The sequence below is a fragment of the Chryseobacterium sp. KMC2 genome, from assembly GCF_016756935.1.
GTDB lineage: Bacteria > Bacteroidota > Bacteroidia > Flavobacteriales > Weeksellaceae > Chryseobacterium > Chryseobacterium rhizosphaerae.
In genome coordinates, this window is the sequence record NZ_JAESIT010000017.1 from 1 (window position 1) to 110,273 (window position 110,273).

General features: G+C 36.2%; 91 protein-coding genes and 1 riboswitch. Of the genes, 51 read left to right on the forward strand and 40 right to left on the reverse strand.

Features of this window, described 5'->3' with window-relative positions:
- Window positions 1-374: 374 nt before the first annotated feature.
- From JML65_RS17825 to JML65_RS17865, 9 genes are all read left to right on the forward strand, one after another.
- The gene (locus JML65_RS17825) at window positions 375-1,700 is read left to right on the forward strand and encodes a sigma-54-dependent transcriptional regulator (RefSeq protein ID WP_084086295.1); all 1,326 of its coding nucleotides are present in this window, start codon (window positions 375-377) and stop codon (window positions 1,698-1,700) included.
- Window positions 1,701-2,140: 440 nt separating this feature from the next.
- Window positions 2,141-3,835, forward strand: coding sequence for a potassium-transporting ATPase subunit KdpA (gene kdpA / locus JML65_RS17830; RefSeq protein WP_047487871.1), 1,695 nt, complete (start codon window positions 2,141-2,143; stop codon window positions 3,833-3,835).
- Window positions 3,836-4,017: 182 nt separating this feature from the next.
- Entirely contained in the window at window positions 4,018-6,057 is a 2,040-nt protein-coding gene (kdpB, locus tag JML65_RS17835) for a potassium-transporting ATPase subunit KdpB (RefSeq protein WP_047487209.1), read from the forward strand.
- Between the two features lie 10 nt (window positions 6,058-6,067).
- Window positions 6,068-6,625 (forward strand): potassium-transporting ATPase subunit KdpC, encoded by a 558-nt coding sequence (gene kdpC, locus JML65_RS17840; protein WP_047487212.1) that lies wholly within the window; start codon window positions 6,068-6,070, stop codon window positions 6,623-6,625.
- Between the two features lie 36 nt (window positions 6,626-6,661).
- Window positions 6,662-7,723 (forward strand): porin, encoded by a 1,062-nt coding sequence (locus JML65_RS17845; protein ID WP_237390932.1) that lies wholly within the window; start codon window positions 6,662-6,664, stop codon window positions 7,721-7,723.
- Between the two features lie 293 nt (window positions 7,724-8,016).
- Window positions 8,017-9,126, forward strand: coding sequence for a histidine kinase (locus JML65_RS17850; RefSeq protein WP_047487215.1), 1,110 nt, complete (start codon window positions 8,017-8,019; stop codon window positions 9,124-9,126).
- A gap of 7 nt (window positions 9,127-9,133) precedes the next feature.
- Window positions 9,134-10,849, forward strand: coding sequence for an ATP-binding protein (locus JML65_RS17855; protein WP_084086289.1), 1,716 nt, complete (start codon window positions 9,134-9,136; stop codon window positions 10,847-10,849).
- A 75-nt stretch (window positions 10,850-10,924) separates the two neighbouring features.
- Entirely contained in the window at window positions 10,925-11,428 is a 504-nt protein-coding gene (locus tag JML65_RS17860; RefSeq protein WP_202271614.1) for a hypothetical protein, read from the forward strand.
- Window positions 11,429-12,009: 581 nt separating this feature from the next.
- Window positions 12,010-12,474, forward strand: a complete 465-nt coding sequence (locus JML65_RS17865; protein ID WP_202271615.1) for a hypothetical protein — start codon at window positions 12,010-12,012, stop codon at window positions 12,472-12,474.
- A gap of 71 nt (window positions 12,475-12,545) precedes the next feature.
- On the opposite strand, the gene JML65_RS17870 is transcribed toward JML65_RS17865, so the two are convergent.
- Together JML65_RS17870 and ligA are read right to left on the reverse strand one after the other, a co-directional pair.
- A complete protein-coding gene (locus JML65_RS17870; RefSeq protein WP_202271616.1) occupies window positions 12,546-15,023 on the reverse strand; it encodes a T9SS type A sorting domain-containing protein in 2,478 nt (825 codons plus the stop codon).
- Between the two features lie 203 nt (window positions 15,024-15,226).
- Window positions 15,227-17,233 carry an NAD-dependent DNA ligase LigA gene (gene ligA / locus JML65_RS17875; RefSeq protein WP_115918642.1) on the reverse strand — a complete coding sequence of 669 codons (2,007 nt, stop codon included), beginning with the start codon at window positions 17,231-17,233 and terminating at the stop codon, window positions 15,227-15,229.
- Window positions 17,234-17,473: 240 nt separating this feature from the next.
- Here ligA and JML65_RS17880 point away from each other — a divergent pair, with 240 nt between their 5' ends.
- From JML65_RS17880 to JML65_RS17910, 7 genes are all read left to right on the forward strand, one after another.
- The gene (locus JML65_RS17880) at window positions 17,474-20,566 is read left to right on the forward strand and encodes a TonB-dependent receptor (protein ID WP_047487228.1); all 3,093 of its coding nucleotides are present in this window, start codon (window positions 17,474-17,476) and stop codon (window positions 20,564-20,566) included.
- 152 nt (window positions 20,567-20,718) lie between these two features.
- Entirely contained in the window at window positions 20,719-21,465 is a 747-nt protein-coding gene (locus JML65_RS17885; RefSeq protein ID WP_047487230.1) for a glycerophosphodiester phosphodiesterase family protein, read from the forward strand.
- Window positions 21,466-21,934: 469 nt separating this feature from the next.
- Window positions 21,935-24,907, forward strand: coding sequence for a SusC/RagA family TonB-linked outer membrane protein (locus tag JML65_RS17890; protein ID WP_202271617.1), 2,973 nt, complete (start codon window positions 21,935-21,937; stop codon window positions 24,905-24,907).
- Between the two features lie 10 nt (window positions 24,908-24,917).
- Window positions 24,918-26,363 (forward strand): SusD/RagB family nutrient-binding outer membrane lipoprotein, encoded by a 1,446-nt coding sequence (locus JML65_RS17895; protein WP_202271618.1) that lies wholly within the window; start codon window positions 24,918-24,920, stop codon window positions 26,361-26,363.
- Window positions 26,364-26,411: 48 nt separating this feature from the next.
- Window positions 26,412-27,977, forward strand: a complete 1,566-nt coding sequence (locus tag JML65_RS17900) for a calcineurin-like phosphoesterase C-terminal domain-containing protein (RefSeq protein WP_202271649.1) — start codon at window positions 26,412-26,414, stop codon at window positions 27,975-27,977.
- Between the two features lie 221 nt (window positions 27,978-28,198).
- Window positions 28,199-28,912, forward strand: a complete 714-nt coding sequence (locus tag JML65_RS17905; protein WP_047487237.1) for a 3-ketoacyl-ACP reductase — start codon at window positions 28,199-28,201, stop codon at window positions 28,910-28,912.
- A 308-nt stretch (window positions 28,913-29,220) separates the two neighbouring features.
- The gene (locus JML65_RS17910) at window positions 29,221-30,402 is read left to right on the forward strand and encodes an MFS transporter (RefSeq protein ID WP_202271650.1); all 1,182 of its coding nucleotides are present in this window, start codon (window positions 29,221-29,223) and stop codon (window positions 30,400-30,402) included.
- 87 nt (window positions 30,403-30,489) lie between these two features.
- On the opposite strand, the gene JML65_RS17915 is transcribed toward JML65_RS17910, so the two are convergent.
- Window positions 30,490-31,464: a YpdA family putative bacillithiol disulfide reductase gene (locus JML65_RS17915; protein ID WP_202271619.1), complete on the reverse strand. Its 975-nt coding sequence runs from the start codon at window positions 31,462-31,464 to the stop codon at window positions 30,490-30,492.
- A gap of 371 nt (window positions 31,465-31,835) precedes the next feature.
- On the opposite strand from JML65_RS17915, the gene JML65_RS17920 reads away from it, so the two are divergent.
- Window positions 31,836-32,477 (forward strand): hypothetical protein, encoded by a 642-nt coding sequence (locus tag JML65_RS17920; protein ID WP_047487248.1) that lies wholly within the window; start codon window positions 31,836-31,838, stop codon window positions 32,475-32,477.
- 66 nt (window positions 32,478-32,543) lie between these two features.
- Here the strand turns inward: JML65_RS17920 and JML65_RS17925 are convergent, their stop codons facing one another.
- The 13 genes from JML65_RS17925 to JML65_RS17985 form a co-directional block, all read right to left on the reverse strand.
- Window positions 32,544-33,830 carry a glycosyltransferase gene (locus tag JML65_RS17925; protein ID WP_202271620.1) on the reverse strand — a complete coding sequence of 429 codons (1,287 nt, stop codon included), beginning with the start codon at window positions 33,828-33,830 and terminating at the stop codon, window positions 32,544-32,546.
- Window positions 33,831-33,890: 60 nt separating this feature from the next.
- The gene (locus JML65_RS17930; RefSeq protein ID WP_202271621.1) at window positions 33,891-36,431 is read right to left on the reverse strand and encodes a YfhO family protein; all 2,541 of its coding nucleotides are present in this window, start codon (window positions 36,429-36,431) and stop codon (window positions 33,891-33,893) included.
- Window positions 36,432-36,461: 30 nt separating this feature from the next.
- A complete protein-coding gene (locus tag JML65_RS17935; protein ID WP_047487258.1) occupies window positions 36,462-36,695 on the reverse strand; it encodes a hypothetical protein in 234 nt (77 codons plus the stop codon).
- Window positions 36,696-36,811: 116 nt separating this feature from the next.
- Window positions 36,812-37,861, reverse strand: coding sequence for a DUF6263 family protein (locus JML65_RS17940; protein WP_047487259.1), 1,050 nt, complete (start codon window positions 37,859-37,861; stop codon window positions 36,812-36,814).
- A gap of 36 nt (window positions 37,862-37,897) precedes the next feature.
- Window positions 37,898-38,650, reverse strand: coding sequence for a 23S rRNA (guanosine(2251)-2'-O)-methyltransferase RlmB (gene rlmB, locus JML65_RS17945; RefSeq protein WP_081988957.1), 753 nt, complete (start codon window positions 38,648-38,650; stop codon window positions 37,898-37,900).
- 210 nt (window positions 38,651-38,860) lie between these two features.
- Complete coding sequence (locus tag JML65_RS17950) at window positions 38,861-39,331, reverse strand: DinB family protein (protein ID WP_047487264.1); 471 nt, start codon at window positions 39,329-39,331, stop codon at window positions 38,861-38,863.
- Between the two features lie 300 nt (window positions 39,332-39,631).
- Window positions 39,632-40,084, reverse strand: a complete 453-nt coding sequence (locus JML65_RS17955; RefSeq protein WP_202271622.1) for a hypothetical protein — start codon at window positions 40,082-40,084, stop codon at window positions 39,632-39,634.
- 1,170 nt (window positions 40,085-41,254) lie between these two features.
- Entirely contained in the window at window positions 41,255-41,644 is a 390-nt protein-coding gene (locus JML65_RS17960) for a hypothetical protein (RefSeq protein WP_202271623.1), read from the reverse strand.
- A gap of 1 nt (window position 41,645) precedes the next feature.
- Window positions 41,646-45,125, reverse strand: coding sequence for a DUF6443 domain-containing protein (locus JML65_RS17965; RefSeq protein ID WP_202271624.1), 3,480 nt, complete (start codon window positions 45,123-45,125; stop codon window positions 41,646-41,648).
- A gap of 5 nt (window positions 45,126-45,130) precedes the next feature.
- Window positions 45,131-46,234 (reverse strand): hypothetical protein, encoded by a 1,104-nt coding sequence (locus JML65_RS17970; RefSeq protein WP_202271625.1) that lies wholly within the window; start codon window positions 46,232-46,234, stop codon window positions 45,131-45,133.
- A 170-nt stretch (window positions 46,235-46,404) separates the two neighbouring features.
- Window positions 46,405-48,045: a hypothetical protein gene (locus tag JML65_RS17975; RefSeq protein ID WP_202271626.1), complete on the reverse strand. Its 1,641-nt coding sequence runs from the start codon at window positions 48,043-48,045 to the stop codon at window positions 46,405-46,407.
- Between the two features lie 5 nt (window positions 48,046-48,050).
- Window positions 48,051-49,595, reverse strand: a complete 1,545-nt coding sequence (locus tag JML65_RS17980) for a T9SS type A sorting domain-containing protein (protein WP_202271627.1) — start codon at window positions 49,593-49,595, stop codon at window positions 48,051-48,053.
- Window positions 49,596-49,911: 316 nt separating this feature from the next.
- Window positions 49,912-51,249: a peptide-N-glycosidase F-related protein gene (locus tag JML65_RS17985; RefSeq protein WP_202271628.1), complete on the reverse strand. Its 1,338-nt coding sequence runs from the start codon at window positions 51,247-51,249 to the stop codon at window positions 49,912-49,914.
- Between the two features lie 225 nt (window positions 51,250-51,474).
- Here JML65_RS17985 and JML65_RS17990 point away from each other — a divergent pair, with 225 nt between their 5' ends.
- From JML65_RS17990 to JML65_RS18040, 11 genes are all read left to right on the forward strand, one after another.
- Window positions 51,475-52,779 carry a hypothetical protein gene (locus tag JML65_RS17990; RefSeq protein ID WP_202271629.1) on the forward strand — a complete coding sequence of 435 codons (1,305 nt, stop codon included), beginning with the start codon at window positions 51,475-51,477 and terminating at the stop codon, window positions 52,777-52,779.
- 299 nt (window positions 52,780-53,078) lie between these two features.
- The gene (locus JML65_RS17995; RefSeq protein WP_202271630.1) at window positions 53,079-54,083 is read left to right on the forward strand and encodes an AAA family ATPase; all 1,005 of its coding nucleotides are present in this window, start codon (window positions 53,079-53,081) and stop codon (window positions 54,081-54,083) included.
- Complete coding sequence (locus tag JML65_RS18000; RefSeq protein WP_047487267.1) at window positions 54,083-54,541, forward strand: GNAT family N-acetyltransferase; 459 nt, start codon at window positions 54,083-54,085, stop codon at window positions 54,539-54,541. Before JML65_RS17995 ends, JML65_RS18000 begins: the two co-directional genes overlap by 1 nt.
- 75 nt (window positions 54,542-54,616) lie before the next feature.
- Window positions 54,617-55,480 (forward strand): DUF58 domain-containing protein, encoded by an 864-nt coding sequence (locus tag JML65_RS18005; protein ID WP_047487268.1) that lies wholly within the window; start codon window positions 54,617-54,619, stop codon window positions 55,478-55,480.
- A gap of 68 nt (window positions 55,481-55,548) precedes the next feature.
- Entirely contained in the window at window positions 55,549-56,445 is an 897-nt protein-coding gene (locus JML65_RS18010; RefSeq protein WP_084086276.1) for a hypothetical protein, read from the forward strand.
- Window positions 56,438-57,430: a VWA domain-containing protein gene (locus JML65_RS18015; RefSeq protein ID WP_047487274.1), complete on the forward strand. Its 993-nt coding sequence runs from the start codon at window positions 56,438-56,440 to the stop codon at window positions 57,428-57,430. The genes JML65_RS18010 and JML65_RS18015 overlap by 8 nt, the downstream gene beginning before the upstream one ends.
- Complete coding sequence (locus tag JML65_RS18020) at window positions 57,430-58,437, forward strand: vWA domain-containing protein (protein WP_202271631.1); 1,008 nt, start codon at window positions 57,430-57,432, stop codon at window positions 58,435-58,437. The genes JML65_RS18015 and JML65_RS18020 overlap by 1 nt, the downstream gene beginning before the upstream one ends.
- 99 nt (window positions 58,438-58,536) lie before the next feature.
- Window positions 58,537-59,280 carry a tetratricopeptide repeat protein gene (locus JML65_RS18025; RefSeq protein ID WP_052188568.1) on the forward strand — a complete coding sequence of 248 codons (744 nt, stop codon included), beginning with the start codon at window positions 58,537-58,539 and terminating at the stop codon, window positions 59,278-59,280.
- Window positions 59,280-61,019, forward strand: coding sequence for a BatD family protein (locus tag JML65_RS18030; RefSeq protein ID WP_047487280.1), 1,740 nt, complete (start codon window positions 59,280-59,282; stop codon window positions 61,017-61,019). Before JML65_RS18025 ends, JML65_RS18030 begins: the two co-directional genes overlap by 1 nt.
- A 44-nt stretch (window positions 61,020-61,063) precedes the next feature.
- A complete protein-coding gene (locus tag JML65_RS18035) occupies window positions 61,064-61,666 on the forward strand; it encodes a MarC family protein (protein WP_047487283.1) in 603 nt (200 codons plus the stop codon).
- 5 nt (window positions 61,667-61,671) lie between these two features.
- Entirely contained in the window at window positions 61,672-61,872 is a 201-nt protein-coding gene (locus tag JML65_RS18040) for a hypothetical protein (RefSeq protein ID WP_202271632.1), read from the forward strand.
- Between the two features lie 74 nt (window positions 61,873-61,946).
- On the opposite strand, the gene JML65_RS18045 is transcribed toward JML65_RS18040, so the two are convergent.
- The 5 genes from JML65_RS18045 to JML65_RS18065 form a co-directional block, all read right to left on the reverse strand.
- Window positions 61,947-62,921, reverse strand: a complete 975-nt coding sequence (locus JML65_RS18045; RefSeq protein ID WP_202271633.1) for a chorismate-binding protein — start codon at window positions 62,919-62,921, stop codon at window positions 61,947-61,949.
- Between the two features lie 234 nt (window positions 62,922-63,155).
- Window positions 63,156-63,584: a PaaI family thioesterase gene (locus tag JML65_RS18050; RefSeq protein ID WP_202271634.1), complete on the reverse strand. Its 429-nt coding sequence runs from the start codon at window positions 63,582-63,584 to the stop codon at window positions 63,156-63,158.
- 44 nt (window positions 63,585-63,628) lie between these two features.
- The gene (locus tag JML65_RS18055) at window positions 63,629-64,207 is read right to left on the reverse strand and encodes a 1-acyl-sn-glycerol-3-phosphate acyltransferase (protein ID WP_084086271.1); all 579 of its coding nucleotides are present in this window, start codon (window positions 64,205-64,207) and stop codon (window positions 63,629-63,631) included.
- Between the two features lie 313 nt (window positions 64,208-64,520).
- A complete protein-coding gene (locus JML65_RS18060; protein ID WP_047487296.1) occupies window positions 64,521-66,242 on the reverse strand; it encodes a PspC domain-containing protein in 1,722 nt (573 codons plus the stop codon).
- A 10-nt stretch (window positions 66,243-66,252) separates the two neighbouring features.
- Window positions 66,253-66,582, reverse strand: a complete 330-nt coding sequence (locus JML65_RS18065) for a PadR family transcriptional regulator (RefSeq protein ID WP_047487297.1) — start codon at window positions 66,580-66,582, stop codon at window positions 66,253-66,255.
- A 432-nt stretch (window positions 66,583-67,014) separates the two neighbouring features.
- Here JML65_RS18065 and JML65_RS18070 point away from each other — a divergent pair, with 432 nt between their 5' ends.
- Both JML65_RS18070 and JML65_RS18075 read left to right on the forward strand, forming a co-directional pair.
- On the forward strand, window positions 67,015-67,707 hold the full coding sequence (locus JML65_RS18070; RefSeq protein WP_202271635.1) for an XAC2610-related protein: 693 nt from the start codon (window positions 67,015-67,017) through the stop codon (window positions 67,705-67,707).
- Window positions 67,708-67,715: 8 nt separating this feature from the next.
- Window positions 67,716-68,306 carry an HD domain-containing protein gene (locus JML65_RS18075; RefSeq protein ID WP_202271636.1) on the forward strand — a complete coding sequence of 197 codons (591 nt, stop codon included), beginning with the start codon at window positions 67,716-67,718 and terminating at the stop codon, window positions 68,304-68,306.
- Window positions 68,307-68,368: 62 nt separating this feature from the next.
- Here the strand turns inward: JML65_RS18075 and JML65_RS18080 are convergent, their stop codons facing one another.
- From JML65_RS18080 to JML65_RS18090, 3 genes are all read right to left on the reverse strand, one after another.
- Window positions 68,369-68,752 carry an acyl-CoA thioesterase gene (locus JML65_RS18080; protein WP_047487307.1) on the reverse strand — a complete coding sequence of 128 codons (384 nt, stop codon included), beginning with the start codon at window positions 68,750-68,752 and terminating at the stop codon, window positions 68,369-68,371.
- A 113-nt stretch (window positions 68,753-68,865) separates the two neighbouring features.
- Window positions 68,866-69,048, reverse strand: a riboswitch (cobalamin riboswitch).
- Window positions 69,049-69,082: 34 nt separating this feature from the next.
- The gene (locus JML65_RS18085; RefSeq protein ID WP_237390930.1) at window positions 69,083-69,880 is read right to left on the reverse strand and encodes a hypothetical protein; all 798 of its coding nucleotides are present in this window, start codon (window positions 69,878-69,880) and stop codon (window positions 69,083-69,085) included.
- Window positions 69,881-70,139: 259 nt separating this feature from the next.
- Window positions 70,140-72,287: an endonuclease MutS2 gene (locus JML65_RS18090; RefSeq protein ID WP_047487312.1), complete on the reverse strand. Its 2,148-nt coding sequence runs from the start codon at window positions 72,285-72,287 to the stop codon at window positions 70,140-70,142.
- A gap of 142 nt (window positions 72,288-72,429) precedes the next feature.
- On the opposite strand from JML65_RS18090, the gene JML65_RS18095 reads away from it, so the two are divergent.
- Both JML65_RS18095 and JML65_RS18100 read left to right on the forward strand, forming a co-directional pair.
- Entirely contained in the window at window positions 72,430-72,939 is a 510-nt protein-coding gene (locus JML65_RS18095; RefSeq protein ID WP_202271637.1) for a GNAT family N-acetyltransferase, read from the forward strand.
- Window positions 72,940-73,017: 78 nt separating this feature from the next.
- Window positions 73,018-73,659: a uracil-DNA glycosylase gene (locus JML65_RS18100; RefSeq protein WP_047487318.1), complete on the forward strand. Its 642-nt coding sequence runs from the start codon at window positions 73,018-73,020 to the stop codon at window positions 73,657-73,659.
- Here the strand turns inward: JML65_RS18100 and JML65_RS18105 are convergent.
- A complete protein-coding gene (locus JML65_RS18105; protein WP_084086265.1) occupies window positions 73,646-74,149 on the reverse strand; it encodes a hypothetical protein in 504 nt (167 codons plus the stop codon). The genes JML65_RS18100 and JML65_RS18105 overlap by 14 nt on opposite strands.
- Window positions 74,150-74,166: 17 nt before the next feature.
- A complete protein-coding gene (locus JML65_RS18110; protein WP_202271638.1) occupies window positions 74,167-74,658 on the reverse strand; it encodes a DUF456 domain-containing protein in 492 nt (163 codons plus the stop codon).
- Window positions 74,659-74,904: 246 nt separating this feature from the next.
- On the opposite strand from JML65_RS18110, the gene JML65_RS18115 reads away from it, so the two are divergent.
- From JML65_RS18115 to JML65_RS18160, 10 genes are all read left to right on the forward strand, one after another.
- Window positions 74,905-76,173, forward strand: coding sequence for a mechanosensitive ion channel family protein (locus JML65_RS18115; RefSeq protein WP_202271639.1), 1,269 nt, complete (start codon window positions 74,905-74,907; stop codon window positions 76,171-76,173).
- Window positions 76,174-76,312: 139 nt separating this feature from the next.
- A complete protein-coding gene (locus JML65_RS18120; protein ID WP_047487330.1) occupies window positions 76,313-77,032 on the forward strand; it encodes a pyridoxine 5'-phosphate synthase in 720 nt (239 codons plus the stop codon).
- Window positions 77,033-77,132: 100 nt separating this feature from the next.
- Window positions 77,133-77,912 (forward strand): alpha/beta fold hydrolase, encoded by a 780-nt coding sequence (locus JML65_RS18125; protein WP_202271640.1) that lies wholly within the window; start codon window positions 77,133-77,135, stop codon window positions 77,910-77,912.
- 115 nt (window positions 77,913-78,027) lie between these two features.
- On the forward strand, window positions 78,028-78,267 hold the full coding sequence (locus tag JML65_RS18130) for a microviridin/marinostatin family tricyclic proteinase inhibitor (RefSeq protein ID WP_084086262.1): 240 nt from the start codon (window positions 78,028-78,030) through the stop codon (window positions 78,265-78,267).
- A 41-nt stretch (window positions 78,268-78,308) separates the two neighbouring features.
- On the forward strand, window positions 78,309-78,527 hold the full coding sequence (locus JML65_RS18135) for a microviridin/marinostatin family tricyclic proteinase inhibitor (RefSeq protein ID WP_047487341.1): 219 nt from the start codon (window positions 78,309-78,311) through the stop codon (window positions 78,525-78,527).
- Window positions 78,528-78,602: 75 nt separating this feature from the next.
- Window positions 78,603-79,559 carry an MvdC/MvdD family ATP grasp protein gene (locus JML65_RS18140; protein WP_202271641.1) on the forward strand — a complete coding sequence of 319 codons (957 nt, stop codon included), beginning with the start codon at window positions 78,603-78,605 and terminating at the stop codon, window positions 79,557-79,559.
- Complete coding sequence (locus JML65_RS18145; protein ID WP_202271642.1) at window positions 79,552-80,556, forward strand: MvdD family ATP-grasp ribosomal peptide maturase; 1,005 nt, start codon at window positions 79,552-79,554, stop codon at window positions 80,554-80,556. Before JML65_RS18140 ends, JML65_RS18145 begins: the two co-directional genes overlap by 8 nt.
- A 319-nt stretch (window positions 80,557-80,875) precedes the next feature.
- The gene (locus JML65_RS18150) at window positions 80,876-81,889 is read left to right on the forward strand and encodes an NAD-dependent epimerase/dehydratase family protein (RefSeq protein ID WP_047487349.1); all 1,014 of its coding nucleotides are present in this window, start codon (window positions 80,876-80,878) and stop codon (window positions 81,887-81,889) included.
- The gene (locus tag JML65_RS18155) at window positions 81,886-83,655 is read left to right on the forward strand and encodes an AMP-dependent synthetase/ligase (protein ID WP_084086258.1); all 1,770 of its coding nucleotides are present in this window, start codon (window positions 81,886-81,888) and stop codon (window positions 83,653-83,655) included. The genes JML65_RS18150 and JML65_RS18155 overlap by 4 nt, the downstream gene beginning before the upstream one ends.
- 148 nt (window positions 83,656-83,803) lie before the next feature.
- Window positions 83,804-84,862: a diphosphomevalonate/mevalonate 3,5-bisphosphate decarboxylase family protein gene (locus tag JML65_RS18160; RefSeq protein WP_084086257.1), complete on the forward strand. Its 1,059-nt coding sequence runs from the start codon at window positions 83,804-83,806 to the stop codon at window positions 84,860-84,862.
- A gap of 86 nt (window positions 84,863-84,948) precedes the next feature.
- Here JML65_RS18160 and JML65_RS18165 read toward each other — a convergent pair whose 3' ends face one another.
- Window positions 84,949-85,890 carry an endonuclease/exonuclease/phosphatase family protein gene (locus tag JML65_RS18165; RefSeq protein WP_237390931.1) on the reverse strand — a complete coding sequence of 314 codons (942 nt, stop codon included), beginning with the start codon at window positions 85,888-85,890 and terminating at the stop codon, window positions 84,949-84,951.
- A 266-nt stretch (window positions 85,891-86,156) separates the two neighbouring features.
- Here JML65_RS18165 and JML65_RS18170 point away from each other — a divergent pair, with 266 nt between their 5' ends.
- Window positions 86,157-86,600: a nuclear transport factor 2 family protein gene (locus tag JML65_RS18170; protein WP_084086255.1), complete on the forward strand. Its 444-nt coding sequence runs from the start codon at window positions 86,157-86,159 to the stop codon at window positions 86,598-86,600.
- 40 nt (window positions 86,601-86,640) lie between these two features.
- Window positions 86,641-87,018, forward strand: a complete 378-nt coding sequence (locus JML65_RS18175; RefSeq protein ID WP_047487892.1) for a VOC family protein — start codon at window positions 86,641-86,643, stop codon at window positions 87,016-87,018.
- Between the two features lie 3 nt (window positions 87,019-87,021).
- On the opposite strand, the gene JML65_RS18180 is transcribed toward JML65_RS18175, so the two are convergent.
- A complete protein-coding gene (locus JML65_RS18180; RefSeq protein ID WP_047487366.1) occupies window positions 87,022-87,405 on the reverse strand; it encodes a DUF1634 domain-containing protein in 384 nt (127 codons plus the stop codon).
- Window positions 87,405-88,235: a sulfite exporter TauE/SafE family protein gene (locus JML65_RS18185; RefSeq protein ID WP_047487368.1), complete on the reverse strand. Its 831-nt coding sequence runs from the start codon at window positions 88,233-88,235 to the stop codon at window positions 87,405-87,407. Before JML65_RS18185 ends, JML65_RS18180 begins: the two co-directional genes overlap by 1 nt.
- Window positions 88,236-88,332: 97 nt before the next feature.
- Between JML65_RS18185 and JML65_RS18190 the strand changes: the two genes are divergently transcribed.
- Window positions 88,333-88,884, forward strand: a complete 552-nt coding sequence (locus tag JML65_RS18190; RefSeq protein WP_047487895.1) for a DUF1543 domain-containing protein — start codon at window positions 88,333-88,335, stop codon at window positions 88,882-88,884.
- Between the two features lie 24 nt (window positions 88,885-88,908).
- Window positions 88,909-90,021 (forward strand): 5-(carboxyamino)imidazole ribonucleotide synthase, encoded by a 1,113-nt coding sequence (locus tag JML65_RS18195; protein WP_047487371.1) that lies wholly within the window; start codon window positions 88,909-88,911, stop codon window positions 90,019-90,021.
- A gap of 60 nt (window positions 90,022-90,081) precedes the next feature.
- On the opposite strand, the gene JML65_RS18200 is transcribed toward JML65_RS18195, so the two are convergent.
- From JML65_RS18200 to JML65_RS18215, 4 genes are all read right to left on the reverse strand, one after another.
- Complete coding sequence (locus JML65_RS18200; protein WP_202271643.1) at window positions 90,082-90,894, reverse strand: hypothetical protein; 813 nt, start codon at window positions 90,892-90,894, stop codon at window positions 90,082-90,084.
- Window positions 90,895-90,970: 76 nt separating this feature from the next.
- Window positions 90,971-91,636 (reverse strand): SH3 domain-containing protein, encoded by a 666-nt coding sequence (locus tag JML65_RS18205; protein WP_202271644.1) that lies wholly within the window; start codon window positions 91,634-91,636, stop codon window positions 90,971-90,973.
- 41 nt (window positions 91,637-91,677) lie between these two features.
- Window positions 91,678-93,801 (reverse strand): cation:proton antiporter, encoded by a 2,124-nt coding sequence (locus JML65_RS18210; RefSeq protein ID WP_115918582.1) that lies wholly within the window; start codon window positions 93,799-93,801, stop codon window positions 91,678-91,680.
- Between the two features lie 6 nt (window positions 93,802-93,807).
- Window positions 93,808-94,371: a hypothetical protein gene (locus tag JML65_RS18215; protein ID WP_047487378.1), complete on the reverse strand. Its 564-nt coding sequence runs from the start codon at window positions 94,369-94,371 to the stop codon at window positions 93,808-93,810.
- A gap of 188 nt (window positions 94,372-94,559) precedes the next feature.
- Between JML65_RS18215 and JML65_RS18220 the strand changes: the two genes are divergently transcribed.
- Entirely contained in the window at window positions 94,560-94,853 is a 294-nt protein-coding gene (locus tag JML65_RS18220) for a hypothetical protein (RefSeq protein WP_202271645.1), read from the forward strand.
- 15 nt (window positions 94,854-94,868) lie between these two features.
- On the forward strand, window positions 94,869-95,492 hold the full coding sequence (locus JML65_RS18225) for an alpha/beta hydrolase (protein ID WP_317194086.1): 624 nt from the start codon (window positions 94,869-94,871) through the stop codon (window positions 95,490-95,492).
- On the opposite strand, the gene JML65_RS18230 is transcribed toward JML65_RS18225, so the two are convergent.
- Window positions 95,489-96,409, reverse strand: coding sequence for a DMT family transporter (locus JML65_RS18230; protein WP_047487383.1), 921 nt, complete (start codon window positions 96,407-96,409; stop codon window positions 95,489-95,491). The two genes, JML65_RS18225 and JML65_RS18230, sit on opposite strands and share 4 nt — an antisense overlap.
- Window positions 96,410-96,654: 245 nt before the next feature.
- On the opposite strand from JML65_RS18230, the gene purE reads away from it, so the two are divergent.
- On the forward strand, window positions 96,655-97,158 hold the full coding sequence (gene purE / locus JML65_RS18235; RefSeq protein ID WP_047487386.1) for a 5-(carboxyamino)imidazole ribonucleotide mutase: 504 nt from the start codon (window positions 96,655-96,657) through the stop codon (window positions 97,156-97,158).
- Window positions 97,159-97,351: 193 nt separating this feature from the next.
- On the opposite strand, the gene yiaA is transcribed toward purE, so the two are convergent.
- Window positions 97,352-97,744, reverse strand: a complete 393-nt coding sequence (gene yiaA, locus JML65_RS18240; protein WP_084086250.1) for an inner membrane protein YiaA — start codon at window positions 97,742-97,744, stop codon at window positions 97,352-97,354.
- Between the two features lie 459 nt (window positions 97,745-98,203).
- Window positions 98,204-99,517: an adenosylhomocysteinase gene (gene ahcY / locus JML65_RS18245; RefSeq protein ID WP_047487392.1), complete on the reverse strand. Its 1,314-nt coding sequence runs from the start codon at window positions 99,515-99,517 to the stop codon at window positions 98,204-98,206.
- Between the two features lie 167 nt (window positions 99,518-99,684).
- Between ahcY and JML65_RS18250 the strand changes: the two genes are divergently transcribed.
- Complete coding sequence (locus tag JML65_RS18250; protein ID WP_084086249.1) at window positions 99,685-100,215, forward strand: pyridoxamine 5'-phosphate oxidase family protein; 531 nt, start codon at window positions 99,685-99,687, stop codon at window positions 100,213-100,215.
- 147 nt (window positions 100,216-100,362) lie between these two features.
- Here the strand turns inward: JML65_RS18250 and JML65_RS18255 are convergent, their stop codons facing one another.
- Window positions 100,363-101,796, reverse strand: a complete 1,434-nt coding sequence (locus JML65_RS18255; protein WP_202271647.1) for an aspartate/glutamate racemase family protein — start codon at window positions 101,794-101,796, stop codon at window positions 100,363-100,365.
- A gap of 208 nt (window positions 101,797-102,004) precedes the next feature.
- On the opposite strand from JML65_RS18255, the gene JML65_RS18260 reads away from it, so the two are divergent.
- Window positions 102,005-102,619, forward strand: coding sequence for a 4'-phosphopantetheinyl transferase family protein (locus JML65_RS18260; RefSeq protein ID WP_115918572.1), 615 nt, complete (start codon window positions 102,005-102,007; stop codon window positions 102,617-102,619).
- On the opposite strand, the gene JML65_RS18265 is transcribed toward JML65_RS18260, so the two are convergent.
- The 3 genes from JML65_RS18265 to porU all read right to left on the reverse strand — a co-directional run bounded on the left by JML65_RS18265 (window position 102,600) and on the right by porU (window position 110,245).
- On the reverse strand, window positions 102,600-104,870 hold the full coding sequence (locus tag JML65_RS18265; RefSeq protein WP_047487400.1) for an FUSC family protein: 2,271 nt from the start codon (window positions 104,868-104,870) through the stop codon (window positions 102,600-102,602). The two genes, JML65_RS18260 and JML65_RS18265, sit on opposite strands and share 20 nt — an antisense overlap.
- 255 nt (window positions 104,871-105,125) lie before the next feature.
- Window positions 105,126-106,289, reverse strand: coding sequence for a type IX secretion system outer membrane channel protein PorV (gene porV / locus JML65_RS18270; protein ID WP_047487403.1), 1,164 nt, complete (start codon window positions 106,287-106,289; stop codon window positions 105,126-105,128).
- A gap of 59 nt (window positions 106,290-106,348) precedes the next feature.
- Window positions 106,349-110,245 carry a type IX secretion system sortase PorU gene (gene porU, locus JML65_RS18275; RefSeq protein ID WP_202271648.1) on the reverse strand — a complete coding sequence of 1,299 codons (3,897 nt, stop codon included), beginning with the start codon at window positions 110,243-110,245 and terminating at the stop codon, window positions 106,349-106,351.
- Window positions 110,246-110,273 lie beyond the last annotated feature (28 nt).

Here is a 110,273-nt window from a genome sequence, read left to right on the forward strand (position 1 = left end):
ATTCAATAGAAATGGGCTAAAGCCCATTTACTAAAAATGATTTTCCAATAGGGCTTTAGCCCAAACTTAAGAATGGCAACGTATGCAAGATAATTATACGGGTTTATGTTTGGGCTAAAGCCGATGGGTGGTTTGGTATTTTTATAAGAACGGGCTAAAGCCCGTCCCTATTGAATATCCATATTCTGGATAAACTGACTTTACAACCAGGAGTCAAGCAGTCACTATTGATAAATCATAATTCTCAACTCCTAACTCTTAACGAATACTAAGATTCCCCTAATGACCATCTATAGAAAGAAATTTCCCGATATAAGTGGATTTTACTCGAATAAATTCAATAAGTTTGTATCAGTTTTCCAAATACAATTATAATGTCAGGAAATATTCTGATTATCGATGATGAGATCAAACTCCTTAAGTTATTAGGTATGATCCTTTCCCAAGAAAATTTTAACGTAAAAGAAGCTTCTACGGCACGGTCAGCGATGACAATGTTGGAGCAGTATGATTTTGATGTCGTTTTAAGCGATGTCCGCCTTCCTGATGCCTTTGGGGTTGAGCTGATAAAATCAATAAAGACAAAGTATCCCAACCTTGAAATTATTTTAATGACAGCATTTGGAAATATTACAGATGCTGTACAGGCCATGAAGAATGGCGCTTATGATTACCTGGTAAAAGGGGATGATAATGAGAAGATTATTCCATTGGTATATAAGGCGCTGGAAAAAGTAAAAGATAACAGATCGAAAGTTGTTCAGCAGACTGGTACCATAAAGGGGTTTGAACAAATTATTGGGCATTCTCCTATCATTTTACAGGCTAAAAAACTGGCTGAAAAAGTTGCTTTAACCGATGCTGCCGTACTTTTAACAGGGGAAACCGGGACTGGGAAAGAGGTTTTTGCCAATGCCATTCATGAAGGAAGCGACAGAAAGAAAAATAATTTTGTGGCGATCAATTGCTCTGCATTCAGTAAGGATATCTTGGAAAGTGAACTTTTTGGACATAAACAAGGCGCTTTTACAGGGGCATTAAGGGATAAAAAAGGTTTAATTGAAGAAGCCAACGGAGGGACTTTGTTTCTGGATGAAATTGGGGAAATGCCCATTGAGCTTCAGGCAAAACTGCTTAGGGTACTGGAAACCAAAGAATTCATAAAAATGGGAGAAACTAAGCTTTCAAGATCTGATTTTAGGCTTGTAGCAGCAACTAACAGAAACCTCGAAGAAGAAATAAAGCAAGGCAACTTCAGAGAAGACCTCTATTTTAGACTGAATGTTTTTGAAATTACGCTTCCAGCTTTAAGAGAGCGGAAAGAAGACTTAAAAATGCTGGCTAAATATTTTATTAATTTATTTTCGGATAAGCTGCATTTATCATCTATTCAGGTGAATCCGGATTACTACAAAGCACTGGAAAAAAATGACTGGAAGGGGAACATCCGTGAATTGAGAAATGCTGTAGAGCGGAGCCTGATTCTTATGGATAATAATATTCTTGATGCTGAAAGCCTTCCTCACTATTCAGAGAAAGCAGTGGCTGAAAGTGACTCCCTGAGCATAAGATCCCTGGAAAAAATACATATACAGAAAGTACTGCAGTATACAAAAGGAAATAAAGCTGAAGCTGCCAGGTTGCTGGAGATTGGTATTGCCACCTTATACCGTAAACTGGAAGAGTACGGATTAAAATAAATTATTTTATCATTTTAATAAAGAGCCTATCATTTTGATAGGCTTTTTTGTTTTTATACCGTTTGTTGAATTGGTGTATTGTGCTGTAATACAATTATTTAAGTCTTTGTTTTTTAGAATGGAATTCCTTTTGGCATATAGTCTATGAATAAAATATTTAAAAAATGACAATTTCAAGAAAAACGTTTAAAAAACGGGAGCACTCTACTTTTAGTCTGCTGATTGTATCGTACGTATTGCTGACTATTTTAACCTTAATAATAAAGATATGATGTTGATAAGTTTGGTCCTGCTTTGTGCAGTCCTGTTTTGGCTTTTATATAAATCAGTTGAATTTTTTGATAGAATATAAAATTATGTGGAGTTTATTTTTCCTTTCAATACTTGCCTTTGTGTACATCTGTTATGTTTTAGTGAAACCTGAAAAATTTTAAATGGTCATGAATACAGAAATTTTAGGCATTATAGCAATGTTTGCTATTACATTAGTTATCGGAATATTTTTGGGTAAATATATAGCTAATGTCTATGGATATAAGAAAACTTTTTTAGATCCTGTTTTTCAGCCGATCGAAAAGTTAATTTATAAAATATCGGGAATTAACCCGACTCGTCAGATGAGCTGGAAACAGAATATGTATGCCATGCTGACAATTAATCTGGTTTGGTTCATCATTGGATTTTTAATCCTTCTGAATCAGTCCTGGCTTCCTTTAAACCCGGATGGGAATCCCAATATGACTGCAGATCTGGCTTTTAATACAGCTATTTCATTTTTAGTTAATTGTAATCTGCAGCATTATTCGGGGGAAACGGGAGTAAGTTATTTAAGCCAGCTCTATCTTATGTTTTTACAGTTTGTAACAGCAGCAACGGGAATGGCAGCAATGGCAGTCCTTTTTAAAGCTTTTAAAGATAAAACAGCTACCGAACTGGGAAATTTCTATGATTATTTTACCAAATCGATGATCAGGATCCTGGTTCCCATAAGTGTAATTGTTGCTTTAATACTTTCCATTAACGGAAGTCCGATGACTTTTGAAGGGAAAGACCATATTACAACTTTAGAAGGTCAAAAAATTGATGTTTCAAGAGGTCCTGTAGCCGCGTTTGTTGCTATTAAGCATTTGGGAACCAATGGAGGTGGTTTTTTTGGAGCCAATTCAGCTCATCCTCTGGAAAATCCTAATTATATGACCAATATGACAGAAATGGTTACTCAAATGATCATTCCGTTTGCATTGGTTTTTGCATTAGGCTTTTACTTGAAAAAAAGAAAACTTTCATGGGTGATCTTTACCGTAATGACTGTTGGATTTCTTGCGCTAACCATTCCAAATGTGATTAATGAAACAGGTGGAAATCCGCTGATTACAGAGATGGGTGCAGACAGTAGTCGGGGAGCCATGGAAGGTAAGGAAATCCGCTTTGGGAGCGCTGCGTCTGGATATTGGAGTATTGCTACCACTGTTATTTCAACAGGTTCTGTAAACTCTATGCATGACAGCACCATGCCGCTTTCGGGAATGAATGAATTGCTTGCCATGATGATCAACTGTTTCTATGGAGGTTGTGGAGTTGGTATTCTGAATTATTTCATCTTTATCATCCTTGCAGTATTTATCAGTGGTCTGATGGTAGGACGAACGCCGGAATTTATGGGGAAAAAGATTGAAGCTAAAGAAATGAAGATTGCAATGATCGTAGCTTTATTTCACCCATTCTTAATTCTTGTGGGAACGGCTTTAACGGCTTATCTGCCTGAATTTGGAGCAAAAACATTGAATAATCCGGGCTTTCATGGATTCAGCGAAATGCTTTACGAATTTACCTCGTCTTCTGCTAACAACGGATCCGGATTTGAAGGGCTGGGAGACAATACCCCATGGTGGAATATTTCCACAGGAATTGTTCTGCTGCTATCAAGGTTTATCCCAATCATAGGACCGATAGCCATAGCCGGATTATTGGCTCAGAAAAAATTCATCCCTGAAAGTTCAGGAACACTGAAAACGGATACCGCTACTTTTGGCTTTATGACTCTGGCAGTTATCCTGCTTATTGCAGCATTGTCTTTCTTCCCTGCATTGACATTAGGTCCTATTGCAGAGCAGATTCAGTACTTCTCTAAATAAAATATGAACATTAAAAATTAAAATCAATATTCTGCCATTAAGGAAGCTGAAGCGTCTGAGGAAGTTAGTCTAAAAACTTACTGAAACGTTCATCACATAATATTATCCATTTTCTTCCTTATAGTTTTAGCTGCCCTTGATGGTTAGTATTGATTTATAATGATATAAACTCTTTCAAAAAAATGAAAAATCAATCACAAACATTGTTTCAAAGAGATTTGGTTAACGAGGCGATTAAGCAGTCTTTCGTAAAGCTGAATCCGAAAATTATGTTTAAAAATCCGGTCATGTTTCTGGTGGAGATCGGAACCGTTGTCATGTTTATCGTAAGCATGTTTAGCCTGACTGGTGATACATCACAGGGAAGCTTCTCTTATAACTTTTTAGTTTTTATTATATTATTTTTTACAGTTCTGTTCGCCAATTTTGCAGAAGCAATTGCAGAAGCAAGGGGAAAGGCACAGGCTGATACACTTAGAAAAACCCGTGAAGAAACACCTGCCAAATTAGTGGTTGACAATAAACCCGGATTTCAGGTGGAAACTACATTGAAAATGTCTGCTGAAATGAAATTAGGTGATATTTTCCTTTGTGAAACAGGAGATCAGATCCCAATGGACGGAGAGATCATTGAAGGATTGGCAACCATTGACGAATCTGCAATTACCGGAGAAAGTGCTCCCGTAATCCGTGAAGCCGGTGGAGATAAAAGCTCTGTAACAGGAGGAACAAAAGTATTATCAGACAGAATAAAGGTAAAAGTAACCACAAAACCGGGAGAATCATTTTTGGATAAGATGATTGCTCTTGTAGAAGGGGCTTCAAGACAAAAAACACCTAACGAAATCGCATTAACCATACTTTTAGCCGGGTTTACTCTTACATTTATTATTGTTACCCTTACTTTAAAACCTTTTGCTGATTATGCGCAGACGCCGATAACAATAGCAGCATTCATCTCTCTTTTCGTTTGCCTTATTCCGACAACCATCGGAGGACTGCTTTCTGCCATTGGTATTGCCGGAATGGACAGAGCATTGAGGGCCAATGTTATCACCAAGAGTGGTAAAGCGGTAGAAACAGCAGGTGATATTGACGTTCTGTTGCTTGATAAAACAGGAACAATCACGATTGGAAACAGAAAAGCCACTCATTTCCATCCGTCAAACGGAATTAAGGAGGAAGACTTTATTAAAGCTTCGGCATTGAGCTCTGTAGCAGATGAAACACCGGAAGGAAAGTCTATTATTGAATTAAGCCAGCTAAAATCAGAAGATTTATTAGTTCCCAATCCTACTTATATTGATTTTACGGCTGAAACAAGAACTTCAGGAATCGATTTTGAAGACACAAGGATCAGAAAAGGAGCTTACGACACTATAAAAAAACTGACTGAAAAAGCCGGGAATATCTTCCCGCAGGAAACACAGGATGCTGTTACCAAAATTGCTGAAAACGGAGGAACTCCATTAGTAGTAGCAATCAATGAAAAAGTATGGGGAGTAATTGAACTTCAGGATATTATTAAAACCGGAATTCAGGAGCGTTTTCAAAGGCTGCGAAAAATGGGAGTAAAAACAGTGATGGTAACCGGAGATAACCCTTTAACCGCAAAATTTATTGCAGAAAAAGCGGGTGTGGATGATTTTATTGCCGAAGCCAAGCCTGAAGATAAGATGAACTACATCAAAAAAGAACAGCAGGAAGGCAAACTGGTAGCCATGATGGGCGATGGAACAAATGACGCTCCCGCATTAGCTCAGGCAGATGTAGGGGTGGCAATGAACAGTGGAACCCAAGCCGCAAAAGAAGCCGGTAATATGGTAGACCTCGATAATGACCCCACAAAACTGATTGAAATTGTAGAGATTGGAAAACAGCTTTTGATGACCCGTGGAACACTGACAACTTTCAGTATTGCTAACGATGTTGCGAAGTACTTTGCCATTATTCCAGCCCTGTTTATCACGTTTATCCCTTCATTGCAGAAATTGAATATCATGAACCTTCATAGCCCGGAAACAGCCATTTTATCAGCCGTTATTTTCAATGCTGTGATCATTCCTTTCCTTATTCCATTAGCTTTAAAAGGGGTAGCTTACAAACCTATTGGAGCAAGTGCCTTATTAAGAAGAAATCTTTTGATCTATGGGTTAGGCGGTGTCATTGTTCCGTTTATTGGAATCAAAATCATTGATGTACTGATCAGTTTATTCTATTAAAATTTAAAAAATGAAAAATCATATTATTTCAGCATTCAGACTGACTCTTGTAATGCTGGCTGTGGTGGGAATCTATTTAGTAATTGTGTACGGAGGTTCAAAAATATTACCTACCCAGGGAAATGCGGAGATTATTACCTATAAAGGACAGAAATTCTATGCAAATATTGGCCAGGAATTTAAATCTGATCAATACTTTCAGGGACGCCCTTCCAGCGTGAACTATAATGCAGCAGGAAGCGGAGGAAGCAATAAAGGTCCGAGCAATGAAGAATATCTGGAAACTGTACAGAAGAGAATGGATACTTTAAAGCTTGATAATCCGGCAATGAAGAATACTAAAGTTCCTGTAGAGCTGGCTACAGCAAGCGGAAGCGGATTGGATCCTGATATCTCTCCGGAAGGGGCCTTATACCAGGTGAAAAGAATTGCTAAACTAAGAAATCTTCCAGAAGAGAAGATCACTGATTTAATTAAAACTCAAACTGAAAAGCCTCTCTTAGGACTTTTCGGACCATCAAAAGTAAATGTATTAAAGCTGAATATGGCTTTAGATCAATTAAAATAATTAGACAATAACGTGAAAAAATATATTGCTATAGGAATGTTGTTGGGCGTTTTCTTCCCAAAAGCACAATCTTCGGATTCACTAAAAATAGGAAATAAGGTTACCTTTTCTGCTTATGCAGAGCTTTTCTACACCTACGATGCTAATGAACCGGGGAATCATCTTCGCCAAAATTTTTTGTACTCATACAACAGACATAATGAAGTAAATCTGAATCTGGGACTCATAAAAGCAAATTATCAAAGTGAGAATCTTCGTGCTAATGTAGCGTTAATGGCAGGAACTTATGCCCAGGATAATATGGCTGCCGAACAGGACGCGCTGCGCTATGTGAATGAAGCGAATATAGGAATCAAAATATCAAAGAATAAAAACCTATGGATTGATGCCGGAATTATGCCTTCCCATATCGGTTGGGAAAGTGCAATAGGAAAAGATAATATCAATTTGACAAGAAGTCTTGCCGCAGAGAATTCTCCTTATTTTGAGACCGGAGCCAAACTTTCCTATACTTCAGATAACGGAAAATGGTTTTTAAGTGGATTGGTACTGAATGGATGGCAACGCATTGCAAAAGCAGAGGGAAATCAGAGTATTTCTTTTGGACATCAGGTGACCTATAAACCTAATGACAAAATTACTTTGAACAGCAGTTCGTTCATTGGAAATGATAAGGCAAAAGAGGATAAAAAAATGCGTTATTTTCATGATTTGTTTGGAAGCTTTCAACTCACGGATCAGTTTTCAGCATTACTGGGTTTTGATATCGGGGCCGAGCAGAAAACCAAAGGAAGTGAGCAATATAATATCTGGTACAGCCCTAATGTACAGATGAAATATCAACTAGATCAAAAATGGGCCTTAGCCGGAAGATTTGAATATTATAATGATAAAAAAGGAGTGATTATTAATTCAGGGACCCCCAATGGATTTCAGACTTTTGGATACTCCCTGAATCTAGACTATGCGATCTTAAAGAATGTGATTTTCCGTACTGAAGCCAGAGGCTTTACCTCTAAAGATGCTGTTTTTGTAAAAAACGGTGAAATGAAACAAGGGAATTTCTTTGTGACAACGAGCCTGGCAGCCTGGTTTTAGAAGGTATGAATTAAAAATGAACTCACTACAAAAAGGAGAGCGTTTTTGAAAATTTTATCGATTCAATTTGTCATTCTATAGGAATCCTGACAAGGCACATAAAATCAATCATAATATGACCTTGTATCCTTTGAAATTAAGAGGGTGAATCTCTTCGGAATGACAAATTGTTTAAACATTCAGAGAATCTCTTAAGCCATAAGCTTACGATAAGAGAGAGATAAGAAAAGCTTTTGTCTCTTTTGTGGTTTAATAAAAATTATAATAACTTAATACTGTAAAAGCAGGAATCAATGTCATCAGCAAAACATTTTTTAGAACTGATCCAGAAATCCCGAAAAGGAAAATTCAAGATCTATATCGGGATGAGTGCAGGCGTAGGAAAAACTTTCCGGATGCTTCAGGAAGCTCAGTCCCTTTTACGGAACGGCATTGACGTAAAGATCGGCTATATAGAAACGCATGATCGGGAAGAAACAGTGGCTTTGGTGGAAGGGCTCCCGGAAATTGCCAGAAAATCAGTTTTTTATAAAGGCAAAAACCTGGAAGAAATGGATGTTCAGGCTATTATCAACGAACATCCTGAAGTTGTTTTGGTGGACGAATTGGCGCATACCAATGTAGAAGGGTCCAAAAATAAAAAGAGATGGCAGGATGTCCTTGAGATTTTGGATAACGGGATCAATGTGATCAGTGCCATGAATATTCAGCATATTGAAAGTCTGAATGAGGAAGTAAAAGTAATTACAGGAGTAGAAGTTACGGAACGTGTACCGGATAAAATTCTTGCTATTGCAGATGAAGTGGTAAACATAGACCTTACCGCTGATGAATTACTGACCCGGCTGAAAGAAGGGAAGATCTATAAAAAGGAAAAAATTCAGACTGCCTTGAATAATTTCTTTCAGAGCGGGCATATTTTACAGCTTCGTGAACTGGCTTTAAAAGAAGTGGCCACTCACGTTGAAAGAAAAGTAGAGACTGAAATAAAGACTGAAAACTTTAAACCTATAAAATTTCTGGCCTGTATCAGCAGTAATGAAAAGATTGCTAAAACGATCATTAGAAAAACAGCCAGATTGGCGAGCTATTATAATAGTCCGTGGACTGTCATATATATTCAGAAGCCCTCAGAAAATCCTGAAAAAATAGCCCTGGATAAACAGCGGTATTTGATTAATAATTTTAATTTAGCACAGGAATTGGGAGCAAAAGTGGTCCGGATCAAAGAAGGCAGTGTACATAATGGAATTCTGGAGTATGTAATTGCCCATAATATAACAACTGTCTGTATCGGAAAGCCTCATGCCAGATTTTGGCAGCGCCTGTTGGGATATAGCTGGATCTATACCCTGATGAACAGATTGAATGAAAGGCAGATAGATATTATTATTTTATCTTAAAAAAGTAATGAAACTTAAAACTAAACTTACCTTAGGCGTAGGCCTTTTATTTTTCCTGATCGTTCTTCTTTCAGTGATAGGGTCTGTATATATCAATAAACTGAAATCTGATACGGAGAAAATCCTTACAGCCAATTATAACAGTCTGGAGTTTTCGAAAAATATGCTCCTGGCTTTGGATCATATAAGCATTGACAGTGCTGTTGCTATTGCCGATTTTCAGAAAAATAACCAGTTACAGGAAAAAAACCTCACGGAATTCGGAGAAAAAGAAGCTACTCAGAACCTGAATTTGCATTTTAACAGTTATCTGAAAGAACCTTCATACAGTAAAGAAAAACTGATCCGTGAAGATCTCGCTAAGATTATGTCTTTAAATATGAAAGGCATTGAAAGAAAAAGCGATATCGCCATCATTACTGCCGGTAATGCTACTTTCTGGATTGTTAGTTTAGGAACGGTATGCTTCCTGATTGCCTTTATTTTGCTTTTTAATTTACCACAAACGATTGCAGAACCCATTAATCAGCTGACATTCAGTATCAGACAGATTGCTGATAAAAATTATAATGAAAGGGTGCATTTCAAAGGAAGTGAAGAGTTCAACAGCCTGGCGGAATCATTTAACATCATGGCTGAAAAGCTTCAGGAATATGAAAGCAGTACACTCTCCAAGCAGCTGATGGATAAGAAGAGGATTGAAACACTGGTGAACAACATGCATGATGCTGTTATCGGGCTGGATGAAAACCATTTTATCTACATGATTAATGACGAAGCGTTGAAAATTACCAATCTCAATAAAGACGAGATTATAGGCAAAACAGCTCATGAAGTTGCTGTAAACAATGATTTGATCCGTGAATTATTAAAAAATATTGACCATCCGGTAAAAGAACCGATGAAGATCGTTCGTGATAATAAAGAGAATTATTTTGAACAGGATATTGTCCCTATCAACATTGTAAAAACTGGAGAAAAGGAAAAAAAATATATTGGAAAGGTTATTTTGCTGAGAAATATTACCCCTTTTAAAGAACTTGATTTTGCTAAAACGAATTTTATAGCTACCATTTCTCATGAACTGAAAACTCCTATTTCTGCTATAAAAATGGGCGTACAGTTGCTTGGAAATCAGAAATTCGGAGAGCTGAATGACCAGCAGAAAGAATTGCTGAAAAGTATCAATGAAGATGGGCAGCGCTTATTGGATATTACCAGTGAGCTGCTTAATCTTTCACAGGTTGAATCCGGAAATATCCGTTTGACTGTTGAAAAATGCTCTCCTAAAGAGATTGTACAGTCGGCGGTGAAAAATGTAGAAAAACTGGCAGAGCAGAAAAATATTTCAGTGAATACGGAATATCTTCTGGAAGACACAGATTTTGTTGCTGCGGATTTTGATAAAACGGTTTGGGTAATGAATAACTTCCTTACCAATGCTGTGAAACACTCGTTTCAGGATGAAAATATAAAGATTTTGGTAGAAAAAGTGGATTCCTTTATTCAGTTCAGTATTACTGATACGGGAAGTGGTATTGATGAAAAATACCACCGTCAGATCTTTGACCGTTATTTCCAGGTTCCGGGTGAACATCAGAACGGAACAGGACTTGGATTGGCCATCTCAAAGAATTTTATTGAAAAACAAAATGGAGAAATTGGAGTAAACAGCTCCCCGAATAATGGAAGTACATTTTATTTCAGACTGCCTGTTTCTTAAAATATACAATATAATATTCAGCTTTACGTTTTGAATCTCAATAAAGGTATTGTAAAGGTGATATTAATGAAAGGTATGAATATTAAGAAAATAATTATTTTAATTTCATGTGTTGTGGTTAATTTTTACTTTGGGCAAAGTGAATATAGAGATGCATTTACATTGAAGCTCAAGGTGGATTCTGTTAGATTCTACCAACAGGAGATCAAAAAATCGCCATATTTTGTAAAGGACGATATTTTGCAGATTTATCCAGGTGAACATTTGTTTATAGAAGCAGAAGTGAAAAATGGGAAGATTGAAACCATGAAAGTGGTTAAAGACAATATAAATCCTGAAAAAACTATAGAAATAGATTTTTCACAAAATACTGAAGAAAGAAAAAATAACGGGATGCTACTTCAGGTGAAAAACCCATTTAATATCAGTCTAATGTATGATGCGATGATGTATATTGTTGGTGATACCAGATGGATTAAAACCTCAATTATACCTGTAAAACCTCAGTTGCAAAGTTTTGAAATGTGGAATGATCCTATTATTAGTCTTGTATTAGATAATTGGAGATTGGAGAAATAATGGATAATAAATAATCTTTATTCAGAAACTATATAAACAAATTCAGTCTTTTAATTCATATGTTTACCGACTTATTTTTTTACTTTTTCCTGGCTTCTTTAGTATTTGCTATTCTTTCAGGAATTTTCTTTTCTATTCAAAAAAAGAAAATGATTACAAGATACCAGCAGCCAAACTCAAAAGTCGTACGGAGTATTAGTGGGACAATTGTTACTAAAAATGGCTTTCTGCGGAAAAAATACGAATGGTGTAGTTTTGATATATTAATCAACTCCAATTCAATATTTTTATTTCCCAAGACTTTTTATTGTATTCCTACCCGTTTTATTAACCTGATATTTTCTAATTCTGATAAAAGGAATACCAAAAGGCCAACCATTTTAAGAGAATTTTATATCAGTAAACATTCTGTAGAACTTGTATCTTATCCTGGTTATCTTATCAATGGAGAACGTAAAATTTATTTGAAGAATCTCAATCAGGAACAAATTATACTTTTCCAAAACGTATTAAAGAAAAATTCATAACTTTATCAAAAACTTGAAGACTATTCTTTTAAACTTATAAACTTTTATCATACAATGAAAAAAACTCTATCTCTATTAACATTGCTGTTTTTTATCGTACTAGGTATTCAGGTAACTGCTCAGGCTTTCACATTAGAAAAAATTGCAGAATTCAATAAGCTTGGTATGCCTGAATTTAAAAATGAAATGAAGAAGATCAATTTCAGCTTTAATGACAAAACGGAAAGTTCAGATTTCACCCTGAATGAATATGAAAGCCCTGATCATACATTTAAAATAGGAAAATTTGTATATACTAAAGACAAATCTCAGGACAGGATAGAATGTGAATTTCCGGAACAGAGAGATTATCATAAATACCTTTCAGCTGTATTAAATGCTGGTTATAAAGAGACTGGAAAAGGGAAAATTATTACCAAAGAACCTTATGTTGATTATCAGAAAGGTAAACAGAACATCAGGTTTATTTTGCCTAAAGAAAATCAGAATGGCCCTTACAGCGTTCTTGTTTTCAAATAAAATGATATATTAAAATACAAAGGCTGCGAAAGTAATTTCGCAGCTTTTATTTTTATAGAGGTAAGTCTTCATTAGTCTTTGATTAATTTCTGAACGAATGTTTGCCCTTTGGTATATATTTTAATCATATAGTTTCCTTTAGGAAGCTCTGAGAGATTTACTGAATTTCCTTTCACTCCCATAGAAAGCATAATTCTTCCGGCTGTATCATAGATTTCAGCTTTGATAACTTCATCTTTGGACTGAATAGATAAGACTTCTTTTACCGGATTTGGGTAAATGTTTAGGGTTGTATTCTTCCCTTTTACTTCGTTTGTTGCCAGCGTATTCTTATTTTCAACAGCTGTTGTGTAGGTATTGGTAATAATCGGATGATTATAATCAAAATAAATATTGGCTGTATTACTGAAATTTTCCCCTGCTGTCAATGTAGATTTTGTTTTAATTTTAAATGAAACATATCCGTCATTGTTCAGATCGTCAAAAGGTAGCTGGATATTTTCAAAGATAAATTCAACAATATTAGGTTGGGTTATTCTTGTGGTAAAGTTGTGGCTTCCTGTAATCGGAATCAGGCTGGAGATATCAAATTTTGAAGTATCAATGATATCTTTTACTACAATATTTCTGGCATTTGCTGTTCCCATATTTTCAAACCTGATCAGATAATGTACATAATCACCTACCTGAGTTTGAGTAATTGAAGGCCCTTCAAGACATGTTTTGTCATTAGGGTCAAATGAATTGACTACGTTTTGGTTCAGCGTAAAACTATTATCTGCAGGCGTGTCATCCGGAGCACCGTTGATCTGTACTGTGTAATGAAGAACATCTCCATTGTTTAATGGTGGCGTTTGTGTAGGTGTATTTAAGGTGAATACCGCTTTAATTTCTTTCGTTTCAAATGGAAGCAGATTGGTGAAATTCCAGGTCAGGGTTCCTGTAGATTGTGAATTAGGAGTAACGGTCGCGTTCAGGAAATTCATCAGGTTATCATCAAAATTGAAAACCATTGTTCCTGATTGTGCTGTTGTACCTTTATTTTTAAAAACAATTTTATATCCTGCATCAAATCCTGGTACTGCAGCCTGTACTGGAACAATCACCACCTCAAGATCAGGATGAGTGCCGTTGGCTGACATACAGAAGTTCTGGGTCAGTGGACTGGTCTGAAGAGGGAAATTAACCGCTAAGCTTGCTGGTGAAATAGTGAAATAGGTAGGATTTTCTACGATTGGAGTGATGGTTTTTGGACCTGAATTTAGCGGGATAGAGTAGTTTCCTGAGTGATCAGAGATAAGACTTCCTGCATTGCCGATTCCTGTTACCGTAAATTTCTGGAATGCTTTATTAAGATCAGTAGGGTCACAACCATTGGCATTGATATCATATTTGGTATTTCCTTTAACGGTATATACGGTACCACCCGGGGTGAAAGAGCAGTAAGAATTCACGACCACATTGTTGTATCCAAATTGGGTATTAGCATTGAGAACAGAAGTTATTTCCCCTTCATCGCAGCAGATATAACTTAAATTGGGATTGTTAGGATAGTATCCACTACCACCGTTTAATCCGTTTTTTAAAAACATGGTCTGTAGATTGTTATTGTTGAGAGATGGAGAAGACAAAAGAGGGTTGTGTGAAATATCGATCGTCGTCAGAAGATTATTACCCAAAGAAAGAATATGGAGTTGCGGGGAGGTAGAAAGATCAATACTGGTGAGTTGATTGGAAGAAAGATAAAGGGTGCCCAGGACAGGAGCCTGGCTTAGATCTATAGTGGATAGATTATTATTCATCGCTTCAATATACTTAAGTTTTGGAGTGTTCTGTAAAGACAATGAAGTGAGATTGTTACCATTACAGTTGAGCGTCTGAAGTTTCGTAAGGTTGTTCAGATTAAGAGTAGTGAGCAGATTTTGGTAAATATGTAGACTTGCAAGATTGACCAATGGACTTACATCAATAGAACTGATGTTATTATTGGAACATAGAAGCGTGTGTATCGTGGTACTTCCTGTGAAATTAATAGTTTCCACTTTTCCATCTTTACAGTCTAAAGTACCAAAATTAGGCAGGTTAGAAATATCAAGATTTACAATATTGGCATTTCTGACACTGATGTTATTGAGAAGATTACAGTTTGAAAAATTGGTAGCAGACATTGATGTATTGTTATCAAAAGAGACCAGCGCCAGTTTTGGCATACCGCTCACATCTACCGAAAGAAGACCCGGGGAATCAGATACGGTAAGATATTTCAGATTGACAAAGGATTTCACCCCTTCTATAGACTGAATCTGAAAAGGGCTTCCATTGGGGCTATAAATGGATATTGAAGTGATAGCCGCTGCTTCGGAAAGCTGAATCTCTCCATCGTTGTTGGTATCAATAGAAACATTTCCACTGCCGGTACCCTGAGCAATCTGATTGGAAGGGCTTGCGGAGAGAAGTTTTGCTTTAAAATAAGGATCCGGAATATTGACAATCTGTGCACTCACAGATAAGTGTGCCAGGAACAGCACAAATACGTAAATGTTTTTCATGGTTTAGTGATGTTTTAGTTTTTATAAATGTATGAAAAATATTTACTATTAAATACGTATACTGTTGAATTTATTACATTTAATTGTTTTAAAGTTTAATTTTTACTTTTATTATTGATTTATATGTTATTTTATTCTTTGAGCGTAGTGCAAAAAAAGCCGTGAAAATTCACGGCTCTAACTATTTTTTATGCTACTATTTTTTACTGTTTCTCAATCAAATCAAGGAACTCCTGTTCATCCAGGATGGTAATTGTTCCTATATCCTGTGCTTTTTTCAGTTTGCTTCCTGCTTTTTCACCTACCACCAGGAAGTTTAGGTTTTTAGAAACGGCAGAAATATTTTTTCCACCATGTTTTTCCACCATTTCTTCGGCCTGTTCTCTGGTAAACAAAGATAGTTTTCCGGTGAAAAGGAAAGCTTTTCCTTCTAACACATTGGACAGAACCTCATTGGTACTTTCTCCTTTTTCAAGCTGTACACCATAAGATTTTAAACGTTCTATCATCAGGATGTTTTCAGAATTTTTGAAAAACTCTACAATGCTTACAGCAATTTTAGCCCCGATATCTTCTACCTGACAAAGCTCTTCCACACTGGCATTTTTCAAATCTTCTATAGTAGTGAAATTCTTTACCAGTTTCTTGGCTACTGTTTCTCCTACGTGTTTGATTCCTATTCCGTATAATACTTTTTCAAAAGGTATTTCTTTGGATTTTTCAACACCTGTGATGATATTCTGCGCTGATTTTTCTGCCATTCTTTCCAAGGGAAGAAGCTGTTCTTTCGTTAAAACATAGAAATCAGCGGGGTTTTCAATTAACTTTTCTCTGTAAAGCTGTTCAATGGTCTCACTTCCCAGGTTTTCAATATTTAAAGCTTTTCGGGAAACATAGTGGATCATTCTTCCTACCACCTGCGGAGGACAGTGAAGTTCATTCGGGCAGAAATGGATCGCCTGATCTTCAATTTTTACCAATTCAGTACCACATTCCGGACAATGTTTGATATATTCTATTTCTTTACTTTCTTCAGTTCTTTTCTCAGTATTTACCGCAACGATCTTCGGAATGATTTCACCGCCTTTTTCTACATACACAAAGTCATGCTCATGAAGGTCCAGTTTTTTGATAATATCTTCATTGTGAAGAGAAGCTCTCTTTACAATAGTTCCTGCCAGTAAAACAGGTTTAAGATTGGCAACCGGCGTAATAGCACCCGTTCTTCCTACCTGGTAAGAAACGCTTTGAAGCTCAGTTTCCACTTTTTCAGCCTTGAATTTATAGGCCATGGCCCAACGGGGAGACTTTGCAGTATATCCAAGCTGTCTTTGCTGCTGCAGAGAATTGACTTTTAAAACAATACCGTCAATTTCAAAAGGCAGGTTATGACGCTCCGTATCCCAGAAAGTGATAAAATCTTTTACCTCATCAAGAGTGGTGCATAATTTAGCCTGCTGAGATGTTTTGAATCCCCAGCCCTGTGCTTTTTGGAGCAGTTCCCAATGGGTTTCTGCCGGAATATCTTCAGCGATGAACTGATAGAGTACAGAAGATAAACCACGCTTTCTTACTTCGGCACTGTCCTGCATTTTTAAACTTCCGCTGGCTGTATTTCTAGGGTTCATAAACGGATCAAGTCCTTCCTCATCACGCAGTTTATTGAGTTTATCGAAATTCTTTCTGGTCAGGTAAATTTCTCCACGCATAAAGAAGTGAGGAGGGAAATCGCCTTTCAACGTCAGTGGAATATCTGAAATGGTACGGACATTCGGAGTAATTTCATCTCCCTGGAAACCGTCACCGCGGGTTACTGCCTGCATCAGTTTTCCGTTTTCATAAAGAATGGAAATAGAGGCTCCGTCATATTTTAATTCAGCAACAAACTCTACAGGATCATTAATGGTCTTAATAATTCTTTTCTCCCAATCTTCAAGATCATCAAAATCATAAGAATTATCCAGAGAATACATTCTGAATTTATGCTGGATCGTGGGAAAAACCTTTGTAACTCCACCACCTACTCTTACAGAAGGGGAGTTTTCATCATAAAACTCAGGGTGCTTTGCTTCCAGCTCCTGGAGCTGCTGAAGAAGCATATCGAAGTCATAATCTGAAATGGTAGGGGTATCCAGAAGATAATAATTTTCATTATGCTGATGAAGCTCTTTGCGGAGCTGTTCTATTTTTTGTTGAATGTTTTCGGACATTGCGGTTCTATCTTTTGAGCAAAAATAACTAAACTAATTCCATTTAGAAAATAACACAATTAAATATTACAGGAAAGTTAATATTACGTAATGCCTTTTAACAGGCTGGTTATCTATGGAATAAATTGGTTGTTTATAATAAATTAACATAACGTTTCTATTTAATTAAAAAAATGTTAAAACTCTCTTAAACAGAAGGCTCTCAAAGTCAAAATACCTTTGCACATCTAATTTGAGGTAATGAAAAAAGTAAAGATTGTACTGGGATTATTGTTTTTAGGGTTTGGGACACTGGCGTATGCACAGACTACACAGGCTTCTATTGTAGGGAAAGTAACCGGGCCGGGAAGTACGGTTCAGGAAAAAGTGAAAGTAACGATCGTTAATGAATCTACAGGATTCAGAACGGAAACGGAAACCAATTCAAAAGGAGAATATATCTTTAAAGAGATTCCTCTTGGTGGTCCATACACCGTTATTGTAAACGAGGATAAAAAGGAAGGCTATAATGTCAACTTTGGAGATCAGGTTACTGTAAACATGGATATGGGTGGAGAGAAGCGTATAGAAGAAGTAGTGATTACCGGAAACCTTAAAAATAAAATAGGAAACCTTGGTGCAGCTACAGCAATTTCTGCCAAGAATATAAGCATGCTTCCGGTAAACGGGAGAAACTTCACGAACCTTACAGAATTATCACCTTTAAGTGGAAAGGGAGGAAATTTATCCGGGCAGCTGGGTTCTTCCACCAATTTCACTATTGATGGGATGACAGCTAAAAACCCGACCTCTGCAGGTTCTACGACCAGCCGAAGTGGTGCCCCTTTTTCCATTTCTATTGAAGCGGTACGTGAATTTAAAATTACCACCAACCAATACGATGTAACGTTGGGAAGGAGTGGTGGTGGAACAGTAAGTGCTGTTACGAAATCAGGAACCAACAAATTTTCAGGAAGTGCCTGGGAATACTTAAGAACCAATTGGCTTTCCAGCCCATATGATATCAGAGGAAATAAGAGACAGAATGATTTCTCTACTTCTCAGTTTGGTTTTTCATTGGGTGGACCGGTCATTAAAAATAAATTACATTTCTTCGTAGCTTGGGATCACCAGCTGGATTCCAGACCGTTGATTATTGCAGATATCAGATCTCAGGAAGATGAGAAAAGATTTAATACCACTACAGAAACACTAAATAAGTTTCTGGATATTTCAAGAGCAAAATATGGGGTAGGAAATACTCCTCAGTTCGGAAGCTTTGATAAAGTGAGAAATTCAGATGCTGCATTTTTACGTTTAGACTGGCAGATCAATGAAAAGCACTTATTGACGTTAAGAAACAACTTCACCTATGACCTTAATAAAAACGGACTTGGAGATAATACCAATATCAACTTCTTTGAATCTTACGGGAATGATAAAAACCTTGACAACAGTTTATTATTAACCTTAAGATCAAATCTGAAGCCTAATTTAACGAATGAGTTGAAGGCTCAATATCTCTATACATTCCAGGACAGTTACCAGAATACGGAATTAGGGAAGCCGGTTCCAAGAGCTATTGTTGAAAATATCGTTTCTCCGGGAATAGGGGCCACCAATATTCAGATCGGAGGTCACCGTTTTGCTCAGGAAAGCTTTAGAAATAATGTATTCCAGGTTGTTGATAACTTATATTACAACACCGATAAAGTAAAATATACCTTCGGTGCAGATTTGATGTATACCACTTCAAAATCTGTATATGGAAGTGAGGTGAACGGAAGATTCCACTTCAGAGAAGATAATGTTAAAAACCCAAGTAACCTTTACAATTTTGAAACCCTTAATGCATACAGATTCTACAGGGAAGTACCTTTAATGGATGACCCTTCTGTAAGATCCAATATCTGGAATATCGGAGTTTATGGGCAGTTTCAGACCAAAATAGCCAAAGGTCTTGATTTGATGGCTGGTTTGAGGTTAGATTACAGTGGTTATCCGAAAGCGGAATTCAACCAAAAATTATTTGATGAAATGGGGATCAGAACGGATAATAAAATCAAATCATTTGTGATCCAGCCAAGATTCCAGTTTGACTGGAATATCAATGAACAGAATAAAGACTTCTTAAAATTCGGAGCCGGGATATTCTCTTCAGACATCAATAATTATATGATCATCAACAACCTTGTGTTTGACGGAAAGCACCTGGCAACGGTAGATGTAAATCCTTCAGCAATTGGCCTTACTCCAGACTTTAACAGCTACAGATCGGACTACGCTAGTGTTCCTTCCCTGGCGCAGTATCAGATCCCAACCATCAATTATACAGGAAAAGATGCCAAAATTCCAATCGTTTATAAAGCCAATATCTCCTATACCCACTTCTTTAATGAAAGATTCAGAGCAGGATTGGCCGCTTACATGGCGTTAGGTAGAAATAATTACTACTATTATGACAGAAATATGGTAAAGAACCCATATTTTACATTGGCTAATGAAGGAGGAAGAGGTGTATTTGTTCCTACTTCAGCAATAGACGGAGCAAAAATAGACTGGAAGGCCGGAAGAATCAATAATAATTTCGGAAGAGTATTGGAATTGGTGAGTGACGGTAAAGTGAATCAGTTCTCATTTGTGGTGGATACCAGCTACCGTTATTGGAAAGATGGGGAAATTACAGCAAGTTATACCTGGTCTGATATCAAAGATAACACATCATACAACGGAAACGTAGCGAACTCTGCAACACTGTCTACGATGGTTCAAAGTGATCCGAGAGATTTGAGAATGACATATTCTGATAACCAATTCCGTAATAAAGTAGTTATTTATGGAAACTCGCCTACCATTGCAGGATTTACATTAGGAATCAGATATTCAGGAATCGGAGGGACACGTTTCTCTGTAACAGCAGGAGGAAATATCAATGGAGACTTTGTAGATTCCAATGATCTGGCTTATATCTTCCCGAATCTTACCCAGCCTCTTTTGAGTGATCCTGAAGTAGGCAAGGCATTAAAAGATTATATTACTGACTATAATAATAACATTGCAGAACGTAACGGAGGTAAAAATGGATTCTATGGAGTTTGGGACGTACGTATTGCGAAGAAAATAAAATTTGAAAAAGTGGGAGCATTTGAGCTTTCTGTAGATATTTTCAATGTCGCAAACTTGCTTAATAAAGAATGGGGGGTGAATAAGTCTTACGGAAATATGTCTCTGTATAGAATTACCGGATTCAACCAGACTACCAAACAGTTTGAATATGCTAAAAATACCAGTGGGTTAGCTCCTTTATCAGGAAATCCGTATCAGATTCAGATTGGAGCAAAATATAGTTTCTAACAAGAAAATAATATGAACCACAAAAGGCTTAAAAATAGATGAGTGATCGGAAACAAACGAAAACTTCTATGTCTTTTGTGGTTTAAAGCTTTTTAAAATAATTATCTTTATCCAAAAGTCTTCGGACTTGGTTTTAATTATCAATTTATATTATGAAAAATTTTATCTTAGGGTTAGCAGTTTTAAGTACAGTATTGATGAAAGCACAAACTCAGATTATCGCACACAGAGGGTATTTCCAGGCACAGCCTCCTACAACGGAAAACTCAATTAAATCTTTAGAGAATGCTCAAAAGCTTAAAGTGTATGGATCAGAATTTGATGTGAGAATGACAAAAGATGGAGTGTTGGTGATCAACCATGACGAGCACCACGATAAAATGGAAATCTCTGAGACTTCTTTCAAGGAATTGGAAAAAGTAAAACTATCTAATGGAGAAAAATTCCCGACCTTAAAAGACTATCTGAAGCAGGGTAAAAAGGATCCGTCTGTAAAGTTAATCGTAGAGATCAAACCGGATAAAACTCCAGAAATAGAGAATGAGATCACCCAAAAGACGATCAAAATGATCAAGGATATGAAACTTGAATCTCAAAGTGAATTTATTTCTTTCAGCTTGAATATCTGTAAGGAAATTAAAAAACTTGAGCCGACATTTAAAGTGCAGTATCTGAATGGAGAATTGTCACCAGAGCAGATCAAAAAAGAAGGACTTGACGGTATGGATTATCATTACAGTGTTTTCCAGAAAAACCCTACATGGATTTCTGAAGCTAAGACATTAGGTCTTATTACAAATTCCTGGACGGTAAACGATGCGGCTGTTTATGAAGAATTGAAAAAACAGGGAATTGGATTTGTTACCACTAATATCCCTGAACAACTGAAAAATAAATAATTATTATCGGGCTTATTATCATTCATTCCTGTAATGATTGAGAGCAAAATAAATATTGCCAATGTGTAAAGACTGCCTCTTCCAAAAGAGGCAGTCTTTTTTGTTACAAATAAAGCAGGTGCATATCCGGTAATATAGTTGACGATTATATTATTCTAGTCTGAGAGATGGGTTCGCAGACTGATGAACACGGTGTTCAAAATAAAGCACTCTGGTTTTGAATTTAACCAATTGGTATACAGTTGAATATGGTGTTTTATTTTCTCAAAGAAAGACAATAAAGATACACAAATGGTATCGGTAAATGATATTAAAAATAATTAATTACTTAATATCCTGTTAGTTAGTCTATTGCGTTAATCTGTTAATAGAAATTTAACATTTCATTCAATATTTTTTTAATAAATGTTAAAGTGTTGTTAAAATCTTAATCATAATGTCCTTTTAATTTTGCACAAACAAAAAGGATATGCGTAAAGAGACACAAAAGCTGTTGGTTTTGTCGCTGTTAGGACTAATCAGTGTGAACCTGGCAGCTCAGCAGAAATCTAAAAAAGACACTATTAAAGGACTTGATGAGGTAGTGGTAACTGCTTTGGGAATCAAAAGGCACGACAAGTCACTAGGGTATTCTACCCAGACTGTTAAATCTGAAGAAATATTACAAACTCAAAACAACAACTGGGCAGAAGCTTTGGAAGGTAAAGTAGCAGGGCTGAAAGTTCAGACCGCTGGAGCAGGGCCCCTTGGAACAGCCCGTATTACCCTTCGTGGAGACATTTCCATGAATATGGGAAATAATGATGCACTGATTGTTGTTGACGGGGTTCCCCTGAGCGGGAGAAAGACCGGAACCGGAACTTCTGCCTATGGAGCCGGCTCTGGAGGAGATTTACCTATTGACTATGGAGACAGTTTCAACAGTATTAATCCTGATGATATTGAATCTGTATCAATTCTGAAGGGACCTACTGCTTCTGCACTCTATGGTTCAAGGGGCTCAAGAGGAGCTATTATGATTACCACAAAATCCGGAAAAACTAAAAAAGGAAAAGTTCAGATTACCTTAAATTCGTATTCAAGCTATGATACTGTTCTTAAATGGCCGGATTATCAATATGAATACGGACAGGGAACTCAGCAAAAAGATAAAAATGGAAATTATTATTATTCTTACGGAGCTTCTGCTGACGGGATAAATACAGGATCTACCAGTAGTGCCTTCGGACCGAAATTTGACGGACAATATTACTTTCAGTACGATCCCTCGGTAGAAGGGCAAAGCTTGGAAAGAAAACTATGGAGACCTTATAAAGACAATATTAAAAACTTTTGGCAGGTAGGGTCTACTTACTCAAACAGCTTGTCAGTAGAACAGTCCAATGAATCCACATCCTTCAGAACTTCACTTTCTTATCTGAAAAATGAATGGATGATGCCTAATACAGGTTTCAACAGATTGAATGCTGCCGTATCCTTAGATCATAAATTGAGCAGCAGGCTGAAAATAGGAACTAAAATCAACTTCAGCCAGACTAAAAGTGATAACCTTCCCGCTACCGGATATAATAACCAGTCGATTTCTTATTTTATGATTTTCCAAAATCCCAATGTAGATCTCGAATGGTATAGACCTATCTGGAAAAAAGGCCAGGAGCAGGTAGATCAGATTCACCCTTTCAGTTCCTATATTGATAACCCTTATCTGATTGCCTATGAAAATCTAAACAGTACAAACAAAAAGATTATTACGGGTAACGTTAATCTAAATTATCAGCTGGCCAAAAACTTTGATATTGCCTATAAGACAGGGTTAGAATGGAGTAATGAACTCCGTACCCAAAGAAGACCCTGGAGTTCTGCCAATTATCTGAAAGGATATTACAGGGAGCAATACATCAGGTATTTGGATCTTAACAATGATATTCTCTTTACCTATAAAAACAAATTTGGAGATGTGGGCGTGACAGCTTCTGTCGGAGGTAACATTAAATATCATGAATATACCATGAATGATTACCGGGCTAATGGACTTAATAAAGCAGGATTGTACCAGCTATCCAATGCGACATCTTTAGAAAGCAGACTTCCAAAGCCTAATGATAATCAGGTAAACAGTTTATATGCATTGGCTAATTTCAGTTATAAGGATATGATTTTCCTGGATGTAACAGCCAGAAATGACTGGAGCAGTACCCTTCCGGATCATAACAGATCTTATTTTTATCCGTCATTGTCATCCTCTTTTATCCTATCTGATATTTTTAAACTGAAATCCGATAATTTAAATTTCTGGAAACTTAGACTATCATGGTCAAAAGTAGGAAATGATACCTACAATTATATGCTTGAAAAATACTATGAAAATAGTGTATTCACTGGATCTGTAGAATCTCCCTTGTTGTATCCGAACCCTGATTTGAGACCGGAAATGATTACGAATATAGAAGGAGGGATGGACTTTACAATTTTGAAAAACAGACTGACTTTTAATTTTACAGCCTATCAGAATAATTCTAAAGATCAGACCATTATTATTCCTGTACTGTATGAAACCGGATATAATAAAAGAATTATCAATTCCGGAGAACTGAGAAACAGAGGAATTGAAATGTCATTAAGCACTTCACCTATTAAAAATAAAAACTTTTCCTGGAATGTAAATGCCAACTGGTCAATGAACCGCAACAAGATTCTTTCCCTTCCGGAAGAGTTCAACGGAGTACCTTACACGATGGCAAGCGTTGGAGGAGTTGTGTATTATAATGCTGTAGTGGGAGGTTCACTAGGTGATATGTATGGTTACGGTCTGATGTATTCTCCGGATGGACAAGTGATTTACGGTACAGATGGGTTAACGGCAAAGCCAACGGAAATGAAGAAAATAGGAAATGCTTATCCAAAGTGGAGAGCCGGGCTTCAGAACGAATTTAAATATAAAAATATTACCGTTAGTTTCTCATTTGACGGACAGTATAAAGGGATCGCTTACTCACAGTCACATCATAAAATGTCTGAACAGGGGAAACTTACCCATACTCTTGTAGGAAGAGATAATCCGGGTGGGCTGATTGTAGGGGATGGAGTTGTTCAAAATCCGGACGGAAGCTTTTCTCCGAATACAAAAGGAGTTCCTGTTTCTTCTTATTATGGAGATTATTATAGAAGGGCCAACGTGGAAACCAATTCATTTGACACTTCATTCATTAAGCTAAGAGATGCCAGAATTTCTTATTCTTTCCCGAAATCTATTACAGAACCATTAAAAGTCACAGATATTAGCCTTGCTTTATTTGGAAGAAACCTTTGGATGTGGACGAAATTCCCATTATTTGATCCGGAAGCAGCTACTCTTGACGATTCTACCATTACACCGGGAGTTGAAATGGGTCAGTTGCCTTCAGCCAGAACAGTCGGAATTCAGTTAAATGTTAAATTCTAAAATTTTTAAAATGAAAAAGATACTCTATATATGTTCATTTCTTAGCCTTGTAGGATGTGCCGTGTCATGTGACAGAAACCTGGATGAAATTAATAAAGATACAAGTAGAATCAATGTACCTGTTGCAAACACCCTGCTGGCTCCCATACAGTATAATATGGCTTCCGTAGGATATAACAGGGCTAATGATTTTAATTTTGATATCATGCAGGTTTCTCTGGATTTTCCCAACGAAGGCAATTCATTAAGCCGTTATTATATAACAGAAAATACAGGAACAGGATTCTGGAATAATTCATACAGATGGCTGAAACAGGTTGATGACCTTAAAAAAGCAGCCATTTCTGAAGGAGATAAAAATTACCAGGCTATTTCTATGGTACTCAATGCATGGATTTATTCCAATCTTACCGATACCTATGGTGATGTTCCTTTTTCCGAAGCTTCACAACTGGATAATGGTATTTCTCAACCTAAATTTGATAGACAGAAAGATATTTATGTCCGTCTTTTGGATGATCTGAAAGCGGCTAATGCTTTATTTATCACCACTAAACCTCTTACCGGGGCAGATCTGTTTTATAAAGCAGATACTGATAATAGTGGAATAGCCAATTGGAAAAAGCTATGTAACTCGCTTTCTCTAAGACTTTTATTAAGAATCCTAAGCAGAGATGGAGAGGTAAATGTGAAAGAAAGAATTCAGGAAATTGTAAACAATCCAACGGTATATCCCATTTTTCAAAATAATGCAGATGCCACTAAGCTTGATATTTCAGGAATCTCTCCATTAATGCCACCTATTGCAAGGCCTCAGGATTTTACCACAGGAAGAGCAGCGTCAGATTTCTTTGTACAGGCTTTACAGAAAAATAATGACCCACGTATACCGATGTTCTTTACCCAGGCAAAAGATTTGAAAAACAATAATATAGGATATGTGGGTGCTCCTTCAGGATATCCTTTCGGAACGGTTTTTACTTTTCAGCCGTCAAATCTTAATCAAAACCTGGCAAAAGCTCCGCTGAAGATTTTTGTTTATCCTTATGCAGAACTTCAGTTTACCTTGGCAGAGCTTGCCCTAAAAGGAATCATTCAGGGAAGTGCTAAAACTTTTTACGAAAACGGAGTGAAAGCTTCTATTGAACAGTGGGGAGCTGTAGTACCGGCCAACTATTTTGATAATCAAAATGTAGCTTATGAAGCAGACCTGAAAAAAATTATACTTCAGAAGTATATCGCTCTTTTCTTTGTAGATCAGCAGCAATGGTTTGAAAAAAGAAGAACAGGATTTCCGGTACTTCCCAACAATGGAGGTCTGTTAAATAATGGAGATTTACCCCAAAGATTAATGTATCCGCCCAATCCTAAAGTATTGAATCCTACCAATTATTTGGCTGCTGTTCAGCAGATGGGAGGAGATCATATCAATGTGAAAATGTGGTGGAATAAATAACAAAGATTAATAAAGAATAAAGAAATGAGAGCTAAGATGAAATTTTTAATGCCATGTATGCTGATTTCGGCAATGGCGTTTTCCCAGACTTCTGTCTCCGGTTATATATACGAGGACAGCAATAAAAATCAAAAGAAAGAAAATCGTGAAAAAGGAGTAGAGGGAGTAGCTGTATCCAATGGAGTACAGGTAGCCCTTACGGATAAAAACGGGAGATATAGCTTACCTGTTCAGGAAGGACAGACCATTTTTGTCATCAAACCTTCAGGGTATCAAACTGCTTTAAACAGCAATAATCTGCCTCAGTTTTATTACCATCATAAGCCCCAAGGTTCCCCTGCTGATTTTAAATATAAAGGAGTAGCTCCTACCGGAGATCTTCCTAAAGAACTGAATTTTCCACTGTACAGGCAGAATGAAGATAAAAACTTTGATATTCTTGTTTTTGGAGATCCACAACCTTACACAGAAAAGGAGCTTGATTATTTTAAAAGAGGAATTGTAAATGAAGTTAAAAATACCAAGAAAAATGCAGTGCTGGGGATTAGCCTGGGAGATTTGGTAGGAGATAATTTAAGCCTTCAAAAACCTTATGCAGATGTAATGAAAGAAGTAGGATTGCCCTGGTATAATGTCATGGGAAATCATGATATGAATTATGATGCAAAAGAAGACCATTTATCAGATGAAACATTCGAGTCCAATTTTGGTCCTGCCAACTATTCATTCAACTATGGTAATGTTCATTTTATTATTTTGGATGATATTCTTTATCCGGACCCGAGAGATGGAAAGGGATATTGGGGAGGATTCCGTGAAGATCAGCTTCAGTTTATCGAAAATGATTTGAAGTGGGTTGATAAGAATAAGCTTGTGGTGGTATCTTTCCATATTCCGTTGGAGCATACAAATGAAGATAGCTTTAGAAATGCTGACCGCCAGAAATTATTTGATTTTTTAAATCCTTTTCAGAATGTATTGCTTTTATCGGCACATACCCATATTCAGCAACAAATTTTCTATGGTAAAAAAGCAGGCTGGAACGGGATAAAAGAACTGCATGAATATAATGTGGGAACCACTTGTGGTGACTGGTATTCGGGTACGGCTGACGAAGCGGGTCTTCCAACTTCAACAATGAGAGATGGAACAGCTAAAGGGTATTCTTTCATCAGCTTTACGGACAATCAATATAAAGTTAAGTACAAAACGGCTGGAAAACCGGAAGATTATCAAATAAAACTATATGTTCCAAAGGTCATTCCTTATCCTTCCAAAACCTCTGCAAAAGTTCTGGCCAACTTTTTCATGGGAGGTAAAAAAGATAAAGTAGAATACAGAATAGACAACGGATCCTGGGAAGCCATGGAATATGATGAAACAATAGATCCGAATTTTGCTCTTTCAGTTTTTAAATGGGATACTACAGAGAAAATCCTTCCAGGAAGAAGACCTTCTAACCCTGAAATGTCAAAACATATATGGGAAGCAGGTTTTCCTAAAAAATTAGCTTTGGGAAAACACAAAGTTGAGGTAAGAGCTGTTGATATGTATGGAAATCAATTCTCCGCTTCAGAAGAATTTGAAGTACAGAACTCAATTCAGATTCCTTAAGCTTATTATTTTACTTTTTTTAGATTTTGAAGCCGGTTTGTCATGAACCGGCTTTGTTTTACCAATTTTGTCCCTTTATTTTAAAGTTATTTGTTTGGATTCCCCGGAATGAGAAATCATATGGAAAAATAGGGTGCCGTTAAAAAAACATTAAATCTATATTCTTCCCACCCTGTAAAAATGTTCTTTTGTAACTTTGTACAACGAAAAGTATTATTACAATGAACATAAACGGAAAAAATGCCATCGTAACCGGTGGTGGAAGAGGATTAGGAAAGGCTGTAGCGCTAGCTTTAGCTCATGAAGGAGTAAACGTTGCCATTACAGGAAGAAACGAAGAAAATTTAAAAAATACAGTTGACGAAATCCAAAAACTGGGAGTGCATGCAGCCTATGCCGTATTTAATATTGATGATGAAGCCTCTGTAAAAGCAGGAATCGAAACTTTAGCTGAAACCCTTGGTGGAGTAGATATACTGATCAATAATGCAGGAATTGGGGATTTCGGAAGTATTGAAGATATGTCTTCTGAAACCTGGGAGCAGGTGATCAAAACCAATCTATTCGGGGTATACTATGCGGCTAAGGCCGTTCACCCGTTTATGAAAGCTAAAGGAGAAGGTGATATTGTAAACGTAGCCTCTACAGCAGGTTTAAAAGGAGGACCTAATATGTCAGCCTATGCAGCTTCCAAAGCAGCAGTAGTTTCCCTATCCCAATCAATGATGGCAGAATGGAGAAAACAGAATATCCGTGTGATTACATTGACGCCAAGTACTATTGCTTCTGATATGAGTATTCAGGGTGGGCTTACAGACGGTAACCCGGAAACGGTTTTACAGCCTGAAGATTTTGCAGAATGGGTAAGAGATATTCTAAAAATGAACAGACGTGCATTAATTGCGAATGGTTCCATTTTCTCTACAAATCCATAACAGATTCAAAATTTAAAGTCAGCGTAACAGGCTTTACACAGCTTTTAAATTATTGAATTCGAAATAAATACAGGTTTTACTTGTCAGAGTCGGAAGAGTTTTCTTCCGGCTTTTTTATTTTACTATCTTTTTGATGACTTATTCTAAAGTCTTTAAAAACAGGTGGAAAGCTGAAATTTATTCTTTACCAACAGAGGGATTTGGGCTATTTTCTCTAACTTTGCATTTTAAATTTTTCCCCAAATATTATTGTGAAATTAATTAACTTATACACGAGTTCTTTCAAAGGACTCTCGCAAGAGAGTTGGATGCTGGCGTTGGTAATGCTAATCAACAGGGCGGGTTCTATGGTACTTCCTTTTTTAGGAGTTTATATGACAAACCATTTACATTTTAGCATTGAAAATTCCGGAATTGTCCTTAGCTTTTTTGGAATAGGTTCAGTGATAGGTTCATGGTTTGGTGGAATGATCACCGATAAAATTGGTGAATACAAGGTGCAGAGCTTAAGCTTACTTTTGAGTGTACCTTTATTTTGCTTAATCCCTCTTTTTACTACGGAAGAAGGGTTAGCAGGAATTATTTTAATGCAGAGTATTGTAAGTGAAACTTTCCGGCCTGCCAACTCGGTGGCTATTACAAAATACGCCAAGCCGGAAAATATTACCAGAGCTTTCTCATTAAACAGAATGGCTGTTAATCTAGGATTCTCTATAGGTCCTGCATTAGGGGGTATTCTATCTGCTATATCTTATGAGTTTTTATTTTTCAGTAATGCTTTAGCTGCTTTACTGGCCGGATTAATGTATATCTGGTTCTTTAGAAAACGTACAAGATTAGCAAAGAAGAAAGCAAGAAATGTGAAAGAAGCTATAGTCATTAAAAAAGAAAATTCTCCGTATAGAGACCGTAAATTTATGGTGTACTGTATATTCTGTATGCTGTTTTCTATCTGCTTTTTCCAGTTATTCAGTACATTGACTATTTTCTATAAGGATACAGCTCATTTGAGCCAGCAGAATATAGGATTTATTCTGGGCTATAGTGGCTTCCTGATCGTATTGCTTGAAATGGGTTTTGTACAGCTGGCTGAGAAATATTTTACGTTAGGATTTACAATGCTGATAGGAACTTTCTTATGTGGGTTTTCCTATGCTATGCTGGCCTTCGACTATAGTATGGTGGTATTGCTGGTTTCCATGACATTGCTTTGTATAGGGGAAATATGGACCCTACCTTTTATGTCGACCATTACCGCACTGCGTTCAGGTGAAAACAACAAAGGTGCTTATATGGGACTGAACGGAATGTCTTTTTCAATAGCTTTTATTATTACACCTTATATAGGAACATTGATTGCGGATAAACTGGGTTTTAATACCCTGTGGATCGGAACCGGTGTATTGGCAATACTGATTGCCATAGGTTTTTATTATATTGTTCCATGGATGCTAAAAGATAACAGAAAAACAGAAAAAGATGTAGTTTAAAATCTGATCTTATCTTCCTTTAATGATTAACCCCCGGCTGAAAACTATTCAACCGGGGGTTAATTTACTATATGTAAGATCAATAATTTATCTGTTTTCAAGTTTGGAGACAATGTTATTCAAAATCATTTCAGTGTGTACTCTTGAATTTTCAATAAACCAGAGGTGGGTGTCTTTCCCTCCGCAAACCACACCTGCAAGGTACAGATTAGAGATATTGGTTTCCATGGTTTCCATATTATATTGGGGGTTCAGACAGTCTCCATTCAGCTCTATACCGGAATTTCTTAAAAATTCAAAGTCCGGAAGATAGCCTGTCATAGCCAGAACAAAATCATTCTCAATCTCATGAATCTGATGGTCATGATCTTTGAAAATAACAGACTGTTCTTTAATTTCAAGGATCTCTGCATTGAAATGGGCTGTTATACTGCCTTCTGAAATTCTATTTTCAATATCCGGTTTTACCCAATATTTAACACTTTTGGAAATTTCAGAATGCCGGATAATCATCGTTACTTCAGCTCCTTTTCTATACGTTTCAAGCGCTGCATCTACAGCAGAATTACTGGAACCTATTACCACTACTTTTTGTCTGGCGTAAGGATAGGGCTCGGTGTAATAATGTTTAACTTTCGGCAGGTTTTCCCCCGGAATGTTCATCAGATTCGGAATGTCATAGAACCCTGTGGCAATTACCACATTTTTAGCAAAGTAGTTTCCTTTTGTCGTTTCAATTTCAAAGACATCATCAATTTTGAAAACTTTTACTACTTTTTCATAGAGGTGAATATTCAGATCCTTCTGTCGGGCAATTCCCTGATAATATTCCAGTGCTTCCTGTCTTCCGGGTTTGGGAGCAGGAGAGATAAAAGGAGTTCCGTCAATTTCAAGCTTTTCAGCGGTTGAAAAAAAACGCATATACAAAGGATAATGATACAGTGAATTAACAATTGTTCCTTTTTCAATAATCAGGTAGCTGAGGTTATTTTTTTGAGCTTCAATAGCACAGTTTAAACCGATAGGGCCCGCTCCGATGATAAGAATGTCCAAAATTTCCATAGAACAAAGGTACGATGTAATTAGCAGATTGTATGGATGTTTTTGGAACAAAGATATGAGAGGGGAGAGGCGTTATGAGTTGAGAGTGAACGGTCAATGATTGCCTTCTGGTTGTAAAGGCAGTTTACCCGTGATATGGATATTCAATAGGGACGGGCTTTAGCCCGTTCTTCATAAGAATACAAAACAATCCATTGGCTTTAGCCCAAACTTAATAGAAGAGAGTTAAGAGTTGAGAGGTCATACATTATACATCCGAAATTATACATCCGACGCTGTACATCATTTTACCACTCCTGCGCTCCAAACCCAATTCCTTCCCGGTTATGGCATTAGTTTTGGTGTTTTTAACCATCACTAAAATTAAAAATATGAAAAAACTACTCATTTCTCTATTGGTACTGACTGTAGTAATCGCCTGTAAAAAAGAAGCCGGAAAACCGGTTCCGAATGTTGTTGATTCTATTGCACAGGCAAAAGCAGACAGTATTGGAAAACTTCCTACAAAAGAAGAAAGAGAAGCTTCTTTGAAGAAAGTAAATGATGAGGTGCTGCAGGCTTTAAAAGCTAAAGACTATAAAACATTTGCTTCATTAATTCATCCTCAAAAAGGAATCCGATTTTCAATGTACGCTCATGTTGATCTGAAAGGGGATAAACATTTCTCCAAAGCTGATTTTGAACAGTTTCAGCCTACAAAAACATTGTTTACATGGGGAGCACAGGATGGTTCAGGAGACCCATACAAGGCAACTATTAATGATTATTTGGGTAAATGGGTTTTTTCTAAAGATTTTACAGCTTCCCAATATTCTGTAGATAAATTTATCGGTGGAGGGAACTCTCTGAATAACCTTAAAGAAAGCTACCCTACAGCTAATTTTACAGAAAATTATATCAAAGGAACAGAAAAGAATAGTGAAATGGACTGGAAAACCGTTCGTTTTGTATTTGAAGAATTTCAGGGAAAATATTATCTGATAGCAGTGATCAATGATCAGTGGACGATATAAAATAGAGAAAAGCTGGATACCGGAAGGAAAAGTTAATGATCTTCTCTCTTACAGCCTCCAGCTTTTTTATAAAATTTCAGCCAGTTGTTGAGTAAGATTTTTTCTGGAAAACTGTTCAATCTGCTGAGTGTTTTCACGATGATCTCCACTTTTCCAAAGCTCAAATTTTTCCAGGACAAACTGCTTCACTGTTTCAGAATGGGTATAGCTAAAATGCTTCCCGGCATGGGTGTCTTCTAAAATTTTTTCTACGTCGGCTTTATCAGGACCAAATGACAGTATCTGTTTTCCCGATGCCAGATATTCAAATATCTTTCCGGGAATAATTCCTTTTGAAGATTCGTTAGGAAAATTGGTGATAAGCAGCAGGTCAGAATTCTGCATTTCTTCAACAGCTTTGCCATGGGAAAGATAACCCAGATTCAAAATATGGTTTTTCAAACTGGAATTTTCAAGAGAAGCTAAGATCTTATCATCAATTCTTCCCACCAATTTCAGTGAGAAATTCTTTGAAAACTCTATGTTTTCTTTCACCAGTTCATCTAATGCTTTCCAAAGATTTTCAGGATTCCGCAATTGCTCCAAAACCCCAATATAGCTCAAAGTAAATGTTTTGCTCTTTTGACCTTTTGGAGTTTCATGGGTATCAGTCTCATCAAACCCATTAGTGATGCAAACAGCATTAGCTCCTGCTTTCCGAAAGTTCTCGGCATCAGTATAGCTTGTGGCAAGGGTAATATCTGCATTTTTAAATACAGCACTTTCTAACTGACGGTGCTTCTTATCTGAACTTTTGGTCAGTTTTAAATGCTTGTAGTACGAGATTTCCGTCCACGGGTCACGAAAATCGGCAATCCATTTGATATGAGGAAGCTTATGTTTAAGGCCTAGCCCGATGAGATGTAATGAATGGGGTGGGCCGGAAGTGACTACCACATCTATTTTATTTTCTTTTAAATACTTTTCTAAAAATTGAATAGAAGGCTTTACCCAAAAAACTCGGGCATCCGGAATAAAAAAATTCCCCCTTACCCAAATGGAAAGTCTGGATTTCCAGCTTTGGTTTTCACCTACATCAAATTGCCCGGCTTTGAATTTTTTATTGCTTTTATTAAGCTTTTCTGCCAGCTGATAAGGTTCCCAGATCTTTGTTCTGACCATTTCAATATCGTTGGGAATATCCTTCATCAACGTTTCATCTATCAACGGATAATTGGGATTTTCCGGAGTGTAGATCACAGGTTTCCAGCCAAAATCGGGTAGATATTTTGCGAACTTAAGCCATCTTTGAACACCAGGACCTCCCGCAGGAGGCCAGTAATAGGTGATAATCAATATTTTCTTCTGTTCCATTTTGATTTTATGATTCTTTATGACGGCTTGTTTATTCAGAACGTATGCCGAAATATTGAATTAAGCTTGTGGTTCAGTTAATGTTTCCTTTTTCTTGTTTTTATTCATCCAGAAAATTCCAAAAGCTGTCAGGGCTATAAATAGTCCGAAACAAATAAGGGAAATCCATTTTCCTTTTTCAATTACTTCAGGTTCAAACACCATTCTGATATGATGGTTTCCTGCCGGAACGTGTACGGCACGAAGTAAATAATCTGCTTTGATATAAGGAACTTCTTTTTCATCAACCAGAACTTTCCAGCCGTGAGGATAGTAAACTTCAGAGAACACAGCCAATTGTGGTGTCCTGGATTGAGATTTAAACTCCAGTTCATTAGGCTGGTATTTTGTAAGATTGATAAATGCTGTAGAATCTGCCTGAACAGGTTTATTGTCAAAATAAGATTTGTCTGAAGTGGCAATAACAGCTGTTTTTTTATTGTCAATATCCCCAATAGATTTGATTTCTTCATTAGGAGTATCCGCAAATTTCAGGTCACTTACAAACCATGCATTTCCGTTGGCATTTGGATTAGGTACCGCCTGAGGTTCTGAAGGACCTCCAAAAATCATATACTTAGCATTAAGCATATTCAGAATTTTAGGAGTCTTTACACTGTCTATATTTGACAGGTATTCATTCAGAATATCGTCATACCTTCTTAATTTTACTGCATGATAACCCCCAATAGATGCTTTAAAATAAGAAGTATTTGTCTCACTTGTTACACCTAAAGTCTGGTTATAAATTCTATAATGGTTTTTATCTTTTTCAGCAATTGTTTCCAGTGTCTTGTTGATATTCACATTATCCAGAATAGAGGATAAGCTCGGGTTTACCTGAACTTTTTCAGCCAATAGGTCTGAAGTTTCCGTCTGGAAAGGGTTTTCAGCAAAGACTTTGTCTACATAATTTTCATCATTCAGATAACGCTTGTTCACAGTCCATAAGTCGAATAAACTTACCAGTCCAATTACCACCAAAGCAATATTCTGATTCAGCTTTTTCTTTAAACTGAAAAATAAAACAGCTGCAGTAATAGCTACATAGATAAACGCTTTGATAGCATCTGTTCTGAACAGTTTATATCTTTCGTCCACAAGATAATCGAGTAGGAAAGGAGGGAAATACGTTTTCTCACCTTCTGTCGCGAATCCTAACAATGATTTTCCGAAGATCAAAAGAATCAATACGAATCCTAATGTTCCTCCACTTACATAAAGAAGTGTTTTTTGCTTATATTCTTCGGTAAGCTTTTCATCGGTGAAGAATCTGTATAGTCCAAGGATGGCAATCAGTGGGAATAACAATTCTACAACAACAAGGATTGAAGACGGTGCTCTGAATTTATTGTAAAACGGAACATAGTCAATAAAGAAATCCGATAATGGCATAAAGTTACTTCCCCAAGCCAGTAAAACGGTAAGTATGGAAGCTCCTAAAATCCAGTAACGGTATTTTTTTCGGGCAATGAAAAATCCTAAAAGAGCAAGAAAACATACAATAGCTCCCTGGTATGCCGGTCCCGAAGTTCCCGGTTGGTCACCCCAGTATGTCATTCCACTGAAACCTTTCGATATTCTGTCCATTTCAGCTTGTGAGCTTACATTTTCCTGAACAAGCTCCTGAACTTTGCTCATCATTTCCTTAGCTTCCGGTTCCTGGCTTCCACCACCCATCAGCCTTGGAATGAAAAGATTTAACGTTTCCAGTTTACCATAGCTCCACATCAGCATGCTTTCCTTATCCATTCCGGATTTTCCTGAAGTATGGCTGTCATTCGTTAAAATCTGCTTTCCACGAACCGTTTCTTTTACATATTCAGAATTGGCAAGGATTCTTTGAGAATTCATTCCAACTCCAATGATACATGATACCGCAATAATTCCCGAAGAAATAAGAAAATGCTTCATCTGTGTTTTCTTCAGGATCACTCTGATCAGTTCAGAAAGGAATAAAAATCCTAACGCAATGAACAGATAATATGTCATCTGTGGGTGGTTCGCTGCAATCTGAAGTCCCATAAAAAGGGTTGTTACAATGAATCCCCAGATGTATTGTTTCCGGATATAAACCAATAGGATTCCGGCTAAAAGTGGCGCGAAATATTCAATAGTATTTACTTTACCATTATGCCCTGCAGCAATGATAATATAAAAATAGGTAGAAAGGCCAAAGAAAGTAGCCCCTAGCAGAGCATATTTCCAGTTTCTGACCACTACCATTCCCAGAAGGAAAAAGCCTGCAAAAAGCAGAAACAGATAATTAACCGGCCTTGGCAGGAAATTCAGATTGCTGTCAATTTTCTTGATGATGTCACCTTTAAACTGGCTACCCATCTGATAAGTGGGCATTCCTCCAAACATGGAGTCACTCCAGTAGGTTTCATTTCCTGTGTTGGCTCTATAGTCGAGCAGTTCTTTTGCTCCTCCTCTGTACTGTACGATGTCATGCTGGAAAAGCTGTTTTCCCGTAAAGACAGGAGTGGAATATAAAAATGCTAAAACTATAAATACAACTAATGAAATAGCAATATAAATTAAGTTTTTATTTTTCGCCATGCTGGTTATTATCTTTTTTTCTTGGAATTTTTACCTTTTATCATTATTCTGTTTCACCTCTTCGTAGTCTACGGTTTCCGCATCCCACTTAAGGTTTTGCTTATTCTCTTTGTTAGAGCCATGGATATCCTGCTGCCTGTTATTCTGATTACTGTTATTGTTGAATCTATAACCGTAAAACGTCTTAAAAAATATCCTTTTCAGAATATTCCAGACAAAGAAAATAATAATAGCAGAGAGTACCAGCTCAAGAATGTACTTCATAATAAAATGTATTTAAGATTCTAAAGTTCAAAGTTGTTTGTCGATACTTATTTTAATGATCAAAATAAAATTTTCAAATGCTCAGACTCTTCAACTCTCAAACTCTTTTACTTCAATTATTTTGCTGAAGGGTTTACCATTACAGAAGATTTTGAAACACTTTTCATAGATTGAGTCTGTTTCCCGTCTGTAATAGATTCTATCTGTGTAGTTTCCACATTGATGTTCTGGTTGGTAATCCATCCAGTACTTTCATCAAATTTAATAGTACCCGTCTGTACCAGTTCGCTGCTTAAGCTATGAGTAATGGGTCCCTGAGCTTTCTTTTCTGTTTTCTTAGGAATACCTCCGGTAACACCAATTTCAGCACTTCCGTTTCCTAAGCTTTTTAAAACATAGTTTGAAGTTACTTTAACTGTTCCACTTGCATCAGCATTTTCAGAAGTGGTCCATTTTTCACCGATCTTCACTCCTTTTTTAGGAATAATCGTCAGGTTTTTATTGAACTGTTCTTTCAGTACTTTTTCATTAAAAGTTTCTTTAAGACTTGCTACAACGCTCGCTTTCTGATTCGCATCTTTGATAAGAGTTCCTACAGAAGTAGATACTTTGTTATATACAGCATCAAAACCTGTGATGGATATCACATTACCTTTTGTATCCATTTTCATAGCAAGCTTGTTTCCGGTAAGCGCTCTGTTGATATTCCAGATCATCTTAAGATCATCTTCTTTAGGAATCGGAAGCTTGGTATCTACAACAATAGTTTTTCCCTGTGCAGATTGAGAACTTCTTTTAGCAACAAGATTAAGGGTCATATCATACACATTTCCTTTGATATCATTGACTGTAAAGTTCATTTCATCCGTAGATTCGCTGGTTGCCGTAATAGATTTTCCAGTAGGATCTGTCATGGTCTTTACATCTCTCTGATACGTTGTAAGAGGATATGTTTTTCCTTTTTCAAGCTTAAAAGTTTGCTTAATGATCCCTGCAGAATCTCTGATCGCCGGGTTCTCCGCTACTTTAGCTACAGAATCAGCAGGAACTTCTACAGTAACTGTTTTCCCTGTTTTAGGATCTACTTTCGTTACAGTGGCTGTTTCTTTTTTACACGATACAAGAGCTATAGATGAGATAAGCGCTAATGCTGCTATATTTTTCATTTTCTAATTTTTTTAATGTTGTGTTATTGAACTGAATTATTTCAAAATTTTCTGTCTTACCGCTTCATACAGAATAGCACCACATGCGACAGAAACATTTAGAGATTGTGTTTTTCCTTCAATGGGAAGTTTTATTTTTTCATCCGAATGATGAAGTACTTCTTTAGAAATTCCGGTTTCCTCATTTCCCATTACAATAGCGCAAGGTTCTGAGAAGTTAACATCATAAATTAACTTTTGCGCTTTTTCACTCGCCGCAAATACCGTGATCCCGCTTTGCTGTAAAAAGTCTACGGCATGGGCAAGATTATTTTCTTTACAAATTTTAATATTATAAATGGCTCCTGCAGAAGTTTTTATCGCATCAGAATTGATTGGGGCAGCTCCTTTTTCCGGAATAATGATCGCATCGATACCCACACATTCTGCAGTTCTGCAGATGGCGCCAAAGTTTCTTACATCGGTAAGTCTGTCCAGAATCAATAAGAAAGGTGTTTTTCCTTCTTCAAATAATTGAGGGACAATATCTTCTACTTTATAAAACGGAACATCCGAAATAAAAGCAACCACACCCTGGTGGTTTTTTCTCGTAAAGCGGTTCAGTTTTTCAACCGGAACATAATTGGGACGGATTTTATTTTTTGCTAAAGCAGCTTTCAATTCAGCATAAATAGGACCCTGAAGTGCATTCTGCACAAAGATCTTGTCAATGGTTTTTCCTGCTTCAATAGCTTCTATTACAGGACGAAGTCCGAAAATAAAATCGTCTTTTTTGTTGTCGTTTGTCAAAATTTATTTTTTCTATTGTTAAATCTAATCAAGGTAGGGAGGCTCTTCTACAGTTTTGTAGTAAAACAACATCCGGGCTTACATGAATTTTATTTTCCTCCGGATGAATTCCCTGATTTTTACTCATTAACCCTTCTGAAGGCTCATCAGTTTTATTTTTTTTGCCTAAAATAAGAGCTGTGACGGCTCTTATTCATCAGAGGGTAATTTTTAATATTTTTCGCCCAAAATAGCTCTTTTCTGAGCCATTGCATATCCGTAATGTAAGCTTTCATGCATGTTATTAAAGATAATGGCATCCTGAATACTTTTTAAATCCATTCCGAAACTGGTTGTATAGGGCGTGTAATCTGAAAAGAAATCACTGTCATAATCTTTCATTAAGATCTTTGAAGTTTCAGTAAGCAGGAATTCCAAATCTTCCACTTCTGATTTCTGAACATTGAGATTAGGCAAAGTCCCCTTTTTATAAGTTTCAATCCAGTACTTATCAATACGGAAAGGGTTTCCACTCAGATAATAATGCAGCAGCTGCTGTGTGGCAACTGTATGTGCAATATTCCAATATATATTGTTGTTGAAGCCATCCGGAATCAACAGAAGATCCTCATGAGAAGTATTCTGCAGGATGTCCAGAAGGTTTCTTCTTACCTGTCTGTGTGCTTGAAAATGATAGTTCATTTTGCAGTTTTTTTAATCTCCAAAAATAGTTTAATAAACTGGAAATGACAATTTTTTGAATGAGGGATTAGAGTTAAAGTTTTTTAACTATTCAAAAAAAGAGCTAATTATGATTATATTCTTGCGCTTTTTTCTATAATAACAGCGTTTTAAACCTTTTAATTTTCCTTTTTCAAACGACAGGGCTTTTGAAATGTAAAACCAGATAGTCATAAAAAACCTCTTCAGGATATTTTCCAAAGAGGCTTTTGTAGGGTTGAATTTAAATATGTAAATAAACTCCTGCCGATTAGTGGGGGCTTATTTAAATACTGTATGTTCTTTTACGAAATTTATATTATAAGGATCTGTTATTATAAATATACTACCTTCTTCTTTCGTATTTTGAGGATTATAATATATTGTCTGTTCTTTCGATATTAGTTTAACAATATCTCCCTTTTTCCTCTCAACAGAAACTGTACAATATAATTCAGCTATATCTCCTTTAATTCTATACGGATATATTCCTCCTTTAATAATTTTGTTAAATTCCTGTGTGTTGCTTTTAGTTAATTTTAAATGAATAACTCCGAAAGCGTGATTATCTGATTGTTCAAATCCTGTCACATAGCCTACAAATTCTATATTATTACGAAGATAATCTACTGATTGTTTCATTACAACATCTGAACTTTTATTGTAATAAATGATAACTACTACGAAAAATCCCAATAAAATAGTATACCATAAATATTTTAAATTCTTTAACATTATTTCTTTTTATTATATTGTTGTATCTTATCATCCTTGTTTGATAATCATACACACCAAATTCCTGAAGTTCTTTGTCATTGTACTTATATTAATACGTAGCATTTATAGTCTAATAATATTAATTTTTTTTATTTAATCTTAGAAACAACTCTTTCTTTAAAAATTTCTTTCAACTGTTTACTTTCTTGGTCTGATAAATCTTTATTAACTTGTTTCCAATTACCTAAAGACAATCCATTTTGTACACTTATCAAGCCTACATGAGTACGATTAGAATCTTGCTCTTCTATATAAGACTGAATGATTTGGTTTTTTTCCTTAATAAAAATATAAAAAACAAAATATCCATTTTTTTGAATTTTATCATTTAATAATACTTCATTCCCAGCCCATTTGAAGGCAGGAACTTGAAGTATAGTATCTAATTACTTAAGACTATCAATCCTCTTTATTACTATCTCTTTTGATGAATTAACTTCAAAAACTTGGGCATAAGGATAACTCCCTGCTGAAAATTTATTAACATCTTTACAGGATAAGGTTAACAGTAAGCAAACAAAATTGATAATTAATAATTTTCTCATATTTATCTTTTGGGTTTATTTGTCACACCTTTACTAGACTCTTTATAATCATTTTCTATCTGCATTTATCTTGTCATCAAAAAAAACTTGGTTCCCTCTTTTTACCCAATCCTCATTTTACCTTCCATCCGGATCAATAAATCTTATCGGATTATTGTAAGTGTAATTGGCTCGTCATCTCGAAGTTTCGCCAACGAATCCACAACACCACATCTTCCTGTATCAAGCATGTAGAATCTCGTATCATAATCATACATAATACATACTCATCTCCTGTAATTCTTTGCCATTGTACCTATAACTATAGTATCCTCCAATATTAGAAGTGTTGAATCCACTTATCCCTAATATGGTTTAGTCCAAAAGGATATCTGTTACTTCAAGAATATCTGCGCTATCTTTTGCAAAACTTACCCTTACTTAAATGTGTTCGCAGTCTTTTTAAAAGTTTCTCTTTTACTAGCCTGTCAAAGTGACCCTTATTTTAATAAAAATATAATATTTTAACTACTAGACCAAAAGCAAAGAAGCCGTCTCATTATAATGGGACGGCTTCTTATTTTTATCTCCACACAACGGGGGGCTAGTTTCCGATCTTTTTATAACAGTTCTCCCCATAATGGCCAAAGCAGAGAAAAATGTTTTTATCTTTTTTTTTGAAAGAAGTTATATAGGTTGTATTGGTGTCTTCTACATCCTCTGGAAAGACTATCAAATCTTTGTCTAAATTTAGATAAAATTTTGAAAGTGTTATAGATTGATCATCTATTTTATATTTTGAATTGTAATCCAATAACTTTTCCTTTTTTTTATTATAAATCACCCTATTATAAACGCCATCTTTATGAATTGTAAGGGTATCGTACGTATTCTTGTATGCAAGGGGTGAATACTTTCCATACATATCTTCACTACTAATATTTTGACATGAAAATAAAAGTGGTAATAAAATTAAACTAATAAGTGTTTTCATATTATGGAGTGCCATTTTTAATATAGTCTGATGCTGCTTTTTTCCAACTTTTGTCATTACTATTTGGTATTTTAGGATTAAACTGATCGTATACTTTTTGCCCAATTTCGGAATTGCTTTCAGTCCACATATAAGTCTGGTATGTATTTCCAAAACTATTTACTTTTCCTTCGGTTCTTTCAAAATTATTTACCGGCAATCTATAAAATAATGACTCCTGGGATTTTGAATCTAACATTAAAAAAAGTGTTTCATCTCCTAATTTGTACCAAGATACAGTAGATCTTCCCCACATTTGTTCATTCCCATCAAAATTTGCTCTAAGAGGATTAGCCTGAAGATATGTCATCTCTACAAACCCTTTTGGATCTTGTGAGTTTAATGATGCTTGCCTTGCTAAAGAGGAATACGGAGATGATGCTTTATCTAAAGAAGCAAAAGGACCATGATTAGAATTATTAAAATCACTAAACAAACTACGAGCAGGTCCACTTCCTCCAAAATACTCACCTGTTATAGTACCCCATCCAACATCTTTACCTCTTTGAGTATATCCTCTGATAATAGACTCTCCACCAGTGATCAAATTTGAAGCACCGCTTTGCCTGTTAACTACTTTAGTATCTCCATTTCTTTGATGAAAAAAATCTATTTTGTTCCCTCCAAGATTACTTATCATCTTTCCATTTTGATCATATTCATTAAGAGGAGCTCTTCCATCAGGATCAATAAACCTTATTGGATTATCAAAAGCGTAATTATAGGGTGACCATCTTCTCATCTTCTCCGCCAGTGGATCAACAACTCCCCATCTTCCCAGATCCGGCATATACATCCTCGCACCATAATCATACATTCCTGTTTCTCTTTGTAGTTCCTTCCCGTTATATTTATATTGATAAGAAGAGTTTCCAACAAATTCATTGTATCCAGAATGCTGTAATCCAAACGGGTAGTAATTATTTTCTTCAATAACTTCTAATCCTGATATACCTTTTTTATACCCCAATCTTACATTTCCTAAATGATCTGTATAATTGTAAATATAAGAATTATCTATAAAATCATAATATCCTTCAGTTGTGGGAACAAATTTCAATGTCAGGGTAGGTTTTGGACATTTAGGGCAACCTGCACCGCCAGGTATGGCTTCCAAAGAATATTGAAAACCATCTAAATAATCTATGAAGGATTCAGAAGTGTCAAAAACCCCAGTTGGATTTTTTTGTTGATAATTGTATTGCTTTTTTAATTTACTTCCGTCTGCTTTATATAAATAGGTAGTTGTACTGGTAAATACACCTGATCCTCTGTCTATTTTTATATTGTTAGGTAAGTTCAGGAAATTATATTGTATAGTCTGGATTCCTTTATCCAGATGATTAGTTATATTCCCATTGTTATCATATCCAATTGTATTTCCTCCAATTGGATAGCCTTCATTATTCTGAGTACCATCAGTAACTTTCAGAAGTCTATTTCCCTCATAAGTATAGCCTAGATTATCAATATGTATTGCTGCGCCAGAGGTTCTGTTTTTAGAATTTCGGGATAGTATAGTAATATTACCATTCAGGTCATATTCAAGATATTCATCATAAAGACTATTCTCAGGAACAGTAGCCAGAGGTTCGGAATAATGTCCAAACATCAGCCTATTCTGAGCATAATAACTGTATGAGTATCTTTTCAATATATTATCATTGGATGTCCGCCAATCAACCTCCGCAATATTTCCGTTATATCTTCCAGGTGCATAGGGAGTATTAACAGGATTGTTGTATCGGATGGCATATCCAAACAGTTTTCCATTCAAATTAGCAGGGTCATTGATCTTTGTCATCCAACCTCTGATATTATAAGCATAATCAATACTTTGAAGACTACTACCTAAACTCGTTCCACCTATTTTCTTATTGGAAAGTTGAGACAATTCATTGTAGGTATTTTGAGCCAGAATTTCAACAGTATTACTATCTACCTGATGTTTATGTACCAATAACCTATTCTGAGTATCATACTCAAAATTTTCTGTGATCATTCTTTCGGTATCATTACTAAGTCTCTTATGTTTGGTGACAACAGTTTGAGGCACACCTGCAAAATCCAATTTGGATTCTGTTTTGGTATATCCTCCTAAATGGTTAATAGAATGACCTCCTATTGCTCTTCCTTTGGTATCGTAATAGGTATAGTTCTTTGTCCAATTATCATCTTCTATATTTTTAACTACACTCATCACAGGTAGCCCTTTGGTACTTCTTCCATCAGCTGCTGGAGTATCTGATAATACAGACTCTCCCTGAATTGTAGAAGGGAACGATGGATTAAAGCTGTATGGCGGGTAAGTGTCATAATAGTTAACTGATAACAGAATATTCACAATAACCGTTGGAGACATATTATAATAAGCATCCATGCCATTGACTGTGAAATAAGACGTACTTCTTTTTATATTATTAATAGGGTTACCGCTAACATACCCTTGAAGGTCATTTCTGGATGCTGAATTAAAGATAAGACCAGTATAAACAATCCTGTTCAAGGCATCATACTCGGTGATATGCCACTGACTTTTACCCTTTAGATTCGCATCCTGAGTCATGACCAACCTATCAGCTTTGTCATAGATCATATATTCCCAACCTTTTCCAGGTAATTTCTTTTCTACCAAATGATTTCTGCCATCGTAGCGGTACTGATAATACAGGTTTTCTACCGTAGCAGGTTCTATAGTAGGAGCAGAGGCTAAAGGTGGAATAACAAATGCCAACTGATCATATTCATTATAAACATAATAAGTGTCTGCATTTTCTGTATTTAATGGCTTTCTGGATAATATTAGCTGCCCTTTGCCATTTTTAAACTCAATAGTTTTGTTTCCATCTTCATCGGTAACTATGTTTTTGTATAATTGTGAAGCCTGGAAATACTGTAACAGCTGTATAGAGGTTTGGGTTCTGCCCTCAACCCATGTTGTAGAGGTTTCATATTTTCTTACATAATCTTCCCAAATATTAGCGTTATATTCAAATTTTACAGGCTTCCCTGCCCAGTCATTTCCGACCTGAATCTGCTGTTGGATTCTATCTAAGGGTGAGTTTTCTAGTATCTTTTCTGCATAAATCTTTTCCTGACCATAAATTCCAGGTTGGGTTGCATTAGCTAATGGATTGGGAACAATAGCTCCATTCAGAGTTCCTCCTTGTGGAACAGGTAAATAATCTTTTACCTGTCTTCCAAATTGATCGTATTCTATGTGAGTAACTACATCTCTCCCCAGTGGGGATGCTTTTACATTGACAATCTGTTTTGGTCTTCCCAGTCCATCAAAATACTGGACAGTTTCTGATATTTTTGTAGGTGTAGTTCCGTTATAATCAAGGTAGGTTTTGGATTGGATATAGTTTTCTGTATTGGAGACCTGTGCTTGTACATTTCCCATTATCAGAAATCCTATTGGAATAATTATCTTTTTCATCTTTGTTAGTTTTTATAGTTGTACTTCATTTCCTTTAATAACTTCCCATTCACATCTATTACTTTTTCAAGTCTCCCTAATGAATCATACAGATAGTTTTCTCTGATTCCCGAAGGAGGAGTGATGCTTGTTGTTCCAACTAATGGATCATAAGTATAGGTTGTCATTAAATACCCTTTTAGTAATGGATTGTTTCTCAAAGTATTTAAGCTATTAATCAGATTTTGTTCTGATACACTATCTACATCTGCGTTGGATTTTGTCACAATATCAAGGTTTAAATAATCTGTAGGAGCCGTAGATTGACCCAATATTTGCATGAACTGTGTATAAGTCAATCCTACAATCTTCATAATGGGGAAGCTTTGCTTATACCCATAAATTATAACTGTTGGAACTCCTGATTTATCAGTTGTTTGAATATAATTGCCCCTATCATCTATCAAATCATAACTTATTTGATCAACTGTGTTATCTACATTAATTTTATAATTGGTAAAATCCAAGTTGGTATCAAGCTTTGAATACCTGATTTTTTTTGTAACAAATGGAGGTGCATAAAAAATACTCTCCTGAAGTGAGTATTTGTTGTTCTCATTTTTAGTAATTGCTATTACAGGATACATGATATTTGAATTAACCATCGAATTATAAGTTGGTTCCTGCCCACCCACTATAGTTTCATTTCCAGGACAATTTTTTCTACAACCACCTGATCGAACATCTTGAGCATAAAGAATTCTTTTAATGCTTGTTCCCGAAGCAGTGGTTGTTTCAATCTGTTCTGGATATGGATGCCAGAGAATGTTAGATTCTCTGTATTGAATCTTTGTTTCTGTTGAAACTTGTTTATCATTAAGATAGTCAATGACTTTTTCTTTCTTTAGTAGGTATGGGATTACAGGAATGTACATGGTATAGCTTCTTGTTGGAGTACCATTCTGTATGTAGTTTTCATAAACTTCGGTGTAAGCGTAATAATTTTCATCAGATACCTTACATGTACTACAGTCATTTAACCCTAAATCAGCTAACTCACTTTCAGGTTTTAAAAAGCTTTGATATTCATACTGATACTCTTTTAATAATTTATTATTAGGATCATACAACTTTCTTTTTAATAATTTCCCTCTCTCATATTCCCTATTCCCTGAATAATTGACATAATCACTTATATTATATTTTCTAACAGAATTAATATCAGGGTTGGTAATAAAATCACTAAAAAAAAATTTAATATCCCCTTTATTATTAATTTTTTCAGTTACTTGACTGAATTTTATATCTCCTGAATATATCCCAGAGCTTGCATTATTGTCCAGTTATATATATAATTTGTCGCATAACTATTTTGTCCATCAAAATCAATTTTAGAAGCAATTCTACTAGTAGAAGAATAAGCAGGATCGGAATTGAAATCAATTACTTGAGATGTAGTATTAGAAGCTTTAACCTGTTTAGAATAGTCACTTTTTTCATAATTAAAAATAGTGTATCCCTTGGTAGGATAACTGATCTTTTTTAATAAAGCAACATCTATAAAATTATTTGTATCTCCTTCACCTGTATTATTGGTTCCGTTCCAAAATCCAAATCTATTAGTTCCATAGTTATTTTTGGTTGGAAGGTTGTCTGTTTTGTAATAATTAAAAGAATAAATTTCATTGTTTCTATTTAGAGACGTTAAGAAATATCGAAAATTTGTCCCGCCTAAAGGCGATTGATTTAAGGCTATGGCTTCATTTCTCCCAAAATAATTTAAATTTATATTATTTAAATGTATAAGATTATTACTATCCTTAAAATAATTATAATTTATGTTTATGTTTTTTCCTACAACTTCTATATTCTGAAGGATTGCTCTTTTTGTGTAATTAAGTGTATTTATAATGCTCTCAGTACTCCCAACATGAACTTCAAGAGATTTAGTGGTCTCTATATTTGAGGCATCTAACTGAGCTTGGGATGGATAACTAGTTGGGAATAAACTTCCATTTGTAAGAGTTTTTTGTAAAAAAGGATTAAATATAGTTGCATCACCTTGCTTATATGTTGCCTGGACTACATCACCATTACTTAATTCTACTTTTTTTAAAAACCATGATACTATATAGTTAGCCCTGCTTGCACTGTAATAACTTTGTGTTGAAGTAGTACCTTTATTTGTGTATTCAGAATAATTGACTTCTAAAGCGTCATAAGAACCTCCAAAATAAAATCTATTGCCTTTATCATCGATAATTTTTATTTCACTAATATTTTTATTTTGAAAATCTATAGGACTTGTTACAGAATAGCATTTAGAATTAAGTAAATCAGGACCTATTATTTGTAATTTAGCATTTTCACAAAATACTAATGGAGTACCTCTATTATCAAATATGAAGTACCCTTTATACCCAAAAAAGTCAAAGTAAAACTTATCTGGCTTAAAATCCGATTTTACATTACCATTTGGGTTTTCTAAAATTTGTTTTTTTGAAGGACTAAAGCCATAATTAAGATTTTGTTGTTGAATAATACAATCGGTTGTAGCTTGCTTCTTACGTTCATCAGAAGCAATAATACCGTAGGTGTTGTTAAAGGAATCAGCAACAAAAAACTGCGAGAGCAAAAAATCTTCTTTTACTTCTCTAGTAATACTTCCAATTTGGTTACCATACCAATTCAAACCAAAGATGCTTTCATCAACTCTTGGTCTAAATCCACTTGATGTATTAGATATTTCGTTAGATAATGTTAAATTTCCAACTGGAATTTTGAATAATGGAACAGTTACATTAACAGCACCATTATATAGATTATTATTTGTCGTTACATTATTTATTAGAGACAAGCTCTCTGAAGGTCTGTCTTGTGCAATAACATTTATTCTTAGACATGTTCCCAGTATAAGAATGCCCAATTTTATCTTTTTCATCGTGTTTATTTTTTAATGAGTTTAGCATTTGCTGTTTTATTGGTATCCGTTTTTATGGCCACCAGGTAAGCTCCCTGAACAAGTACTTGTGTATTGATTTTGGTAACTTTATTCTTCGTCTTGATCTGCTGTAAAAGTTTTCCGCTCATATCGTACAGCATAATATCTGCTTCCTTAAAATCAAGGCCGATTTCTACATAAGCATAATCCGATACTGGATTCGGATAGATCTTGATATCCTGCTTTTCAATCAATTGATCGATTTGCTTATCACCCAGCTTTACAATCTTCCAGTTCTCTTTTCCAAATTCCTCAGCGCTTGTTCCTGCCAGTATAATAGATCCATCCCTATTTAATTTCAGGTCCGAAAGTCTCTCCTCTCTTCGTCTCGAGTCTCCATTCACATGTTTTCTCCATTGCTCATTACCATTTCCATCCAGATACAGCATCCAGAAGGTCTCATCATCTTTTTCTATTCTGCCTTCAGCTTGTGTATAGCCTCCCAGTAAAATTCCTTTAATAGAGGTGTCATCCGTAGAATGGACCACGTTCATCCCCATCAGAATATCTCTGTTCTTGAAACTGTAAGATTTTTGCCAGATCTCTTCACCTTTTTCGTTCAGGGAGATTAACCAAAGGTCTGTGCCTTCTTCAATTCCTGTTTTTTTATTTCCAGAAATTTTACTTCTTGACTCACCACCAATGATGAAACCGTTTGAAGTTAAAGCCAGAGTTCTAATATGGTCATCTTCTTTACCTCCAAAATTCTTTTCCCATTCAACCTTATTTTCTTTATTGAGTTTGATAATATGAAAATCTCCTTCGCCATAGTTTTCAGTCTTTTTTGATCCTCCAATAGTACTTCTGGAATAAATACCTAATAATGCTCCTCCGTCTTTTGTGGGGATCATCTTTTCTACTTCGTCAAGCCCAAGTCCTCCAAAAATAGATTCGGATAATACTTTACCTTTAGAATCCAGTTTTACAATTAAAACATCCTTGGATCCGTAACCTGTAGCTGAGTTTTGTACATTCCCTGCTACAAAGAATCCCTGGTCTGTAGTTTGGATTACCGATCTTGCTTGTTCATCAGATTCAGATCCTAAAGTTTTTTGCCATAATTCATCTCCAAACTCATTAAGTCGGATTAACCAGATGTCTGAATCTCCTTTAGATTCGTCCTTCTTATCCAGCCCTTTCCCTGAATACGAAGTGCCTACTACAGCAAATCCACCGTCTTGTGTTGCAAAAGTTGCAGATAGGTAGTCGTGGTTGTGTCCGGCAAAATACTTCTCCCAAACCTGTTCTCCCTGCTGGTTGAGTTTGATCAGATGAAAATCGTAACCGTTATTGAGCTTTTGGCTATTGGCAGCTAAAGACTGGCTTTTAGTCTGAATGCCACTTCCAGTGATCAAATACTGACCGTCAATTGTCGTGGTGACCTGGCTTAGAAAATCCTGTGTATTGGATTTAATATCTTTTTGCCAGACCACTTGAGCATAGCTTAAGATTGTGCATAAAGTAAATGCACTGATGTAGAGTTTTTTCATCTTTGTCTTGTTTTTTAATTATATATTAAAAATTCTTCAAATTTAACAATTTTTAATATATGAAAATCATAGTCATGTGATTTAATATAAGATTTATCACTTGGTAATGTTGTATCTATTTGATATAAATGTATTTATGTGAGATGATTTTGTAAAGTTCAATTCTTTCTTATTTAATATATTTTACAAAATTTCTATGTACATTATTATTTGAATTGTTTAATATCTAACAAAAAAAAACTACTGTTGAATATTTCTCAATAGTAGTTTTTGTTTCTCTTCAGATCTGAATAATTTTAAAAAATGCTCCAGACTCTTATTTCTTAATGATCTTATGTTTAAAAGCTGTTCCGTCTTTCAGTACAATATTCAAAAAATAAACTCCTGTGCTGTAGCCGGAAAGATCTACCTTGTTTTCTCTGTAGGTTTCAGATAATTTTTTTCCATCCATACTGAAGACTGTAATAGAGGCCACAGCGGTCTCTGATTTGATGGTTACAAAATCAGGAGTGGGATTGGGGTATATGCTGACATCGATTGTTTTAATGTCTTTAACATTCAAGGTAGTATTGCTCTTACCCTGCATATAGACAGATAGGTATACTTCTCCCTGTTGCTGATTGAAAACAGCTGTTGGGATGGTGTGTTTAAGAGTGTGATTTCCTGCGGTCATATTAGCTAAGCTGAATCCACGTATAGGAACGGCATTGCCGGGACACCAGTTATTCCAGGAAGTCCATTCTGAAAGTGTTTTTGGAGTAGCGCCATAGATTCCGTTACCCTGTGTGTTGTATACCCTATAGGGTTCACACGAAATTCCTCCGGGAGTATAGGTGAGTACCTGAACATCATCTACATAGGTGTAGTTTTGTCTTCTTATATATTCTTCACCGCCACTGTTGGCACCATGTGGGGTAGAGATCACAAAGAAGCGGGCGTTGGTAACCGGGTCAGGTAAGTTAAAATTTACAATTCTTACTGTTTCACCGGCAACATCTGTACTGTTGTAATTATTCAGTCTGTTATAGCTCAGGATGGGAGCAATGGTGTTGTAGTCCGTCGCAGTAGCCCCTGTATCCGTTGAAAAGAAAGTAAGAGTTCCGGTAAATACATCATTTCTGATTGAACACCCCGCAACTTCATTGTTTGCTGCATAAGGCACACCAAAAACATCCAGTTCCATATATATATCATAGGTGCTGCGTAGGGTGGCATCGTGAAATATACTGTACAGATTGCTTACATCATAAGTATAAGGAACTTCCATAGGGGAACGATTCATATTCATAAAAGGGGTGATGTATCTCCCTGCTTCAATCCTTTTTACATTAGCATCGTTTATCGTGTAAGTAGCTTGGTTTTTGGGTACTAATGCTAAAAAGACCTCACCCAGACGGTCATAGTTATCACATAATGCGCCTATGGTGACTCTCATCGCAATCTTTGCTTTAAAAGAGTCCATTTCGGCATCTGTAAGCTTTCTTGTATATCTGGCATTGTTCAGTCTGATCAACCCGTTGGGAACAGGAGCGGATACTGTAGCGGCATAGCCGTCATAAAACACTGCCTGAGAAATCACATTGGTTACTGTAGTGGTTTGTGATTTAAAAAAACTTGCAAACAAAAGACTGACAAAAAATAGCTTTTTATACATGTGATTGGGATTTGTTACAAATGTATTAAAATATGTACTTAAAAACACATTTGGTTAGATTGATTTTTAAATTAAATAGCTTTTTGTTGTTAATAGTGTAAAAAACAAGTGATAAAAGGTGTTTTCAATGAAAGGTGTAAATGAATTTTATTAAATAATTATATTTATCATTAATGTTGAAATTTTATTATTAAATTAGCATCGTATTCAATGGTAATTTTATTAATGATGAAGAAAAATTTACTTTTATTTTTATTATTGACAGTCTTGATGTTTAAAGCTCAGATCAATTTAAATATCGGAAGCACCAATGTAGGCACAGCGCCTGTCAGTAGTTTTTTTTCCTATTCCTATGTGCAGCAGATTTATCTTAAACATGAAATAAATGCGACTGCAGCAGGAACTATTACAGGTCTTACCTTTTATTTAGACCCATCATCCAGTATTGCTGATTCTTCAGACTGGACCGTTTATCTTGGGCATACTCCGAAAACAGCATTTACTTCCGGTACAGACTGGATTCCCTCTTCACAACTTACTCAGGTATTTGTAGGTACGATAACGAAGAATAATGGTAAAGTGGAGATTGCTTTTACTACACCATTTGCCTATAATAATACAGATAATTTAGTGGTGGCAGCAAGAGAAAATGCTCCAAGCATTGATATTAATAATTTTGACGAAGTTTTTCGTGTGTATCCATATATTCCAAATTCTACCCTTTATTATAAAGGAGATCGGGCAGTTGTTGATCCGGCTTCTCCACCTGGTGGGATAAGAGTTAATTATAAGTCAGCATTAACAATTTCAGGATTAACGGCTAAGTCTACTCCCGGCTGCCCTTTCGTGCTTTATCCGGCAAATAATGCTCAGTTTATTTCTTTATCCCCTACTATTAGCTGGCAGCCTGTTATAGGAGCTACTTCTTACAAAGTTTCCTTAGGGACGAGTCCCGGAGGTACAGATATTATTAACCAGCAGGTTGTGACTGCTGCCAACTTTAATCTTTCACCATCAATTGTTCTTACGAGAGATACCAGTTATTATTTAAAAGTAACAGCTGTTTCTGCCAATGGTGAATCTTCCGGCTGTACGGATAATGTTTTTAAAACCATTCCTCCAATACCGGTAAATGATGCCTGTTCCGGAGCTTTGCTGGCATCTGTTTTTCCTTATTCGTATACACAGAGTGATGGAATGTCTTCTACCAATAATGCTGGATTTATAATGGCATGCCCTAACGATGGAATGAATGATGGACTCTGGTTTAAATTTACGGGGGAGGGTGGCCAGTATACCATTAAAGTGGCTCCTGCAACCATTTCTTTCGATCCCAAAATAGGAGTGTATAAAGGATCGTGTAACAGCTTGACTTGTATGGGTACAAAAGATAACGGCGGTGGTGGTAGTTCGGAAACTATTACCATTACTACCACGGCAGGAACAGAATATTATATAAATGTAGGATCTTACGAAGATTCTGAAGATAAGCCCGAAGATGTATTTACTATTACCATTACAAAGCTTTGATACGATGAAAAATTTGTAACAGATTTGTAATTTGATATAATAAAAATGTTGTGGTAAAAATATCACAACATTTTTTATAGGATACTGACAAAATGCTGTTTTCATAGCAGAAAAATCCCAGATACATCCGGAGAAGCTTCTATGTGAATGGGCTGTATGTATAAGAAACTCAGTTTGTATTATCTTGAATCCCTTGTTAAGCCCGGAATATTTAACAAACTTTAACTCAATAATGGCATTGATTGTGTTGATTAATGCAAGTATTTATCAGAAATTTACCACCTATTTTAAATCAAGCTATGTCAGATACATTTCAAGCAGAAGATATCCGTCAGTTGACGGAAAAAGTAAAAGAAAAAAACTATTTATTTTCTCTTCTGAGACAGGAAATCAACAAAGTTATTATTGGGCAGGAATACATGATAGACCGCCTTTTGGTAGGGCTTTTGGGAAATGGTCACGTACTTCTTGAAGGAGTTCCGGGACTGGCCAAAACTTTAGCGATAAAAACGTTGGCGGATGCTGTTCATGGCGAGTTCTCAAGGATTCAGTTTACTCCGGATCTGCTTCCTGCAGATGTGGTAGGAACAATGATCTATAATATCAAAGACAATGATTTTTCAATAAAAAGAGGTCCTGTATTCGCGAATTTTGTACTAGCGGATGAGATCAACCGTGCACCGGCAAAGGTGCAGTCTGCCCTGCTGGAAGTGATGCAGGAAAAGCAGGTCACTATTGGTGATGAAACGATGAAGCTTCCTAAACCATTTTTGGTATTGGCTACTCAAAACCCGATTGATCAGGAAGGAACTTACCTGTTGCCGGAAGCACAGAGTGACCGTTTTATGCTGAAGTGTACCATAGATTATCCGTCTTTTGAAGATGAAAGGAAAGTAATGAGGATGGTTTCCACTTCGCATCAGCCTACTGTAAATCCTGTAATTTCTCTTCAGGATATCGTAGATGCTAAAGAATTGATCAACCAGATTTATCTGGATGAGAAAATTGAAAAATATATCCTGGATATGGTGTTTGCGACACGTTATCCGGAAAATTACGGACTTTCCGAACTTGAAAATTATATCAGTTTCGGAGCTTCTCCAAGAGCATCCATTAACCTTGCGATTGCTTCACGAGCTTATGCATTCTTAAAAGGTAGAGCTTTTGTTATTCCTGAAGATGTAAAAGCACTGGCCAAAGATGTGCTGAGACACAGAATGGGCTTAACTTTTGAAGCGGAGGCAGAAGAAATTTCAACAGAAGAGATCATCAACAGAATTTTAGCAAAAATCCAGGCGCCATAATGAGTGATGTTGTAATCAGAAAAGCAGTTCAAGAAGACTGTAAATCAATGCTTGCCCTGATTAAGGAGCTTGCTGAATACGAAAAAGCATTACATGAAGTAACGGTAACGCTAGATCAGTTTACTGAAGATGGCTTTGGACCGTCTCCGGTATGGGGTGCTTTTGTCGCTGAAATTAATGGTGAAATTGTAGGGATTTCGTTGTATTACGACAGATATTCAACCTGGAAAGGAAGAAGACTGTATCTTGAAGATTTGGTCGTAACTGAAAGAATGAGAGGAATGCAGATTGGAAAAAAATTATTTGATGCAACACTGGAGCATGGAAAATTAAATGATTACAGTGGAATGGTATTTCAGGTACTGAACTGGAATGAGCCAGCTATCAATTTCTACAAAAAGTACAGTACGAAATTTGATAATGAATGGCTGAATGTGTCCATTGAATTGAAAGATTAAAAGATAAAGATGGGAAGTGGAATAGTATCATTATGCTATACAAATCCCGTAAATTATTAAACCTTACATCAGCATATGCAGATAAAAGATATTGTAAAAAAAGTAAAGCAGATAGAAATCCGTACCAGAAAAAAGACGGAGGCTGCTTTGATGGGGCAATATCACAGTGCCTTTAAGGGGCAGGGGATGACTTTTTCAGAAGTCCGTCCCTATCAGTTTGGAGATGAAATAAGAAGAATCGACTGGAATAAAACAGCGCGTTTCCGTGAACCGTTTGTAAAAGTAATGGAGGAGGAAAGAGAGCTTACCATGATGATTCTGGTAGATATTTCAGCTTCAATGGATTATGGAACGAAGACTCAGCTGAAGAGGGAATATGTTGCTGAAATTGCAGCCAGCTTAGGGTTTTCGGCCGCCGGAAATAATGATAAGGTGGGACTGATTCTGTTTGCTGACAAAGTATATAAAGTAATTCCACCACAGAAAGGGAGAAAACATATCCTTTCTATCATCAGCAATATCCTGACAGCCGATTATGTTCCTGCAGAGTCTAAAATAGACAAAGCATTGGAGTATATGATGGGAATTTTTAAAAGAAAATCTCTGGTATTCCTGTTTTCGGATTTTGAAGATGAATATGATTCTAAAATGCTGAGAGTGGCTTCAAAAAAACACCAGCTGCTGGGAATGCGGATTTATGATGAAAAGGATAATGAAATTCCTGATGTGGGATATACGCTGCTATATGATGTAGAAACAGGAAAACAAATATGGGCCAATACTTCCAGCGCCAGATGGCGGTATACTTTTGCGGAAGCGCAAAAACAGAAGTTAAGAGCCCTGGAAGAAGATTTTTCCAACAGCTCGGCCAGTTTTATGAATATCAATACAGGTTCAGATTATTCAAAACTGCTGTATAGCTATTTCCAGAAAAAATAAAACGGTAGCCAATAGATTAGAATGAGAAATAAAACAGTAGGCGTTAGCCTGAATTTATTATTTGAAAATTGAAAAAAACACTATTAATATTATCTTTTTTTATCTGTGTCAATGCTTTTTCACAGATATTATCTTCCAATATAGAGAAGAAAACTATTGCGTTAGGTGAAGTCAATCACTTTGTTATAAAAATCGACAATATTCATGATCAGCAGGTCATCTCTGCAGCTAAAAATGAATTGCTTCCTTTTCATTTTGAAGAAACAAAAGACAGCATCGGACAAAATGCCAATTTATACGAAAGGAAAATAGAGTTTGCTGTTTTTGAAGAAGGAAAATTTACCATTCCTGAGCTGGAATTTAAAGTGGGAGATAAAATACTGAAGACTATTCCTTATGAGATAGATGTCATTAATACAGCTCAAAAGGCTGATCAGATTAATGATATCATGAAGAATAAAGAAGTCAAACTTGATGCAAAAGATTATTGGGAACTATATAAATTCTATATTCTGGCAGCTTTAGCAGGTATTGCTTTGATTGTGGCTATTATCATGATTGTGAAATGGGGAAGAAAATCCAAGAGTTCACCGGTGGTAGCGACCAACCAAACATTAAAAGAGTTAGATTCCCTTAAAAAGAAAAAATATATTGAAGGAGGTAATTTCCGTTCATTCTATGTAGAGCTGATCGATATTTCCAGAACTTTTATAGCCAAACAATATCACCTTCCTGCAGATGTACTTCTTACCGATGACCTTATTGATGTCATGAAAAAGAACAATACCATTTCTCAGGATAACGAAAAAATAATAGAAGATGTTTTCTTAAGAGGAGACCTTGTGAAATTTGCGAAAACCTTTCCTGATAAAGATACCATGGAAAATGATTTTGCCAATATCAGGGATTTTGTAAAAAGATCATCGAAAGATTTAGAATTTGAAAACTTAAGAAAGGATGTTTAATTTTGAGTTTTACAGTCCATGGTTCTTATTGCTTTTTCTACTGTTTATTCCTCTTTTTATTAAAGATGCCGGAAGACAGAAAAGGAAAGGGATAAAAGTCCCTACCGTTAAAAATATGGATTCCAGTGGTGGTATTCGTGCTGTTCTTTTTGTCTTGAAGATATCAAAGTACATCATTCTTGCAGCACTGATCATTGCTATGGCGAGACCCAGAACTTTTACGGTCTCCCAGGATAGAGATGATACAAAAGGAGTAGATATTATGCTGTCTATAGACGTCTCTCTCAGTATGCTGGCGAAGGATTTAAGCCCGGACCGTATAACAGCATTGAAAGATATTGCCGTAAAATTTGTTCAGAAACGTCCTAATGACCGGATAGGAGTTGTAGCTTATGCTGCAGAGGCTTTTACAAAAGTGCCTGTCACTTCAGATCATCAGGTTGTAATTGATGAGATTAAAAATCTTAATTCAGCAGGACTGGAGCCGGGAACAGCTATTGGAGAAGGACTTTCCGTAGCCGTGAACCATTTGATTAAAAGCAAAGCGAAAAGCAAGGTGATTATCCTGATGACAGATGGGGTTAGTAATATTCAGAATGCTATTCCGCCACAGATTGCTGCCGAACTGGCTAAAAGTAATCATATAAAGGTTTATTCCATAGGAATCGGCACCAATGGATATGCACTGATGCCTACATCACAGGATATCTTTGGAGACCTTGTCTTTACTGAGACGGAAGTTACCATTGATGAAAATACGTTACGGGAAGTGGCTCAGACTACCGGAGGGAAATATTTCAGGGCTACTTCAAACAGCAGCCTTGAAGAAGTATATGATGAGATTAACCAATTGGAGAAATCTGATGTAAAGGTTTCCAAGCTTTATAATTACGAAGAATATTTTAAAATCTTCCTGTGGATTGCTTTAGGAATGCTGGTGTTGGATGCGTTGTTGAGATGGGTGTTTTATAAAATTTTAAGCTGATGAGTTGGTCTTTAGGAAATTATTGGTATTTATTTTTACTGTTGCTTCTGCCGCTGTTAGCTTTCTTTTTGATCCGTTTTTTGAAATGGAAAAATAGAAAGAAAGAAATTTTTGCTGACAGCCAGTTTCATGATCATTTATTTGAGAAACAATCGGGATTTATAAAAATTTTCCCTGCCTTGTATTTGTTAGGAACTTTATTTTTGATATTTTCAATTATTGATCTTCTTAATGGTTCGGAAGAGGTAAGAAGCAGTCAGAAGCTGAATAATGTGATTTTTATGCTTGATGTTTCGAATTCAATGAACGCCGAAGATATAGACCCAAGCCGCCTTACTGAGGCTAAAAATTTGATGCTGGGTACTATGCAGAAGATGAAAAATGATAAAGTAGGTATTGTAATTTTTGCGGGACAGGCCATGTCTATCATGCCCCTGACTACAGATTATAATTCTGCCGAAACCTATATCAGCGGAATTGAAACCAATTCTATGCAGATCCAGGGAACAGATTTTTTGAATGGAATGCAGGCTGCTGTAGATAAGTTTAAAAATGTAAGTAAAGGTTCCAGAAAGGTGATATTGCTCAGTGATGGTGAAGATAACGAAGGGAATGACAATGCCGCGATAAGACTAGCCAATAAAGAGGGAATAAGTATTACTTCTGTAGGAGTGGGGTCCGATGAAGGGGCACCCGTTCCTGAATATGTTTATGGACAGTTAATGGGCTATAAAACAGATGTGAATGGGGGAACCGTTATTTCAAAAAGACAGACGGATGCCTTAAAAAAGATGGCTGAATCTACCGGTGGAAGTTATATAGATGGCAATAATATCAATGAAGCACCAAGCAGAATTATTGATGCTGTTAATAAAAAATCTTCCGAATCCGAAACCATGGTGAAGTCACAGAATGCCAATCATTACTATCAATATTTTCTGGGAGCATCAATCTTATTTTTTCTTTTAATTTTTCTTTTTAATCCTAAAAAAGATTTCAATGTGTAGTCTTCATGAGAAGGGAACAGCATTTTAATGGGTACTTTAACCGAATTTTAACAAATAAACCCCTGTTTCTTAACATTTAAAGGAATAATTTTGCAAAGGATGAATACTAAAATCTTACTTTTATCGTTTATAATTGCTTTTTCATTCTCAGGCATTTTGTTTGGGCAGGAAAACTATAGGACTTTGGTGCATGAAGGGAACCAAAAATTCGACGGTAAAGACTATGATGGAGCTTCTTCGAAATATATGGAAGCCGCAAAATCCAATGACAAAGATTTTACGGCACATTATAATTTGGGGAATGCCTTATATAAAAGTAAGAAGTATGAAGAGGCAAAAGAAGAGTTTGAAAAAGCACAGCAGTTTTCGCAGACACTTCCTGATAAGGCGGCAGCACTTCATAATTTAGGCAATAGCTATATGCAGATGAATCAGCCAGAAAAGGCTGCAGATTATTATAAAAAAGCTCTTAAGCAAAATCCGTATAGTGAGGCCACCAGAAAAAATTATGAAATTGCCAAATTAAAAGAAAAAGAGCAGCAACAAAAACAGCAACAGAATAACTCAGGAAAAGGAGGCGGCGGTAATGATCAGAATAAAGGTGATGATCAGAAAGGCGATAAAAAAGATCAGAAGCAGGACCAGGGAAGTGGTCAGCAAAATGAAGGTAAAAGTGACCAGGGTAATGATCCTCAGCAAAAACAGAATAATGAGGGTAAAATGCCGAAAGACCTTGAAAATGCAATTCTAGATAAGATAAACGAAAAAGAAAAAGAAACCGCCAGAAGAATTTTAAATAAGAATTCTTATTCGATGCCTGAAAGCAACGAGAAAGATTGGTGATGCAGCATAAATTGATTTACATATTGCTTACTCTGGCATCCGTAATTACTTACGGACAGGTAAATCTTAGCCTAGATGCTGATAAAGCCGAATATGCAGGTAAGGATATTGTGAATCTTACAATCGTATTAGAACTTAACGGAAGTGATCTTGTACAGCAAACAGGATTTCAGCTTCCCGATCTTTCGAAATTCAATATTATCGGAAGTGGTTCGGTTACCAATACCGTGATTGATCCTGCGACCAATACCCTGATTACTCAAAAAATATCCAGAATAGCCCTTGAACCTAAGAAAAAAGGGAAAATAAAAATAGGATCGGTACTAGTGACCGTTAATAATAAAATCTACAAAACAGAACCTTTTGATGTCAACGTCAAAGAATTTGTAGAAAAGAAATCTTTAGCCGGGAATACTTCCAATGATGTCTATCTGAATATGGAGATAGAGGACAGGGAGGTATATCAGGATCAACCTACCATTGCTGTTCTGAAGGTGTATTCCAGAAATATGGATAACCTTAGAAAGGTGAAAAATATCCATCTTCCACAGCAGGATAATATCAATGTACACCCTATAAATTTTAACAGGTCTGAAATAGATCCGACGAATTCCGGAAATATGGCTTCTCAGATTTTGGCGATGTTTATGGTATTTCCAAATGAAGCAGGATATGTAGAAGTTCCTGGAGTATCAGCCTCTGTCAACTCTCATTCCAGTAAGAATAAGATTGTTTCCAATAAGATCAAGCTGAATGTAAAAAAACTTCCGGAAGGAGCTCCTGACTGTTTTAAAAATGCAGTAGGAAACTTCAATGTAAGTGTTTATAATGCTACTAAAGAGAAACCTGAAGCTAAAAAACCAATGAATGTCGTGGTAAAAGTTTCAGGAGAAGGGAATTTACCGGATATGGAGCTTCCAAAAATTGCTGCGTCTCCGGATTATGAAATTTTTGCTCCTAAAATCACCTCTAAAGTTTCTCCGGGAACAACGGGTATGAAAGGGGTCATCTTAGCCAGCTATGTGATTATTCCTAAGAAGTCGGGAGCAATTTCTATAAAAACAGAACAGTTTGCTTTTTTTAATCCTGAAAACAAAGAATATATTGATCTTGGACAAGAGACTTTGGCCTTGAATGCATTTTCTCATGAGCAGGTTCTGGAAGCCCGTTCTACAGTGGAGAAAGTAAATGAATATACCAATAATCTTCTTGAAACGGTAAATACCCCGGTTTTAAAAACCACTTCATTTAAAGTAAAAGAAAAAAGCAAATTCCACTGGAATATTCTGTTAACCAATATTGTGATCCTTTTGGGATTATTTGTTGCCTATCTGTTATTTAAGACTTGGCAAAAAAAACGTACATTAGTTAGGGAAACTGCACCGTCTAAATCTTTAGGGTCAGTGGCTGAAACAGAAAGAGAAATCAAGGAATTGCTGAAAACAGATATTAATGACTATTTCAGCTATCTTGAAAATCTTAAAGATAACGGGGAATATGAAAAGTTCTTTGAAACACTGGAAGAATTGGATGAGGAAGTAAGAGGTCAGTATTTTCAGGGCTCTGTCAGCGAGTTTAAGACTTTTCTTGAAAATCACAAAGGTTCTTCTCTTGCAGAAGACTATGGAAAACTTCAGCAGAAAATTCAAATAGAAAAATATTCTCCTGTGAAATCTGTAGAAGCTCTTGAGGAACTTTTGAAGACAATTGTTAATTTATATTCACAAATTAGCAAATAGTTAATTTATTTTCATATTTTTGCGAAATTTTTAATTACAAAGAGATGGAAATTTTTGATGGTTTCTCTATTAAAGAGGTCGTTACAAGCTTTATGGTTCTTTTCGCCGTTATTGATATTATCGGGTCAGTTCCTATTATAGTAAGCCTTCAACAGAAGTTCGGGCAAATTGAAGCTGGAAAGGCTGCAATTACTGCCGGAGTTATTATGATTGTTTTTCTATTCGTAGGAAATAAGATTCTTAAGCTGATTGGGGTAGACGTGAATTCCTTTGCCATTGCCGGAGCTTTTGTGATTTTTGTCATAGCCCTGGAAATGATTTTAGGAATTGAAATCAATAAAACTACTGAAGCAAAAGCGGCATCCATTGTTCCCATCGCATTTCCGCTGGTTGCAGGTGCCGGAACACTTACTACAGCGCTATCTCTCAGAGCGGAATTTCATGATATTAATATTATTTTAGGAATTGTTCTTAATACAATTTTCGTATATTTGGTGCTTAAATCAGCGAAATGGCTGGAAAGGAAAATAGGGGATGCTACATTGATGATCCTTCAGAAAGTTTTCGGAATTATCCTGCTGGCAATTTCAATTAAATTATTCACCGCAAATTTTGCCCAGTTGGTGCTGAATTATGTTAATTTTTAGAAATTATGAAGAAGTTTTATAAAGTATTTTTAGTACTATTTATTGTATTCATTACCATTAATCTTTATGCTATAGATTGGCAGTCAGATGTTTTATCAGAAGAGAGTGATAACCTGAAGTTTGTATTTTCTGCAGCAGCAGCTTTTATTGGTCTTATTTTGCTTTTCGTTATGGATACGTGGAGCAGAATCGGAGTAAAGAAATAACCAGATATTTATATTTTAAAATAAATAAAACCTCTTTCGGACTGAAGGAGGTTTTTTATTTCTATTGAGGTTCTTTATACCTTGTAAGAAGTGACCAGATTTTTAAGAATTGCTTCAGACTTCATTTCTGTTTCAACCCATTCTTTTTCAGGGTTGCTCTGAGCCGTAATTCCGCCGCCTACAAATACATGTACGGAGTCTTGATAAAGCCTTGCACATCGCAGATTTACAAAAAACTGTATGCTTTCTTCAGTTTCAATTTTAATGTAACCGGCATAGAATTCACGGGGGAACTTTTCATACTTCTGAATATTTTCAATGCAAAAATCTTTAGGAATGCCACATACTGCCGGAGTAGGATGAAGATCCTGGATAAGAGCATCAAGGTCCTCAGGCTTTATATGCGTTCGAAAATCTGTACGGAGGTGTTTGATGTTGCCGGAAATATGATCGTAAGTTTCTGACTGCTGTACATGGCTGGAATAGTTGGTAAGGATATCCTGAATATAGTTGGTAACAGGTTTCTGTTCTTCAATCTCCTTTTCGGACCATTCTTCAGAAACAGGTAGCGTGCCTGCCAGTGCCATGGTTTCAAATTCATGGGTTTCCTTATTGAATTTCCCCAGTACTTCAGAAAAAGCACCCATCCAGGCGTTATCCCCATCATTAAACAAATACCTGAAAGCATTCGGATAAGAGATGCATAGGTTTTTAAAGCTTTCTTTAAGGTCTATTTCATCAAAGCTCCTGAATATCTTTCTTCTCGAATAAACCAGTTTAGGAAGCTGGTTGTCTTTAATCACTCCAATTACCTTCTGAAGGCTATGCATGTACTCTTCTTTCGTTTCTTCTTCAAAATGGGTTTGATCCTGTAATAGGGGACTGCTGATGAGACGGGTTGGGATATATTGTTCTTCAGCAGAAGTAATTCGACCTTCAAAACTCACCTGTTTCAGTTTGTCAAAAGAATAAAAATTTACGGAATTTATATTCTGATTATGATCTGTGGAATATAATTGTTCGTCAAAAGGAAATTTGAAATAAATCATTAGCTGTGGATGGATTTTGAAAATCATCGCCCGGAAATAAGATAGGGAATTCCCACGTTGATTTTCCTTTCTGCAAAGGTATTATTAGTCTTAAAAATGTCAAAATTAAAAGAGCTGTTTTTTTAGGAAATATTCTTCATTTGATACCCGTAGTACCCTAAAAAAATGCAGCAAGTATATAAAAAAAGACTCAATTTTTTTGAGTCTTCTATTTTTTAGTGATATCTCTTTAGTCTATCTCAGAATAATATTATTCGTCATCGTAGTATGATTGATGAGTACTTCTTTTTCATCTCTGATTTCAATCTCTGAAACATGCATGGTTTTTCCTTTTCTGATAAAGCGGCCGGTAGCAGTGACAACCCCATCTTTCTTACTTCTTAGATGATTGGAATTGATATTGGTCCCCACACCATAATATTTATCTCCATCTATAAAAATATTAGACAGGCTTGACCCTAAGGTTTCAGCCAATACACAGCTTGCTCCTCCATGCATGATTCCAAAAGGCTGATGGGTCCTTGGAAGTACAGGCATTGTGGCAGTAAGGGTTTCATTTTCGACATCAATGTCGATGAATTTTATTTCCAGTGTTTTTGCCAGGGTTTCGTTTCCCCAGTTATTTAAAAACGCTAATATTTCTTCTTTATTCTGACCTTTCATTGTATGTTGATAAATGATGATTGATAATTTACGGTTGATGATACTTATTCTCCCATGATATTAGGATTCCAGTTGGCAGGGATTTTAGGACCAATATCATTTTTAATGTAATAATCCTGAATTTCCTGCATAATCTCTGAAAAAGGAGCTGATGCAAGCCTTTCATAAGGAATCGTATAGCCCAGGTAAACAATGTTTCTTTTGAAATCTCCGGCTGCCAGTACAATAGGAACTTTTGCCGCCAAAGCCATATGATAAAAACCTTTTCTCCATTTCGGAACCCAGCTTCTTGTTCCTTCCGGGGTAATAACCAGGCTGAAATCTTCTTTTGCAAATTGATTGGCTACAAAATTGACCAGATCATTTTTTTGAGTTCTATCTATACCGATACCCCCAAGGCCTCTTACCAGGCTTCCGTACCATGCTTTGGTGTGAGCGTCTTTAATAATGATCTTTAATGGTTTTCCTAAAGACCAGTAGGCAAGATTTCCTAAAATGTATTCCATATTATGGGTGTGTGGTGCTACCACAAGGATACACCTGTTCAGGCTGTTTACATCGCCCTGCAGAACGACTTTCCAACCTAATAATTTTAGCATTAATTTGCCTATCAGTTTTTTCATAAATTCTTGGATTAAAACAAAAAAGTATAACCAAACTTTGGTTATACTTTACAAATATATTGAAATATTATCGCTCTTAAAACAAACCGTTGATTAAATCTACGATTTTCATAACAAATTCTAGGGCAAATTGTATCATGATAGGTGTGTGTTTTTTGTTGGTTGGTTATTATATTTTAATAGTACGAAAGTAAAGCTTTTTTTTCACATAGGAAACTAAATAATATGATTTTTTTTCTTTTCTGAGATAAGAAGAGTGTGAATTTCAAACGGTTGCTATCCACTCACACCTTCTCGCACTCTCTGAAGTTAATTATTTAGTTTGTATGGAAATTTCGTTTTTTCCGTCTTTGATCTTAATGTCTACATCTTTGTTCAGTTTTTTGATGTCAGACGTTACAGAATCAATTACTTTTTCAACATGATAGTTTGGTACTTTTTTACCATTAATGATCACGCTGTCTTTATCATTAGGATCATAGCTTATTGTAGAACCGTTTACTGTAATTTTGTTTTTTTCGATTCTTATACCATGTTGGTTCTCATCTCTGTCCTGATCATCATCATTGATACCGTCTCCATCCAGATCCCCATCGAAGCTGATACGGTCTTTTTTTAGTGGAATAACAATCGCTTTTTGAGGAACTACCAGTTCATAGTTTACTCTGTAATCTCTGAATCTGTGCTCATATGGATACTTTACATAGTTTGGAAGGATTACTTTGTTATTAACAACCTCTACTGGTACTGTTAACTGAATAGGGAAGTTATAGCCGTTTCCTTCTTTTTTAATAATTAGATAAGGAGTTTTGATATCCGGTTTTCTTGTTACATCTACAGAAATATAATCCTCTTCATAAACGAATCTCTTATCAGAATAAATATCATCATCATAAGCTTTGAAGTTTTGTGGAATACTTACCTGTTTTACATCTACATAAACGGTGTCAGAATTGGTATTGATAGCCACATTCTCTGTATCCTCTTTGCTTCCTTTGTAGATCAGGTTTTTCTTTGCCATACTTAATCCAAAGTAAGTTCCTAATCCGATCAATAGAAGAAATAATCCACCTATTACCCATCCGATATTTCTCAGCTTAGTTTTTGGAGAGAATATTTTAATACTTAATAAGCTAAAAAGAATAGCCGGGATTAAGCTTCCGATAACCATTATAGCTGCTAATACCTTATCAAGACCATTATCATCCATATAGAATCTGATTTGATTGGCACCAGGGAAATCTGTATCCATTCCAAAAAGTCCAAAGACTACAAATACTCCAATGATACTTCCCACAGCCATCAGCACAAAGATTCCGCCTACGATATACTTCAGTATATTCCAGGCTCCGCTTCCTGCGTTGTTGATATAAGGCTTGTTCTCGTTATATATTTCTCCGACCCTCTGAGTAGATTCATTAGCAAACTGTACTAATTTATTAGACTCATTTTTAAGATTGTCGAAGTTCATAGGCTTTCCCTGCATTTTCAGAAAATCTGCTGCTGTTTCAGCTTTTGGAAGAACGATCCAAAGGATTACATATAAAAGTCCGATCAATGAAGAAGAAATAGCCGCGGTAAAGATTCCTAAGACGAAAATTCCTAACCAGATGGCTCTCATAGCCGTAATATCCATTCCTACATACTGGGCTAACCCTGCACAAACTCCTGCAACCTTTTGTTTCTCAGGATCACGGAACAATTGTTTTTTATCCGTAAAGTTGGAACCGGAATAGTTGTTTTTATTTGTTGATTTTTCAGAAAAATAAGCCTCTTCCTGTTCTTCGATTTTTTCCGGAGTTCCGATCTGTGCGATTACTTTTTCTACATCAGTATCATTAATCACTTCACGTTTTCCCAGAGAATCTCTGAAGATTTCTACCATTCTTATTTCTATGTCGTGCATTACCTCATCTACTTCCGAAGCATCCAGTGAGCTTCTAAGAGCGTTCAGGTAATCGCTGAGCTTTATATATGCGTGTTCTTCTATCGTAAAAGAAAAACCTGCGAGTCCTATTGAGAGTGTCTTGTTCATAGCTTTGTTTTTAATGTTGTTGAGTGATTTGGCTTACTGACGCTGTCAGCTCATTCCAGGTATTTTGTAATTCATTCAGGAAAAGTTTTCCTTTTTCAGTAATCTGATAATATTTTCTGGGTGGACCTCCTGTAGATTCTTCCCATCTGTAAGAGAGAAACTCTCCATTTTTAAGCCTTGTCAGAAGTGGGTAGAGGGTTCCTTCCACAACATCCAGTTTTCCTTTTTTCAGTTCATCTATCAGATCGGAAACATACATTTCGCGATGATTGATGAGACTTAGAATACAGAATTCCAGAATTCCTTTTCGCATTTGCGCTTTGGTATTTTCGGTATTCATCTTTGATAAGTTTTTGTTAATTAGTTATATTTTAGAATATTGCTCCTAGCTAGATGAGCTTATTCCGATTTTACATTACAAAGATATGTAATTAAAATGGTAATATGCAATACAAAGTAGTGAAATTTTTAAAATAAAATATTTAATATACTGTAAATCAATATTATAAATTTTAATTTAAAATTGATCAAAAATGGAATAAGGTAAAAATAGTGCCGAAAATTTTAAATAAATGCAGATAAACTGAAAAAATGAGAATGGATAAAAGGGGTATTTCTTTAGAATTTCTTAAAAAAAGAGTGACATTATATACTCGGTTTTGAATCAAATTCATTGTTGTTGTATGGCAAAGATATTTTGAAGTCGAGGTTATGATTCGTATTTTTGTTGTAAGATTTTATAAAAAAACACCTAAATCCATTTGCTATTACTATGAAAATTTTGAATTATTACAGAAGTGTATCTGCATGTCTTCTGTTGGGCCCTTTATGTTTTGGACAATATCAGTTTGAAGTAAAAAATGCATCAAAGAATTATGATGTCATCATCAATAGTGAAAATTGCTTTGATGAGCAATGTAAAGACAAAGGAACAATAGAATTATATGACAACAAGAACACTAAAGTTCAGACTTTAACTTCCGAAGATCTTGTATTTTATGTAAAGGAGGGTCAAAAATTGATGCCTGGAAAAATGATCCAGCTTACCAATGAAGAAAGCCCTTTTATTATTGATGACTTTAATTTTGACGGAACAGAAGATATCGCTGTCAGAAATGGAAATAAAGGAAATTACAGCAGTGCATCCTATGATGTCTATGTATTCAATAGTACGAGAATGGCTTTTGTGAAAAGTGAGGAACTTACGGAAATCGGTTCCAGTTATTTTGGATTATTTGGGGTAGATGCTAAGCGCAAACGTCTTGTTGCCACAGGAAAATCCGGATGTTGCATGATTTTTACTACGGAATATAGAGTAATTCCTAATAAGGGATTAGAAAAGGTATTGGAGAGGGAAGAGGATATGACCAATGAAGACCGTGTAAAAGTGATGACCAAAGAAAAAATAAATAATAAATGGGTGACCAAAACCAAGGTGTATCCGGCAAATCAATATAATAGATAAGTAACATAATGAAGATTCAGAAAGAGATTGATTTTATCCTGGCAGTAGATGCTTTGAAAAATGTACAGAGAAGAAATTATAATGCAGATGATTCGAGAAGAGAGAATACTGCAGAACATTCATGGCAGATCGTTATTCTTGCACAGATTTTATATCCTTATGCAAAAAACCGTGCTGACATTGATTTGCTGAGAGTTATCAGAATGCTTTCTATCCATGACCTGGTTGAAATTGAGGCAGGAGATACTTTCCTTTTTGATGAAAAAGCAATGGTCGGAAAGTTTGAAAGAGAAAAAGTTTCTGCCCAAAAGATATTTGGAATCTTAGACGAGCCATTACGTTCGGAGTTTTTCAATTTATGGATAGAATTTGAAGAGGAAAAAACACCGGATGCTATTTTCGCTTGTGCTATCGACAGAATTATTCCTTTTATCCTGAATTCATATACCTCAGGAAAAAGCTGGACAGAAGCTGGAGTTACGGAAAAGCAGATTAGAAATATGCTTGAAAATGCCATCTGCAGAGCTTCTGATGAGATGGGGGAGGCTTTTGAACTGTTATTGACCAGAAATGTGGAAACCGGAAAAGTAATCAAATAAAAGCGCTAAGCTTTTATTCTAAAATAGTTTCGGGCGGCCTTTGGCCGCCCGAAACTTTATAATTATAGGATTTGGATTGGTTTTTTGAATTCGTCAATGGCAACAAAAGTAAAATCACCAATGATTGCTTTTTCTCTTTCATAGGAATACATTTGTTCCGTGTAGATCTCTACATTGACCTTCATACTGGTTTTTCCAACGTAGGCAACCTTTCCGATCAGCTCAACGATAGTTCCGGCAGGAATAGGTTTTTTAAAGTCAATTTTATCACTGCTTACAGTGACCACTCTTTTTCTTGCAAATCGGGTAGCAGTAATGAAAGCTACTTCATCCATCAGCTGCATAGCCGTACCACCAAAAAGGGTATCATAATGATTTGTTGTGTTAGGGAAAACCGCTTTAAATATTCTGGTTTCGGATGCTTCAATTCTTTCTTCTGTAGTCATATTTCATTATTAATTAAAGCGAAATGAAATATTATCAAACAACAGAATAATACCAGGAACCTAAGAAATTCCTGAAAAAATCCATCAGATCAATAAACTTCATATCGCGAAAGTTTTTTGTTTAAGAAAAAGGCAGGTCTCCTGACTCGTAACATCTTTTATCCCCTTCCCATGCCTCGCACAGTGGATCTTTAATAAAAGACTTCAGTTACTTACAGTTGCGCGACAGTTCGTGATTTTCACACGATTCCCTTTTTAATCTGCGGTTAAGCAGAACCTATTTCTATGATGAATAAGCGTTAAACTTTTTCGGGGGCAAAAATAATGAATTTATTCCGGATTATGATAAATAATCTGACTGATCACTCTTCCTTTTTTTATAGTCCAAAGACTTGTATATCTGTATTCTCCTGAACCATTGATCATATAAAGAAAGATATTGTCGTTGTCTAAAGAGGTTACCGCTACATTATTGAAATCCATGGTAGGCTGAAACATGTTTTTGATGGCTTCCCGTACAAAAACAGAACCTCTGCCGGGTTGCTGAACCCTGATTGATTTAATTTCAGTCATGCCTTCAGGAAGATCATTACCGATTCCCCATGGTTTCACCTTGTCAATAGTAAGGAGTTTTCCGTCAGCATCTTTCTCCTTTTTACGGTATCCGGCATTGGATGGGTAAATATCAATAACTACTTTACTTCTTTGTGCCGTAGGGATTTTAGGATCAGAATTATCAGTAAAAATCAGTGATTTCCCATTCTTGGATTTCGAAGGTGTATACTGAGGAAGCTGATCAATATAAGCGATACGCTCTTTATTTACCATTCCTTCTTTTTCAAGAGTTTCATACCTTACAAAAGGCTTTTCCTCATCCTGTTTTTCAGGATATTTGATCCATATCCACTCCGTTTCTCCCGGTGCCGGCTTTACATAAACAAAAACATCCCCTTTACGCATACGGATCTTATCTACAATCTTCCTGTAATTATCCTTATGTACACGTACATTGGCATATCCTTCTTCAGCTTTTACCACTCCAAAAGGAACTTTATTCTGCCCTTTAACGAATGCTAAAGAGAAAATACTAAATGCAGATAGATAGAATGCTTTGCCTACTGAAATCATTATAATAAATTTTTGATCCCCAAATATATAAATTAAATGCTTTTCGGAAGATAATTATACTGTTGCAGTTCTTTTAAATCTTGTATTTTTTTTAAATGAGAGTCTGAAATACCTGATTTTCTTGTTGAAAAAAGGTATCAGATGTTTAAGCTTATTTTTTAGGTAAACGTACAAAAAGAAAGAGAGCATCTCATGATGCTCTCCATTAGTTATTTTAGATTAATTTTCAAATTCTCAAATTAACGCATTCTCCAATTGATTAAATTCTTTCAAGTTCCTCCGCGTCAATGGTCGTTTTGAAAGTTCCGTAATTGACAATTACTTTGTTTCGGGATATTTTTTCAATGGTCCCTACACTGGTACTTCCTGTGATGCGGACACGTTGCCCTATTTTCATCCAAACAGCACGGTCACTTTTACGTTTCTCCTCCAGTTTTTCATTGGTTTCGGCAATCTTTTCAATCACATCTTCCTTTTTAAGCTGTTGGGTAATCTTCCTTTTGACCACCTGAAGACGTTTTGATTCGTCTTTGTCAGCACCTATTTTCCTGAACTTTTCCTGTTCCAGAAGCTTTACAAAGTCCTTTACAACATCCTTCCTTGATTTCCCTTTTGTATAGCTGTCTATGAATGCCTCAATTTTGTTTCCAAACTGAAGTTTACGGTGTTCCTCTTCATAGAGCTTCTGGAAATTAAAGAGCTTTTGCTGAAGCTGCTCATTCAGCTTCTGAAGGTTATCACGCTTATCTTCTACAGACTCTTTTCTTTCCGCAAGGTCAGATTTTAGTTTTTCAACCTCAAATTTTTCCTGCTGCAGCTTCACAATGGTCTTATCAAGATTCACAATATCATGTTCCACTTTTTTCTTTGCAGAATGAATAATGAATCTTGGAATTCTATTTTTCTCAGCAACTTCGAATGTGAATGAACTTCCCGCTTGTCCCACTTCCAATTTATACATGGGTTCAAGGGTTTCTTCATTAAACAGCATAGCTGCATTTTCAGCATTGGGAAGCTGTTCTATCACCAGCTTAATGTTGGTATAGTGAGTGGTAATAATCGCAAAACTTTTCTTGTCGTAGAAATACTCCATGAAACTTTCAGCCAAAGCACCTCCCAATTCCGGATCAGAACCTGTTCCAAACTCATCAATCAGTAAAAGAGTATTCGCATCAGCCTCGCGGATGATTCCGGACATTTTTTTTAATCTCGATGAATAGGTGGATAGATGGTTTTCAATGGACTGGTTATCACCGATATCGGTCATCATTTTCTCAAAGAAAAACATTTCAGACTTCGGATGAACAGGAACCAGAATACCACTCTGAATCATCAGCTGTAATAATCCAACTGTTTTTAACGTAATTGATTTTCCTCCCGCATTCGGGCCGGAAATACAGATAATTCTGTTGTGTTCCGTTAAAGCCAGAGTTTGAGGATAGATTGTTTTGTTTTCTACCTTATTTCTTAGCCATAATAAAGGATGGAAAGCATCCCTTAGTTTTAAGGTCTTATGGCGGTTAATTTTTGGTAATACCCCGTTAATTAAGTCTGCAAACTTTGCTTTAGCTCTTGTAAGGTCAAGATCAAAAATATAAATCTGGTACCTCCAAAGCTGAGGTTGAAATTCTGCCAGCTCACCAGTAAGTTTTCTGAGAACCCTGTCTATTTCTTTTTTTTCTTCCTCTTCACTTTCCCGAAGTTTGAAATAATGTTTTACAACACTGTCCGGCTGAATATACGTAATGGAACCTGTTTTTGAAATCCCTAATGTTCTGCCGGCAACTCTCTTTTTAAATCCCGATTTTACAGCAAGAACTCTTTGATCATCAATAATGGTCTCCCGGATATCGTCCAAAAAATCACTTTGTCCATACGTGGTAAGGGCACGGTTGAAATTTTCCTGAATGGCTTTTTTAGCATGCTGGATTTCTGTTCTCAGTCCTTTTAAAGCGGGAGAAGCCTCACTTTTTACTTCACCAAAACGGTTGAAAACTTTATCTACCTTCTCAATGATCTCTTTCTTAAACTCCAGTACAGAAACATCTTCTATAAGGGTAGGGAAGGTTTCCGGCATGGTAGGGAAGAACTTCTGAAGCCTTCCGATTTGTTCCGTGATGGTTTTGATTTTAATGAAAGCACTGTTTTCAAGACGGTAATTTTCAATCAGCATTAATTTCAGCTCATTTTCAATATCTTCATATTCATCAAACGGAATTGCATTTGAACTTTCAAAACTCGACAGATATTCTGACGTTTTTTTCAATGAAAGTTCTGCCTCGTCTATTTCCATCGGACGAAGTTGAAGAATTTTCTCTCGTGTTTTCGGAGAATACGCAAGGGGGGAGATTTCCGCGAGTAATTGCGGAAACTCTAATTCGTCTAAATCTTCTTTATCTATATACACACTGCAAATTTAGTGAGAAAATGTGAATGTCATACGGTGGTAATTTGAAAATGAGCTAATTTGAGAAATTCACAATGGAGAATCAGAAAGGTTTTCCGGACAAAAAGTTTTTAATTGATGACGAGTTTAATACATTTGAAGGATGAAACTGGAAACCGAACGATTAATTTTAAAGGAAATCAATGAAAGTCACGTAGAAGATATTTTACGGATCCGGAGCAATGAACTGATCAATCAATATGTTAAAAGGAATTCACCCAAGACCAACTATGACGCTTTAGAATTTATTTTAAGCATCAGGAAAAGAACTCAGGATAAAGAGATCATTTTCTGGGGAATTTCTTATAAAGACCAAAAGAACCTTATCGGAACCATTTGCCTTTGGAAATTCTCTGAAGACCGGCAAACGGCGGAAGTAGGATATGAGCTGCTTCCCGATTATCATAAAAAAGGAATTATGAGTGAAGCTTTGAAATCTGTTTTAAATTTTGGATTTAATGACTTAAATTTACAGGAAATTTTGGCTTTTACCAATCACCAGAATGAAAGTTCTAAGGGATTGCTTTTAAAACATAAGTTTGCTTTAAAAGAAAACAGAACAGATGAAAAGAATCTTGAAAATGTAATTTTTAGTCTGAAAAAAGCCCGTTAGTTTATCAGAAATATCTTTTGATAGATCAGCAAATGTAAATAATCAAATTAACTCATTTTCAAATAATCAGATTGAATTATGACCTGGACAGAAATTTTAGCCCCGATAAAAAATACAGAATACTTTAAAACCCTATGGGAAAAGGTAAAAAATGAATATGCGACTACTAAAGTTTTCCCTCCGAAAGATCAAATTTTCAGAGCGTTAGAATTGACCTCTTTTGAAGATATTGAAGTGGTGATCATTGGGCAGGATCCTTATCATAATGACAATCAGGCTAATGGATTGTGTTTTTCTGTTTCTGAACAGGTGACTGCTCCGCCTTCCCTTAAAAATATTTTTATCGAATTAAAAGATGATTTAGGAGTGGTAAGAACTTCTAAGGAACTGGATGATTGGGGAAAACAGGGCGTGCTGCTACTGAATGCAACATTGACTGTTCGTGCCCATACTCCCAACTCCCATAAAGATCTGGGTTGGGAAAAGTTTACCAATTTTATCATTAAAGAAATTTCAGATAAAAAAGAGAATGTAGTTTTTGTATTGTGGGGAGCTTTTGCACAGAAAAAAGCCGAACTCATAGATCCGGCTAAACATTTTATCTTAAAATCGGCACATCCGTCGCCATTTTCTGTCTATAGAGGTTTTTTTGGAAGCAAGCCTTTCTCAAAAATTAATGAGTATCTTGTTTCCAAAGGTAAAAAGCCTATTTCGTGGTAGTCCCTGATGGGCTTTCGGTTGTTTTGATGCTGATCCCTATTTTATATTTTCCCATGGCAGCCTTTAATCCATCGCTTGCCGCTTTAGGATAGGGAGTTACTTCCTGCAATGTAATGGTGTATCCGTTAAAATCTGCTGACTGGTGATAGTTTCTTGCAGGATGATCCATGCTGGCAAGGTTTAAAATCACGGGTCTTGTTGTAGTACCCATTACTTCCACCTGTGCAAGAGCAACCCCGGCCCAGATACAGTTTACTCCTTCAGGACAGCGGCTGTCTTCTGAAATGCCCTTGAAGGTAACATTCATCTGATACTCTTTAAGGAACTTATTTTCCCCTTCATTGAAGTAGATAATATCTCCTTTTTGATCCGGAGTTTTGGTGTTGGAACTCATTTCAGAAGTTTTTGTTTCTGTTTTTGTTTTCTTTTGGGCATCGCATCCTGTTAATGCGAGTATTCCAAGACTGAAGATAAGGGCTTTATGGAACATAGTTTCTTTTTTTTAATTTAAATAACATTAAACATATTAAGTAATACCACCAAAAACATTGCCACACCTACTACAAAACTGAAACCCGTTCCATAAATGAACCCAATAAGGGCTCCTTTGGTGGATTGCAGTGCTTTGTTCATATCCTTACTGTCATGAAGCAATTCTCCAATGAATACCCCGGCAAACATCCCGATCAGAAAACCTAACGGAATAGGAATAAAGATTCCTACAATAGTTCCGATGACAGAACCAATACTTCCCCAGCGTGTTCCTCCGTATTTTCTGTTGGTTTTTGCAGGGATTACATAGCTCAATACCACTGACGCAGCAGTAAGAATTCCAAATGCCCAGATATAAATCATCGAAAGATCTGCATCAGTCCCAAATTTGTAAATCAGAAGTCCGCAGATACTTAACAGCAATCCCGGAAGAACCGGAAGAAAAGTTCCTAAAATCCCGACAAACAATAAAACAAGGCAGAGAATATTAATAATTGTAGTATCCATTCCTAAAAAATATAGATGCAAGATAAAAAAAGTGGCCTTATAAAAAGCCACCTTTATATTTTAATTAAAAATTTTATTACAGATTTAAGATAGCATATTCCGGGATAAGTCCTGCTTTCTTAATATTTGCTGTCGCATTGATTGGGATATTTTTTTTACCGAATATTTGCTGAAGAATACTTTTTGGGATGAAAATTGATGATGAATAGTAAAAATCGTCATTCTTATTTTATAAATTTGCTGTCAATGAAAGATGACCTACAAGAAACCAAAAACTATTTGCAGGAATTAAGCGAACAGTTATATAATTATATCACCCAGATTTCTCCCACCGGGTTAGACTGGATTGTTCATATCATTGTAAAACTGGCTTTGCTTTGCGCCGTATTTTTGATTGTAGATTTTGTTTTAAAATTTGTTATCAATTTTATCTTTCGTTTATTTCATGACCAGACAAAATTCCCGATTTTAAAATCTATATATCAGTCTAAGATCACCAATTCGGTAGCTCATTTTGCCGCACTGATTATTGTGGGAGCATTGCAGGGGTCTATATTTCCTGAAGGTGCTCTTCCGAAAACAACAATTTTCATTATAAGATGTGTGAATCTGGGGCTGGTAATGATACTTGCCGGAATGCTTTACAGATCACTCACTGCATTCAGGAATTATTTTGCAATCAAGCAGGATTTTTATAAAATAATGGCGCTGAATGCCCTTTCGGAAACGGTTAAGATTCTGGGGATTTTTATATTCACAGTGGTAGGGATCTGTGTGGTTTTTGGAATAAAAGGAACTACGATTGTAGGAAGTTTGGGGGCTATCACAGCTGTTCTGGTACTTGTTTTCAGAGATACAATTCTGGGATTTGTAACGGGGCTTCACGTAGCCACTTCTAAAAATTTAAAAGTGGGCGATTGGGTAAGCATCCCGAAATACAGTATTGAAGGGAATATTACTGAAATAAGCCTCTTAACAACAAAAATCACCAATTTTGATAAAACGGTTTCTACCATTCCTACCTATGATCTGCTGACCACGGAAATTAAGAACCTGCAGGTAATGTCTGAGTCCAACACAAGAAGAATCAAGAAATCTATTTATTTTAATATCAATTCTTTCAAGTTTCTGGGAGAGGAGGATATTGAACGGTTGAAAGAAGTTAATCTTATTTCCGACTATCTTGAAGAAAAAAGTGCTGAGATCAAAAGGGAAAATTCAAACCTTGAACATCAGGATAAAGTAGTGAATGGAAGACAGCTTACCAATATCGGGGTTTTCAGATATTACGCACAGAAATATATAGAAAATGATCCTGATATTGATAAAAACGGAACCAGAATGGTTCGTCAGCTGGATATAACTCCACAGGGGCTTCCTCTTGAGGTCTACTGTTTTGCCAATGATTCCAAGTGGGAGCGTTTCGAACAGATTCAGGCAGATATTTTTGACCATCTGCTGGTCGCTTCAAAAGAATTTGATCTTCAGGTGATGCAGGTAAGTATTAAAGTATAATAAGGAGAAGCTGGAAATTGATCAATTGGTTTTTAGAATCTTACTTGAAAAAATATAATAAAGAGTTAGAATCAGAGGTTAATCTTATAGTAATATAATGCTGATATCTGAAGTCTAGCGTCTAACATCTTAAATAAAAATGACAAAATTAAGCGTAAACATTAATAAAATTGCGACATTAAGAAATGCGAGAGGAGGCGAAACGCCAAGTGTTACCGAAGCAGCTATAAAAATCCAGGAATTTGGCGGGCAGGGGATTACAATCCACCCAAGGCCGGATGAAAGGCATATTACAAGAAAAGATGTCTATGATTTGAAACCACTGGTTACGACTGAGTTTAATATTGAGGGAAATCCACATCAGGATTTCATTGATATGGTGCTGAAAGTAAAACCGGAGCAGGTAACCCTGGTTCCTGATGCTGATGATGCTATTACCTCTAACGCAGGGTGGGACACGAAAAAACACCTTGATTTTCTTACGGAGATCATCGCAGAATTTAAAAATGCAGGAATCCGTACTTCTGTTTTTCTGGATCCATTACCTGAATTGGTAGCGTATGCAGCAAAAACAGGCGCAGACAGAATTGAACTGTATACCGAAGCTTATGCTAAAAATTATGTAACCAATAAAGAACAGGCGATCCAACCTTATTATGATACTGCGGTTGCAGCTACAGAATTTGGACTGGGAATTAATGCCGGACATGATTTAAGCTTGGATAATCTGAAATATTTTGCAGATAATATTCCGAACCTCCTGGAAGTTTCCATCGGACATGCTTTAGTTTCTGAAGCGCTTTATATGGGATTGGAAAATACGGTTCAGGCTTACTTAAAGAGACTGGCTAAGTGGTAAAAATAGATACAGGATGCTAGATGTGAGATTTTAGACCCAAGTATTGTGTCTGAGCTGCTCATCTGGAATCTGAAATCTGAAATCTATTATCTTAATAAATATGGAAATCTTAAACTCAAAAATATTCGGCGAAAACTTAACAGCTACGCCACTTTTAGTATTTCACGGTTTGTTTGGAATGCTTGATAACTGGGGAAGCTTTGGAAAAGACCTTGGTGAATTTCTTCCGGTACATCTGATTGATCTTAGAAATCACGGACGAAGCTTTCATTCGGAAAGTATGTCTCATGATGATCTGGCAGATGATATTGCCCGCTATATGGATCATTACGGAATTCAGAAAGCTCATGTTTTAGGGCATTCTTTAGGAGGAAAAGCCGTGATGCAGTTTGCCTTAAAATATCCTGAAAGAGTAGAGAAATTAATTGTGGTGGATATTTCTCCAAAAGCTTATCCTCCACACCATCAGGGAATAATAAAAGCATTAGAAACGGTAGATTTTGATACGGTAGGTTCAAGAAATGATGTTGAAGCGGTTCTAAGCCAATATATCCCGGAAAAGTCTACTATTCAGTTTTTAACCAAAAACCTGTATTGGGATGATAATAAGAAGCTCAACTGGAGATTCAATCTAAAGACTTTATCTGAAAAGTATAGTGAATTTGTTTCTAATGCAGTCAAATTTGGGGTTTTTGAAGGAGATACCTTATTTATTGCCGGCGACAAATCCAATTATATCTTACCACAGGATGAATATGGTATTAAGCAGCAGTTTCCGAAGGCAACGGTTGTTACTGTCAAAAATGCAGGACATTGGGTGCAGGCAGAGAATCCTGTAGATTTTGCAAAAGTTGTCAAACAATTTCTTGGATTGAATTAAAAGTTTACATCGTTTTCGTTATTTATGTTAAAATTTTATTAAAATAATGGATTATTTCTCCATGAGTTGAATTTTTTTGTACTTTGGTTTATCAAAAAAATAAAATTATTAACTTATGGAAAACAAGAATTCAAAGAAGAAGCCATTTTTCGCATCTTTCTTAGAAAAACAGATTAAAGATCCTGAAACAGTGACAGGAGGGGCTATTACTTCAGTAAAACTGGATAATGTTACTTCAGTGATCAAGGATCATATTACTACTGCAGCTCTTGAAGATAGTGTTACATTGCCGGGGCACGATCACGTAACAATGAAATATCCGTCTGATAGCGATGAAGCCGGGGAGGAATTATAATTCAAACAAAACCATTATATCAAACCAAAAACTAAATCATTATGAATAACAAAGATTCAAAAAAGAAGCCGTTTTTCGCATCTTTCTTAGAAAAACAACTTAAAGATCCAGAAACAGTAAAAGGAGGACTGGAAATTACAATTCCTGAAAGAGATGTGATTACAAAACCGGTGATCGATACGGTAACATCTGCACTGAAGGATATGGAACACACTATGAAATACCCTTCTGATGGTGATGATGATGCTTTAGAAGTATAAGTAATAGAACAGAACAAAACTATAGTAAGGGGAAGCTTAAAACATTAAGTTTCCCCTTTTAATAAAAACCGGCTCATGATTCTCTGTATTACCCACTCACAGGATTTCTATAATATCGATCTCTTTTTTGAATACCTTAATTCTAAACATATTCCTTATTTCAGACTGAATTCTGATAAAATGAATCATTTTCAGAAAATCAGCATCAATGAAAATTCATTCGAACTGACAGATGAATCGGGGAATACTCTTCACTCTGATGATGTGAAAGGGGTCTGGCATAGGAAAGCCTGGAAAATAAGTGTTCCTGAAGAACTGGATGAAGATTATGAAAAGATTTTCCTGAAAGAATACGGAAGCCTCCGATTTAATCTGATGACTGTTTTAGAAAATATTCCGTGGATCAACCCTTCTGAAAAAGAAAGAAAAATTGACGGAAATAAAATGTTTCAGCTTAAAATCGCGCAAAAGAATAATCTGACCATCCCCAAAACAATATTTTCCAACGATGAAGAGAAGATCATTGCTTTTTTTCATGAGCACTGTAATGGAAAGGCCATTGCAAAACTTCATAGTGTAGTGGTAAAGGCAATGGGTGGCGAAGGCCAGATTTCCACGACTATCATTGAAGAAGATACCCTTATAAATATTTCGGATATTGCGTACTGTCCCATGATTTTTCAGCCTTATATCGATAAAGAATATGAGCTGAGAATAATATATGTGGATGGAGAGTTCTTTACAGGTAAAATTAACAACAGTGAAAATGTGGATTGGCGTGTCGCTCATGAAAGTTATTTTTGGTCCGCCTATGAATTACCGGAAAATATCAAAAAAGATATCCATGCCATGATGCAGGAAATGGGACTTTATATGGGAGCTATTGATATGATCAAAGGGAGAGATGGTAGCTACTACTTTCTGGAAGTGAATCCACAGGGAGAATGGGGAATGTTGCAGAAAGAACTGAACTTTCCCATCGCACAGAGAATTGCCGATAATCTTATAAAAAGAATCAGTTTCCATGGATAAAATTTTAATTATAACACATACTGCAGATAACTTTTCAATTGAAAAAGTAACAGAATATATTGGGAAAAATGGCTGTGAGGTCATTCGTTTTGATGTAGACTTATATCCTTTACAAAATAAACTGTCCACTGTTTTTCAGGATGGAGAATGGGTAAGTATTCTTGAGACCCAGGATATGAAATACCGTTTGGATGATATTTCCGCAATCTGGTACAGAAGAGCTTACAATATTGGAAAAGGATTAAGAGACGAGCTGGAAGCTAAATTTTACGGAGCTGCAATGGGAGAGATCCGCAATACTATTTTTGGCTTTATTGAATCTGTAGATGTCTATTCATTAGGTAAACCAAGTGTCTACAGAAGACTCGACAGTAAAGAAGAGCAGTTGAAAGTAGCAGATAAAATAGGACTTAAAATTCCTGAAACCTGCCTGACGAATAATCCTGAAGAAGCCAGAAAATTTATTCTTAAACATCAGAATGTAGTGGCTAAAATGCAAACCGGCTTTGCCATCTACGAAGACGGTGTAGAAAATGTAGTTTTTACAAATGTTGTCAGTGAAGACAGACTGGAAGAGCTGGATTCTCTTTTATATTGCCCAATGCAGTTTCAGAAGATGATCGAGAAGAAAAAAGAACTCAGGGTGACAATTGTAGGAAGGGATGTGTATGCTTTCGAGGTAGATTCCCAACAGTTTGAAGATTCAAAAGTAGACTGGAGGAAGGATGGTGTGAATCTGATTGATAAATGGGTGAGAACGGAACTTCCAGGAGATGTGGAAGAAAAATTATTAGAACTCTTAGATGTATACAATGTTGATTATGGGGCAATAGACATTATTGTTTCCCCTGAAGATGAGTACTTCTTTATCGAAATCAATGCAGCTGGAGAGTTTTTCTGGCTGGATAATCTTACAGAAGAAAACCTTATCTCTAAAAGTATAGCAGATGTTCTCTGCGACAAAGCTCCTAGAAGAAATAATATGGTTACGGCATAAAAAGAAAAGGATATTTTTCCAATAACTGTCATTCCTTAGAAATCAAAGCTATCCGATTTTAAAATAGCTTATCCGGATTTCTAAGGAATGATAATTTATTTCCGGGGCTTTTACATCCCTTGTATTTGGAGAATAATTCAGCGGTATTTGGTCCTTTTATGATCTCCAGAATGATAATATTGGTTAAATTAAGTTGAATTATGCTTTAAAAATCGCAAATTTGCAGAAGCGGTTTTTCAAAACATTTTTGCAGAAGAATGAAGAATTGCCGGATAGAAAATATTGTCATATTTTAGTCAGCAATCAAGTAACATAATTAATGGTTTTTGTAACGGGTGCTACCGGAATTCTGGGGAGAATACTTGTGTTGGAACTTCTTAAAAGAGGTAAGAACGTAAGAGCTTCCAAAAGACCGGGCAGCAATTTAAACGAAGTAAGGCATTCATATAGCTTTTATACTGAGAATCCTGATGATTTTTTTAATAAGATCGAATGGATAGATGTAGATTTTAATGATCTCAATACGCTTCAGGCCGCTTTAAAAGGAGTAGAAGAAGTGTATCACTGTGCCGCAAAAGTAAGCTTTCATCCCAAAGATGAAAAAGAAATGTACCATACCAATATCAAAGGGACAGAAAACCTGTTGTTTGCCTGTGAAGGATCTGATGTGAAAAAATTTCTGCACGTAAGCTCTGTTGCCGTTTTGGATAATTTTAATGAAAAAGGGGAGCTGGATGAAGATTCTGATTTTAATCCGAAAATTGAACATTCTGCTTATGCTATTTCCAAACATCTATCTGAAATGGAAGCCTGGAGAGCTTCTGCAGAAGGACTCAATGTAGCTATCCTCAATCCGGGAATGATCATTGGAAGCGGAAACTGGAACCAAAGCAGTGGAGAGCTTTTTTCTACCTTTGCTGATAATGGTTTTACCTTTGCAGGAGGTTCCGCTTATGTAGATGTAAGAGATGTGGCAAATATTGCTATAGAATTGCTTGAGAATAATATTTTTGGAGAACGGTTTATCATTGTTTCTGAGAATAAAAGATTTACAGATCTTGCGAAACAAATCAGAACAAGGCTAGGTCTTAAAGATGCTAAAGTACTTCAGGAATCGCTATTGAATCTTGGAAGAATAGCTAATATACTTCTCGGATGGCTGATTCCCAAGCTGAAGATGGTGACCAAATCAAATATTGAAGCGATATCCTCGTTCAACACTATTTCCAATCAAAAAATAAAAGATAAACTGAAGTATCAGTTTATTCCTGTACAAGAAAGTATAGACTTTCACCTGAACAATTATATTAACGACAAAAAGCTGAAGAAATGAATCTGGCAGAGGCAATTATCCTTAAAAATGTAGAAAAACATCCTATAAAAGCTGCTATAGGCTTTAAAAAGAAAGATGAGGCCTGGAAAGAGCTGAGCTGGCAGAAATTCAGTGAAATTATTTTTAAAACAGCCAATGCTCTGAAAGAAGCAGGAGTTCAGGAAGACGATAAAGTGGCTATTTATTCAGACAATTCTTCTGAATGGATGATCTGCGATTTGGCGGCAATGTCTATCGGAGCGGTGACGGTTCCCATTTATTCAACAAACAACGCTGAACAGGCTGAATATATCATTAATGATTCCGGTGCTAAGGTTGTCTTAGTAGGAAACCAGGCTCAGTATGACGCCTGTCTGGAGATTCTGCATAAAGAAGAGAATCATCTTGATACCATTATCATTTCCAAAAAATCGGTGTGGATCAAGAAAGAATTCAATAGTTTTTACCTTGAGGATTTTATAGCGAAAGCTTCTCCGACACTGGAAATATGTAAAAGAGAATATGAAGATACAGCTACGCTGATCTATACTTCCGGAACAACCGGAACACCTAAAGGCGTAATGCTTACCCATGGAAATTTTATCAAAGCCTTTGACTCACACTTTGAGTTTTTTAAGTTTAAAAACTTTGAAGAAGAACTTTCATTGGCATTTTTACCTTTAAGTCATGTTTTTGAAAGAAGCTGGAGCCTGCTGTGCCTTTATGGAGGTGCAAGGGTCTATTTCCTTGAAGATCCGAAAAATGTTGCTAAAGCACTGGAAGAAGTGAAACCTACCACCATGTGTGCGGTACCGAGGTTTTTCCAGAAAGTATATGCCGGAGTATTGGAAAAAGCAGAGGAAGGTTCATCATTTAAGAAAAAAATCTTTGACTGGGCCTTGAAAACAGGATGGGAAACTGCAGAATTGAGAAGAAATGAAAAAAGTATTCCTTTTGTGCTGAAATGTAAGGAATCTGTTGCAGATATGCTGGTCTTCAGTAAAATAAAAGAGAAAATGGGTGGCCGATTGTGGTTTCTGCCTTGTGGAGGTGCTTCCTTATCCCCTGAAGTAACCAAATTCTTTGAGTCTGTAGGAATCCATGTAACAGTAGGGTATGGACTGACAGAAACGACCGCTACTTTAACACTCTTCCCTTTGACTCATTTCGAGCATGGTACCAGTGGGAAACCACTGCCTGGAGTAGAGCTCAGAATTGGAGAAAGCGATGAAATTCAGGCTAAAGGAAACGGAATCATGAAGGGGTATTACAACAGACCTGAAGAGACTCAGAAAGTTTTTACCAACGACGGATGGTTCAAAACGGGTGATGCCGGGAAACTTGATGACAAAGGAAACCTGATCATCACAGACCGAATCAAAGATCTGATGAAGACGTCCAATGGAAAATATATTGCTCCACAACAGATTGAAAATCTTCTGACCAATAATAACTTTATACAGCAGATCATGCTGGTTGCAGAGGGAAGACAGTTTGTTTCCGCATTGATTGTTCCAAATTTTGAATTCCTGCAGGACTTTATCAAGAATAATAATATTCCTTTTACAAGCTGGGGAGAGATAGTAACCAACGAAAAGGTGATTAATTTTTATAAAGATAAAGTGAAAGAATTGCAAAGCCATCTTGCCGACTATGAGAAAGTGAAAAAATTCACCTTAATGCCGGCGGAATTTGACATCAATACAGGAGAAATTACACCTACATTGAAAGTCAAAAGGAATGTAGTCCTTAAAAAATATGCAGATATTATTGAGAAAATGTATTAATTGTATAGATACTTTATTTTTCAAAAATCCCTGGTTTTCACGTATATCCTAATGAGAGGCGTAAGAATTTTCCTTCTCTGAAAAGGGGACAAATCGAGGATTTGACGGAAGCGTTAGAAAAATCAAGTCTTATTACTTAAAATAAACGATGACAACACAAGAATTTATAGGAAATCCAAACTTTACGATTCAATCACAAACTGTTTCAGAAAGCTGTCCATCTAATATTGCCCTGATTAAGTATTGGGGAAAATATGAGAATCAGATTCCTGCTAATCCGAGTATCAGTTATACTTTAAACCACTGTAAAACGAATACTTCCATGGAGTTTGTAGCTGCTGAGCCTTTTTCTGTGCAGACTTTTCTGGCAGGAAATGAGGAAGTGAAGTTTGCCGAAAAAATTGAAAAATATTTCAAGAATATTGAGCAGTATTTACCTTGGATCTTAAAAGGAAAATATATTATCAGAACAGAAAATACATTCCCGCACAGTTCAGGAATAGCGAGTTCAGCTTCAGGATTTGGAGCTATTGCTAAATGCCTGATGACAATGGATGAAATGTTTACAGGAAAAACTTCTGAAGAAGGATCCTTAAGAAAGGCTTCATTCTTAGCCAGGTTAGGAAGCGGAAGCGCATGCAGAAGCCTATATAACGGATTGGTGGTTTGGGGAGAAACAGATGAGGTTGAGAATAGTTCTGATCTATTTGCTGTACCTTATCCGGATCATGAGATTCACGATACTTTCAAAAGCTTTAATGACTGGGTTTTATTAATCCATGAGGGGCAGAAAAGTGTTTCTTCTACAGTGGGACACGGTTTAATGAAGACCAATCCATATGCAGAAAGAAGATTTCAGGAAGCAAGAGAAAATTTTGTTCCGATGAAAGAGATCCTGAAAAGTGGAAACATGGACCAGTTTATTAAATTGGTTGAACATGAAGCGCTTACTCTTCATGCGATGATGATGATGAGTGATCCTGCTTTTATTCTGATGAGAACCGGAACACTGGAAGTGATCAATAAGATTTGGGATTTTAGAAAAGAAACCGGATTATCTTTATTCTTTACACTGGATGCCGGGGCCAATGTTCACCTTTTATTCCCAAATAACGGAACTGAAGATAAAATAAAAACATTCATTGAAGAAGAGCTGCTGCAGCACACCCAGAAGAATGGAGTAGTAAAGGATGTGATGAGGTTTTAGAACCGAAATACAATATTGATAAAAATCAGCCTCAAAAATAGAATTGTGCAAAACCCTGTTAATTTTATTTTTGAGGCTTTTTATAATTAGTCCTCCGTTACAACTGTATCACGATCTCCATTCTCTTTTATTCCTTCCTGTATCATTTTTTTAGCTTCAGTTTGTTCATCGGAAGTAGCAGTCTCTATAAGCTCTTCTTGTTCATCATTGTGATGATCAATAAAAAATTCACAATACACAGGAAGATGGTCAGATCCGAAATTTTCCAAAGTTTTAAGATCCTTGATGAAAATATCTTCACTATGGAACATCAGGTCTATGGGGAATCTCAAAAGACGATATTTTGCATGAAAAGTAGAAACAAAAGAATGTCCGATTCTCGGATCAATCAGATGACTTGTTTTTCTAAAAAGTATGGACGATTTTGACCATGCAACATTATTAAAATCACCCACTACAATTACGGGCTTTTGAATGTCTTTCACACACTGTGCCGTGCTGAGAAGATCGCCGTCTCTTTCTTTTGATGTTTCTTCTTCCGTAGGGCTAGGTGGTGGTGGATGAACACCAAAGAACACAAAGGAAAAGCCATCATCAGTGGTCATATGAATTTCAATACTGGGAATATCATCGGCTACAAAATAATGGGTTTCTGCATGTTTTATTTCAACTTTGGAGTAGAAATGCATTCCGTAAGTATTTTCAAGAGTTACTTTATGTTGGTAGGGATAATCTTCTTCAAGAGTCCTCATAGCTTTTTCCCAGTCTCCATTACTTTCCATTGTCATGAAAAAATCCGGACTGTATTTTTTAATAAGGTCTAGAAATCTGTTGTATTCTTTATTGAACTGATATACATTGGCAGATATAAAATGTAGCTTTTCAGAAGATACACGGCGCTGTCTGTGCTTCTTTACGGGATAAAGTGGTGTGTATTTAATTAATGTATGGCTGTGATGAATAAATAAAAGCACTAAAAGTCCCTGGTAGTACAAGAAATATTCTGACGACTCAATCAGGAAACCCATTATGAATGTGATGGATATAAGATAAGTTATCTGTATTTTAGCAAACTCAGGAACCCGAAATATCCAATGAGAGTTTTGAATCTTTGGAAGTAGGGTTAGAACGACTAAAAGTATGGCTAAAATTATATAAACAATCCACATAGTAAAAATCAACGGATAAAATTAATTTATTTTTTGAAGAAAACAAGTGCTGCACATTTAAACTTTGTGGATAAGATGCTTTTTTTTCATATTTTTATTTGTTCGTTTTATCTTATCAAATTATTATGAAAAATAAAATAGCCTTAATTCTTTTGGTAATCAGTACTTTTTGTTTTGGTCAACAGAATCAGGACATTGAGAAACCTATCCGAAATTTGTTTCTTGGCATGAAGAATGCGGATCCTGAGCTGCTGAAATCTGCCTTTTCAGAAAATGCAGTTCTTCAGACGATAGCCAAAGACGGAACCGTAAAAAATGAAAGTATTCAGGATTTTATAGCATCTGTTTCTAAATTTTCAACAGGAGACCTGGAGGAAAGGATTCTAGTAGATGCTGTGCATACAGATGGAAATCTGGCAAGTGTATTCACCCCTTATTCTTTCTACCTGAAAGGCAAATTTTCCCATTGCGGAGCCAATAGTTTTCAGCTCGTAAAACAAAATAGCGACTGGAAGATTCAGTATGTTATCGATACAAGAAGAAAAGACAATTGCAGAGAAATAAAATAATAAAGCCTAATTATACAACGATTAAAAAATATAAATGAAGATGAAGATCCATCATATTGCAATTATCTGTTCAGATTATTCCGTTTCAAAGAAGTTTTATACGGAAATTTTAAATTTAAATATCATCAGGGAAGTCTATCGTGAAGAAAGACAGTCTTACAAACTTGATCTGGCGATTGGAGATCATTACGTTATTGAGCTGTTCTCTTTTCCTGATCCGCCCCAGCGCCCTTCACGCCCTGAAGCTTGTGGTCTGAGACATCTTGCCTTCTCTGTTGAGAATGTTACAGAAAAGCGTAATGAATTAGTACATAAAGGATTAAATTGTGAAGAGATCAGGATCGATGAATTCACAGGAAAAGAATTTTTCTTTACTCAGGATCCGGACCAGCTGCCACTGGAGTTTTATGAAATATAAAGATTAGTGAGCGTACCCTGCAAAAAAGCTTACAGCCATTATGGCCAAAACAATAGAGGAAATGACTACATATACGTAGTCTTTTTCTTTTAGGTAACCTATTAAAGCGAAGACGATCCTCATTAAAGGAGTAAAGATCAACAAAAGGATTCCCAGCTGAATAATAGCCATTCCTTCCCCTTTGCATAAAGAAGTCCAAAAATGTCCCCATACCTTTTCTGAAGAGTTGCCAATATCCAGAGAGGTGTATTTTTTGGGCATTTCAAAACCTTCGGTAAAAAGCTTGATGAAACCGACCAATGAAGTAGCCACAGATAGAATAACACCTAGTCTTAGAAGATTTCCTACGGAACGGTTCAGATCTACGTCTGTAAAATTCTTTTTCATTATCTGAAGCTTTTATTGATACCGTTATACATCATATAAATGGAAAGGATCGTAATCACAATGGCAAAAAATACTTTTAGTTTTTTAGTTTTTGAAACCATCAATGTTTTTGAACCAATAAAACTTCCTATGACCACACCTATCAGTACGGGAGCTACGATAACCGGGATGATTTCTCCTCTTTGAAAATAAATCAGGGCACTGGCTACTGCCGTTACTCCAATCATAAAATTACTGGTGGTTGTAGAAACTTTGAAAGGCAGTTTCATCATATTGTCCATAGCCAAAACTTTCAAAGCTCCGGAACCTATTCCTAAAAGTCCGGACATGGCGCCCGCAAACATCATCATCAAAAATCCAGGAACTGTATTTCTTGCAGAATAGCTTTTTAAGATTCCTTTATCAGGAAAAGTTCCGTAAAGTTTTAACTTGTCTTCGAGACTTCCTTTTATGAGTGGTTCCTGGTGGTCAGGTTTTCCTTTAAGATTTAAAACAACCGTCAGAAGCAGAATACTTGCGAAAATAATTCCAATGGTATTGGGATTAAGCATTCCTGAAACTAAGGCTCCAATAATAGCCCCTGCCGTGGTGGCAATTTCGAGGAACATCCCGATTCTCATGTTGGTAAAACCTTCTTTTACAAAGGCTACTGCTGCACCGGAAGAAGTCCCGATCACCGAAATGAGGGAAGCGCCGATGGCATAATGCATTGGAACGCCAAAACCCAGCGTTAATAAAGGAATGATGATAACTCCCCCTCCTAAACCCGTAAGTGAACCTAAAAGACCAGCGGAAATTGCGCCAAGGAAGAGTATGATGATTTCTGACATACTACAATTAATGTTACAAATATAAAATTATTGTAGTAGTCTGCCAAACATTTGAAAAAGATAAATTTAACGTATTTTTGTATGCATGAAAAATGAATTGAAATTATTTTATGTTATCCTGGGGGCTACGCCTAAAGGAAGAAACATTGAACAACACGATGTATTTTTCGGAATTGCCGAAAGCCTTAAAGATTTGGTTCCGGATATGAAAGACTTCTGGAAGGAAGCAGAAGGTAAGATACATATTGATTGTCATCAGGAGGTTAAGTTTGCAGATGGATATGAAGTACAGATTGTTGAGAAAGGAGAAAAGGCATCTGAAGAACAATTGTATTTTCTTAATTTAGGAGGATATAAGAGAGGTTTTTTTGAAGAATTTCATGAACAGCATCTGATGGTTGGCTCCTCTATGGGAGAGATTATTAAGAGGGCAAAAGCCACCGAATTTTATCAGACGATGGGATTTGAAGGAGCTGTAAGCCATGTAGATGATAAACATGGAGTAGATATCGATGATATCTTCAATGTGAATGATATCCTTCCTCTGAAAATGAAAGAAAAATATTCTATAGTTCTTAAAAAAACTGAGGCAGAGAATCAGGAAAACCCAATGGGACTTGGATACTTAAAAATTGATAAAGTTCAATAAGAATAAATCTAATAAAAATAAAAAATGAAAATAGGAATTCTGGGAGGCGGACAGCTGGGAAGAATGTTGATACAGAGTGCTCTGAAATATGATGATGAGTTTTATACATTGGATCCCGCATCTGATGCACCATGTCATAATATTTCATATTTCACACAGGGAAACTTCAATGATTATGAAACGGTTCTGAACTTCGGAAAAGATAAAGATGTGGTTACCATTGAAATAGAACATGTGAATGCGGATGCTTTGGCAGAACTTGAAAAACAGGGAATAAAAGTAGTTCCTAATGCGAGTATTATCAAAACCATCCAGCAAAAAATCCTTCAGAAAGAATTTTATAAAGCTCACGATATCCCAAGCCCTGAATTTCAGATTGTCTGGAACAGTGATGACAAAATCATGATGCCCCTGCCGTTTGTTCAGAAAATGAATACGGGAGGTTATGATGGAAAAGGGGTACAGGTGATCAAAACGGAAGATGATTACCAGCATTTATGGAAGGATGCCTCTGTGATCGAAAGCCTTGTGGATATTGATAAAGAATTATCTGTAATTGTAGCCAGAAATGAAAAAGGAGAAACCAATATTTTCCCTGTAACGGAAATGGTTGCTGATCCCAAATTGAATCTACTGGATTTTAATGTATGTCCGGTTCTTCTTACTGAAGATGTTCAATCCCAGATTGATTCTATTACAGAGAAATTTTTAAATGCTGTTAATTCTCCGGGATTATTTGCTATTGAATTGTTCTTAGACAAAGAAGGAAAAATTTGGGTTAATGAAACGGCTCCAAGACTGCACAACTCGGGACACCAGAGTCAGGAAGGAAATACCAATTCACAGTTTGAGCAAATGTACCGTGTGGTAAAGAACTTACCATTGGCGGATACAGATGCTATTACCTATAGCGGTATGCTGAATCTGGTAGGAGCAGAAGGGTATGAAGGAAAAGTAATATACGAAGGAATGGAAGATGTCCTTAAGTTACCAGAAACCTACATCCATTTATATGGAAAAACCGAAACCAAACCTGGAAGAAAAATGGGACACATCAATGTGTTGGCAGATTCCAGAGAAGAGCTTATGGAAAAGCTTGTCATGGTGAAAGGAATGGTGAGAGTGATTTCAGAATAACTGAATTGAAATATATAAAAATAGCTGTAGAGAAAACTACAGCTATTTTTTTGTTTATATCTAAGGTTTTTTAACTATTTCTATACTATCCTTTTTGTAATTGTATTTCATATAAGTTCCTAATGCAGGAGAGTAAATAGAAAATTCTTCCAGTTTTGTAAGCGGAGCATAAAGTTTAAAAGTACAGATATCCGTAACTGAAATAAACGGGTTGGTTTTTAAATGACTATGAGTAACCATTGTTGCTATACTTCCATCTCCCATTGTTGCCTGAGCAGGCACTAGTCTTGAATGAATTTTTTGATTAGAAATAATCTTTCCTTTATTATCTGATACAAAAAGATAATCATTTCCAAACGGAATGATTCCGGATTGAGAAGTTCCTGAAATCAGATATATTTTATAATTTTCCTTAAATGGAATAAGAATCAGGTTCAGACTATATCCTTGTGGTAATGCCACTTCATATTTGGGATCTGACAATTGCGGAATGACCACAGAATGAATGTTCTTTAGAGTACTTTCTGTACTGTCCAGTTCTCTTTGTGTAAAGCTTTCTTTTACAGGTGATTTCTGGTCGTTTTTAAAGTCATATTCAGCGATGATTTTACTTTGGTCTTTATTAAGAAAAACTGTTTTTATGATATCCTTTGACTGATAGGTTAGGTAGCTTCCCATATTCTCACGGAGTTTAGGGTTAGTGTTAGCCAGATCACTGGCATGCCATGAGGCATTTTCATGAGAGAAAAGTAAATTAGCCTCTGTTTTGATGGAGTCTAGTTTCTGCTGAAGTTCTTTTTCAGAATATTTAAGATCCTGTGCAAAGGTAATAGCTGGTATAAAGATCAAGAAAAATTTGATAATTTGTTTCATGAATTATTTTTGCGGCAAAATACAAAATTGAAACTAAAGTCTAATGCTCATTAAAAGATCTAGCTTGGAAACCAAATTAAAAAGGAATCTCCAAAGTTCTTCCTTTATATTCCCCTTTCTCAATAGTGAAAAGGGCTACATAGGTGCCGGCACCATCAGAATTTAACATGGATATGTATAAAATATCATTGGTACGGTCATAATAACAGGTTGTAGATTTATTATTGATCTCGAACAGATTCTCAATCTCTTTTGCAGGAATTTGAATGGTTTTGTTTCCCATTTGTGCAGTAATAGAAATATAGTGTGTCTTAGGAATGGTACCGTCTATTCCCCAAATTTGCTGCTCTTTATAGAAATCTCCATACAGTGTTGAAGAAAAATCTTTTTCATTTTCCTTAAAATTAAATTTTCCGGAAACAATATTTACTTTAATATTTCCTGACTTAAAGATTGCTTTGTTTGCATCACGTACAGTGGGGGGAACAGCCTGATAAGATTTTATATATTTCAGTCTTGAATTGTGAATGTAACCATTGCTTACATTAGCCCAATTCTTATTGTCATCTTCAAATATATAGACGATTTCATCCGAATTGATCTTTCCAATGATCTTACTGTTGGCATCTGCATTTTCCCTTACATTTACATAGCCGTCCTCATCTACAATCTTTGCAAATTGAGCAAATGATAACTGTACACTTAAAGCTGCTGTTAAAAGGATTATCTTCTTTGTTTTCAATGTTGTTTTAAAGACTAAAAGCATGGCTAAACTAGCTGGTATTATTTAAAGATATTCTGAATCACATTTCCTATTTCCACAAAGTCTCCATGGTTTCCTACGGAGCGTATTTCGGGGCTGTTTTTATCATATTCTGAGAATGGAAAAATCAAAAGATAATTATTGTCACTCAGATTTCTGTTTAAAAGTTCAGGAATTAATCTCATTCGCGGAATATAAGACTTCATACCGCGTTTTGCCATCAAGATAATTAAAGCTTCATCATCCTTAAGCTGGGCAGCTGTTTTTTCACCGTCCTGCCACGTGCTCATGATAATAAATTCTGCTTCTATACTGGCTTTCTTCATGATTTTCTGAAGAATATCAATAATGTTTTCAGGGGCATAAAAAACCATTGTTGCCCCGGAATTTCTGGCAATATTCCAAACCCTTAAAAGTGCATGGAAGAATCCAGCATCTTTATGGGCATTTTCAGGAATCATCACAGCATACCTTTTGATTGTAGAGAGAGGCTGTGCTGCATGGTATACCAATACATTCACATCATCATTCTGAAGGTAACCATTGTATAGGTTATAGACAAAAGACGGAGAGAATCCCTTCTCATCTTCTAATCCAATAATAAGATCTGTAATTTTCTGTTCTTTAATTACGTTGTTGACCCCATTGATAACATCATTGTCGTACCTTTTTAAAGCTTGTAATTTAACATCTGCCGCTGCCGCCGCATCTGTAGCCTGATGAAGAAGTTTTTCCGCATTTTTTACAGAAGATTCATTCTTATCTTCATTAATTACATTTAAAGCAAACAGGTCTTCAGTGTTAGAGTGGGCTTTTATGAGAATTCCAAGATTGACCATTCTTTCCACAGTTTCTTCATGGTTGATGGCTAACAGTATATTTTCATCTTCATGGCTGTTCCCTGAAACGGTATCTTCATTATCCGTTTCTGCAATTTTCTGGGCACTTGCCATAGAAATGAAAGAGGAAATGGTACAGGAAATAAGAATCAGTAAAATACTTCCGTTCAGTACATGCTCATTCAATAATCTTACGGGTTCTCCAGTCTCGGTTTCGGAGAGGATAATATTATAACCTACCATTACCGATGCCAGTGTGGCCGCCGCTGAAGCAGAACTTAGTCCGAAGATCAGTTTTCCTTCTTCTTTAGTCAGTCTGAACGTTTTTTGAGTGGCTACAGCGGAAAGATATTTTCCTCCAATGGAGGCTACAAGCATAATTCCGGCTACCTCCAGCGTTTCCCAGCTTTTAAAGAAAACCTTAAAGTCGATCAGCATTCCAACACTGATCAGGAAGAATGGGATAAAGATCGCATTTCCTACAAATTCAACTCTGTTCATCAAAGAAGAAGTATGGGGAATAAGCCTGTTTAATGCCAATCCGGCAAAGAATGCACCGATAATAGCTTCTACACCGGCTAGCTCAGCAAGCATAGCGGCCAGATAAATCATGACCAGTACAAAAATATATTGCGAGATTTTATCATCCACCCTTTTGAAAAACCAACGTCCTATAATAGGGAATACAATAAGTACAATAAGGGCAAAAACCACAAAAGAAACTGATAGTTTCACCCAAAATTCAGTACCTACATCTCCCTGTGACATTCCAACGATTACGGCAAGAACCAATAAAGCCAGAATATCTGTAATCATTGTTCCTCCAACGGTAATATTAACGGCCTTATTTTTTGCAATCCCCAATTTACTTACCAATGGATAGGCGATAAGGGTATGAGAAGAAAAAAGACTGGCAAATAATATCGAAGTCAGCATAGAGAAATGAAGGAGATAATAACCGCCTAAATATCCTAAAACAAATGGAACAGTAAAGGTATAAAGTCCAAAAGTAAGACTTTTCCATTTGTTCTTTTTAAAATCACCCATGTCGATCTCCAGTCCGGCCAGAAACATGATGTAGAGGAGTCCGGTAGTTCCCGTAACTACAATGCTGCTGTCCCTGGACAGTACATTGAAACCATTAGGTCCTATTATGGCTCCGGCAATGATAAGCCCCAGCAGATGTGGAACTTTAATTTTATTCAATAATAGTGGTGCTGCAAGGATAATGACCAGTACCAACAGGAACTTCAGTACCGGATCTTCTATAGGAAGACTCAGATTATGTATACTCAATAACATCATAGGTGCTTATTTTGTGGAACGTACTAACTCAACAGAGAACTTGGCACTGCAGCCATCAGAAGTAATGGTTCTGGTTCCCTTGATTTTGTTATCGGAAATATCGTTAAGAAGGACATTCATTTCTACATTCTTTTTTGCCGTAGAATCTGTCTTAAAAGATAATTTGATCTCATTATTTTCAAACTTACCGGCATAAAGTCTTACCAGATTGTTATTGTTGATAATTTTTGTGATCGGCTGGGTAGAATCATTATCAAATTCCCAGATATCTGTACGCTGATCACCTACCGCATAATCACTGCAGTTGGATTCTGTACAGATTACTTTTCCGTTCCATGATCCTGAAATTTCTGCCGGCCATATTGCTATTTTTACCGAATCCTTTTTAGCAAAAACACTGTCTCTCATTTTAAGAAGTGACTGATATTCGGATTCTTTTTTGGCGAATATCTTCTCCTTTTCGAGCAATTGTTTTTCTCGGTCTGTCAGGTTTTTTTCTTTTTCTTTAAAGTCACAGCTGATCAAAAGTAAAGAGGCTGCCAGAAGGACAAAAAATGTGTTTTTTAGCATATTGTGTAGGTTGAGTATAACAATATAAGGAAAAAAGAGGAAATGTGAAAAATATCCTCAGGTAAAAGATGGCTTCCCTACAATATAATAAATAAAACATTGGTGGTTTCCCTGTCATTATTTGTTCATAATAGTTATTACTTTTGATTAATGGGAATTATTTGATTTAGGAACTAAAAATTTAAAAAATGAAAAATATTTTTCTTTTCCTTTTCTGTTCAGTCAATATGCTATTGGCACAGGAAGCAAGCTCCGCTAAGGATAAGCTGCAATCTGTTTTGCTTTGGGAAAAAATTCCGGATGGACCAGGCCCAGCAGGTGAAAATAAAGTATCCCCAAAAGGTTCATTAACTCATATTGCTGTTCCCCAATTAATCATTCATGAACCAACAAATCCCAATGGAATTGCCATATTGGTGATAAGTGGGGGAGGTTATGCCCATATTGAATCAGGATCAGAAGGTTATCCGACCGGAGAGTGACTGAAGTCACTGGGAATTACAGCATTTGAATTGGAATACAGGCTTCCCGGAGAAGGATGGGCAAGTAATATGGTCCCATTTCAGGATGCTCAGCGCGCGTTAAGAATAATCAGAAGCAATGCGGACAAATATAAAATTGATCCCAGTAAAATAGGGGTACTGGGATTTTCTGCGGGAGGGCATTTGGCGGGATATATTTCCTCTACGTTTAATACAGCGTATTATTCGCCACAGGATGCTATGGATTTAGTTTCGGCACGACCTAATTTCACGGGCATGATTTATCCCATCGTATCTATGTTGCCACCTAACAATAATACCCATTCATTTAAATCTTTATTGGGAAAGAATGGGGATGTAGAGAGCGAAGCCAAACTTTCAGTTGAAAAGCAAGTGGGAACTCAGACACCTATGACCTTTTTAGCACAATCTGAAGACGATCCTATTTCTCCGGTAGAAAACAGTATTCTCATGTATCAGGCGCTAAAAAATAATAAAGTTCCGGCAGAAATGCACTTATTCCAGTCAGGGGGTCACGGTTGGGGGTTAGGTAAAAAAGGGACTAATACTGAAGAATGGCCGAAATTATTTTTAAACTGGCTAAAAATAAATGGTTTTTTAAAAAATGGAGACCATTAGATGCTTGCCGCTTTTTCTATCTTTTTCTTTTTAAACATTTCAGGTCTGTAATTGATAATAAAGACACCACAGATAATTAAGGCCGTTGCAATAATAAATTTAAAAGAAATCTTTTCATCCATAATCAGCCATCCTAAGAAAATAGCAATAATAGTATTGATATAGGCAATAATAGAAACCTGTACCGGAGAGATCTTTGTTAATGCATAATGGAATGCAAAAAAGGCAGCTACCGAGCCAAAAACAGAGAGGTATAACATAGCAGAGATACTCTTTAAAGTCCAGTTTTCAAAGTTGTAATTTTCTGAAAAAATAAAGGCGAAAATGATCTGAACGACTCCCGCAAAGAGAAACTGATAAAATAGGTTCAGGGTGATATTTCCGCTTTGAATATTCATTTTTTTGGTAAAGATTGTTCCCGAGGCCCATCCTGAAATAGCACAGAAAAGGAAAATCATTCCTGTCCTGTATTGGGGGTTGGCAAGATCTTTAAGGCCGTCCCAGAACACAAAAAGTATACCGCTGAAACATATCAAAACACCAGCCATAGCCCTAAAACTGAATTTTTGCAGGCCAATGGCAAGACTTCCTAAAAACACCAGAATAGGAGCACAAGCACTAATTAGAGAAGCCAGACTGCTGGTGACGCTTTCTTCAGCTACTGTAACCATTCCATTGGCTATAACCAGCATTAGGGAAGCGAAAATAACTTGATACCCCAGATTTTTCCATCCAATCCACTTAAATTCCTTTCGGGAAAGGAGAATAAATAGCATGATAATAGAAGCAAAAAGTTGACGGATTCCTGCAACAAACCACGCGGGAATAGTTTCTACTGCGACACGAATGGCTAAAAATGTAGTTCCCCAAACAATAGCAACAGTAAAAACGGCAAAAATGAGTTTATAATCTTTCAAGGGTAAATAAGGTGTGATTGACAAATTTACCGGTTTTTAAATAAACGGGATGGGCACAGTTGGTGTAATTTTTACTGATACAGATCTATATTTAATGAATTTTCGCCTCTATTTTAAATGTTGAATATGATGAATAGGGAGTAATTAATTCTTTTTGATTTATATTTTTTTTATTATTGGCTGATGACTTAAATTTTAACAAGAGGTTTTAATTTTTTATCTTTGAGGATCTAATAAAATTGAAGATGGTAGGAATTATTATGGGCAGTCAGAGTGATCTGCCAATCATGGAACAAGCTGCAAATTTTCTGAAAAGTCTGGATATTCCATATGAACTGACCGTTGTTTCGGCACATAGAACACCGGAAAGAATGTTTGAGTATGCGAAGACGGCTAAAGAAAGAGGCCTGAAAGTAATTGTTGCCGGTGCAGGAGGTGCTGCACACCTTCCCGGAATGGTAGCAAGCTGTACCACACTTCCGGTAATAGGAGTTCCTATTTTATCCAGTAATTCTATTGACGGATGGGATTCTGTACTGTCTATCCTTCAGATGCCTGGTGGAATTCCGGTAGCCACTGTAGCCTTAAACGGGGCTTTAAATGCAGGGATTTTAGCGGCAAAGATTTTAGGAAGTGCAGATGCTCAGATAGCTGAAAATCTTCAGAAATATCAGGATTCTTTGAAAGATAAAGTACTGGGAACTGTAGATGATATCAAAGCACAGCATCCTAATCATTTTGATCAATAGTTGTAACGGACTTATAATATTCAAAAGCCTCACTGAAAAGTGAGGCTTTTTGTTTTTTAGTAAATTTTTGAAGAAACAGTGTCATTTTTAATGAACTGCAGAACGTTTTTTTTGATAATGAGATTGCGTGAATCAGGTATACATCAAAAAAGATAAATAAAATATGTTCCACATAAAAATGGAAGGTTTTTTATCAGTCCTGAACCATATTGTCTCTTGTATTTTTCTGGACGGAGATGGCTCCAAAAAGTGCCAGTAGAAACGCAAAGGCATAGAACCCTTTTTCACTTGGAAGTATGGTAGCATTCCAAAGTCCTACCGCCAGTAATACAATAGATGATAGTGTTGCAAACCAACAGATCCCGTAATAAATATCTGTTACCTGAATATTCTCTAATCTGTCACGGACTGCTTTCTGAAGAGAAACAACCGCAAATAGGCCATAGAGCAGGATTGTGAAATAATATCCTTTTTCGTTCAACAGCATTTCAGCTCTTGCAAGGCCTACAATATAGCCGACCATTCCTGCTCCCAATGCTACCCAGGATGCAGCGATGAATGCATTCGAGACTTTTTGTTTTTTCATAGATTAATGTTTTATTTAAGAAGGCTAAGATATTCATTTTTTATAAACAGAGCTCTAGGAGAGAGAAAATATGGGCAAAATACGGTGAAATACATTCATTAATTTTAATGTTTTGGCTAAAGCCAGTTTGATTTTATTCTATCGTGAAAACGGACTAAAGTCCGTTCCTATTGAATATTTATAAGGATTATTTAACCCCGAATCTCACACTCCATAATTCACACCTCATAAAAAAACTCCCCAAATTGGAGAGCTCTTATCTTATTGAGTGATGTATTTATAATCGTACTGAACGAAAAGATTTCCATCTGACCCCCTTTTCCTATAACCTATACGGGTAATCCTGAGTCATTATACTGTATTTTTTGCTTTCAAAAATAAGGAATGCTTAGGAGGTCTAAATAAAAAAAATCCCACTATTTCCAAATAGTGGGATCATATTATATTTTGATGTAACTCTTAGTATCTGTAGTACTCTGGTTTGAATGGTCCTTTTACGTCCACACCGATGTACTCAGCTTGTTCTGTAGAAAGAGTTTCAAGCTCTACGCTTAATTTTTTAAGGTGTAAAGCAGCTACTTTCTCATCTAAGTGCTTAGGAAGCATGTATACTTCGTTTTTGTAAGCCGCAGCGTTGTTCCATAATTCGATCTGAGCCAAAGTCTGGTTAGAGAAAGAGTTAGACATTACAAAACTTGGGTGTCCTGTTGCACATCCAAGGTTTACCAGTCTTCCTTCTGCTAAGATAATAACTTCTTTTCCTTCGATAGTATAGATATCAACCTGAGGTTTCACTTCAGATTTAGTCTGACCATAGTTTTTGTTTAACCAAGCCATATCGATTTCGTTGTCGAAGTGTCCGATGTTACAAACGATAGCTTTGTCTTTCATTTTAAGGAAGTGCTCTCCTCTTACGATGTTAAAATTACCGGTTGTAGTAATGATGATATCTGCATTATCTACTACAGTATCTAATCTTTTTACTTCATATCCATCCATAGCAGCCTGAAGTGCACAGATAGGGTCAATTTCAGTAACCGTAACAATAGAACCAGCTCCTCTGAAAGAAGCAGCAGTACCTTTACCTACGTCTCCGTATCCACAAACTACCACTCTTTTTCCAGCTAACATAACGTCAGTAGCTCTTCTTACAGCATCTACTGCAGATTCTTTACATCCGTATTTGTTGTCGAATTTAGATTTAGTTACTGAATCGTTTACGTTGATAGCAGGCATTACTAAAGTTCCGTTCTTCATTCTTTCGTACAATCTGTGTACTCCGGTAGTTGTTTCCTCAGAAAGACCTTTGATATCTTTTGTGAATTCAGGGTATTTATCAAAAACCATATTGGTTAAATCTCCACCATCATCCAGAATCATGTTTAATGGTTTTCTGTCTTCTCCAAAGAATAAAGTCTGCTCAATACACCAGTCAAATTCCTCTTCATTTAATCCTTTCCAAGCATATACCGGAATTCCTGCAGCAGCAATAGCAGCAGCAGCGTGATCCTGAGTAGAGAAAATATTACAAGAAGACCAGGTAACTTCAGCTCCTAAAGCTACTAATGTCTCGATAAGCACAGCTGTTTGGATTGTCATGTGAAGACATCCTGCAATTCTTGCCCCTTTAAGTGGCTGAGATGGTCCATATTCTTCACGAATAGACATCAGGCCTGGCATTTCTGCTTCTGCAAGAGTAATTTCTTTTCTTCCCCATTCTGCTAGGGAAATGTCCTTAACTTTATAAGGAACGTATTGTGTTGTAGTACTCATATGTAATGAATAGTTTTTAAATTCAATTGATAATGAAATGCAAAATTACAATTAATAATTAAGATAAAAAAACGGCAGCCTGAGTTCGGATTTATGAGATTAAACATGGCTTAAAATTATTTAGTCTTAATATAAATAACTATTTTTATCTCATAAATAATACCTTAATGAATCATACCAATACCCAAGACGAATCTCAAAGAAAAGCAAAACCCGTTGCTCCAAAAGTAAAAGAGCTTATAGAAAGAAGTAAAAGTGTAGTTCTGGCCACCGTAGATGCGGAAGGAAATCCTAATTCCAGCTATGCCCCTTTTGTACAGGATGGTCATACATTCTATATTCTGGTATCTTTTATGGCGAGACATACCAAAAATCTTGCAGAAGGAAGAAAAACCTCAATGATGTTTATTGAAGATGAATCTGCTACCAAACAAATATATGCCAGAGAACGTCTGACTATTGAAGCTACAACTTCTCAGATAGAAAGAGACTCTGAAACATGGAATAACGTAGTTACAAAATTGAAAGAAGCTCACGGAAAAGTAGTGGATGTCATTTCTGAAATGGGTGACTTTATTTTGATTGCTTTACAACCGGTAAAAGGATCTTATGTAAACGGATTCGGAAGTGCTTACTTTGTAGATTCCAATCTTGAAATTATTGAGCATAGAAATGATGTGAACCATCAGTCTAAATAAATAAGAAGAGAGCTGAAAGATGAAATTTAATTACCCTTGGCAAGGTTTCAAACCTTGCCAAGGGTAATTTTTTTTGAATGGATTTTCTAAATAAGTTTGCCTTTGTTTTTATCAACAAATAGAAACTTCCATCTTCCAACATTTTCTCTATTCGTTGCTGCTTTCATTTTTTGTAATCAGGACTATTTTTTTTGCAAGAATTAAGGTTGGGTCAATCAAAGGAATGCTTTTTCCGTTTTTGACAATCTTAGTTTCTATAGGAAATAGGAGAGGGAGTTCTGTACAACCGAGTATAATAACCTCGGCCCCGCTATTGATGACGAAATCTGCTGCTTTAAGAAGGTGCTCTTTACAAAGTCCCTCAGTAAACCCTGCCTTTACTCCAAATTTACCATAGATACTTTCCATGACATTATTTTGATGTTCCTGATCGGGAATAACAACATCAAATCCAAATTCTTCCAGGATATTATGGTAGACTTTACTTTCAATAGTTCCACTGGTGGCCAATAATCCTACTTTCACTGATTCTCCAAAGCTTTCACGAATGTATTCAGCCGTTGTTGTTAGCATATTGATGATCGGAATACTTAAATGTTCCTGAATATCTTGTACAAAAGCATGGGCTGTATTGCAAGGAATAGCAATGGCGTCAACTCCTTCAGCTTCCAAACGTCTGCAAGTGGAAAACAGGGCTATACTCGGATCTGTTTCATGATAGATCAGATGGGCTGTTCTATCGGGAATCTGAGGATTTTGCTCAACAACCATCTTAATATGGTCCTGATCCTTTTGTGCAGGTGTATTCTTGATAATTTTGTTCATGAAATCTACGGTAGCTGAAGGGCCTACACCTCCTAATATGCCAAGTTTAAATGGTTTTGCAGTTATATCGCTATCATGTTCTAAAGCATAATCAGCATAGATCTGGTTTACATCAAGAATGGATATTCCCCGCTTCCATAGCTGTTCTACAATCAGAGAAAGCTCTGTGATTCCGGGTAGGATAATGTCACAGCCATTGCTATTGAGTTCCGTACAAGCTTGGTAGATATATTCTAAAGAAAGCCCGTCAAAATAACCATTTTTGATGCCCTGATCTCCATAAATAGCTTCCATTAACCTTTGCTGATGGGAAGGAAATATTAATTCATGATCAGGAATATATTGGCTCAGCATATGGCTTTCTTTGACATAATCAGATGTTAATACTCCTATTTTTATTGGAGTTTTAAATCTTGAGTTGATATATTCTGCTAATGCTTTGAAAATATTAACGATCGGAATAGAGATTTCTTTTTGAAGTTCTTCTAAAAACGAATGGCTGGCAAAACAGGGAAGAAGTACTTTGGTTAAAGACTGGGCTTCGAATTTTTTGCAGACATTATAGGTGTAATACTTTCTAGACTTTATATCTTCTTCATGATATAAAGGTAGATTGATTTGGCTATAAGGTTGCTGTTCAAATACAAAGTGATACTGTAATTGATTTTTTAATACCCGTTGGTTTTTAAGTAATTTAAAAAATAAGTCACCTCCCGACAAAGTGCCAAGTCCTCCGATAACAGCAATTTTTTCCAAAATTATACTTTTAAGAATAAGAACAAATTTACCACTTTTAGTTTGGGAATCAATAGTAGAAAAACAGGTGTTTTTATAAGATTCATCTTCCTGATGCTTTTGCTGTAAATTGTGGGAGCAACTTGTAATCACTTTGATTCTTTATCTTCCGGTTTGCACCTATTTCTATTTCCGCTTCTTTTCACTATTTTTACCCAATAAAAAAAGAATGCCCCTTTACCGAGATTTTTCAGATGATAATGCCACAATCCTTGTTTGGAAGTATGACGAAAGCGAAGAACTTGATATCCACGAGCTTCTGGAGCCTGAAAATGCTGAAAAAGTAAAGGATTACCATCCCAAAAAACTATTGGAAGTTCTGATGGTACGCAAACTTCTGAAAGGACTAAAGCCATCTTCCAAAATTCTGTATAAAGAAAGAGAACCTTTTCTTTCTCCTCATGATGCGGAAATTTCCATTACCCATTCTTTCCCATTTGCAGCTATTGCTATTTCTAAAAACAAAATAGGTATTGACGTTGAAAAATTCAATCCTAAAATTTTAAGGGTGATTGATAAATTCACTTATGAAAATGAAAGAGGATTCATTCCTGAAGATAAGGCAGATACTTTTTATACTATTATATGGAGTGTAAAGGAAAGTATGTATAAAATCCACCATTCAAAATATTGGTCTCTGAAGAAAAACTATGAAGTGAAACCCTTTGAGCTTAAACATCTTCATAAGATTAGCTGCCGTGTGTATGACGAGCAGTTTTCAGATGAGTTTAAGGCAAGGGTAGAATTTTTTGACGATTATTGCTTTACGATTGTGGAGGCGTAGCAGTAGCGTGCTTCTCAATTCTGTATTTTTCAATAACTTTTCTCTGTTCCTTGGCTACATCATAAATCAGTTCCAGGATATCATGGATATTTTTAAGTTCCGTTAAATGTGAAATTTTATCGGGATCTCTTCTGTCGATAATCTCATTTTCTTCGATCTCCGTTTTTCTTTTCAAGAGCAGGTCTTCAATGGAAGAGTCTTCCGGCTCAAGACGGCTTTCCATTTTAAGAGCTTCGCTGATATCATTACCGTTGAGTAGGGTGGAAGTCTGCTGCATCTCAGCCTCAATTTTTCTGCTCCAGCTTTCGGCGTCTATTTCAGGATACTGTTCATTGCTTTTGGAGTACTGAGAAAGAGAAGCTGTATAGGCTGTGACCAGGTGCGAGGTAGCCACAAATTGATGAACTACTTCCAGTTTTTTCTGTTGGTTTTTAGGGTCAGAAATCATTCGCTGGAAATTATCTGAAAGATTGGCCAAAGAAATAATTGCATTCTTTCGCTTTACCTTATAATCTTCAAGGTCAAAATTTCCTTCAAGGAATTTAGAAATCACGCTCTGGAAATAGATGAGGTTATCCGCAGCAGATTTTTTCATCAAATCTAAATTCTGGGTGTGTTCCCAAACCGGCAATACAATATATGATACTGCAAAAGCGATAATTCCGGCAATAGCTGTATCTACCACTCTGTCTTTGAAAATAACATCTATCTTTCCAGGGTTTAAGAAATTAAAACTGAGGAAAACATAGATCGTCATGAATAATACAGCCCAAAAGTACCGTCCTTTTAAAAAGCTGAAACACATGATCATGCTTATAAGCAGGATGGCAAATAAAACGCCGTTGATGTGTATAAAATGCAGAATGATATACGCTATAGTAGCTCCGGTAATGGTTCCGTAGAGACGAAGCAGGTTTCTTTGCTTTGTAATGGAATAGGCCGGCTTTAGGATCGCAGTAATGGTAATTAATATCCAGTAGGTATGTCCCAGTCCCAGAAAATCAAACATAGAGAAAAGGTATCCCACCAGCAGAGCGGTAGTAATTCTTATCGCATGGCGAAAATGAGAGGATGATAATGAAATGTTATTCCTTAGCACTTTAGCATTAAGCTTAGGCTCATTCGGCATAAATTTTTTCAGATCCAGACCGGTAGATAAACTTTTTGCCAGCTTGACATCCTGGGAAAATACTTTATAAATCTCATTGATCTCTTTGGTAATTTCATTGATACGCATCAGGATCTGACGCAGGATCATGAAATTTTCCAGATTTTCTGAGCTTAATTGTTTATTTCTGAGTTCGAAGTAATTGTAATTAAGGTTCTTTAATTCAAGCTCCAGGTTAAATATGGATTTTGCTCGTGTTCCACTTTGGAGGGCAATTCCGATATTGGTGATTTCTTCGGCCAAAAGATTCAGATAATCATGAATGTTAACCAGGATCATACTGTCCTCGAAACTCTGCTGTAGCTTTTGATAGTCACTCTCAGAGGTCATCAGTTTTTCATGAAGGTCCATAGAGTTCAGGAACATCAACATCAGCAAACGACTGGTTGTTGTAGATTCATTAACGATGGTTCTTGTTTTAAAAACAGTTTCCCGGGTGTCTTCCTGAAGGTTTTTTATTTCAATCTGTTTAGCGATAACCTGAGTGGTCAGTTTATCAAAATCAGGATTTTTCTGATAATAATTAGCCTTAATCTTTAAAAATTCTGCCAGCTGAAGATAGTTTTCTCCAATCATCTGGCCAGCCAGTTTATAGGGGCGGATGGTAGTTACAACAAGGAAGATAAGTAAAAACCATATACAGCCACAGGCAAAGATCAGTAAGCTTTTTAAGATATTGCTTCCTGTAAGATGGCCATCAATAAAGATGGCGAGTACAACCAGTGATAGGGAGCCTACAGCAGCCAATCTCTGACCATAAACTCCGATCAGGGAGAAAAACATTCCAAATACAATGATTTCGAGGAGCACTAATAGTTTAAGGTCCATGACCAAGCTGGCAATAAGGGCTACAAAGACAAAACAGCAGATGGCAAAAGTGAGTGCATTTCTTCTTCGGATGAAAGGTCCCGGTTGGTCTGTAAGAGCTACAAAACTGGTTCCGAGAGGAAAGAGGAAATATTCCTTTAAAATCCCAAAGTGGGCAAGGACTAAACAGGGCAGAACAGTAGCTAATGTAATTCTAATGGCAGAATATACATATTGACTGGTTACAAATTTTTTTAGCTCTGCTGAATAGTTCATACTACAAAAATAGCTATTGAATTTAAGAAAATAGTTATAATGATGAGACTTTTGTAAACTTAAATGTTATATTTTTTTAATAGTAGGAAAGAAGTGTTGCCGGCAGTTCATTTTTGCGTTATAAAGTGAATGGTGGATTGACAGAAAAAAATGAGACAAGCGAAGCATATTGATGATTGATAATAAGCCCTTCTTCTGTTTCCAATAAAAAAAGCCTCATGCAGATGAGGCTTTTGTATTATATTGATGTTGCTGTTAACGGTCGTTATTAGATGTTTCATCTCCAATGTTCCAGGTAAGACCGAAACGAAGAGTGTTATCTAAAGCACTGTTAATTTTAGACATATTAATCAGATAAGAAAGATCAAGTCCGAAAGAACGGTAATTCAATCCGATACCAGCTGTAGCAAACTGTCTTGCTCCCTGTTCTTCACTTTCATGAAAATAACCTCCTCTTACAGAGAAAGCATTGTCGTATGAATATTCAATAGCACCACTATACATGATACTGTTTTTATTTTTGAAAGATTTTCCAATACCGGCCATTGGACCTACATTTGGAATTTCATATCTCGGTTGTCTTGTGTTAGGATCAATTCCAACATATTCAGATCCCGGAACCAAAAGTTTTGAACCTTCCACGCTAATTCCCACTCTGTTCATATCATCCAGGTACATGTCATATCCAACCCCTAATCTTGCCATCGTAGGAAGATAAGATCTTGATTCTTCATTTCCTGTATAATCCAGTTTAGGACCTAGGTTCTGAACCGCAAAACCGGCATTAATTTTACCGTCATTTCCTCCTAATCCTGTGAATTTTGGAGAGCTGTAATATCCTGAAATATCTACTGCAAAAGAGTTAGCAGCCTTAAGGGTTGTATCTGTATTGAATCCACCGGCTAAGTCTGAACGGATAAATCTACCTGTTACAGCCATTGAGTATGAATCGGATAGCTTCAAAGCATAGGCAACGTCTAGAGAGAATTCATTTGGTTTTGATGTACCCATGGAAGCAATTTCAGTACCTACCAACTGAGTAAGGTCCACCTGACCCATATTGAAATAATAAATACTCGCGGAAATAGTAGATCTTTCGTCTTGTCCCAAAAATTTATGGAAAGCTCCATATAGTAAAAATACATCGTTAGTAAGTTTTCCCATATACGGCGTGTAGTTAAGACCGATGGAAGAACTTGTTCTGCTAAAAGGATATTTTGCAGCATTCCAGAATTGTGAAAATGCATCCGGAGAGGTTACAACCCCCTGGTCTCCCATACCTCCTGATCTGGCATCTGGTGCAATTCTTAGGAAAGGTGCTCCGGTTAATACAGGACCTACTTTACCTAGATCTTGTGAATATCCTAGAAAACCAGCACTTAACCCAAATCCTAAAAGCAGTTTAGTAGTTAAATTCATATGTTGTCTTTTATATATTATCAGTTTTTTATTAATATTATTATCTATGTATTATCTAATTATTTCAAAAGTACCATTTTTTCTACAGCTGTAGCACTTCCTTTGCATTTTTCCTGATTCTGGCTTTTTGCAAATATCTTAAAAATATACGTACCTTTTGCTACTGTTGCCCCAAAATCATCTCTTCCGTCCCATTCTATTGCCTGGCGAGGTGTTCTAAAGCCCTGTAGGAACGGTTCTGCAACCACTGGCTGAGATAAAGTTCTTACCAATCTTCCTGTTATCGTGTAAATCTGTACATTCACATCCAGAATATCAGAACAGTTGTGCTCAAACTGGATATAAGTTTTATTGGTAAAAGGATTGGGCCAGTTTAATGGACGGTTGATTACCAAATGTTGATCAGATTCATCTTTAACCTCAAAATTTAACGTGGCAGTTGTCGAATTATTGTTTATGTCCCAAACTTTAAATAATAATTGGTGCTGGCCTATGGCTAAATTCCTGAAAGGGTAAGTTACATTTCCTTTTTGGTATTCGGCAAGACTTGGATTTAAACATCCGTTTCCTTCTCCTGCAGCATAAAAATCATTTAAAATAATAGTGTTGATAATTTGTCCGTCCAGATATACGGTGATATCGTGACCCACACCTGAACCTGTAGAGTTGATTCCTGTATCATCGGTAAGACAAGCCAGAAGGGTAGGGTTTTGATTGGTGATACCGCCATCAGCAAAATTGGTGTTATTCATATACAGCTTTACTTTTGGAGGCTGGTTATCATTAACTCCGTTAGGGTTAAGATCTCCTACCTGTACAGCCTGATTGTTGAAAACATCCATGACCTTATTATCAGCATATCCTAATATTCTTCCCTGTCCTACAGTATAATTAATATCTTTAGGCACATAGAATTCGGCAGTGAAAACTCCGTTTACAGCTACACCCGAAGCTTTTACAATAGGGCTTCCTTCTTCTGTATATTCTAATATAGGACTAAGGTGTCCATCATTATTTAATGTTTTTTTATTGATTCTCTTATCGAAAATATTAATAGTAACTCTTCCGTTAAAAGTATTGTTTAATGTTCCGTTCGAATTATTGATATGTCCTTTTACTTTCACAAAATCCAAACCTCTGATCAGACCTGGAACAGGAGTTTCAATATTATCAATTACTAAAAGTCTCTGAGGTCTGCTCAGTTTCATAGCAGGATCACCCAAAAGATTTACCTTTAAATGGTTAAGGTCAGCTCCTCTTTGTTTCTTTGCCGTTAAATGAGCATTTCCTAATGTTTCGAAGTCATCATTAGTCAATTTAAAGATATTTTTAGTGTAAGTATCTGTAAACTGACGTCCGTAGATTACTCCAATAGCACGGCTTGAGGTAATCATGGCTGCAGCACCGCCCTGTTTTAGCTTAATGAACTGTTCTCCTGCAGAATTAGTGGCAGGTTCATCCCATAAGGTAAATTCACAGGTAATTGTAGAAACAAATGGGAATCTGCTGTAAACATTAGAGAAGTTATTGGAATTTTGGATTTCTGTACTGGTTAATACTCTTTCCTGTGCCCAACCGTTGATCCCTCCATGTCCGAAATAGAACAGATACATACTGTTTCCGATAGCATTGGAAATAGCCTGATTAACCTGTGGGTATCTTTGTCCTGCTGCTGTACTCTGAGCAGTGAAAGAGTCCAGGTATAATTTCTTAACATTATATTCTTTCAGCTGCTGCTGTCCCGGCTGCTCAAATACATTGACCAGCGTAGTGTTCATAACATTGTGGAAAGGAGGGCCGTCGTCATTGTCATCATCTACCACAAAGTCTAACCTCATACGCCATTCTCCAAACGGACTGGATTGCCCAGGCAATGCATTATAATATGCCAGTGTTTTGCTGATCATATCTCCGGCTTCAGAAGCATTTGATGCAGGAATTCTTCCTACCGGTATATCCGGCAGGTTATTTTCAATAATATTTGCTGTTTGTGGTTTCGTCATGACAATATAATCGTCCGTAACAAAAGAACCTACATAGTCTGAAGACTGCTCACTTTGGTAGCTGGAAACAACATTGGAATTATTTGAAACTTTATTTTTATAATCATAGGATGTATCTCCCAGAATAAATACATATTTAAGTCTTCCCTGCGGGGTATTCAGTTTTGTCACAAAATCTCTTATAGCTGTAAGATCTCTGCTTCCACTTCCAAATTCCTGATATACCTTATTGATATCTACAATCTCTACATTATAATTGTTTTTTGTCTGGTGATAGCTGGCAAGTCTTTGTGCCTGCCCCATCATTTGAGGAACCGTTAAGATCAGATAATCTATATTTTGTAAGGCAGAAAGATTTTGATTACCAATTCTCTCTACAAACTGTGGAGAAAAAGCAGCATCCGCTCTAAAAGCAACAAACTCATTATTGAAGTTTTGATCAGCAGCTATATAAGCAAAATTGAAACTTCCGGCACCGGCTTTATTTACTCTTCTATTGGCATTGGTAATATCTGTTACATCCCATACCTGTTCTATATTGGAAGCATTGGAAATGCTGAAACCATAGTTGGTATTACTTCCGCTTACCAGAGAGAAATCTCTGAAATTCATTTGTGAACCATTGTATACAAGATTCTCTTTATATTGTACTTCAGTATAATCTATATAGAATGATCCGTTAGGATTGATAGAAATATTGGGATTGTACTTAAAGGTAATTTGATTTCCACTCAGGTTGCTTACTGTTCCGTTGTAGGGAAGCAGGAAATAAAGATTATACTGGAAATTGGAAGTGTCTTCAGGAACTGCCCCTGATGCAGGGTTCACATCATTGATTTTATAATCAATTGTATTTTTTTGTGCTCTGTATCCAGCCACTCTGGTTCTGTACCTTATAACATCCGAAGGTTGTATAGGGGATTTGGTGGTAAAGGTTATTGTTTTTTCGGTAGTGAAAGGGGCATCTTCTAACCACACTCTACCTACTTTCATAAGATTTTTCTGATCATTGTTGATCACCTGGTAGTCATCATATCTTGTGATCAGCTGGTTAGGGAGGTCTCCGTCGATAGTTGGAACCCTTTTACCCGGACCTTTGTCAAAGGTAATATAGTAATATGAAAAGTCTTCATATATATTTTTGACATTATCACTTCTGTCATAACGGGTATCTGTTCTTTTATAACCATTACCATTACCTCTATTATAAAGGTTATAGCCATCCGGTCCCTGAGCGTAGAAAAGAGCAAAATCACTGTCATTCCATACACCATCATCTTCACCTACCACCTGAACGGCATTTTCCTGCAATGCACTGTATCTTGGATCCTGATTAAATTCCGGAAGCATAAGACCTCCGTTTCCATATATTCTGAAATTCTTAGGATTCACAGATGCTGGGTTGATCCCGTTATCTTTTAAAAATTGAGAGGTGATTTTAAAAATTCCCGATTTATCTACCTTTATCTTATAGAAGCTTCCATTTGAAAGAGGGTTGGCTGTAGATCCTATTCTGTTTACATTATTTGTAGTGTTCAGAGCAGAGGCTTCAGAAACATTAAATGAAGATAATCTTTGAACCCGTCCTTTTACATTTTTAAATAAAGCAACATTAATACTGGCATAGCTTTCTCCCTCTAGGGTATAATATGAAACATTCGCAATATCATAATCGGGTAGGCTGCCTTTGTCCAATTCAAATAAATCCTTGTTGGAAACATTCTCCCAAATAAGGTCAGAAACTCTCAGCTGTTTTTCCCCTATTTTTTGTTTAGTTATGATAAAAATGTTATTTTGGCTAAACGAAAAACCATCATTTTTGAAATTTGGAAGAATTAATTTTGTATCACCAAAATCCTGAATTTTTGAACCATCCCATTCTATGGTGTTTCTTTGGGCCCAAAGTGCTGATACAAAAGAGAATAGAAATAAAATAGTGATTTTTTGTCTCATGTTTATTATTGAAATTGCTAAATTACAA

Excerpts from the sequence above, each read along its gene's own strand:
- JML65_RS18220 (WP_202271645.1), top strand. The coding sequence starts at position 94,560 with ATGAAAAATATTTTTCTTTTCCTTTTCTGTTCAGTCAATATGCTATTG.
- JML65_RS17865 (WP_202271615.1), top strand. The coding sequence starts at position 12,010 with ATGAAAAAAACTCTATCTCTATTAACATTGCTGTTTTTTATCGTACTA.
- porU (WP_202271648.1), bottom strand. The coding sequence starts at position 110,245 with ATGAGACAAAAAATCACTATTTTATTTCTATTCTCTTTTGTATCAGCA.
- JML65_RS18050 (WP_202271634.1), bottom strand. The coding sequence starts at position 63,584 with ATGAAAGGTCAGAATAAAGAAGAAATATTAGCGTTTTTAAATAACTGG.
- JML65_RS18015 (WP_047487274.1), top strand. The coding sequence starts at position 56,438 with ATGTTTAATTTTGAGTTTTACAGTCCATGGTTCTTATTGCTTTTTCTA.
- JML65_RS18135 (WP_047487341.1), top strand. The coding sequence starts at position 78,309 with ATGAATAACAAAGATTCAAAAAAGAAGCCGTTTTTCGCATCTTTCTTA.
- JML65_RS17925 (WP_202271620.1), bottom strand. The coding sequence starts at position 33,830 with ATGGAACAGAAGAAAATATTGATTATCACCTATTACTGGCCTCCTGCG.
- JML65_RS18195 (WP_047487371.1), top strand. The coding sequence starts at position 88,909 with ATGAAAATAGGAATTCTGGGAGGCGGACAGCTGGGAAGAATGTTGATA.
- JML65_RS17915 (WP_202271619.1), bottom strand. The coding sequence starts at position 31,464 with ATGGAAATTTTGGACATTCTTATCATCGGAGCGGGCCCTATCGGTTTA.
- yiaA (WP_084086250.1), bottom strand. The coding sequence starts at position 97,744 with ATGAAAAAACAAAAAGTCTCGAATGCATTCATCGCTGCATCCTGGGTA.
- JML65_RS17910 (WP_202271650.1), top strand. The coding sequence starts at position 29,221 with ATGCTGGCGTTGGTAATGCTAATCAACAGGGCGGGTTCTATGGTACTT.
- JML65_RS18105 (WP_084086265.1), bottom strand. The coding sequence starts at position 74,149 with ATGTTCCATAAAGCCCTTATCTTCAGTCTTGGAATACTCGCATTAACA.
- JML65_RS18265 (WP_047487400.1), bottom strand. The coding sequence starts at position 104,870 with ATGAACTATTCAGCAGAGCTAAAAAAATTTGTAACCAGTCAATATGTA.
- JML65_RS18040 (WP_202271632.1), top strand. The coding sequence starts at position 61,672 with ATGAAGAAGTTTTATAAAGTATTTTTAGTACTATTTATTGTATTCATT.
- JML65_RS17990 (WP_202271629.1), top strand. The coding sequence starts at position 51,475 with ATGATGAAGAAAAATTTACTTTTATTTTTATTATTGACAGTCTTGATG.
- kdpA (WP_047487871.1), top strand. The coding sequence starts at position 2,141 with ATGAATACAGAAATTTTAGGCATTATAGCAATGTTTGCTATTACATTA.
- JML65_RS17950 (WP_047487264.1), bottom strand. The coding sequence starts at position 39,331 with ATGAACTATCATTTTCAAGCACACAGACAGGTAAGAAGAAACCTTCTG.
- JML65_RS18165 (WP_237390931.1), bottom strand. The coding sequence starts at position 85,890 with ATGGGTTTCCTGATTGAGTCGTCAGAATATTTCTTGTACTACCAGGGA.
- JML65_RS18080 (WP_047487307.1), bottom strand. The coding sequence starts at position 68,752 with ATGACTACAGAAGAAAGAATTGAAGCATCCGAAACCAGAATATTTAAA.
- JML65_RS18115 (WP_202271639.1), top strand. The coding sequence starts at position 74,905 with ATGAAAGATGACCTACAAGAAACCAAAAACTATTTGCAGGAATTAAGC.
- JML65_RS18210 (WP_115918582.1), bottom strand. The coding sequence starts at position 93,801 with ATGATGTTATTGAGTATACATAATCTGAGTCTTCCTATAGAAGATCCG.
- JML65_RS17965 (WP_202271624.1), bottom strand. The coding sequence starts at position 45,125 with ATGAAAAAGATAATTATTCCAATAGGATTTCTGATAATGGGAAATGTA.
- JML65_RS18130 (WP_084086262.1), top strand. The coding sequence starts at position 78,028 with ATGGAAAACAAGAATTCAAAGAAGAAGCCATTTTTCGCATCTTTCTTA.
- JML65_RS18060 (WP_047487296.1), bottom strand. The coding sequence starts at position 66,242 with ATGAACAAGACACTCTCAATAGGACTCGCAGGTTTTTCTTTTACGATA.
- JML65_RS17955 (WP_202271622.1), bottom strand. The coding sequence starts at position 40,084 with ATGTTAAAGAATTTAAAATATTTATGGTATACTATTTTATTGGGATTT.
- JML65_RS17905 (WP_047487237.1), top strand. The coding sequence starts at position 28,199 with ATGAACATAAACGGAAAAAATGCCATCGTAACCGGTGGTGGAAGAGGA.
- JML65_RS18095 (WP_202271637.1), top strand. The coding sequence starts at position 72,430 with ATGAAACTGGAAACCGAACGATTAATTTTAAAGGAAATCAATGAAAGT.
- JML65_RS18260 (WP_115918572.1), top strand. The coding sequence starts at position 102,005 with ATGCCCCTTTACCGAGATTTTTCAGATGATAATGCCACAATCCTTGTT.
- JML65_RS17855 (WP_084086289.1), top strand. The coding sequence starts at position 9,134 with ATGAAACTTAAAACTAAACTTACCTTAGGCGTAGGCCTTTTATTTTTC.
- porV (WP_047487403.1), bottom strand. The coding sequence starts at position 106,289 with ATGAATTTAACTACTAAACTGCTTTTAGGATTTGGGTTAAGTGCTGGT.
- JML65_RS17930 (WP_202271621.1), bottom strand. The coding sequence starts at position 36,431 with ATGGCGAAAAATAAAAACTTAATTTATATTGCTATTTCATTAGTTGTA.
- JML65_RS18160 (WP_084086257.1), top strand. The coding sequence starts at position 83,804 with ATGACAACACAAGAATTTATAGGAAATCCAAACTTTACGATTCAATCA.
- JML65_RS18045 (WP_202271633.1), bottom strand. The coding sequence starts at position 62,921 with ATGATTTATTTCAAATTTCCTTTTGACGAACAATTATATTCCACAGAT.
- JML65_RS18150 (WP_047487349.1), top strand. The coding sequence starts at position 80,876 with ATGGTTTTTGTAACGGGTGCTACCGGAATTCTGGGGAGAATACTTGTG.
- JML65_RS18125 (WP_202271640.1), top strand. The coding sequence starts at position 77,133 with ATGGAAATCTTAAACTCAAAAATATTCGGCGAAAACTTAACAGCTACG.
- ahcY (WP_047487392.1), bottom strand. The coding sequence starts at position 99,517 with ATGAGTACTACAACACAATACGTTCCTTATAAAGTTAAGGACATTTCC.
- kdpC (WP_047487212.1), top strand. The coding sequence starts at position 6,068 with ATGAAAAATCATATTATTTCAGCATTCAGACTGACTCTTGTAATGCTG.
- JML65_RS18035 (WP_047487283.1), top strand. The coding sequence starts at position 61,064 with ATGGAAATTTTTGATGGTTTCTCTATTAAAGAGGTCGTTACAAGCTTT.
- JML65_RS18250 (WP_084086249.1), top strand. The coding sequence starts at position 99,685 with ATGAATCATACCAATACCCAAGACGAATCTCAAAGAAAAGCAAAACCC.
- JML65_RS17985 (WP_202271628.1), bottom strand. The coding sequence starts at position 51,249 with ATGTATAAAAAGCTATTTTTTGTCAGTCTTTTGTTTGCAAGTTTTTTT.
- JML65_RS17900 (WP_202271649.1), top strand. The coding sequence starts at position 26,412 with ATGCCATGTATGCTGATTTCGGCAATGGCGTTTTCCCAGACTTCTGTC.
- JML65_RS18110 (WP_202271638.1), bottom strand. The coding sequence starts at position 74,658 with ATGGATACTACAATTATTAATATTCTCTGCCTTGTTTTATTGTTTGTC.
- JML65_RS18070 (WP_202271635.1), top strand. The coding sequence starts at position 67,015 with ATGAAAATTTTGAATTATTACAGAAGTGTATCTGCATGTCTTCTGTTG.
- JML65_RS18055 (WP_084086271.1), bottom strand. The coding sequence starts at position 64,207 with ATGAAAAAACTGATAGGCAAATTAATGCTAAAATTATTAGGTTGGAAA.
- JML65_RS17850 (WP_047487215.1), top strand. The coding sequence starts at position 8,017 with ATGTCATCAGCAAAACATTTTTTAGAACTGATCCAGAAATCCCGAAAA.
- JML65_RS18085 (WP_237390930.1), bottom strand. The coding sequence starts at position 69,880 with ATGATTTCAGTAGGCAAAGCATTCTATCTATCTGCATTTAGTATTTTC.
- JML65_RS18170 (WP_084086255.1), top strand. The coding sequence starts at position 86,157 with ATGAAAAATAAAATAGCCTTAATTCTTTTGGTAATCAGTACTTTTTGT.
- JML65_RS18030 (WP_047487280.1), top strand. The coding sequence starts at position 59,280 with ATGCAGCATAAATTGATTTACATATTGCTTACTCTGGCATCCGTAATT.
- JML65_RS18200 (WP_202271643.1), bottom strand. The coding sequence starts at position 90,894 with ATGAAACAAATTATCAAATTTTTCTTGATCTTTATACCAGCTATTACC.
- JML65_RS18175 (WP_047487892.1), top strand. The coding sequence starts at position 86,641 with ATGAAGATCCATCATATTGCAATTATCTGTTCAGATTATTCCGTTTCA.
- kdpB (WP_047487209.1), top strand. The coding sequence starts at position 4,018 with ATGAAAAATCAATCACAAACATTGTTTCAAAGAGATTTGGTTAACGAG.
- JML65_RS18215 (WP_047487378.1), bottom strand. The coding sequence starts at position 94,371 with ATGCTAAAAAACACATTTTTTGTCCTTCTGGCAGCCTCTTTACTTTTG.
- JML65_RS17995 (WP_202271630.1), top strand. The coding sequence starts at position 53,079 with ATGTCAGATACATTTCAAGCAGAAGATATCCGTCAGTTGACGGAAAAA.
- JML65_RS18000 (WP_047487267.1), top strand. The coding sequence starts at position 54,083 with ATGAGTGATGTTGTAATCAGAAAAGCAGTTCAAGAAGACTGTAAATCA.
- JML65_RS17845 (WP_237390932.1), top strand. The coding sequence starts at position 6,662 with ATGTTGTTGGGCGTTTTCTTCCCAAAAGCACAATCTTCGGATTCACTA.
- JML65_RS17880 (WP_047487228.1), top strand. The coding sequence starts at position 17,474 with ATGAAAAAAGTAAAGATTGTACTGGGATTATTGTTTTTAGGGTTTGGG.
- JML65_RS18185 (WP_047487368.1), bottom strand. The coding sequence starts at position 88,235 with ATGTCAGAAATCATCATACTCTTCCTTGGCGCAATTTCCGCTGGTCTT.
- JML65_RS18180 (WP_047487366.1), bottom strand. The coding sequence starts at position 87,405 with ATGAAAAAGAATTTTACAGACGTAGATCTGAACCGTTCCGTAGGAAAT.
- JML65_RS18155 (WP_084086258.1), top strand. The coding sequence starts at position 81,886 with ATGAATCTGGCAGAGGCAATTATCCTTAAAAATGTAGAAAAACATCCT.
- JML65_RS18145 (WP_202271642.1), top strand. The coding sequence starts at position 79,552 with ATGGATAAAATTTTAATTATAACACATACTGCAGATAACTTTTCAATT.
- JML65_RS17975 (WP_202271626.1), bottom strand. The coding sequence starts at position 48,045 with ATGAAAAAGATAAAATTGGGCATTCTTATACTGGGAACATGTCTAAGA.
- JML65_RS18100 (WP_047487318.1), top strand. The coding sequence starts at position 73,018 with ATGACCTGGACAGAAATTTTAGCCCCGATAAAAAATACAGAATACTTT.
- JML65_RS17825 (WP_084086295.1), top strand. The coding sequence starts at position 375 with ATGTCAGGAAATATTCTGATTATCGATGATGAGATCAAACTCCTTAAG.
- JML65_RS17935 (WP_047487258.1), bottom strand. The coding sequence starts at position 36,695 with ATGAAGTACATTCTTGAGCTGGTACTCTCTGCTATTATTATTTTCTTT.
- JML65_RS18075 (WP_202271636.1), top strand. The coding sequence starts at position 67,716 with ATGAAGATTCAGAAAGAGATTGATTTTATCCTGGCAGTAGATGCTTTG.
- JML65_RS18005 (WP_047487268.1), top strand. The coding sequence starts at position 54,617 with ATGCAGATAAAAGATATTGTAAAAAAAGTAAAGCAGATAGAAATCCGT.
- JML65_RS18065 (WP_047487297.1), bottom strand. The coding sequence starts at position 66,582 with ATGAATACCGAAAATACCAAAGCGCAAATGCGAAAAGGAATTCTGGAA.
- JML65_RS18025 (WP_052188568.1), top strand. The coding sequence starts at position 58,537 with ATGAATACTAAAATCTTACTTTTATCGTTTATAATTGCTTTTTCATTC.
- JML65_RS18020 (WP_202271631.1), top strand. The coding sequence starts at position 57,430 with ATGAGTTGGTCTTTAGGAAATTATTGGTATTTATTTTTACTGTTGCTT.
- JML65_RS17980 (WP_202271627.1), bottom strand. The coding sequence starts at position 49,595 with ATGAAAAAACTCTACATCAGTGCATTTACTTTATGCACAATCTTAAGC.
- purE (WP_047487386.1), top strand. The coding sequence starts at position 96,655 with ATGGTAGGAATTATTATGGGCAGTCAGAGTGATCTGCCAATCATGGAA.
- JML65_RS17860 (WP_202271614.1), top strand. The coding sequence starts at position 10,925 with ATGAATATTAAGAAAATAATTATTTTAATTTCATGTGTTGTGGTTAAT.
- JML65_RS17885 (WP_047487230.1), top strand. The coding sequence starts at position 20,719 with ATGAAAAATTTTATCTTAGGGTTAGCAGTTTTAAGTACAGTATTGATG.
- ligA (WP_115918642.1), bottom strand. The coding sequence starts at position 17,233 with ATGTCCGAAAACATTCAACAAAAAATAGAACAGCTCCGCAAAGAGCTT.
- JML65_RS18140 (WP_202271641.1), top strand. The coding sequence starts at position 78,603 with ATGATTCTCTGTATTACCCACTCACAGGATTTCTATAATATCGATCTC.
- JML65_RS17895 (WP_202271618.1), top strand. The coding sequence starts at position 24,918 with ATGAAAAAGATACTCTATATATGTTCATTTCTTAGCCTTGTAGGATGT.
- JML65_RS17920 (WP_047487248.1), top strand. The coding sequence starts at position 31,836 with ATGAAAAAACTACTCATTTCTCTATTGGTACTGACTGTAGTAATCGCC.
- JML65_RS17890 (WP_202271617.1), top strand. The coding sequence starts at position 21,935 with ATGCGTAAAGAGACACAAAAGCTGTTGGTTTTGTCGCTGTTAGGACTA.
- JML65_RS17870 (WP_202271616.1), bottom strand. The coding sequence starts at position 15,023 with ATGAAAAACATTTACGTATTTGTGCTGTTCCTGGCACACTTATCTGTG.
- JML65_RS18120 (WP_047487330.1), top strand. The coding sequence starts at position 76,313 with ATGACAAAATTAAGCGTAAACATTAATAAAATTGCGACATTAAGAAAT.
- JML65_RS17960 (WP_202271623.1), bottom strand. The coding sequence starts at position 41,644 with ATGAAAACACTTATTAGTTTAATTTTATTACCACTTTTATTTTCATGT.
- JML65_RS17940 (WP_047487259.1), bottom strand. The coding sequence starts at position 37,861 with ATGAAAAATATAGCAGCATTAGCGCTTATCTCATCTATAGCTCTTGTA.